The organism is Bradyrhizobium sp. USDA 3262 (genome assembly GCF_054060035.1).
In genome coordinates this window covers 3884602-3999944 of record NZ_JBSSCT010000001.1, presented here as the reverse complement: position 1 = coordinate 3999944, position 115343 = coordinate 3884602, and the positions used below count along the sequence as shown (strand labels likewise).

Below are 115343 nucleotides of genomic sequence, written 5' to 3'. Positions count from 1 at the left end.
CGGCGAGTTGGCGCGGTACTTGATGTCGGCCACGATCTTGTAGCCGCGCTCGGCGGCGAGCTTGGTTTGCGCGTTCGCCGAATCGGTGCCGAAGATGGTGTCCTCGTGGAACAGCGCCAGCGTTTCGATCTTCTGGCCCTTCTTCTTCATCGCATCGAAGAAGTCGAACATCGCGGTCGAGAACATCTCGTCATGCGGCGAGGCGCGGAAATAGTATTTCAGGCCGCGGCGATGCAGGCTCGGCGAGGAATTGTCGGCCGAGAGGAACGGAACGCCGTAGCGCTCGCAGATCTGGCTGACGGTGACGGCGACCGCGCTCTGATAGGTGCCGATCACGGCGCAGACCTTTTCCTGCGTGATCAGGCGCTCGGCTTCGGCGCGGCCCTTCTGCGGATCGGCCTGGTGGTCGGCGAACACGAGCTTGACCTTGGCGCCGCCGAGGCCGGACAGGCCCTCGCCCTTGGCAAGCGGCAGCGCGAAATCATAGTTCTTGTTGATGATGTCTGCCGCGGTCTCGAACGCGCGCTGCGCGTCGACGCCGATCTGGGCGCTGGCGCCCGAGAGCGGATAGATCACGCCGATTGCCACTTCACTGGCCTGCGCGCGCGCGGCCATCGGACCGAGCGCCGCGGCGGCAGTGGCACCCAGCAACACGTTACGGCGAGAGATCGTCATCGAAATTTCCCCTTGGTCAGCTTGTTATTATCGATGTGACGCTTGTAGCGCGCAGTAAAGCCTCAATGAATTGCACGAATTGCCTATTCAGAGCACAGCGAGCTGCTTGTTCCTGAGATCGGTCACCAGCATCAGGCCCGGCGAATGCGTGATCGCGAACGGCAGCTTCGCACTTGCGATCACCGATTGCGGCGTGACGCCACAGGCCCAGAAAACCGGGATTTCGTCATCGGCGACCGGTACCGCATCGCCGTAATCGGGCTTGGCGATATCCTTGATGCCGATCGCATGCGGATGGCCGAGATGGACCGGCGCGCCATGCACGGACGGAAAGCGCGAGGTGATCTGCACCGCGCGGATCGCATCCGCCGGCTTGAACGGGCGCATCGATACCACCATGGGTCCCGCGAACGGCCCCGACGGGCTGCAGGCGATATTGGTCCGGTACATTGGCACACGCAGATTGCGTTCAATGTGACGGATCGGCAGGCCCTCCTCCAGCAGCGCCTCTTCAAACGAGTAGGAACAGCCGAGCACGAAGGTGACGAGATCGTCGCGCCAGTATTTGGCGATGTCGGTCGGCTCGTCCGCCACCTCGCCGTCGCGCCAGACCCGGTAGCGCGGCACGTCGGTGCGGATGTCGAGGTCGAGGCCGAGCGAGGGAATGCGGGGATCGCCGACGTCGGACATGCCGATGATCGGGCACGGCTTCGGATTGAGCTGGCAGAAGCGGTGGAAGGCGCCGGCGAGTTTTTCCGGCAGGATCGCGAGATTGCCCTGGACAAAACCGTTGGCGAGACCGGCTGTGGTTGCAGAGGCCACGCCGTCACGGCAGGCGCGGCGCGCTTCGACGCTCGCCAGCACCGGCTCCCCCTGAGATCGCTGCACTGCCGCAAAAACAGTCATGGGATTCTCCTGCCCATAATCTCGACAAGGACAAACCAACACCAAGCGTGATATAATGTCTAATCGTCCTTTCTAATCAAAATCGATAAAGCAGATTTATCGATCGGGAAAATGCTTCCAATGACGGACTTCCGCTCGATCGAAACGTTCCTTTGGGTCGTCAAGCTCGGCAGCTTCCGCGGCGCCGCCCAGCGGCTCAACACCACCCAGCCGGCGATCTCCCAACGCATTGCCCAGCTCGAGCGCGAAATGGGCGTCAAGCTGCTCAACCGCGACCACCGGGTGGCTTCGCCGACCCCGAGTGGACGGCTGATGATGATCTATGCCGAGAAGCTGATCGGCCTGCGTTCGGAGATGATGGCCGAGGTCGGCGACCGCTCGGCGATGCGCGGCGCGCTGCGGCTCGGTGTCGCGGAGACCATCGTGCACACCTGGCTGCCGCGCCTCGTCAAGAGCGTCAACGAGATCTACCCGAACCTGTCGCTGGAGATCGAGGTCGACATCACGCCCAATCTGACCGCGCGGCTGCTGGCGCAGGAGATCGAGCTCGCCTTCGTGCTTGGGCCGGTCTCGGCGTCCGGCGCGCACAACCATGTGCTGTGCGATTACCCGATCGGTTTCCTGGCGAGCCCGGCGCTCGGCCTCGGCGACGGCCCGGTGGCGCGGCAGGACCTGGCGCGGTTTCCGATCATCACCTTTCCGCGCAAGACCCAGCCCTACGAGACCGTACGCGCATTGTTCAACGCCCCCGATCTGCCGCCGATCCGGCTGCACGCCTCGACCTCGCTCGCGACCGTGATCCACATGGCCAATGAAGGGCTTGGCATCGCAGTCATCCCGGCGGCGATCGTCGAGAACGAGCTTGCCGACGGGCGGCTGCAGCTGCTCGACACCGACCTCAAGCTGCCGCCCCTCACCTTCACCGCGAGCTGGCTCGCCTCGCCCGATGCGGTCGCCATCGAGCGCGTCGCCAATCTCGCCAGGCAGATCGCGCAAGCGAGCGTGGCGGTTGACGGCGCGAGAGTGGCGCGTCATTGAACGATTGCCGGAGATGAACTGTCATTCCGGGGCGATGCGCGAGCATCGAACCCGGAATCTCGAGATTCCGGGTCTGGTCCTTCGGACCATCCCGGAATGACCGAATACAAATGGAATGTCAGCATGAGCCGAGCCGCCACCAACCTGCAGATCGATTCCGCCCGCCTCTGGGGCACCATCCACGAAACCGCGCAGTTCGGTGCAACGCCCAAGGGCGGCGTGCGGCGGCTGACCCTGAGCGCCGAAGACAAGCAGGTGCGCGACTGGTTCCGCAAAGCATGCCAGGACGCGGGCCTCGAGGTGCAGGTCGACGCGCTCGGCTCGATGTTCGGCTTGCGGAAAGGACGGGATATGTCGAAGCCGCCGATCGGCGTCGGCTCGCATCTCGACACCCAGCCGACCGGCGGCAAATATGACGGCGTGCTCGGCACGCTGGCGGCGCTCGAAATGGTGCGCACGCTCAACGATGCCGGGATCGAGACCGAGCTGCCGATCTGCATCTGCAACTGGACCAATGAGGAAGGCTCGCGCTTTGCGCCGGCGATGATGGCCTCGGCCGCCTATGTCGGCGACTTCACCACCGACGACATCCTGTCGCGCAAGGACGCCGAGGGCGTCACGGTGGCGCAGGCGCTGGACACGATCGGTTATCGCGGCGACGCCCCGGTCGGCCGCCAGAAGTTCACCAGCTTCGTCGAGTTGCATATCGAGCAGGGTCCGATCCTGGAGGCCGAGAACAAGACCATCGGCGTGGTCGATTCCGGCCAAGGCGTGTTGTGGTACGACGGCAAGATCACCGGCTTCGAGAGCCATGCCGGCTCGACCCCGATGCCGCTGCGCCGCGATGCGCTGGCGACGCTGTCCGAGATCGTGCTGGCGATGGAGAGCATTGCGAAGAAGCACGGCCCGAAGGCAGTCGGCACCATCGGCGAGGCCGTGATCGCCGCGCCCTCGCGCAACGTCATCCCTGGCGAGATCGCCTTCACGGTGGATTGCCGCAGCGCCGACGCTGGGATCATGGATGCGCTGGACCGCGACCTGCGTGCCGCCGTGAGCGAGATCGCAGCAAAGCGCAAGGTCGAGGTGCAGCTTGATCTCGTCTGGCGCAAGGCGCCGACGCATTTCGATCCGAAACTGGTCGACGCGGTCGAGAACGCCGCCAAGCAGCTCGGCTATTCGCACCGTCGCATCACCTCGGGCGCCGGCCACGACGCCTGCAACCTCAACGCGGTGATGCCGGCCGCGATGGTGTTCGTGCCCTGCAAGGACGGCATCAGCCACAACGAGCTGGAAGATGCCAAGCAGACCGATTGCGCTGCCGGCGCCAATGTCCTGATGCATACGGTGCTGGCGCTCGCCGGCGTCGCGTCCTGATCTTCTTTTCTCCCCTCGATGGAGGCTTTCGTGCGCGCAGTGTTTGTCGACGCCAATGAATCGCTCGCTGTCATCACGGAGCGCCTGGAAAAGTCCGGCGATCCCAGGATGCGGATCAACCGCAACCCGGACATCAAATCCGAGGACTATCCGGCGGTGCTCGACGGCGCCGAGATCGCGGTGGTCGACCACACCGCGCTGCCGACCGATGTTGCGAAGAAGTGCGCCGGCCTGAAGCACGTCGTGTTCCTCGGCACCGGCGCGCGCAGCTACATGAACCCGGAAGAGCTCGCCGAGCTCGGCATTTCCGTGCACCTGATCAAGGGCTATGGCGACACCGCGGTCGCGGAATCGGCGATCGCGCTGATGTGGTCGTCGGCGCGCGTGATCGCGCAGATGGACCGCGAGATGCGCGCCGGCAACTGGCTGCGCGAGGACGGCATGCAGCTCACCGGCAAGACGCTCGGCCTCGTCGGCTTCGGCGGCATCGCCGCCGAGGTCGCCCGCATCGCGCTCGGCAGCGGCATGAAGGTGATCGCCTGGAACCGGTCGCCCAAGAACCATCCGGGCGTCGAGTTCGTCGATCTCGACACCGTGCTGGCGAGCAGCGACGTGGTCTCGATCCATCTGCTATTGAACGACGAGACCCACGGCCTGATCACGCGCGACAAGATCGCGAAGATGAAAAAGGGCGTGGTGCTGATCAACACCGCGCGCGGCGCGATCGTCGACGAGCAGGCGATGATCGATGCGCTCAATTCGGGCCACATCCGCCACGCCGGTCTCGACGTCTACAACATCGAGCCGCTACCGAAGGATCATCCGTTGACGAAGATCCCGAACGTGACGCTGTCGGCGCACTCCGCCTTCCGCACGCCCGAGGCGAGCGAGAATTTGATCCACGCGGCGTGGGAGCACTGCCGCAGGATCGTGAAGGGGTAATTTCACCGTCGTCCCGGCGCAAAGCGCCGCCCGATGACAGGCTCCGCGCGAGCCGGGACCCATAACCACCGCTGCCCATTGTCACGAAGGCTGGGGCCACAGCGAGCCCCAACAACCAGACCCTGTGGTTATGGGTCCCTGCTTTCGCAGGGACGACAGTGGCCGTAGGGTGGCTAACCCGCCCTACGCAGATTGCGAAGCAATCAATAACGACGTCGTCCTGGACAAGCGAGCGTAGCGAGCGCGATCCAGGACCCATTACCACCGGCCTGCGTCATCGCGCAGGGCGGTGGTCAGAACCAGCAATACAACAAGCACTCGGGGTAATGGGTCCTGGCTTTCGCCAGGACGACCCCGTGATTGACGGCGCGAACTAATCCACCATCTCCGCGACGGCCTTGCCGCACGCCGTGGTGTCGGCATTGCCGCCGAGGTCGCGCGTGCGCAGCGTGCGTTCGCCGAGCGTGCGCTCGATCGCGCCGACGATGGCGCTAGCTGCCTGCTTCTCGCCGAGATGCTCCAGCATCATCGCGCCCGACCAGATCATGCCGATCGGGTTGGCAATACCCTGCCCGGCAATGTCAGGCGCCGAGCCATGCACCGGCTCGAACACCGAGGGGAAATCGCCTTCCGGATTGATGTTGCCCGACGGCGCGATGCCGATCGTGCCGGTGCAGGCCGGTCCGAGATCGGAAAGAATGTCCCCGAACAGATTGGAGCCGACCACGACGTCGAACCAGTCCGGATGCAGCACGAAGTTCGCGGTCAGGATGTCGATGTGGTACTTGTCCCACTTCACGCCGGGATATTTCTTGGCCATCGCCTCCACGCGCTCGTCCCAGTAGGGCATCGTGATGGAGATGCCGTTCGACTTGGTCGCCGAGGTCAGATGCTTCTTCGGCCGCGACTGCGCCAGATCGAACGCGAACTTCAGGATGCGGTCGACGCCGGTGCGGGTCATCACGGTCTGCTGGGTGACGAATTCGCGGTCGGTGTCCGGGAACATGCGGCCGCCAACCGAGGAGTATTCGCCCTCGGTGTTCTCGCGCACCACCCAGAAGTCGATATCGCCGGGCTTGCGGTTCGCCAGCGGCGACGGCACGCCGGGCATCAGCCGCACCGGGCGCAGATTGACATATTGGTCGAATTCGCGGCGGAATTTTATGAGCGATCCCCACAACGAGATATGGTCAGGTATTTTCGCCGGCCAGCCGACCGCGCCAAAGTAGATCGCGTCATGCTTGCCGATCTGGTCCTTCCAGTCGGCCGGCATCATCTCGCCGTGCTTCTCGTAATAGTCGTAGGAGGCGAAGTCGAAATGGTCGAACTTCACGTCGACGCCGTGCTTCTTCGCCGCCGTCTCGATGACGCGCAGGCCCTCGGGCATCACTTCCTTGCCGATGCCGTCACCGGGAATGACCGCAATCCGATACTGCTTCTTTGCGCTGCTCATCGAGAACACCCTTGTGATTTGCCCGGCCGGCAATGCCGCCTATTCTGATGATCCTGCAATGGACCAAACTTCGCGCGAGCGCAACGCTGCAGTGCAGTGTTGACCGCGGCGCGACCCTGCCCCACCAAATTCGCCGACACCACTCCTCATACCAAGCGAGACATCCCATGGATCTGCATCTGCGCGGCAAGCGTGTCCTGATCACCGGCGCCTCCAAGGGCATTGGCGCGGCCGCCGCCGAAGCCTTTGCCGAGGAAGGCGCCAATTTGCTGCTCGCCGCCCGCAACGGCGAGCAATTGAAGGCACTGGCCGAGCGGCTCCGTTCTGCGCATCAGATCGACGCGGCGATCAGCGTGGTCGACCTGCGCAAATCCGAAGATCTGGCGCGATTGGCAAAGGAGGCCGCCGACATCGACATCCTGGTCAACAATGCCGGCGACATCCCGGGCGGCTCGATCGACAAGATCGACGAGGCGACCTGGCGGCATGCCTGGGAGCTCAAGGTGTTCGGTTACGTCAATCTGACGCGCGCGATCTACGCCCAGATGAAGGCGCGCGGCGGGGGCGTGATCGTCAACGACATCGGCGCGGCCGGCGAGAAGTTCGACGCCAATTACATCTGCGGCAGCGCCGGCAATGCGGCGCTGATGGCCTTCACCCGCGCGCTCGGTGGCAAGAGCCTCGCCGACAACATCCGCGTCGTCGGCATCAATCCCGGCCCTGTCGGCACCGATCGCCACGTCACGCTGCTCAAGACCCGCGCCAAGAACCAGTTCGGCGACGAGAACCGCTACAAGGAATTCCAGAAGGGTCTGCCGCTCGGCCGGCCCGCACATGCACGCGAGATCGGCGACCTGATGGCGTTTTTGGCGTCCGACCGCGCCGGCTATACGTCCGGCGTGATCTATACCGTGGATGGCGGGCTGACGTCGGGGTGGGGATAACTAGCTCGCGCTAGCCATTCATTCCGCCGTCATCCCCGCGCAATGGCTTCGCCATTGTCGCTGGAGGAGCCGCGCCTTGCGCGGCGTCTCGAAGGATGGGCCACGGGCTGCGTCATCCTTCGAGGCTCGCTCCGCTCGCACCTCAGGATGACGGTGATAGTACGCGTCGCTCCATCCACGTCATTGCGAGCGAAGCGAAGCAATCCATCGCGCCGCAAGCGGAGAAATGGATTGCTTCGTCGCTATCGCTCCTCGCAATGACGGCGGCGAAAGCGTCACAGCCTCTCAGGATGACGTACTCGCCGTCCGCTCGAACAGCTGCCGGATCAGCGTCGTGATGCGGCCCTGCGGCGCCAGCATCTGGTTCATGATGGAGAAATGATCGGCGCCGGCGATCTCCTCATAGGTCACCGGCAGGCCGTAACGGGCGCGATGGCCGGCGAAATCGGCGGTCTGCTTGCGCAGCAGCGGCAATTCGGCGCTGCCGACCACCAGCGACAGCGGCTTTGCCGTGCCGCCTTCCGCCATCATCGGCGAGTAGCGCCGCGACGCCGCTTCGTCGAGCTTGAGCTTTTCGTTGAGGTAGGAATGCCTGATCGGCTCGAGGTCGTAGATACCCGAGATCGCCATGCCGGCCCGGACATGGGCGTTCGACAGCGCCATCGATGTCAAATGTCCGCCGGCCGACCAGCCCGACACCACGATGCCCTCGGCAGCGGCCCCGAGCGCGGGCAACTGCCCGGCCAGAAAGTCGATGCCGGCATGGATCTCGGCGACGATGTCGTCGAGCGTCGCATCCGGCGCGAGCGTATAGCCGATCAGCGCGACATTGATGCCATGGGCCATCGGCCCCTCGGCGAAGATCGTGAACACTTCCTTGGCACGGGTCTGCCAGTAGCCGCCGTGGATGAACAGCAGCGTCGGCGCGCCGTCGCGGGCTTTCAGGAAGTCGATCCGGTTGCGCTCGCGCGGGCCGTATCTGAGGTCGAGATGGCCGGCGTGCTTTTGCCGCAGTGCCGCCGAGCGCTGCTCCCAGCCCGCAGCGATCTCGGCGCTACCCTTGACGGCAACGCCGTTGTTCAGACCGAGATCGCGCTCCTCTTGGCTCATTGCGCGCCAGTCCAGCGCGGAAAACAACGCTGCCATCCCTGCCCCTTCCGTTCACGTCGCATTGCCACGACGGCAGGAAATGTTCTACAGCACAAGCAAACGGAAGGCATAGGAGCAACGGCGCATGGCTGATCATGGCTTGGTGAAGGAAACGGCGTGTGCCGTCGTCGAAAAGCTGAAGGCCGGTGACGTCACGCCGCTCGATCTGCTCGACGTGCTGGAGACGCGCATCGCCGAGGTGGACGGCAAGGTCAACGCACTGCCGACGCTCTGCTTCGACCGCGCCCGCGGCCACGCCAAGGCCCTGATGCAGAAGCCGGTCAGCGAGCGCGGCCTGCTCGCGGGCCTTCCCGTTCCGATCAAGGACCTCACCGCCGTCTCCGGCGTGCTGACCACGCTGGGCTCGCCGATCTTCAAGGACAACGTCCCCGCGAAGTCGGACATCCTGGTCGAGCGCCTCGAACAGAACGGTGGCGTGATCTACGCCAAGTCGAACACGCCGGAATTCGGCGCCGGCGCCAACACCTTCAACGAGGTGTTCGGTCCGACCCGCAATCCCTGGGACACGTCACGCTCGGCCGCCGGCTCCTCCGGCGGCGCCGCCGCGGCCCTTGCGAGCGGCACCGCGTGGCTCGCGCACGGCTCCGACATGGGCGGCAGCTTGCGTAACCCGGCGAGCTTCTGCGGCATCGTAGGCCTCCGGCCGTCGATCGGCCGCGTTGCGCACACGCCGAAATTCGGTGTCGACCGTACCCTCGGCGTGCAGGGACCGATGGCGCGCAATGTCGAGGACCTCGCGCTGCTGCTCGACGCGATGAGCGGCGAGCATGCCGCCGATCCGCTGTCGCTGCCCGCACTGCCGACGTCGTTCCTGTCCGCAGCCCGCTCCGGTAGCAAGCCGAAGCGCATCGCCTATTCGCCCGATCTCGGCATCACGCCGGTCGATCCCGAGGTCAGGGCGGTGACCCGCAAGGCGGCGGAGCGGTTTGCGGAAGCCGGTGCGATCGTCGAGGAGGCGCATCCCGATTTGCGCGAAGCCCATGAATGCTTCCACGTGTTGCGCGCGTTCGATTTCGCAATCAGCAAGGCCGAATTGCTGCGCACCAAGCGCGATTTTCTGAAGCCCGAGGTGATCTGGAACATCGAGGAAGGGTTGAAGCTCACGGTCGAGAAGCTCGAACGCGCCGAGGCGCAGCGCGTCGCGATGACGGCGCGTGCGCTCGAATTCTTCGACAAGTACGACCTGCTGCTGGCGCCCGCGACCATCGTGGCGCCGTTCCCGGTCGAGAACCGCTACGTCGCCGAGTGCGACGGCAAGAAGTTCGACAATTACGTCGAATGGCTCGGCATCGTCTACGCGATCACGCTGGCCTGCTGCCCGGCGCTGTCGCTGCCCTGCGGCTTCACCGCCTCGGGCCTGCCGGTCGGCCTGCAGATGGTCGCAAAGCCGCGCGCCGAAGCGCAGCTGCTGGCCGGCGCGAAAGTGCTGGAGGACATTCTGGGCGTGCGCGGCACCACGCCGATCGATCCGCGGCCGCCGAAGTAAGGCTTTTTCCTCATGGTGAGGAGGCGCGCAGCGCCGTCTCGAACCATGAGGCCCGGTCTGTGGCCTCATCCTTCGAGACGCTTGCTGCGCAAGCTCCTCAGGATGAGGTGATGAATTTGTTGATGCGGCCCCAAGTCGCGAAGCCTACGCCCTATCCTCCGTCGCCTGCAGCGCCACCGTGAGTGCTGCCTTGGTCTGCTCGACGATTTCGTCCAGCAACTCTTCGCGGCTGATCTGGGCGGACTCGCCGGTGAGCAGGCCCTGCTCGGCGAGCATCACGATGCCGTGCAGTCCGGCCCAGATCTTCAGCGCCTGCCGCTCGCGCAAGAGCCCGACCGCCGGCGCCTCGAACGACTCGATCAGCAGTGCCAGCGTTTCCATCGCCGCGGTGTGCAGCTCGCTGCCCTTGGGCGCGCAGGCCATGGTGCGCGACGCGAACATCAGCCTGTAGATGCCGTGGCGCTCCAGCCCGAAGGCGAGCGCGGCCTGGGCAAAGCGCGACAGTTTCGAGCCTTTGCCCGACTGCTCGATCGCCTCGCGCATGATCACGTTGAACTGCCGGAACGCTTCGGCGGTCACCGCCTCCAGCAGCGCCTCGCGGTCGGCGAAATGCCGGTATGGCGCCGGCTGCGAGACGCCGAGCTGCTTGGCCAGCGCCTTGATGCTGATCGCCTCGGGACCACCGAGCTCGACCTCGCGTAACGCGGCCTGGATCAGGGCTTCGCGGAGGTCGCCATGGTGGTAGGTTTTGAACGGCTTACGAACGATTTGTCCCATTGCGGCAATGATCGCTGAATTTTCACTTGACGCGCAAGCGCGACGATAATGTAATATGCTATAACTTGGCGATCCGGTTAAGAGGCCGGCCGCCCAAGCAAGCCAAGAGCTTGCCTAAACAAGACTTGCATAAACTGGAATGAGGAACCGGGCGCAACCCACAATGCGCCAAAGCCGAGGGAGGGTGCTTGCATGTCCAAGCTCAGAATCCGCGTCGACCAGGACAAGTGCCGGGGTCACGCCCGCTGCAAATCACTCGCCCCCGAACTGTTCGAGCTCGACGAATACGGCAACGCCCATGAGGTCGGCGACGGGACCGTCCCGGCCGGGCTCGAGGACAAGGCCTGGCTCGCGCAGACCAATTGCCCGGAAATCGCGATCGAAGTCACCGAGGAATGACGGCGAGCCGGGGACGGCCGCGCGCCGCCCGTTGAGCCGACCAGCGTTTGATCGAACGAGAAGGAAACGAGCTGATGTCCGATTCCCCGTCCGCAAGCTATCTGCCCGAACATCCCCCGGTCTCCGACTGGGTGCATGATTTCGACCATACCGATCCGGTCTGGACCGACGACCCGTTCCCGATCTGGGAGACGCTGCGCGCGGCTTCGCCCGTCGTGCACACCGAGCGTTTCCTCGGCTGCTACATGCCGACCACCTATCAGGCGGTGAAGGAGATCGCCTACGACACCGAGCACTTCTCCTCGCGCCGCGTCATCGTGCGCGACATCCGCCCCGAGATCACCGCCCGCGCGCCGCCGATCACCTCCGATCCGCCTGAGCACAAGCCCGCCAAGCAGGTGCTGCTGCCGCCGTTCACGCCGGACGCGATGAAGCGGCTGGAGCCGCGGGTGCGCGCGATCTGCAACGAGCTGATCGACGACTTCATCGCCGATGGCCATTGCGACGCCGCCGCGCGCTACACCAAGCACATCCCGGTGCGCGCCATCGCCCACATGCTGGGGATTCCCGAGAAGGACGGCGATCTCTTCATCAAATGGATCCACCAGATCCTCGAGCTCGGCATCAAGAACGAAGACGAGCTGATGAACGGCGTACGCGAGATGACCGGCTACTTCGTGGCCCACCTCGAGCAGCGCAAGCTTGAGCCGGGCGACGATCTGATCTCGCAGCTGCTGCGGGCCAAGGGCCCCGGCGGCCAGCCGCTCACCGACGAGCATGTGCTCGGCTCGCTGCGGCTGCTGCTGATCGCCGGCATCGACACCACCTGGAGCGCGATCGGCTCCTCGCTCTGGCACCTCGCCAAGACGCCGGCCGATCGCGAGCGCCTGATCGCTGAGCCGGCACTGATCCCGACCGCGATCGAGGAATTCCTGCGCGCCTATTCGCCGGTGACGATGGCGCGCGAGGTGATGAAGGAGACCACGATCTCCGGCTGCCCGGTGAAGGCGGGCAACATGGTGCTGCTGTCCTTCCCCGCCGCCAACCGCGATCCCGCCATGTTCCCGGATGCGGACAAGGTGGTGATCGACCGCAAGGAGAACCGCCACGCCGCATTCGGCCTCGGCATTCACCGCTGCGTTGGTTCCAACTTGGCGCGGATGGAGATGCAGGTCGCGATCGAGGAATGGCTGAAGCGGATCCCGGATTTCCGTCTCGATCCGGCCGGCAAGGTCACCTGGTCGGAAGGCACGGTGCGCGGCCCGCGTCAACTGCCTGTTCTGTTCGGCAACAACGCCTGAGGAACCGGACAGCGGTTACATCACGTCACCCAATGAGGTAGCTTGCCCCGGAATCGAACCGACGAGTCCGGGAGCAATGCTATGTCCGAACAAACCGCTCAGCCCGCGAGCGATCATCTCGACATCCACGACGTCGAGCGGCGGGTGAAGGCGATCTTCATCGGCTCGGTCGGCAATCTCGTCGAGTGGTACGATTTCTACGCCTACACCGCGTTCGCACTGTATTTCGCGCCGGCATTCTTCCCGCACAGCGATCCGGTGGTGCAGCAGCTCAATGCGGCGGTGCTGTTTGCCGCGACCTTCCTGATGCGCCCGCTCGGCGGCTGGCTGTTCGGCTACATCGCCGACCGCTATGGCCGGCGGCTGTCGTTGACGCTCTCGGTGGTCTGCATGTGCTTCGGCTCGCTGATCATCGCGGTGACGCCGACCTATGCCTCGATCGGCATCGCGGCCCCGGCGATCCTGGCGCTGGCCCGCGTGATCGAGGGCCTGAGTCTCGGCGGCGAATATGGCGCCAGCGCCACCTATCTCAGCGAGGTCGCCGATCCCAAGCACCGCGGCTTCTATTCCAGCTTTCAGTACGTCACGCTGATCGGCGGCCAGCTCACCGCGATCATCGTGCTGCTGTTGCTGCAGAAGGTGTTTTTGACGCCGGACGAGCTGAAGGCCTGGGGCTGGCGGATTCCGTTCGTGATCGGCGCCATGCTCGCGATCGTCGCCGCGGTGATGCGGCGCGGCCTGCATGAGACCGAAGCCTTCGAGGAGGCCAAGAAGGTCTCCAAGCCGACCGGCTCGATCGTCGGCCTGTTGAACTATCCGCGCGAATTGCTGCTGGTGGTCGGCCTCACCGCCGGCGGCACCGCGGCGTTCTATACCTTCACCACCTACATGCAGACCTTCGTGAAGCTGTCGGTCGGCCTCACCGAGGACCAGACCACCTTCGTGATCTTCGGCTCGCTGATCTTCGCGACCATCCTGCAACCGATCTATGGCGGGCTCTCCGACAAAATCGGCCGCAAGCCGCTGCTGATCTTCTTCGGCATCGCCGGCACGCTCGGCACGGTCCCGATCCTGACCGCGCTGAAGGACACCAAGTCGCCGTTCATGGCCTTCCTTCTGATCTGCGGCGCCTGGATCTTCGTCGCCGGCTACACCTCGATCAACGCGATCGTGAAGGCCGAGCTGTTTCCGACCAATGTCCGCGCGCTCGGCGTCGGCCTGCCCTATGCCATCACGGTGTCGATCTTCGGCGGCACCGCGCCGGCGGTCGCGCTCTATTTCAAGAGCATCGGGCATGAGGACTGGTTCTACTACTATCTCAGCGGCATGATTTTCCTGTCGCTGCTGATCTATTCGACCATGCGCGATACCAAGCACGACTCCGCGATGCATCGCCACGAATGATGGCCTGACGCGATGACCGACGATCAGGAACCGCCCGAGAGCAAGCTGACGCGCAGCAAGCAGCGCTGGGCACGCGAAGGCAAATTCCTCACCGGCAAGGTCACCCGCCCGGAGGAGCAGCGCCTGCCGCCGGGCCAGCATCTGACGGCGGACTGGCCGGTGCTCGATCTCGGGCTGATGCCGAACATCTCCCGGGAGCGCTGGCGGCTCGACGTCTACGGCGCGGTCGAGCAGACCATCTACTGGACCTGGCAGCAGTTCATGGCGCAGCCGCAGACGCAATTCGTCTCGGACATCCACTGCGTCACGACCTGGTCGCGCTACGACAATCAGTGGGAGGGGCTTGCCACCCGCGACCTGCTCGCCGCCTGCCAGCCGCGCGAGGATGCGCGGTTCGTCGCGCTGCATTCGTATGACGGCTATACGGCGAACCTGCCGATCGAGGACTTCGCCGCCGAGGACGCGCTGCTTGCCCATAGCTGGTCGGGCAAGCCGCTGGAGCAGGAGCATGGCGGTCCGGTGCGGCTCGTGGTGCCGCACCTCTATTTCTGGAAGAGCGCGAAATGGCTGGAGCGCATCGAATTCCTCACCGAGGATGCGCCCGGCTTCTGGGAGGTCCGCGGCTATCACAATCGCGGTGATCCCTGGGCCGAACAGCGCTATTCTGGCGACTGACACACCAACAAGATGATGGAGTCTGCCCGTGCCGCACGAACGCTTTCAATTCACCGGTGTGGGCGGCCATCAGCTGGCCGCCGCGCTTGACACGCCTGACGGGCCGATCAAGGCCTATGCGCTGTTCGCGCACTGCTTCACCTGCGGCAAGGACGTGCTGGCCGCAAAGCGCATCGCGGTCGCGCTCGCGGCCAAGGGCATCGCTACGCTGCGCTTCGACTTCACCGGCCTCGGCTCCAGCGAGGGCGAGTTCGCCAACTCGACCTTCACGTCGAACGTCGCCGATCTGGTCCGCGCCGCCGACCATTTGCGCGAGACGCGCAAGGCACCTGCGATCCTGATCGGCCACAGCCTCGGCGGCGCCGCGATCCTCGCCGCCGCGGGTCAAATCCCCGAAGCCAAGGCGGTCGCCACCATCGCCGCGCCGTCCGATCCCGTGCATGTCACGCATTTCTTCAAGGACCGGATCGAGGACATCCGCGCGCGGGGCGAAGGCGAAGTCTCGCTCGCCGGCCGCCCGTTCCGCATCAAGCGAGAATTCCTCGACGACGTCGCCGAGCAGAACCTGATGGCGCAGGTGAAGCAGCTGCACAAGGCGCTGCTGATCATGCATTCGCCGACCGACGACACCGTCGGCATCGACAACGCCACGCATATCTTCAGCGCCGCCAGGCACCCCAAGAGCTTCGTCTCGCTTGCCGGCGCCGATCATCTCTTGAGCGGCAAGCAGGATGCCGCCTATGTCGCCGACGTGATCGGCGCCTGGGCCGAACGCTACGTCGAACTCGCGCCGCAGCCGGCGGCAGATACCGGCACTGCGCCGCGCAACGTCGTGGTGCAGGAGACCCGGGCCGGCAAGTTTCAGCAGATCGTCACGGCAGGCCCGCATCGCATGCTGGCCGACGAGCCGGTCGCCGTCGGTGGCCAGGATTCCGGCCCCGGGCCGTACGACTTCGTGCTGGCCGGGCTAGGGGCCTGCACCTCGATGACGATGCGGATGTATGCCGACCGCAAGTCGCTGCTGCTCGATCGCGTCACGGTGACGCTCACGCACAGCAAGATCTATGCGAAGGATTGCGAAGAGTGTGAGACGCGCGAGGGCATGCTCGACCAGATCGACCGCGTCATCAGGATCGAGGGCGAACTCGACGCGGACCAGCGCAAGCGGCTGATGGAGATCGCCGACAAGTGCCCGGTGCACAAGACGCTGACGTCGGAGGTGCGGATCGTCACCAAGGCCGCGGAGTAAGCCTGCGACGCAGCGGGACAGGCCGAGCCGTAGCAGCATGTCGGCTGCGTCCCCCCTCCCGCCTGCAGGCCGTCGCAGGGGCGCGCTGAAAAATATCGAAAACAACCCCATGCAAAGGTGCCGGCGGCCGCCGGCGCTCGACCAGGCAACTTGACACGTCGGGCAACTCAGGGATATTCTTCCATTATTCCGAAATCGTGCGAGCACCCCTCTCTACCCGCGCGCTTGCCGGTCAGGCAGTTCGCCATGATCCGCACCGCGGCGCCGATCTCGTTCTCGCGCCAGGCGGCGAAGCCGAGCAACAGGCCGTGGTCGCGCGGCCGCTCCACCGCGAGGCTCGACAGCGTGCGCGCCTCGACGCCGGCGGCCACCAGCCGCGCGACTGCGCTCTGGTCGGCGGCGCCGTCCCTGAAACGGGCAATCAGCTGCATGCCGCCAGGCGGGACCTCGGCCGTGAGCACCTCGCCGAGCTGCCGCGCCAGCGCCGTAGCGAGGTGGTCGCGGCGCGCGCGATAGATGCGCCGCATCCGCCTGACATGGGCCAGGAAATGCCCGTCGGCCATGAAGCCGGCCAGCGCTTCCTGGACATGCACGGAGGCGATCAGCCCGAGATGGCGCTGCGCGATCTCCATCGTCCGTGCCAGCTGTGGCGGCACCACCAGATAGCCGATGCGGATATCGGCGGTCATCGCCTTGGCGAAGGTGCCGAGATAGAGCACGCGTCCCTCACGATCGAGCCCCTGCAGCGCCGGCATCGGGCGACTGTCATAGTGAAACTCGCCGTCGTAATCGTCCTCGACGATCCAGGTCTTGCCGGGCTCGACGGAAGCCAACAATTCGGTGCGGCGCGCCACCGGCATCACCCGACCGGTCGGGTGCTGATGCGACGGCGTGGTGAAGATCAGCTTCGGTGCGCGCGTCTCGCGCATCCGCATCATGCCCCATTGATCGAGCCTGATACCGACGACGTTTGCACCGGCCGCGCGAAACGCCGCCGCGGCGCCGGGATAGCCGGGATCCTCGGTCCACACCGCATCGCCTGCCACGATGGTGGTCGCGGCGATCAGCGTCAGCGCCGCCTGCGCCGTCGGCAGGATCAGGATCTGATCGGCCTCGGCGCGCACGCCTCTGTTGACTTCAAGGTAGTCGCATAAGGCTTCGCGCAGACTTGACCGGTTGACCACGGTCTGGTCGTTGAAGCGGCGACGCAGCGCGCTGCGGCGCAGGCAGCGCGCCCAGATCTCGTGCGGAAACTCGCGCGCATCCGCAAGCCCGGGACGGAGCGGCCGGAAATCCGCCTGGTAGGACAGCGGCCAATCGCTATCGGAGAGCTGCAAGGCCCAGGGCGACAGCAACGGTTTGCGGGCGGCCTCGCGCTTTGGCGCCAGCGCAGGTTTGGCGAAGCGCGCTTCGATATCGTCGGTCACGACCGGCCGCCGCCGCGCCGTGACCCGCAGATATCCTTCGGCCGCCAGCTGCTCATAGGCATGCGTCACCGTGTTGCGCGCCACGTCGAGCTCGGCCGCAAGGCTGCGGCTCGACGGCAGCATGGCGCCGCTCCTGATCCGGCCGCTCGCCATCAGCGCGCGCAGCTGCTGGGTCAGCTGCGCGGCCAGCCCGGCATCGTCCGATCGCTTCAGCGCGAGCAATTCGGCAAGGATCAATCTGGCTCCCTTGTTCTACAAAATCTGGCTCTTTCGAGAGAGCCAGTATGATCCTATTCACAAGCGGTATCGCCTGCAAGGATTCTGCCGTGAACCAGTCACTCTCCCCCGCCAAGGCCGCCGCCCTGTTCATCGTCGTGGTGCTGGCCTGGGGCATCAACTGGTCGGTCACGAAATCGCTGGTCGAGGCGGTGCCGCCGCTGTGGACCGCATCGATCCGCAGCTGGGTCGCCCTGATCGCGCTGCTGGTGATCCTGCGCGCCAGCGGCAATTTGATCATTCCGCGGATCGCCGATGTCCCGGTCGTGCTCAGCGTGGCGCTGTTGCACATGACATTCTTCTCGACGCTGGTCGCCGCCGGCCTGCGCTATCTCCCGGCCAGCAAGGGCGTCGTGCTCGGCTACACCACGCCGCTCTGGGTCGCGCTTGCCGCGGCCGCCGCGCGCACCGAACGCCTCGGCGCGCTCAAGCTTGTCGGCGTCGCGCTGGGGCTCGCCGGGCTCTGCGTGATCCTCAATCCGGCGTCGCTGGACTGGAGCAATTTGCACGTCATCGCCGGCGCCGGCATGATCATCATCGCGGCGATCTGCTGGGCCGCCAACATCATCTATATCCGCTCGCACCGCTGGGTCGCGACGCCACTCCAATTGCTGCTGTGGCAGGTGCTGGTCGCAACGCTAGTGCTGACGATGACGGCGCTGATCACCGAGGGCGCGCCGACGGTGACATGGTCGCCGCACCTCGTGCTGCTGTTCCTCTATTCCGGCTTCATCGGCACCGCGCTGGCCTATTGGGCGATGTCCATGGTCAACAAGAGCCTGCCGGCGCTGACCACCTCGCTCGGCACGACAGCGACGCCGATCGTCGGCATCGTGACCGCGGCACTGCTGCTCGGCGAGCCGATCGATCTCTCGCTGGCGATTGCCGCGGCCCTGATCGTCGGCGGGATCGCGCTGAGCTCGCTCGCGGACGCGCCGTCGCGTGCGTAATGAGGGCCTGTACTCATAGATTCGTCACGTCCGCGTCGGCCTCAGACGCTGACGTCGAAACCGATGTCGCTGCATGTCGGCCTTGGGCCAAATGCGGACATGGCCAGCTCAATCGATCGCCTCGTCGGCGCGCGGGCAACGACATCGCGAAACGGCAATGGGCGCGATTGAGCAATTAGTATTGATCCAGATCAAGACCGCTGCCACCGGCCGGCCACTACGCTGTCGGCTAGGAAGCGCCGCCCAACACGTACCGAAGGATGTTGGACTCAGGGATGAGCATTTTTGTTCAAGTTCATGAGCGCAATCTTCGGTACCAAGGCGGAGGCGACCTCGCCGGGCGTTACCGAAACGTGGGAGCGATCATGAGTGCACCGTCTCCCCGGTAATGAAGCCGCACATCACGAGTACAGTCGGCTACTTCCCACAGGAGCCTTTCAAGAAGGACACAACTCATATCGAACTATGATCGAAATGCAGCTGCGCCGGGCTTCCCCGCAAACGGCGCCATAGCGATAGACGTCGGCCTTCGCGCTTTTATGCTGCGCGTATATAATTACATGGCCGCCGGCGTTGGCTTGACCGGCGCTGCAGCGTTTTTGACCTATCAGTTCACCCGCCCTGAATCGCTTCAAAGTCCGCTGATGTGGGTGCTAATGCTGGCGCCACTGGGACTAGTGTTCTTTATCAGTGCACGAATCAACACGCTGTCGGTGGAAGCTGCGCGAGGATTGTTTTTCCTCTATGCGGCCCTGGTCGGGATTTCATTGTCGACCATCTTCCACATTTACACACAGTCCTCGATCACCAGAGTGTTCTTCATCTCAGCGGCGGCCTTCGGCGCGCTCAGTATCTGGGGCTACAGTACCCAGCGAAGCTTGTCTGGATTTGGAACGTTCCTGCTTATGGGCTTGATCGGCATCATTATCGCTAGCCTGGTCAATCTGTTTCTGAGATCGAGCGGGCTCGATTGGATGATTTCCATTATCGGAGTCGGCGTCTTCGCGGGGCTCACGGCCTACGATACCCAGCGGATCAAGGGGATGTACGACGGCGGCGATGACACCACTTGGGCCGGCCGCAAGGCAGTGTTGGGTGCGCTGTCACTCTACCTCAACTTCATCAACCTGTTCATGATGATGCTGCGCCTGATGGGCGGCCGACGCTAGACCACGACGTCATTCTCGAGTGCGATCCGCTCGCCACTGCGCGATGAGGCGCGACGATTGAATAACAAGGGCGCTTTGGCGTGGGAATGTCTGCTGAGGGTCAACTCGGAAGTCGGAACGCGCAACCGTAACGTCCGCTTCACCTCCGACGCCTGACTTTCGATAGCCTGCGCGGCACTTCCGAAAAGGGCAGTGACCCGGGCGCCTACATTGATCCAGATCAACGGGCGGGGGCCGGCTACTATAGAGTTGCTCCGCTGAGATCGTTAGATACTCCCAACCCTGCCCGACATCGAGTGCTCGACGTATCATTGCTGCGCAAGCTGAAGGGATATTGAAATGATCACAGTTCCGGAACTGGTATCGCAAGCCTTGGGGTCGTTTCTAACGGCGGAAACGAAGGACCGGTTTGGCGCTTCACATGCCGGTTTGACTGAGCTGCTTCCGTTTGCGGCGAAGCTCACGTTGGAGTGCATCGGTAACAGCGACGCCCTGTACCACAACATTGAGCATACATTGCTCGTTACCCTTGCCGGACACGACATCTTAACCGGACGTGCGCTGTTGCGGCCGACGACAGCAAACGATTATGCGAATTTCATTCTGGCGTGTCTCACCCATGACATCGGGTACGTTCGCGGCATTGTTCAAGGAGATGAAGACGACTCCTTTATCGCAGATGTAAATGGCGGTACCATTCGTCTGCCTCGAGGATCGTCCGATGCCGCGCTTGCTCCGTATCACGTGGACCGTTCGAAATTGTTCGTCCTCGAGCGCCTGGACTCGGAAGAGCTGGATGCGAACCGCGTGGCCCGGGCAATCGAATATACCCGCTTTCCCTATACGCTATCCTCGAACGACAGTCTGATAGAAGAAGAGGGGTTGCTGCTGCGGGCCGCCGATCTTATCGGGCAGCTCGGCGATCCCCACTATCTGAGGAAGTCGAACGCGCTGTTCTACGAATTTGAAGAGGTCGGGCTCAACAAAACGCTGGGCTACGCGACGCCGGCAGACATCGTTTATAAGTATCCCCAATTTTACTGGAAGACCGCTGCTCCCCAAATTCAAACGGCGATACGCTATCTCAATGTCACTTCTCGCGGCCGTCGATGGATAGCAACTCTCTATGGTAACGTGTTTCGGGCGGAGCGTGAGATGAATCTGTCGGGACCGCAGCCGTAATTGGCGCCGTCTCGTAGCTGAACATGGTGACAGTGCCGACCACGAGCGCAGGTGGTTTGCCAGAATCCACTAATGGGTCAGGTTCGGGTCATAAGCCGCTCGATAACTACCGAACTGGGCAACTTCCGCTTTATGACGGGAAGCCGACGGTTATGAGTACCCGCCTAGCAGGCTGTTGAAAAAGGTGCTCGCCGCCGACCAGCGACCGTGATTCATTGGCTCCGACGAGATTCGGAGATGGGGCGTGCGCGGCGGCGACAATCGAATGGGCGAGCTGTTCAGCTACGTCGATCTGGAGGCGCGGGTGCGGCGTGACCATCCGCTGCGAGCGATCCGGACGATCGTGAACGAGGCGCTGTCGACGCTGGAGCGCGAGTTTGCCGCGCTCTATTCGCCGATTGGGCGGCCGTCGATCCCGCCGGAGAAGCTGCTGCGGGCGATGCTGTTGCAAGCGTTTTATTCGATCCGCTCGGAGCGGCTCTTGATGGAGCGGCTGGAATACGACCTGCTGTTCCGCTGGTTCGTCGGAATTGGCGTCGACGACGCAGCCTGGGACCATTCGGTGTTCTCGAAGAATCGCGACCGGTTGCTGGAAGGCGACATCGCGGCCAAGTTCCTGGCGGCGGTGCTGGCGCAGCCCAAGGTGAAGAAGCTGCTGTCGAGCGATCACTTCTCGGTCGATGGCACGCTGATCGAGGCCTGGGCCTCGATGAAGAGCGTGAAGCCGAAGGATGGCTCTGGCGAGCCGCCGGCGCCAGGCGGCGGGCGCAATGCCGAAGCGGACTTCCATGGCCAGAAACGCTCAAACGACACCCATGCTTCGACCACCGATCCGGATGCCAGGCTCTACCGCAAGGGCAAAGGCAAGGAGACGAAGCTGTGCTTCATCGGGCATGGGCTGATGGAGAACCGCCACGGCCTGCTGGTCGACGCCTGCCTGACGCGGGCCGACGGGCATGCCGAACGGGTGGCCGCGCTGCACATGATCGAACCGCGTGCCGACCGGCCGACAGCGATCACGCTTGGCGCCGACAAAGCCTACGACGCCGAAGACTTCGTCAACGAGCTGCGCTCGATGAACGTGACGCCGCATGTTGCGCAGAACACCAGCGGCCGCAGCTCTGCGATCGACGGGCGAACGACCCGGCACGGCGGCTATGCCGTCAGCCAGCGCATCCGCAAGCGCATCGAGGAGGCATTCGGCTGGATCAAGACGGTCGCCGGGCAAGAGAAGACCCGCTTCCGTGGCCGTGAACGCGTCGGATGGGCCTTTACCTTCGCTGCCGCCGCCTACAATCTGGTGCGGCTGCCCAAGCTGATCGCGGAGGCCGGCTGATGGCCAAGGTGCCCGGCTTCGCCAAGGCCTTTGCTGGCCGCTGGCGCATCGTCGAAATGGACAACTGGGACGGCGACTTCCTCGACCTCGTCGACGAGGCGCATCTCACCTTCAAGGGCAAGTCCGACGGTGAAATTGCCTTCGGTGCGCTAAACGGCTTCCTCGATGTCCGCTACGGCGCGCGAGACGGTTCGGCCTGCGCGGAGTTCTCATGGGAAGGGCACGATGAGAATGACCCCGCCTGCGGTCGCGGATGGGCTATGATCGGCACGGCGGGCAGGCTCGTCGGTCACTTCTACATACACAATGGCGACGATTCAGCCTTCGTTTGCGAACGCGGCTGAGTTCTTCAACAGCCTGCTAGGCCGTCGCGAGCGGCCTGACCCGCAAGCTCCCGCGCAGGCCGGCGCCGGTGCCGAGCATGATGCCGGCGATCGCGATGAGGGACGATAGCGAGAGCGTCGACAGTCCGGTCAGCCCCTGCCCGACCGAGCAGCCGAACGCCATCACGCCGCCGGCGCCCATCAGCGCGGCGCCGCTCGCCGAGCGCAGCATGTGCTGCGGCGACCGGTAGCCTTCGAGCTGGAAGCGCCCGGTGGCAATCGCCGTAAGCAGGCTGCCGGCGAACACGCCGAACACGGTGACGATGCCGAAATTCAGTGTCGAGCCGGTCGACAGCATCACATATTGCAGGGCGTCGGCGATCGGCGCGATGAAAGTCAGCGAGGTTACCGGCACCGGATTGAAATCATCCGCGCCGAGATAGCCGGTCGCGTACCAGCCCCCCGCCACCAGCAGGCCCACGATCAGGCCGGCCGCGATCTGGCCCGGCGACTTGCGAAACGGGGCATGAGCAAAGGCGAAGATGATCAGGACGGCTGATAGCACCGAGGCCGCCACCATCCGCGCCGGCACCGCGCCGAGGACGCCGATCGTCGGCATCGTGACCGCCGCCCTGCTGCTGGGCGAGCCGATCGATCTGTCGCTGGCGCTCGCCGCGGCGCTGATCGTCGGCGGCATCGCGCTGAGCGCGCTCGCGGATGCGCCGGCTCGTGCGCAATGAGGACCTGCACTCATAGATTCGTCACGTCCGCTTCGGTCTCGGAAGCTGACGTCGAAACCGACGTCGCTGCATGTCGGCCTTGGGCCAAAACCGGAAGTGGCCATTGCGAGCTGGCTTTCGGACATCAACTTCTGAGCCGGATCGGGGCTTTTTCAGTTCGTAGCCGCTTCGAGATTATCTGACGACTCGACATCAGTTGCGCCCAGGGCGTATGAGCGAGCCTACGCGGCTCAACAATGGCATTTTGGAGTGTTTCCGATAGTGGGCACCAGCGGTTTGATGTCGATTGACCTCGGGTTACGAGGCGCCGTCGTAGCACTGTGCCTGCTGATCGCATCTATGGCGCTACGCGATCGCCGCGATAGCACGGCCGCACTGCTGGGCGCCGCGCTCGCAATCGGCGCCGCGGCTTCGATGGTCTGCTCGGCGCCCACGTTCCCGCGGCCATTTGCGTGGTGGGGCCTGTTGCTACTGGCGTTGTCCAGCGCGAACTGTGTCGTGTTCTGGCTATGGGCGCGTGCTGCCTTCGATGACGAATTCGTACCACGGCCTTGGCATGGCGTCTTGTGGGCGGCCGTCGCCGTCGCACAATGGCTGGACGCCAGCGGAGTCACAAGATCGGCCGCGCTCGAGCTTGCGATCGAACGCACGCTGTCGTTTACCTTTCTCGGCCTCGCCCTGTTGGCGGTGGCGCAGACGCTTGTCACTTGGCCGGCGGACCTTGTGCAAGGCCGGCGTGGGCTCCGGCTGGTCGTCCTGATCGGCGCGTCGGCCCAAATCGTTCTCAACTCTTACTTGAGCTTCCTGCAGCAGCCCTCGCATCCCACTTTTTCTATAACTAGCGTCGCCAACGCCTTCGTTCTGTTCGTGTTAGTTGGTTTGAGCACATGGAATCTACTGGAGGCGGGGACGCGGAAAGGTTCGATCCTGCTGCCCGCAGCAAACGTCCCCTCCAGCGCGCCAACCAAGGCGTCTGACGCAACGATTGAACCGGCTCTCCTGCGCCGGTTGGAACAGCTCATGACCGTCGAGCGCATCTACCGGCGTGAGGGGTTGACCATCAAATTGCTATCCGTCGAGCTTGGCGTGCCCGAGTACCGGCTGCGGCAACTTATCAACGAGGGCCTCGGTTATCGCAATTTCAATGCGTTCCTCAATCATTACCGGATCGGGGAAGCCAAGGCAGCGCTGGTCGACCCTGAACAAGTAGAAGTCCCGGTGCTGACAATTGCCATGGACACAGGTTTCCAGTCGATCGGGCCGTTCAACCGCGCCTTCAAGGCGGCGACCAATTTGACCCCAACCGAATTCCGCCGTCTCTCAATGGCGGGAAATGCAGCCCGTGGCACGACCGATTGAAGAATCGGCCAGTCGTTTAGAAATCGGCCAGCCGAACTGCGGGAATCGGCGAGAAGGGATCGAAAACATTTGACAGACTGATGGGGATCCTTCCTCGCAATGAGCTGCGACAACGGGCCTCCTTATGCTGAATCAGCGGTTTACCATTCTATTGTCTTTCGCCGACGCCGGAAACGCACTGTCGCGCCGCTCGGCTCTGACCGGACTTGCGGCGAGTTTTGTTGCTGCGTCGGTCAAGTGGAGTTGGGCTGCCGAGAGTGGCGGTGGTCCGGTCTTTTCCGCTGGTGGTCCCGATGCAGAGCTTTACGGCGCCACCGAGGACTATCCGGTGAAGGATCGCTGGCGCGTTTACCAGCCCGGCAATCCGGCTTCGCCAAAATACCGCGTCGGGGCATTCAGTCACTACGACGAGATATTTCCAACGCGCTTGGTCAATCGTGCAGCCACGGCCTGGCCGTTCAAGCGAACGCAGGTGGATGTCAGCTACCAGTACAAGGGAAGCCGCTCTTCGCTTGCGGATTATCTGTCGCGCAATCCGGTGACGGGTCTGCTGATCGCAAAGGACGACCGGATTCTGGTCGAGCACTATCAATACGGCCGCACCGATCGAGACCGGCTGATATCGCAGTCGATGGCAAAATCGATTACGGGCATGCTGGTCGGTATCGCGATCTCGGAAGGCGCGATTAAATCTATCGACGATACCGCGGAGACCTATGTGCCTGGCTTGAAAGGCACCGAATATGGCGCGACGCCGCTCCGCGCGCTGCTGCACATGTCGTCGGGCGTGGAGTTCGGCGAGCAGGCCGACGAAGGCAAAGGCAGCGGCCGCGACCTCGATCGCTTGTGGGTCGACATGGTGCGCAAGCACTGGTTTTCCAACAAAGGCACCGTTGCCAGCATCGCGCAATTCAATCGGCGGATCGCGCCGCCGGGTACGCAATTCCGCTACGCCAGCATCGAAACGGATGTGCTTGGTCTGGTGCTGCGTTACGCAACGGGCAAATCACTCTCCGACTATCTCCAGGAAAAGGTGTGGCAGCCGATCGGCACGGAAGCCGATGCCAAATGGCTGATCGACGCGGAAGGCTATGAAGTGGCGCACGGCTTCTTCAACGCCGTGTTGCGCGACTATGCCCGGCTCGCCCGCCTGCTCGCCCACGACGGAGCATGGGAAGGCAAACAGATCATCCCGGCGCAATGGATGGTCGATGCAACCACGGTGCGCGCTTCCGACGGCTATCTGGCAAAGGCCGAGGGAGGGTTCGGCTACGGCTATCAGTTCTATCTGTTTCCCGGAAGCCGACGGCAATTCGCAATGTTGGGCCATCTCGGGCAGCGTATCCTTGTTGATCCGCCCTCGAAGCTGGTCATGGTGCAAACCGCCGTCGATGAAAAGTCCCCCGAAATCTGGCGACTATGGTCGGGCGTGGTCGCGCAGTTCGGGCAGGCTTGATCGGGTGCTTATTCCGTCTCAATCCGGGACCATGGGAGCAACGCGGCGTACTCGCACAATAAGGCACACTGACAGCTGATGAAATTGGCGGGAGCTTGCGTTGCTCGAACATCAGGTGTCCGGCGGCCCGAGATGGTGGCGGTCTCGACTTCCGCTCAGGGTCATGAGCCGCCGATAACTACCGAACTGGGCAACTTCCGCTTTATGACGGGAAGCCGACGGTTATGAGTACACGCCTAGGCCGTCGCGAGCGGCCTGACCCGCAGCGCGCCGCGCAGGCCGGCGCCGGTGCCGAGCATGATGCCGGCGATCGCGATGAGGGACGACAGGGAGAGCGTCGACAGTCCGGTCAGCCCCTGCCCGACCGAGCAGCCGAACGCCATCACGCCGCCGGCGCCCATCAGCGCGGCGCCGCTCGCCGAGCGCAGCATGTGCTGCGGCGACCGGTAGCCTTCGAGCTGGAAGCGCCCGGTGGCGATGGCCGTGATCAGGCTGCCGGCGAACACACCGAACACGGTGACGATGCCAAAATTCAGCGTCGAGCCGGTCGACAGCATCACATATTGCAGGGCGTCGGCGATCGGCGCGATGAAGGTCAGCGACGTCACCGGAACCGGATTGAAATCATCCGCGCCGAGATAGCCGGTCGCGTACCAGCCCCCTGCCACCAGCAGGCCGACGATCAGGCCGGCCGCGATCTGTCCGAATGATTTCCGGAACGGCGCATGGGCGAAGGCAAAGATGATCAGGACGGCTGATAGCACCGACGCCGCGACCATTCGCGCCGGCACAGCGCCGAGGCCGGTGCTCGCCAGGAGTGACGGCACCGAATTGGCGGCGACTGTTGCCTGTGACGCCTGCACCATCGCGATCCGCGCCGGGGCAATCAGGCCCTTCAGCGTCATTTCGGCGAAGATGCCGAGCACGATCACGACCACGAAGGAGCGCAGATTGCCGCGCCCCAGCAGCACCAGCGCTCGGGAACCGCAGCCGTTCGACAGCACCATGCCATAGCCGAACAGCAGCCCGCCGAGGAACATCACCGGCGCCGAGAAGGACGGCTGCAGATAGATCGACTTGCCGAGATCGACGAGGCCCGCCGCCGCCAAAAGCTGCGAGGCCGCGATCGCGACGCCCATCGCCAGCGCATAGGTGCGCACCAGGCGGCCGTCACCCTCCGCCCACCAGCCGCGCAGGCCGCTCATCATGCAGAAGCCGCTGAGCAGCCCGACCGAGCCATAGATCAGGCCGATGATCAGGGCGGCGATGATGACGATCGTGGCGGGGTCCATGGAAGTCCTTCAATTGCCTTCGTCATTGCGAGCGAAGCGAAGCAATCCATATCACCGCGGGCGGGAGAGAGTGGATTGCTTCGTCGCTTCGCTCCTCGCAATGACGGGTGGAATTAGGGCCGCAAAATCACGCGGTCACGCGACGAGCCTGCCACGGCAACAAACGCCGCCTTGGCCTGTTCCAGCGGATAGATCGCGCTCGGCTTGATCGGGAATGGCTTCAGATGTCCGCCGGCAAAGCCCGGCGCGAGCTCGCGCAACACCTCGCCGGTCGCAACCGACGACAGCGCAAGCGTGTCGATGCCGACATAGGTGTGCTGGCCGCGGTAGAATTCGAGGATGTTGAACTGCACGATGCGGTCGACCGCCGCGATCAGGATCTGGCGGCCGCGCAGCGCCAGCGACTTGTGCGCAGCCTGGAAATAGGGATCGCCGACCGTGTTGTAGACGATGTCGGCGCCCTTGCCGCCGGTCAGCTCGCGCACGCGAGCGGCGACGTCGGTGGCGGAGGCGTCGATCACTTCGACCGGCGAATTGCTGTGGCCCTCATAGGGCTCGCTCTTGCGCACCACGCCGATCACGCGCGCGCCGTGCCAGCTCGCGATCTGCACCGCGGCCTGCCCGACCTTGCCGTTGACGCCCATCACCAGCACGCTCTCGCCCGCCTTCGGCAGGCCGGCGCGGCGCAGGCCTTCCATCGCTGTGACGAAGGGCACGCCGATCCCGGCGGCTTCGTCCCAGGAAATGCCGGCGGGTTTCTCCACCACCGCATCGCGCTCGACCGCCAGATGCGTGGCATGGGTGCCGTCGCGGCGGATGCCGAGGTCGCCGGACGAGCCGAACACCTCACGCCCGATGAATTCAGCCGGGCCATCGACTACCACGCCGGCATAGTCGCGGCCACTGGTGCGCGGAAACACGGCATAGGGCATCAGCCCGGTCGCGGCCTTGACGTCGGACGGATTGACCGCCGCCGCCTTCACCTCGATCAAGACGTCGTTGTCGCCGCGCGAAAGTGCATGAGTCTCGACCACCGGCGCCACCGCCGCCGCGTTCTCCACCTTCGTCAGCAGGCGCACGCAGCGGGCGTCGACCGCGCGACTGTCTGGGTTGGAAGCGGATTGCATCCGTGTCTCCGGCCGAAGGGCATGGTGCCGAATTGAAGCCCTTATGGATCGGCTCCATGGTGGCTGTGCCCGCAACTAACGAACTTGTCGATTAGACTAAGAGGGCCGATCCGGCAAGCACGAGAGAGCGCTTAGTCTACCCCGGAAGGTGGAGTTTAGGAATGCGGCGATCGACGCGCAGAAAGCTCCCGTAAGGCGACGAAGTCGCCACGCACAAAGGCCTCCTTTTTCGCCCGGCTCCACTTCTTGAGCTTGCGTTCATTCTCGATCGCGTCCGTTATGCGATCGAACCATTGAGAGAAAACCAGCGTCACCGGGCGACGCGTCGCCGTGTAGCCGCCGAGTGTTCCGGCATTGTGCTGAGCAATTCTGATTTCCAATGCCGTACGCGTTATTCCAATGTAAAAGCTGCCATCCGCGCATCGGAGTATATAAAGGAACGCTCCTTCCGCCATCCTTCCCACCGCGTCTTCGCCTCTCGCCCTCATCCTGAGGAGCCGCGAAGCGGCGTCTCGAAGGATGGAGCCACCGGCGTGGCCTCATGGTTCGAGACGGCGCTTTGCGCCTCCTCACCATGAGGGGATAAAGTTAGGATTTCGGCCGCTTGTCGTAAACACGTTTCGCCTTGCCGAGCGAACGCTCCAGCGTCTCGGGCGCAACGACGCGGACGCGGGTCGAGATGCCGATCGTGTTCTTGATGAAGGCGGAGACCTTCTCGGCGTGCGCGGTCAGCCCTTCGCCGTCCCAGCTCTCGGGCCGGGCTTCGGCAAGCACCGTCATCTCGTCCATGCGGCCCTCGCGGGTCAGCTCGATGACAAAGTGACCGCCGCACCAGTCGGTCGCCAGCAGCGCTTCCTCGATCTGGGTCGGGAACACGTTGACGCCGCGCAGGATGATCATGTCGTCGGAGCGGCCGGTCACCTTCTCCATCCGCCGCATGCCGGGCCGCGCCGTGCCGGGCAACAGCCGCGTCAAATCGCGGGTGCGATAGCGGATGATCGGAAAAGCTTCCTTGGTCAGCGAGGTGAACACCAGCTCGCCTTTCTCGCCATCGGGCAGCACCTTGCCGGTCAGGGGATCGATCACCTCGGGGTAGAAGTGATCCTCCCAGATATGCAGACCGTCCTTGGTCTCCACGCATTCCTGCGCGACGCCGGGACCGATCACTTCAGACAGACCATAGATGTCAGTGGCGTCCATGTCGAACGCATGCTCGATCTCGACGCGCATCGCGTTGGTCCAGGGCTCGGCGCCGAAGATCCCGAACTTGAGCGACGATTTGCGCGGGTCGAGGCCCTGCCGCTTGAACTCGTCGAGGATCGCCAGCATGTAGCTCGGCGTCACCGTGATGATGTCGGGCCGGAAGTCGTTGATGAGCTGCACCTGCCGCTCGGTCATGCCGCCCGAGATCGGGATCACCGTGCAGCCGAGCCGCTCCGCGCCGTAATGCGCGCCGAGGCCGCCGGTGAACAGGCCGTAGCCATAGGCATTGTGCATCAGCATGCCGGTGCGGCCGCCGGCGGCGCGGATCGAGCGCGCCATCACATCCGCCCAGGTGTCGATGTCGGCCCTGGTGTAGCCGACCACGATCGGCTTGCCGGTCGTGCCCGAGGACGCATGGACCCGCACCAATTGCTCGCGCGGCACCGCGAACATGTTGAAGGGATAATTGTCGCGCAGATCCGTCTTCACCGTGAACGGAAATTTGGCGAGATCGGGAAGCTGCCTGAAATCGGACGGATGCACGCCGGCGGCATCGAACGCCTTCCTGTAGTGCGCGACATTGTCATAGGCATGCTTGAGCGACCAGGCCAGCCGCCTGGTCTGCAGCGCCATGATCTCGTCGCGCGAGGCGCGTTCCGCCGCATCGAGCTCGGCGCGATAACCACTGTCCTTGACCTTGAGCTTTGCCGTTGCCATCGACGTTTCCCCTGAAGCCTTTATCCCTTGATGTCCGTGTCGGGCAGCCAGGTGCCCGGTATCACGCGCGAATGCCCGCGGAATTCGGCGATCACGCTGTCGCCGGAGGTCACGCTCACGTCGTAGATTCCCGAGCGGCCACTGCGCGAGATCTCGCGCGCGGTCGCCACCAGACGGTCGCCGAGCTTGCCGGGCCGGATGAAAGTGACATTGCCCTGCGCCGCCACCGCGCGATCGTTGCGGCTGTTGCAGGCAAAGGCGAAGGCTGAATCGGCCAGCGTGAAGATGTAGCCGCCATGACAGATGCGCTGGCCGTTGACCATGTGCGGCTGCACCGTCATCGCCATCACCGCCTGCCCCGGCCTGATCTCGACGAGCTCCATGCCGAGACCCTTGCTGGCGTCGTCCTCCTTCCACATCGCCTCCGCGCAGGCGCGGGCGACGTCCTCGGGCGATAGCGTGGCCTTCACGTTCACATCGAACTCCCTGTGCGTGGGCCCGTTGCGGAGGGCCTCTCGGTGTCAAACCTTCGGTGCAATGCCTAAGGCACGTCAACACTACTTCTGTCATTCCGGGATGGTGCGCCAGCACCAGACCCGGAATCTCGAGATTCCGGGTTCGATGCTGCGCATCGCCCCGGAATGACGATCAACAATCAGACGTGGTCGTAATCGACCACGACCTTCTCGGAGCACGGCTTGGCCTGGCAGGTGAGGATGAACCCCGCCTTCAGCTCCCACGGCTCCAGCGAATAATTCAGATCCATCGGCGCCTCGCCTTCGACCAGCTTGGCGCGGCAGGTCGAGCACATGCCGCCCTTGCAGGCGAACGGCAGGTCCATGCCGGCGCGCAGCGCAGCGTCGAGGATCGACTCGCCGTCGGCTACCGGGACCTCGCGGCGCTTGCCGTCGATGATCAGCCCGGCAATCGCCTTCGGCGGCGCGCCGGCGGGAACGACGACCTTCGGACGCGGCTTGCCGCCGAATTCCGAGACGAAGCGCTCGACATGGATGCGCTCGTCGGCGATGCCGATCTCGCGGCAAGTCGCCTCGATGGTCTCGCTCATCGCGGCCGGGCCGCAGACGAAGACGTGATCGACGGTCTCAGCCGGCACCAGCGAGCGCAGCAGCACCCGCACCTTCTCGCCGTCGAGCCGGCCGTGCAGGATCGGAATGTCCTGCTCCTCGCCCGAGATGACGTGGAATACCGAGAGCCGCTGCATGAAGCGGTCCTTCAGCTCCTCCAGCGCCTCGCGGAACATGACGCCTTCGGTCGAGCGGTTGCCGTAGAACAGGAAGAAGCGGCTGTCCGGCTCGCGCGCCAGCACGCCCTTGATGATCGAGAGGATCGGCGTGATGCCGCTGCCGGCGGCGAAGCCGACATAGGTCCGCGCCTCGCCTGGCGCGTGGGCGACACCGAAGCGGCCGGTCGGTGTCATCACGTCGAGCTCGTCGCCGGCCTTCAGCTCGTCGGCGGCCCAGTTCGAGAATGCGCCGCCGTCGACCTTCTTCACCGCGATGCGCAATTCGCCGTCGTCAGGGCCGGAGCAGATCGAATAGGAACGGCGAACCTCCTCGCCGTCCATCGTGGTGCGCAGGGTCAGATACTGGCCGGGCGTGAAGCGGTAGTCGTCTTGCAGATCGTCGGGGATCGCAAAAGTCATCGAGATCGCGTCCGACGCCTCGCGGCGCAGATCGCTGACGGACAGGCGGTGGAATCGGGGCGTAAGGGACATCGCTTATTTCTCCCCGTCATTGCGAGGAGCGAGGCGACGAAGCAATCCATCGCTCAGCATGCGAGGAAGCATGGATTGCTTCGCTTCGCTCGCAATGACGGCCTTGGCGGCAAACAACGACATCATGGTCAATGACACTTGAAGTAGTCGAAGGGTTCACGGCAGCTCCTGCAACGCCACAGCGCCTTGCAGGAGGTCGAGCCGAATTCGGACAGCAGCTCGGTATCGCCTGACCCGCATTGCGGACACGCGACCGCCTGCTCGCCGAACAGCGCGCGGCGCGAGGAGCCCGGCAGCGGCGGCGCGATGCCGTACTCCTTCAGCTTGCGGCGGCCGTCCTCGCTCATCCAGTCGGTGGTCCAGGCCGGCGACAGCACGGTGCGGACCTTCGGCCTATGAATGCCTTCACGCTCCAGCGCGAGCTCGATCTCGAGCGCGATCATGTTCATGGCGGGACAGCCGGAATAGGTCGGCGTGATCGCGACCTCGACATGCCCGTCGTGGACCGCGACGTCGCGCAGCACGCCGAGATCGGCGATGGTCAGCACCGGAATCTCGGGATCGACCACCTGCGCGGCCGCGCTCCAGGCGCGCCGGCGCAGATCGGCATCGCTGAGCGCAACGGTCACCATGTTGCCCCCGGAAAGGTCCGCTGCATCGATTGCAGCTCGCTGAGGAGATGGCCGAGATGTTCGCTGTGGCTGCCGCTGCGGCCGCCCTGCTGCATCCAATCGCTCTTCGGCAACGACAGCGTCGCCTCGTTGATGATGCCGGTGACCGTCTTCAGCCAGCGCGGCTGCAGCGCCGCGGGATCGATCGCAATGCCGGCGTCGATCAGGCCGCGCTCACCGTCGTCGACCGCGAACATCTCGCCGGTATAGGCCCAGAGATCGTCGATCGCGCCCTGCGCGCGGCGATGGCTCTCCTCGGTGCCGTCGCCGAGCCGGACGATCCATTCCGACGAATGCCTGACATGATAGGCGCTTTCCTTCTCCGACTTCGCCGCGATCGCGGCGAGCGTCGGATCGGACGAGGCCATCATCGCGCGCCAGTAGAGATCGGCGAATGCCGCATAGAAGAATTGCCGCACCATGGTGCGGGCAAAATCGCCGTTCGGCTGCTCGACCAGCAGCAGATTGCGATACTGCCTGACGTCGCGCAGATAGGCGAACTTGTCTTCGTCGTTGCCCCGGCCTTCGACCTTAGCCGCGTAGCTGTAGAGCTCGCGGGCCTGGCCGAGCAGGTCGAGACCCATATTGGCGAGCGCCATGTCCTCTTCCATCGCGGGCGCATGGCCGCACCATTCCGACAGCCGATGGCCGAGGATCAGCGCATCGTCGGCGCGGCGCAGCGCGTAGAGCACCAGCGGCGTTTCGGAGACTTCGATGTTGGCGGTTGCCATGTTCTCATATCCTGTATCGACACATTCGAGCCTCATCCTGAGGAGCGCCGAAGGCGCGTCTCGAAGGATGGACCGCGGTCACTGCACGGGCCTCATGGTTCGCCTGGCGGTGCGAAGCATCGTCCAGAGACGCGCTGCGCGCTCCTCACCATGAGGGGGAGTGAAATTCACATATGCCCGACTTCGTCGGGGACGTCGTAAAAGGTCGGGTGGCGGTAGATCTTGGATTCCGCCGGCTCGAACATCATGCCCTTCTCGGACGGATCGGACGCGGTGATCGCGTTCGAGGGCACCACCCAGATCGACAACCCCTCGCCGCGGCGGGTGTAGATGTCGCGCGCGGCCTGCAGCGCGAGCGTCGAGTCCGCCGCATGCAGCGAGCCGACATGCTTGTGCGCGAGGCCATTGCGGCTGCGGATGAAGACTTCCCAGAGCGGAACGTTCGGCGTGGCCATCTCTAGCGCTCCCTTATTCTGCGGCTTGCGCGAGCTGACGGCGCTTGCGCTTCTCGGCATAGGCCATCGCGGCCTCGCGGACCCAGGCGCCTTCCTCATGCGCCTTGCGGCGCGCGGCGAGACGATCGCGGTTGCAGGGACCGTTACCTGCCAGCACCTGCTTGAACTCGTCCCAGTCGATCGGGCTGTGTTCCCAATTACCGTTTGCGTTCTGCTTCATGCCGGGATCGGGGATCGTCAGCCCAAGGAATTCGGCCTGCGGCACGGTGGCGTCGATGAATTTCTGGCGCAGCTCGTCGTTGGAGAAGCGCTTGATCTTCCATTTGGTCGAGGTGTCGCTGTGCTGGCTGACCTGGTCCGGCGGACCGAACATCATCAGCACCGGCCACCACCAGCGATCGAGCGCGTTCTGCGCCATCGCCTTCTGCTCCGCGGTGCCCCGGCACAGCGTCACCATGATCTCAAAGCCCTGGCGCTGGTGAAACGACTCCTCCTTGCAAACGCGGATCATCGCGCGCGCATAGGGGCCGTAGGAACAGCGGCACAGCGGGATCTGGTTCATGATCGCTGCGCCGTCGACCAGCCAGCCGATGGTGCCGATATCGGCCCAGGTCAGCGTCGGATAATTGAAGATCGAGGAATATTTCGCCTTGCCCGAGAGCATCGCGTCGACGAGCTCTTCGCGCGAGGTGCCGAGCGTCTCGGCGGCGGCGTAGAGATAGAGACCGTGGCCGCATTCGTCCTGCACCTTGGCGAGCAACGCGGCCTTGCGGCGCAGCGACGGTGCGCGGGTGATCCAGTTGCCCTCGGGGAGCATGCCGACGATTTCGGAATGGGCGTGCTGGGAAATCTGCCGCGTCAGCGTCTTGCGATAAGCGGCGGGCATCCAGTCGTTCGGCTCGATGCGCTCGTCGGCATCGATGCGGGCCTGGAACTGACTGGCACGGGCGACATCCTCGACGCCGCGATCGTCGCCGTCGGATGAGTTGAGCGCCTGCGTATACATGGCCGACCTCCCAATGTGTTGTTAGGCAGGAATATATAACACAAATTTCGAAATGCAATAGCTTTTTGTAATATGTTCAGACGCCCTCGAAACGGCGCGCCACCGCCCCGTTGGGCTTCGGCAGCGGCCCGTCCTCGTTGGTTGCGTGGTCGTCAAGCCATTGTTCCGACGGCGAAAGCAGCCCGCGATAGATCTCGCCGCAGAGTTTGCGCGCGGCCCTGCCCGGCCAATCCTTCGGCAGCAGCTGATACGGCAGCAGCGGATCGCGCAGCACGACCCGGCGGTAATGGTGGATCAGCAGGATGCGCGCGGTGAAGGCGTCGGCGTCGCTCAGCGTCTCACCGCGGATGATTGAGCCGTGCAGCGGCTCGAACGTCTTCATGAACTTCAGATAGGCATCCGCGGTGCGATCGAGCGGCCAGCTCTCGCTGAGCAACCGGCGCCCGCTGTCGTCTTCCGCGGAGACTTCGAGACGGATCGCGCGCGACGCCTCATCTGGGATCGGCACGCCCGACGGCGCGACCCACACGCCGGGCAGCGGGCTGCCGAAGCCGGCATTCTTCAACGCCTCGCGCGCGGCATCGCGGTCCTCGGCATTGCCGATCAACAGCAGTTCGAAGCGGCCGGTCCAGTCCGACGGCGGCGGATCGTAGATGTGCCGGGTCGCGGTGTCGAAGGTCTGCCGGCCCTTGGCGTTCAGCCGATAAAAACTGTTGCGGCCGACCTTGTTGCGCTCGAGCCAGCCGTCGGCGGCGAGCCGCGACATCGCGGTGCGCACCACATTGCCGTCGATGTCGAGGAACTTGAAGAATTCGAGCAGCGTGCCGAGCCACACCGAGCCGCCGCGCGGCACGATGGAATCTCCGAACACGGTGATGATGATCGAGCCGGTGCGTGACGGCTCGCGCTTCAGCTGGTCGACGATGCGGGCAAGCGGCTGCGGCATGCCTCAACGCATAGCGCGTTTTGTCGATTCACGACAATGCGCGAGCCAGCAGCCGGGCTGCATCCTTCGAGACGCGGCCAAAAGGCCGCTCCTCAGGATGAGGTCTGGCTTTGGTCCTCATGGTGAGGAGCGCGGCAACGCCGCGCGTCTCGAACCATGGACGTGGAGGCGATCTCAGCGATTGGGATCGGGATAAACGAAGCTGCGCCAGCCGCTGCGATCGAACGGCGCCCACTCGCCGTCCTTCTGCGCGAGGCGATCGGCGACCGCGTAGACCACGGCCGGGTGATGACCCATGCCGCAATGGCTGCTCTCGACCTCGATGCTGTCGGTCATCGACGAGGACTGCTCGCGGCAGCCCTGCCAGGCGCAGACGCCGTCGGTGCGGCTGAAGATCGCGGTGGTCGGCACCGGCGGCGCGCTGGCGAGCGAGCCGCCGAAACGCTGGTCCTCTTCGTCGGCGCGGCGGCCGCTGGCCATCTCGTAGACGCGCCAGGCGTTGGTCGACTTCGGGCCGGCGGCAAACGGGCTGCCGAGCGTGATCACCTGGCGCACGCGCTCCGGCATCATCTTGGCGAGCTGGCGCGCATAGAGGCCGCCGAGGCTCCAGCCAACCACCGAGACCTTGCGGCCGGTCGTTTCATTCATCTCCTGCAGCAGCTCGACCATCCCGTCCTGCACGCCGGCGCGAAGCCCGAGATTGCGGCCCTGGCGCCAGCCGCTGACGGCGTAGCCCTTGCTCCTGAGAAAGTCGCGCAGCGGCCGGGTCGACATGTCGGAAGCAATCAGCCCCGGCAGCACCAGCACCGGATGCCCATCGCCGCGCGGCGCGAGGCTGAGCAGCGGCAATGCACCAAGAAAGGCGCCGAGCTCATGAATGGCGCGGCCTTCCAGAAACATCAGCGTCCTGGACGGCGGGCGTAGCGTCTGCGCAGCAACGGACATTTCAGCTCCTCTTCCGGCAGGCCGCCGGCAATGGGACCAACGAGAATGGGTCAACGGAATTGACGCAAACCCGGCGGAATCGTTCCGCAACGCAACAATCTGTCCTGAAAAGCTAGGGAACCGGACACTTTCGTGCAAGCGGTCCAGGTCACACTTGCCACAACTAAAGTGACGTTCGTGCCCAATCGGTCACAGCAGCCGCAGCGTGTACTCCAGGGTGTAAAGCGCGAGGCCGGCAAGCCCGCCGATCAGCGCGCCGTTGAAGCGGATGTATTGCAGGTCCTTGCCGACATTGACCTCGATCAGGGAGATCAGCTGCTCCATGTCCCAGCCCTTCATCTGGTCGGCGATGAAGCTCGAGACGCCGCTCTTCTGCTCGGCGACGACGGTGCGCAGGATCGCGACCAGGCCCTGATTGATCTCGCCGCGCAGGTCGGCGTCGCCGTCGAGCGCGTCGCCGGCCTCGACCAGCATTCGCGCCAGCTGATGCTGCAGCACCTGCGACTCGCCCGAGGCGCTGCGTTCGATGAAGTCCTTGACGTTGGCCCAGATGGTGCGCCCGAGATTGGCCAGCTCCGGCCGCGCCATCAGATCGCGCTTGAGACCGTCGATGCGATCGGCGAATGCCTTGTCGCTGCCCAGCCGGTCGACAAAGGACAGCAGCATGCGGTCGAACTCGCCGCGGAACGGGTGCTGCGGATCGTTGCGCACTTCCTCGAAGAATTTCGTGGCGGAAGCGATGATCCGATTCACCACGAACTTGTCGGCGCGATAGAGCCTGAGCAGCGTCGGCATCTCGGCGCGGACCTTGTCGCGGATCACGGCCATGGTCTCCTGCTGCGTAAGCGTCTGGTGCAGCACGCGCAGGATGTCGTCGAGCAGGCCGCCATGCTTGCCCTCCTGCACGAAGCCGCGCAGCGCGCCGGCCGCGAGCGGCGCGAGGTCGATCGAGAGCACCTGCGTCGTGACGCGGCGGCTGATGAACTGCATCAACCCCGAGCTCTCGGTCGCCGCGAACGCTTCGGGCAGCATCCGCAGCACGAAGCGGGCGAGATCCTCGGAGCGTTTGCGGTCGCGCAGCCAGTCGGCGATGAACGAACCGAAATCGATCTCGCGCAGCTTGGCCTCGACCGGCCCCGACTCCAGGAAATTGTTCTCGATGAACTCGCCGAGCTTCTCGGCGATGCGCGCCTGATTGCTCTGGATGATCGCGGTATGCGGGATCGGCAGGCCGAGCGGACGCTTGAACAAGGCGACGACGGCATACCAGTCGGCGAGCCCGCCGATGGTCGCGGCCTCGGCAAATGCCGCGATGAAGCCGAACACCGGATGCACCGGCAGCAGCGCTTTCGCCGCGATGAAGATGATGAAGGTTGCCGCCAGCACGCCGGTCGCCAGCCACTTGACGCGCCGCAACTCGGCCGCGCGTTCGACGTCGACTGGCGTTGCGATGAGGGTGGCGGGAAGGGTCATGGGGTTTCGCAGGGGTGACGAACGAAGCATAGCATGGCCCCACCGCCGTCATTCCGGGGCGTGCGAAGCACGAACCCGGAATCTCGAGATTCCGGATCGCCGCTTCGCGTCGTCCGGAATGACGGTGGACACATGAGCTATGAAGGACACCGCCAAAAAAGAAGGCCCGCAAATGGCGGGCCTTCGAAAAGGGCAGTCGGTCAGTGCAAGCGCGATCAGGCGGTCTTGCCGTAGACCTTGGCGAAGTTGTCCTGCGCGGTCTTCGCACCGTCGGTGACGAGCTTGCCGAGATACTCGGTGGTGGCCTTCGCCCGCGAGACGAACAGTTCGCCACGCGCACGGGCCAGCTCCGACTGGATCTGGGCGGCTTCGCTCAGCGACTTGGCGGACGCGAGCTTGTCGATGCCGGCGAAGAACGCCTCGGCGTCCTGGTAGATCGCCTGCTGGATGTTGCGGCTGATCTTGGCGGCTTCGGTCACCGAACCGGCAACAGCGGACTCGATCACGTTGGTCACCTTCTCCGAGCCGGCATAGGCATCGGCAGCGCGGGTCTTGGCGGCCTCGGCCTGCTTCTTCACGAACTCACGGGCGGCTTCCGGAACTTCCAGGTTCTGAAGCTTGGTGAACGCCTCGGTGACGGGCGCGAAGGCTTCCTTGACGCTGTTCAGCACGGAATTGGTTTCGGTGGTCATTGGGGTCTCTCCATCCTCAGGTTTGAGCTATGGGCTCACCCCGTCCGGTTTGGCCCGGGGCAACGGTGTTATGACACACCTCATGGTGCGCCGCAACATCGATGTTGCAGCACGACATCACGAACCTGTGAGCAGCACGAAGATCCGGCAGATTGCCTAGAGAACCAGCAGGAAACGGTTTCTAATTACCACTGACCGCGTCGGACACCCCGTACGCCTCCATTTGAGCCCGGACCTGCGCCACATTGTGCCCCAGCACGACGATGTCGTGGGTCTTGCCCTCGACGTCGCGGACATGGTCGCGCAGCAGGGCCTCCGCCTTGAAGCCGAGGCTCTCGAACAGCGCGATCGCCGCCCGCTGGTCGACGGTCATCTGCACCGAGAACTTCTCCAGCCCGGCACCGAGCGCGATGGCGAAGGTCTCCTGCGACAGCGCCCGGCCGACGCCCTGCCCGCGCACGTCGAGCGACACCACCATCCGGATCTCGCCGACATGCGGCGACCAGGAATGCGGATCGCGCACCAGGGTGCCGCAACCGACCACCTTGCCGTCCTTGATCGCGAGCAGGCTCGTGATGTCGCCGCGCTCGATCTCGTTGATCCAGGCCGACAGTACCTTCGGCTGGCTGATGTTGCGCGGCAGGAACAAGAGATCATGCGTCGGCAGCTTTTGCGCGAAGGCCAGCACCGCGGCCTCGTGGTCCCGAATCATCAGGCGAAACTCGATGTCGCCCGCCTCGGTCTTGACGCGGCGCGGATAGGAACGTTGTTCGGTCATGTCGATCTCTCTCAAGTCGACCCTTCTTAGGTCGATCTCTTGCCCAGCCAGGAGTCCAGTTTCGGCCACAGCCGCTTGATTGCGTTGGCGCCGGCGACCAGCGAGACGTGACCGCCTTTCAGCATCACCTCCTCCTTGTCCTCGGAGCCGATCTTGGTGATCAGATGTTTTGCCGCATCATACGGCACGATGTGGTCGTGCTCGGCGACCGCGTGCAGGATCGGCACCTTGATGTCGGCAAGCTTCGCCTCGCGGCCGCCGACGGTCATGGTGTCGTTGTAGAGCTTGTTGTCCCACATCAGGTCCTTGGTGATGGCGCGGAAATATTCGCCCGCGAGCGGCAGCGTGTCGGTCGCCCAGCGATCGAACATCCGGTACGACTTGACGAACTCGTCGTTCCAGATGTTGTCCCAGAGCTGGATCTGGCCGACGACACGGGCGGCCGGCCGCAACATGTCGAACGATTGCAGGATCAGTTCGGGCGGCATGTTGCCGGTGCTGTCGATCAGGCGGTCGACGTCGAAATAGCGGCGGTCGGCGAAGTTCGAGAACAGCTTCATCTCGCGGAAATCGATCGGCGTGGTGAAGCAGATCAGGTTCTTCATCGGCCCGTCGTTGAAGATCGAGCCATAGAGCAGCGACAGCACGCCGCCGAAGCAATAGCCGATCACCGAGACGTCCTTTTCGCCGGAATCCTGCTGCACGCGGCGGACCGATTCCGGAATGAAGTCGAGGACGTAATCCTCCATGCGCAGCGATTTTTCCTCGGGCTTCGGCGCAGTCCAGTCCAGCATGTAGACGTCGAAGCCGCGCTTGAGCAGGAACTCGATGAAGCTCTGCCCCGGCACCAGGTCGAGGATGTAGCCGCGGTTGGTGGTCGCCATCATGATCAGCACCGGCACGCGATAGACTTCGTCGGCCAGCGGCCGGTAGTGATAGAGGTTCATGGTGCCGCGCGAATACAGCACGTCCTTCGGCGTCGAGCCGAGCGACGGGCCGGAGCTCGAGAAATACTCGACGCCCTTGATGCTGCGCTGGATCGCGCGCTGCACCTCGGACTGCACCCGCTCGGAGATCGAGGCGAAATCAAAGGGGGTGGGAGCATTCATTTGCTGCCTCCCTCCGCTGGCGGCTGCTTTGTGCGCGGTGGCCGAGGCGTTGCGCCGTGGCCGTCGTCCGGCGCCAGCGAATTGTGGTGCACCTGCTGCAGCAGCGTCTTGATCTCGTTGAGCTGGTTCTCCATCGATTGCAGGCGCTCGGCCATGCCGACGAGCTGGGCGCGGCTCGGCAGGTTCATCGCCAGCAGATATTTCTCCATCAGCTCGCCAAGCTGCTTCTGCGCGCCGGCCGCGACGCCGCCGGCCTGGTTCATCGCCTTGGAAAATTCCGGCGAGGTCATGAGCTGGTTGCCGAAGGAGTTGAACCCCTTCTCCATCTCGCCAATCATCGTCTGCCAGATCACGGCAGGGTCGTTGCCCTTGTCGGCCATGCGGCGCTCCTCCACACCAAATCCGAGCGCTTGCCGCGCTTCCATTTGTTTCTGCCATACGACACTGTTGCTGCTGATCGGTCAACTGCGCGGCGCGACCAGCGACGCCGAGGCTCTTCTGCGCTGCGTCAATCCGTGGCATAGAGGTTCCTGACCGCGACACCAGCAGGGGAAGCCCGTGACCACGCTCGCCCATCAGCCGCCGCAGATCATCCGCGCCAATGGCATCGACATCTGCTACGAGATTTTTGGCGATGCGAATGCCGAGCCGCTGCTCCTGATCATGGGCCTCGGCGCCCAGATGATCCATTGGGACGACGAGTTCTGCCGCCAGCTCGCCGCGCGCGGTTTTCGCGTCATCCGATTCGACAACCGGGATATCGGCAAATCCTCCCGCCTGAGCGGCGGCAAGCGGCTGACCGCGCTTGAACTGCTCAAGCTCCGCTTCCTGAAGATCCCGGTCGCAGCGCCCTACAAGCTGGCCGACATGGCCCGCGACACCATCGGGCTGATGGATGCGCTCGGCATCCGCACCGCGCATCTGGTCGGGGCCTCGATGGGCGGCATGATCGCGCAGGAGGTTGCCATCACCTTCCCCGAGCGCGTGCGCTCGCTGACCTCGATCATGTCGACCACGGGCAATCCAAAGATCCCGGGGCCGACCCGCGAGGCGACCGCGGTGCTGATGGCGCCGCCGCCGAAGAGCAAGGAAGAGTATTTCGTCCGCTTCGGGCAGACCTGGAAAGTCCTGCGCAACGGCTCGTTTCCCGAGGATGAGGCGCTCGATCCCGAACGCGCGCGGCGCACCTATGAGCGCGGCCTCAATCCGGAGGGCGTCGGCCGCCAGCTCCGCGCCATCCTCGCCTCCGGCAGCCGCAAGGAGCGCCTGCGCGGCGTCAAGGTGCCGACGCTGGTGATCCACGGCACCATCGATCCGCTGGTACATCCCGAAGGCGGCAAGGACACCGCGGTCTCGATCCCGGGCGCGAAGCTCGTGATGATCGAAGGCATGGGCCACGCCCTGCCGATTCCGATGTGGCCGCAGATCATCGATGCCATCGACAAGCACGCGCATGGCGCGGCGGCGAAGGCGGCGTGAGGCCGGAGCGTTTTCGAGCGAGAAGGAAACGCGTCAAAGCCAGAATCGAGAGTCCCGTCCCGATTCAATCGGAACGAGGCCCTGGTATCTTCCGGTAACCATGTGAGCCAGGAGTGCGTTCTTCCGGGCGCGGCATGGACACTGTAGAGAGCGCTATCCACCGCTCAGCCACCGGGAGTCCCCAGATGAAGACCTTTCTCCGGCCACGGACAGCCGTCGCCGCTCTCCTCCTCGCGCTGGCGTCTTCATCGGCAATGGCGGCCGCCGGCGAGGCGCAGCAGGAGGCCAACCGCAAGGCGGTGCTGGCGTTCTACGAGAAGGGATTGAACCAGAAGGACGCCGACGCGGCGCTCGCCTATGTCGGCAACCGCTATGTGCAGCACAATCCAGGCGCGGCCGACAGCCCGGAAGGCTTCCGCAAGTTCATCGGCTTCCTGCGCGAGAAGTTTCCGAACTCGCACAGCGAGATCAAGCGCTCGTTCGTCGACGGCGACTACGTGATCCTGCACGTCCACGCCGTGCGCGAGCCCGGCACCCGCGGCAATGCGATCGTCGACATCTTCAAGCTCGAGGACGGCAAGATCGTCGAGCATTGGGACGTGGTGCAGCCCGTTCCGGAAAACCCGGCCAACAGCAACACGATGTTCTGAGGCTTCGTGACGGCTTGTGCTCGGCCGCTGGCATGATCAGGCTGGCAAGCGCGCCGGGACGCCGGCTATTCCTTGACCGCGATCCAGATCACGTGGCGGACACCGCGGCCCCGGCCGGTGGCTCGGACGGCAATTTCGTTGACCGCGAACCCGGCCCGGGACAGCGATTTCGGGAACTTGGCATTCGGACCGGACGACCAGACGGCGAGCACGCCGCCGCGCCGCAATGCAGTGTGAGCGATCCTGAGCCCGGAGACATCATACAGCGCGTCATTGGCCTTGCGGGTCAGACCTTCAGGCCCGTTATCGACGTCGAGCAGGATGGCATCGAAGCTGAGCGGTTGGCGTTCGATCACGCTGGCAACATCCTCCTCCCGGATGCCGACGCGCGGATCGTTCAGGCTGTCGCCGAAGATCTCCGCCATCGGGCCTCGCGCCCAGGCGACGACCGCCGGCACCAGTTCGGCCACCACGATTCTCGCCTCGGGCCCGAGCACGGCGAGCGCGGCCCGCAGCGTAAAGCCCATGCCGAGGCCGCCGATCAGAAAATGCGGCCGTGCGAGCTTCTCGATCTTCTTTGCGGCAAGCGTCGCCAGCGCCTCTTCCGAGCCCGACAGGCGGCTGTTCATCAGCTCGTTGGCCCCGAGCATGATCGAGAATTCGCGGCCTCGCCGCATCAGACGCAATTCACCCTCGGTGCCGGGAATGCGCGCGGTATCGATCTTTTCCCATGGAATCATGCGGCGGCTTGTATCATGGCCGTCAGGGCGGGCGAAGCTCGCGTCCGGAGAATGCGAAATAGTGACTCACGAATGGCGCAACAAACTCCGTGTCGTCCCGGCGAAAGCAGGGACGACGATAGGGATGCATCACGGTCATCCTAGGCCGCAAGCCTACCCACCTGCCCAGACGTCGAGCACGTAGCGGTTCCTGGTGCCCATTTCCTCGATCCAGCGCGCGGCTGCATCGGCGTCGACACCGGTGCGCTCGCGATAGATCGACATCAAGGTCGCCTTGACGTCGGGCTCCATCTTGCCGCCGTCGCCGCAGACATAGACGATCGCGCCCTTCTGGATCAGCTCCCAGATCCGGTCCTTCTGCGCCGCGACAAGGTGCTGCACATAGGTCTTCGGGCCATCGGCACGTGAAAACGCGGTATGGAGTTCACTGACGCCGTCGGCTGCGAACGCCTTCAGCTCATCCGCATAGATGAAGTCCTGCTCGGGGTGCCGGCAGCCGAAGAACAGCAGCGCCGGCCCCAGCGTCGCGCCCTGCGCCCTGCGCGCGGCGCGCTCCTGCAGGAAGCCGCGGAACGGTGCGAGCCCGGTGCCCGGCCCGATCATGATGATCGGCACGGCATTGTCATCGGGCAGGCGGAATCCTGCCTTGGTCTCCTTGATGGTGGCGTGGACGGTGTCGCCGGCGCGGCGGCGCGCCAGATAGTTCGAGCAGATACCCTTGTAGATGCCACGCCCGGAACTTGCCGGCGCCTCCACCACGCCCACGGTGACGCTGCAGCGCTGCGCCTCGGCGGCCGGAGACGACGAGATCGAATAATAGCGCGGCGCCAGCAGCGACAGCATTTCGAGGTAGAGGTGGAACGGCAGCTCGCAGGCCGGATATTCCTCGAGCAGGTCGAAGACCGATTTGCGCTTCGCCAGGACGTCGGTGCGATAGCGCCCCGCCGCGGCATCGTCGTCGCCGACATAGGCCATCAGCTTCGGCTTGGTCACCGGGCAGCGGGTGTGCTCAGCCATGATCTGGATCTGCTTGCGGGTCGCGACCTGCTGCAGCTCGACGAACTCGGTGAGCAGCCGCCCGACCGACACGGCATTGCCGACCGGCAATTGCGCGCGGCGGCCTTCCGAGACCTGCAGACGGATCTGGTCGGCCGGCAGGAAGCCGAAGCGGCGCGCAACGGAATCGACCAATGTCGGATCGTTGCGCGGCACCACGCTGAGATGATCGCCGACACGGTATTTCAGGTTGGCCGGCAGCTCGACCTCGATGTGCCGGGTCGACCGCTCCGACGGATGGGCGCCATTCTTGGCCTGCAGCTCGCTGTTGGCGAGCACCTTCATCGGCACCGCGCCGCCCTGCGTCACGATGGTGTTGACGGCGCCTTGTGCCACCGGCTCGATCGCGTAGAGCGGCTCGTCCTCGGCGGTGCGGGTGAAATTCCAGTCGATGCCGAATTCCTTGGTCGCGACCTTGGCCGCCTCCGGGAACCATTTCTGGAACTGGCCGTCGAGATCGCTGCGCGCATCGCCCTCGCCGCGCGGATAGACGGCGCGCGCGCCATGTTTGGTGAGCTGCTCGTCGATGAAGCGCGGCACCGACTGGTAGGTCGCGGCCCAATCGCTGTTGCCGCAACCGAACACCGCGTAACGGACCTTGGCGAAGGCGTCCTTCGGCAGGTCGCTCTCGAGCCATTTGACGAACTGCGTGGCGTTGTCGGGCGCCGCGCCATTATAGGAGGCGCAGATGATCAGCACGCCGCCCTCCTCCGGCAGCTTGCCGACATAATCGTCCAGCGGACCCAACCGCGTCGCGAAGCCGTTGATCTCCGACAGATCCGCCATGCGGGTTGCCAGTTCCTCGGCGGAGCCGAGATTGGAGCCGTAGAGCACCAGCATCGGCGTGTTGTGGCCCGGGCGCGTGGTCGGCGCGCGCGGGGCCTTCGGCGCGACTGCAACCGCGCCCGTGCTGCCGGCGAACGCGCCGCGGTCCTTGTCGTCGCGCGGCCGTACCTTGATCCTGAAGCCATCCGGCTTGACGGTCAGCGTCTCCTTCAGATGCATCTGATAGCGATGCACGTCGATCAGCTTGAAGCGTTGCAGGATCATCCCGATCGCCAGCGCCGCCTCGTGCATGGCGAAGCCGCGGCCGATGCAGGCGCGCTGGCCGTTGCCGAACGGCTTCCAGGCATTGATCGGCCGCTTGGCCTCCGCCTCGCGGCTGAAATTCTCGGGATCAAACACGTCGGGGTTCGGACCCCAGACGCTGGGATCGCGGTGCAGCGCCATCACCAGGATGGTGATGAAGGTGTTCTTCTTCAGCTTGTACTTGCCGCCGATCGTCTCATCGTTGAGCGGCGCGATGCCGTAGGCCGGCGCCGGCGGCCACAGCCGCAGCGCCTCCTTCAGGCATTGGGTGATGTAGGTGAGCTGCGTCACCTGCTGATAGGTCGGCCGCGCGTTGACGTCGGGACCGAGGACGCGATCGACCTCCTCATAGGCCTTCTTCAGCACCTCCGGGTGCTTCAGCAGCGCGTAGATCGTGCACGACAACAGGCCGCTGGTGGTCTCGTGGCCGGCGATCAGGAAGGTGTTGATCTGGTAGCGGATGTTGACGTCGTCGAGCTGCTCGCCGGTGGCGCGGTCGACGCCGGTCATCATCGCCGCCAGCATGTCCTTCTTGTCGTCGGTCGCGGCGGTGTTGCCGCGCCGCTCGGCGATGATCTCGTCGACCATCTTGTTCATGAAGGCGACGTCGTCGGCCAGCGTCTTGCGCCGCTTCTGCATCCACAGACCCTCGAGCGGCAGGCCGCGGGTCATCATGATGGTTTCGAGCGAGCGCACCAGCGATTCCACGAACGGGTGGTAGTCGCGGCGGTAGAACGAATTGAAGCGGTAGTCGAAGCCGCAGAGGCCGATGGTGTCGAGGGTGAGCGCCGTCATGTCGTGGACGACCTCGATCTCCTCGTCGGCGTTGAGGCGCTCCCATTTCTTGACGAGCTGCTCGGCGATGTCGACCATGCTCGGATGGTACGATTGCATGGCGCGGTTGCCGAACGGCTGCATCAGGATGTTGTGCGCCTTGCTCCAGTTCGGCTCCTTGGTGTCGGCGGTGAACAGGCCGTCGCCGCCGACCGCGCGCACCCGGCGCAGCGAGCCGCGCACCGCCTTGTCGAAGCGCTTCTCGTCGGAGAGCTCGTCGACCAGATCGTGACCGGACACGATCACGAGCGGCGCGCCCATCATGTCGAGCCAGAAGATCGGTCCCAGCTCCTTGGAGAGCTTGACGAGATGCTGCACCGGCGCGGTCGAGTCCAGCGACAGCATGTTGCCGACCACCGGCTTCGTCGGCGGATGCGGAATCGGACTCAGTCTGTTGCCGGACGCCATCTTCGAAGTGCCCCTTCTAACCCCGAGCTCATCAGTCATTCCGGGATGGTCCGGAGGACCAGACCCGGAATCTCGAGCTTCCGGGTTCGATGCTGCGCATCGCCCCGGAATGACGACGTCGTCGTCACCCAAACCGCTTTCTGCGCCATTCGATCAGCTTCGCGCTGACTTCGTCAGGCTTTTCCTGCTGCGTCCAATGGCCGCTGTCCTTGACCAGGTACTTCTCGAGGTCCGGTACCAGCCGCTCCATGCCGTCGGCGGCCGAGGGCGGCAGCACCGCGTCGTTCTCGGCCATGATCATCAGCGACGGCACCCGGACGTGATGGTCCAGCCCGGCCGAGCGCTCCCAGTTGCGGGTGAAATTGCGATACCAGTTGATGCCGCCGGTGAAGCCGGTCTTGGTGAAGGTGTCGACGAACACCTTCTTCTCGTCCGCAGACAGGATCGGCGTGCGCGGATCATGCTTGGCGTCGTAATTCGCGATCATCTGCGGAAATGCCAGATTGAGCCGCGCCGAGGCGCCGACGCCGGCGATCGGCTGTTCGGGCGGCGCATCCGCCGGACGCGGCGCCGGCTTGCGCATGAAGGCGTCGAAGGTCTGCTCGACGCGGCTGCCGAAGATGCGGTCGGGCTCGCGCCCCGGATCCTGGAACTGGACGATGTACATGTGGTCGCCGAAGCGCTGGCGGAACAGCGCGATCGGATCCATCGGCGCACGGTCCCAATGCGGCGTGTTGACGCCGACGACGCCGGCGACCCGCGCAGGATGCCTGAGCGGCATCTGCCAGACGACAAAGCCGCCCCAGTCGTGACCGGCGAAGATCGCCTTGTCGATCTTGAGATGGTCGAGCAGGCCGACGAGGTCGCCGGTCAGGTGCTCCATGTCGTAAGCCTCGACCGGCTCCGGCCGGTCGGTCGCGCCATAGCCGCGCTGATCCGGCGCAATCACCCGGATGCCGGCCTCGCCCAGCGCCTTGATCTGGTGGCGCCAGGAGAACGCCAGTTCAGGCCAGCCGTGGCACAGCACAACCGGCGGCGTGTCGGTCTTGGGGCCTGCTTCATAAAACCCCATGCGGATGCCGTTCGTCTCGGCGAACTGCAGCGGTGGCATCTCAATCATCGACAGGGATCCTTATTCGGCTGCGCCCTTGATGTCCGCAGGCGGGGGAGCGAACGCCGCCTCGAGTACATCGAACTCGAGCGGCAGCATGTCGCACATCACCTGCACGTGGGGAATGATGTTGGCGCCCACGATGAAACCGAAATCGAGCTGATCGCGGTAGCTCTGCACGGTGATGTTGAGCGCCACGCCGTGGGTCGAGATCGAAACCGGGAAGATGTGCAGCAGCTCGGCACCCGCCGCATACAGCGTCTGCCGCGGCCCCGGCACGTTCGAGACCGTGATGTTGGTGGCCGGCGGCAGCACGTTGGAGAGGTCGGAGCGGCTGTAGAGCAGCGCCAGGATCTGCACCAGGATCGGCGCGCCCAGCAGCGAGATGTTGGTGACCTGCGGCACCAAGGCGCGCAGCGGATGCGACATCTCCTTGGACCTGGTCGACTGCGCGATGATGGTTTCCAGCCGCTTCCTGGGGTCTTCGATGTCGGTCGCGATCGAGCAGATCATGCCGAACACCTGGTTGTTGGATTCGGCGTTACCCTCCTCGCGCAGCGAGATCGGAACACCTGCCGTCAGCGACTTGTTCGGCAGCGCGCCCTGGCTGATCAGATAGCGCCGCACCACGCCGGAGGCGAGCGCCAGCACGACGTCGTTGAGCTTGCCGCCGGACGCCTTCGCCAGTGCCTTGGCACGCGACAGCGAGATCGAGGTGCCGGCAAAGCTGCGTTCGGACGAGATCGCCTTGTTGAGGATGGTCGGCGGCGAGGACATCGCCTGCAGGCTCTCGCGCGACCTCGGATCGGCGACCTTGGCGACGACGTCGGACAGGCTCTTCATGACCGTCGGCATGGAGCCGGCGAACTTCACCGCGCTCTCGATCTGGAACATGGCGTTGTCGAACAGGATCGAGCCAAGGTCGCTCTTGCCGGAACGCGGCAGCTCGAGGCTCTTCTGCGCGGCGGCGGCCGCCTCGAACGGCTGGGTCCAGAGCTGCTGATAGGCGTCGATCAGATTGGCCGCGATGTCGCGCGGCTCCTGCGCGACTTTCTTCGCGCTCGGCGGCTCGATCTCGCGCGGCACCGGCGTCAGGTCGTAGATCATGCTGGTCAGCGCCGCGCCGGCGCCGCCGTCGATGCAGGCATGGTGCATCTTGGAATAGAGCCCGATCTCGTTGTCCTTCATGCCCTCGAAGACGTAGAACTCCCAGAGCGGGCGGGCGCGGTTCAACAGCTTGGCGTGCATCCAGCCGACGATACGCTCCAGCGTCGCGCGATCGTGCGGCGCGGGCAGGCTGGCGCGGAAGATGTGACGGTCGATGTCGAACTGATCGTCCTCGACCCAGGACGGATGATCGATGTCGAGCGGCGCCTTCTGCAGCCGTGCCTTGAGGATCGGCGCGATGTGCAGCCGCGAGGCGATCATCGCCTTGAACTCCTCGAAGAAGTCGCCCTTGTAGCCGTCGGGCAGGCGGAAGATCGCCATGCTGCCGACATGCATCGGCATTTCCGGCGTTTCCAGATAGAGAAACGATGCGTCCAGCGAGGACAGCTTCTTGGCGTCGCTCATGATCTCCTCCCGAGAGCCTACTTACGCGGGCGCCTTGGGCGGCGCTTCTCGTCGTTTGGTCAGGATAGTGCCTGTTCTGCCGGCCCGTAGGCAATGGCAAAGGGGCCCGAGCGGTCAAAATGCCGGAATTCCCCTTCCGGCTGGGCCAGCCGGTCCGCAATCGCCCACAGCGCCGCGGGATTGACGCCGAGGCCGATATGGCTGGCGAAATGCACCTCGATGTTCTCGGCGGTGGCCGACGGCCGCACGCGCGAGGTCCGCCAGTTCACGATGCCATCGGTGCGGGAATAGATCGAGGTTGTCGGCACCGGCATGTCGCCGGCGATCGCGGCGCGGATCTCAGGGATGTCACCCACAGCTTCGCCGGACAACAGCTCATAGAGCCGCGTCGCATTGGTGGCGCGGATGTCGTCGGCGAACGGGCTGCCCAGCGTGATGATGGAGCGCACCAGCTCCGGCATCTGCGACGCCAGGTCGCGCGCATAGACGCCGCCGAGGCTCCAGCCGATGATCGAGACCTTGCGCCCGGACGCCTCATAGACCCGCTTCAGCAGGTCGCGCAGCGCAGCCCGCCTGCTGGAAATCCCGCCGAAATTGCGGCCCATGTTCCAGGCATAGGCATCATAGCCGAGCTCCTTCAGATAGCGCCGCATCGGCGCCATCGAAAGGTCGCTGGCGAGAAAGCCCGGCAAGGCGAGCACCGGATGACCATCGCCTCTCGGCGCCCGCATCAGCAAAGGCGACAGCAGCAGGCTCGAATTGAGCTCGAGCACGCCGCGCGCCTCCGCCAGCATCAGGAACAGGCTCGGCGGGCGCAACCGGCGTTCGGTCCCATCAACGCTCCTGTCCATGCCGGCCACTATTTCTTCTTGCTCGCGCCGCCGAAGCCTGCCATCGCCACGAACATGTCCTGGAAGCGCTCGGCGAGCTTGGGATCGAAGGTGAACCAGCTCTGCATCAGCGATTCCGGCGAAATCTTCTCGATGTTCGACAGCATCTGCTGCTGCAGCTTGTCCATGACGGCGGTTTGCATCGGCGCCACATCCGGCAGGCCGAAGAACTGCCGCGCTTCGAGGGGCGTACAATCTATCTCGACGTTGACCTTCATATCCGCCTCCTCAAATGCGCCTTGGCCCGCCATAGTATCGCCGCGACGGGGCGAGTTGCGCAAGCGAGCCGTACCTGCCCCGGGGGGCAGTCGGCCTCAATCATCCGTTATGGTCAACCAAACCGTTTGGAGCCGTTGCTCCAAACTGGCTGAAGCGGCCGGCATAGCGCGGCGCGCCCGAGATCTTTCCCGGGAGCGACAAGCGACACTCCGAAAGTCGAATGTCACGCGTTCGCGCCTGCCGCCTGCTCCTAGATCGCTTCATTGCGCTGCACCCGCGCAAACCGGTTAACCCTTTGGCAAATCGCGCTTGCGCAGCCGATAAACTCTGGCAACATGGATCGATAATACCAGCCGGACACAGCAGCCGGCGGACAAAAACGGGGACGCGGGATCACATGTCGGTACGTTGGAGTTTTGCGGCGGCTGCCGTCGCATTCGTCGCCTTTGCTTGGCCGGCATCGGCCCAGACGTTGAAGTATGCCAACCAGGGCGAGCTGAAGTCGCTGGATCCCTACACGCTGAAGGAAACCACGACGATCGCGCACCACGCCCACGTCTACGAAGGCCTCACCGCGCGCGACAAGGACCTCAAGATCATTCCAGCCCTGGCGGAAAGCTGGGAGACGCTGAGCCCGACCAAATGGCGCTTCCATCTGCGCAAGGGCGTGAAATTCCACAATGGCGATCCCTTCACCGCCGACGACGTGCTGTTCTCGGCCGAGCGCGTCCGCGCCAAGGGCTCGAATTTCCTCAGCAACGTCCCGGCCGACGCCAAGTTCAGCAAGGTCGACGATTACACCGTCGACGTGACGCTGGACTCGCCCAATCCCATCCTGATCTCGCAATGGGATAGCTGGTACATCATGGACAAGAAGTGGTCCGAGGAGAACAACTCGGTTGCACCGACGCCGGCCTCCGCAACCACGCCGAGCTACGCGGCGCTGCACGAGAACGGCACCGGCCCCTTCACGATCGAGAGCCACCAGCCCGGCGTGAAAACCGTGTTCAAGGCGTTTCCCGGCTATTGGCGCAAGCCCGAGCATAATCTCAAGGAGATCATCTTCACCCCGATCGGCTCCGACGCCACCCGCGTGGCCGCGCTGCTCTCGGGCGAAGTCGACGTCATCGAACCGGTTCCGCTCCAGGACATCCAGCGCGTCAATTCCAGCGGCGTCGCCACCGTCATGACCGCGCCGGAGATTCGTACCATCTTCATCGGCATGGATACGGCGCGCGACGAGCTGCTGTATTCCAACATCAAGGGCAAGAATCCGTTCAAGGACATCCGCGTCCGCGAAGCTTTCTACAAGACCATCGACGTCGATCTGATCAAGACCCGCGTCATGCGCGGCATGTCGACCCCCTCGACGTTGATGATCGCACCCGAGCTCTATCCGCTGTCGAAGGAATTCACCCGGCCGAAGCTCGATCCTGATGGTGCCAAGAAGCTGCTGGCCGACGCCGGCTATCCGAACGGCTTCGAAGTCACGATGGACTGCCCGAACGACCGCTATGTCAACGACGCCGCGATCTGCCAGGCGGTGGTCGGCATGCTGGCCCGCATCGGCGTCAAGGTGAACCTGCTGGCGCAGCCGAAGGCGCAGTATTTCGCCAAGGTGCTGAAGCCCGGCGGCTACCAGACCTCGTTCTTCATGCTGGGCTGGACGCCCGCGACGTCCGACTCGCACAACGTGCTGCACGACATCCTCGGCTGCCGCGACGATCCGAAGGATGCCACCCGGGGCGAGGCCAATCTCGGCGGCTATTGCAACAAGGAAGTCGACGCGCTCACCGACAAGGTCCTGATCGAGGGCGACACTGCCAAGCGCGACCAGCTGATCAAGCAGGCCTACGACATCGTCATCAAGGATTACGGCTACATTCCGCTGCATCAGCAACCGCTGGTGTGGGGCGTGTCGAAAAAGGTCAAATTGACCCAGCGCGCGGACAACCAGGTGCTGCTCTACTGGGCGACCAAACAGGGTGAATAGTGGCTTTGGCGAATTGGGTCCCGGAAGCGCAGGCTTCCGGGACCGCTCGTCTTCCGGCCGCGCAAAGCCGCGCGCCGAATGTCAAAAGCAGTGAAAGGTAGAGATGCTGGCTTTCACTCTTCGCCGCTTCCTGCAGGCGATCGGCGTGATGCTCGCCGTGGGCGTGATTGCGTTCGCGATGTTCCGCTTCGCCGGCGACCCGGTGAACCAGATCGTCTCGATCGACACCTCGGCCGCGCAGCGCGCTGAAATCCGGCAGTCGCTCGGCCTCGACGATCCCGTGCTGGTGCAGTTCGGCCGCTACTTCATCAATGCGCTGCAGTTCAAGTTCGGCGTGTCCTACCAGTTCCGCCTGCCGGTCTCCTCGCTGCTGGCGGAGCGGCTGCCGGCGACGCTGGAGCTTTCGATCTGCGCGACGCTGTTCGCGATGGTGGCCGGCATCCTGATGGGGGTCTATTCGGCGCTGCGCCGCGACACCGTGCTTGCCAAATTATTCCAGGCGGTATCGCTGATCGGCATTTCGCTGCCGACCTTCCTGATCGGCATCCTCCTGATCTATCTGTTCGCGGTGACCTTGGGCTGGCTGCCCTCCTTCGGCCGCGGCGAGGTGGTGAAGCTCGGCTGGTGGACCACCGGACTGCTGACCGTCTCGGGCCTGAAGGCGCTGATCATGCCGGCGATCACGCTCGGGCTGTTCCAGATGACCCTGATCATGCGGCTGGTGCGCGCCGAAATGCTGGAAGTGTTGCGAACCGACTATATCCGCTTCGCCCGCGCCCGCGGCCTGACCACGCGCGCGATCCATTTCGGCCATGCGCTGAAGAACACCCTGGTTCCCGTGATCACGGTGGCCGGCCTACAGTTTGGCTCGGTTATTGCTTTCTCGATCATCACCGAAACCGTGTTCCAATGGCCGGGCATGGGACTTCTGTTCGTGCAGGCCGTGCAAAATGTCGATATCCCGATCATGGCCGCATATCTGTTGATGGTCTCGCTGATCTTCGTCACCATCAATCTCGTGGTCGACATCCTCTACACCGTGGTCGATCCGCGCTTGCGGTCGACCGTCGGCCGCGCGGCGTGAGGGCTGACCGATGTCCGATGCCGTCGTCCCCCATCGCTCCCAAGACCACCAGGCCCCTGCCGGCTGGTTCAGGCGCGCGCTCGACAGCGACATCTTCTATTCGTTCCGCCGCTCCAGGCTGACGATGGTCGCCGCCGTGATCACGCTGCTGTTCTTTCTGCTCGCAATCTTCGCGTCGTGGCTCGCGGTGCAGAACCCGTTCGACCCGGCGCAGCTGCAGCTGATCAACTCGCGGATCGCGCCGCTGTGGACCGCCGACGGCCAGAGCCCGTTCCTGCTCGGCACCGACGAGCAGGGCCGAGATGTGCTCTCGGCGATCCTCTACGGCCTGCGCATCTCGCTTGCGGTCGGCCTGGCCGGCGTGGTCTTTGCCGGCGCGCTCGGCATCGCCCTCGGGCTGATCGCAGGCTATTTCGGCGGCGTGGTCGACACCGTGATCATGCGGATCGCCGACGTGCAGCTCACCTTCCCCGCGATCCTGATCGCGCTGCTGGTCAACGGCGTCGCCAAATCGCTGCTCGGCAACCGGCTCGACGAGATGAGCACGCTCGGCGTCCTCATCATCGCGATCGGCCTCAGTTTCTGGGTGCAATATGCCCGCACCGTGCGCGGTTCGGTGATGGTCGAGAAGAACAAGGATTACGTGGCCGCGGCGCAGCTGATCGGCCTGCCGGCGCCGAAGATCATGCTGCGGCACGTGCTGCCGAACACGATGGGCCCGATCCTCGTCATCGCCACCATCAACCTCGCGCTCGCGATCATCACCGAGGCGACGCTGTCATTCCTTGGCGCCGGCATGCCCGACACCATGCCCTCGCTCGGCACCCTGATCCGGATCGGCAACAACTATCTGTTCGCCGGCGAATGGTGGATCGTCGCCTTCCCCGGCATTGCGCTGGCCGGCCTGATCCTCTCCATCAACCTGCTCGGCGACTGGCTGCGCGACGCCCTCAATCCAAAGCTCCGATGACCAAGCCTGTTCTTTCCGTGCGCAATCTCGAGGTGGAATTCGTCACCCGCCGTGCGACCTTGCGCGCCATCAACGGCGTGTCGTTCGACATCGCCAAGGGCGAGGTGCTCGGCGTGGTCGGCGAGTCCGGCGCCGGCAAATCGGTCACCGGCCTTGCCGTGATCGGGCTGATCGATCCGCCCGGCCGCATTTCCGGCGGCGAGATCGAACTATCGGGCACGCGGATCGACCATCTTCCGCCGGAGGAGATCCGCCGCATCAGGGGCAAGCGGATCGGCATGATCTTCCAGGATCCGCTGACCAGCCTCAATCCGCTCTACCGGATCGGCGACCAGATCATCGAGACCATTCGCACCCACAGCAATCTGAGCGAGAGCGCCGCGCGCAGGCGCGCCATCGATCTGTTGGCCGAGGTCGGCATTCCTGCGCCGGAGAAGCGCATCGACGGCTATCCGCACGAATTCTCCGGCGGCATGCGCCAGCGCGTCGTGATCGCGCTTGCGATCTGCGCCGAGCCCGAACTGATCATCGCCGACGAGCCGACCACCGCGCTCGACGTCTCCGTGCAGGCGCAGATCATCGCGCTGATCAAGCGCCTCGGCCGCGACCACGGCACCGCCGTGATGCTGGTAACCCACGACATGGGCGTGATCGCCGAGACCTGTGACCGCGTTGCGGTGATGTATTCCGGCCGCATCGCCGAGATCGGCCCGGTGCAGGAGGTGGTGCGTAACCCGCTGCATCCCTATGCCAAGGGCCTGATGGGCGCGATCCCGACCCTCGCCGGCGAGGACAAGCGCCTGGTGCAGATCCCCGGCTCGATGCCGCGGCTGTCGGCGATCCCGCCGGGCTGCCCGTTCAATCCGCGCTGCGCGTTTGCCTTCGATCGCTGCCACGTCGAACGCCCCGAGCCGATCCGGCAGGGCACGCAATCCGTCGCCTGCCATCTGTTCGAGCCGGCGAAGGAGACGGCGGCATGAGCGGGACATTGATCGAGGTCAGGAACCTGCGCCGCGTCTTCGACGTCTCCAAGCCGTGGCTCAACCGCGTGATCGAGGGCGGCCATCTCGAATTCCTGAAAGCCGTCGACGGCGTCTCTTTCGACATCAAGCGCGGCGAGACCTTCGCGCTGGTCGGCGAATCCGGTTCCGGCAAGACCACCGTCGCGCGCATGGTGGTCGGCCTGCTGCCGCCGAGTTCGGGCGAGGTCGTCATCGACGGAGTCTCGATGACCGACCCGCGGCAGGGCCAGGCGCGCCGCCGCTTGCGCCGGCGCATCCAGATGGTTTTTCAGGATCCCTATGCGAGCCTCAATCCGCGCTACCGGGTCGCCGCCATCGTCGCCGAGCCGATCCGCGCCTTCGACCTGATCCAGGGCGAGCGCGACATCAAGGCCCGGGTCGGCGAATTGCTCTCGCTGGTCGGCCTGCACCCCGACGACGGCCAAAAATTCCCGCACGAATTTTCTGGCGGCCAGCGCCAGCGCATCGCGATCGCCCGCGCGCTGGCGTCCGAGGCCGAGTTCATCGTCTGCGACGAGCCGACCTCGGCGCTCGACGTCTCCGTGCAGGCGCAGATCCTCAATCTGATGCGCGACCTGCAGGACAAGTTCGGCCTCACCTATCTCTTCATCAGCCACAATCTCGCGGTGGTCCGCCACATGGCGAGCCGGATCGGCGTGATGTATCTCGGCCGCATCGTCGAGATCGCCGAGGGTCGGGAATTGTTCGAGAACCCGCGGATGCCCTACACGAAGATGCTGCTCGGCGCGGTTCCGGACCTTGCGATGTCCGGCCGCCAGCGGATCCCGGTGAAGGGCGAGATTCCGAATCCGATCGATCCGCCGCCGGGCTGCTCGTTCAACCCGCGCTGTCCCCTCGCCTTCGATCTCTGCCGCGAGAAGACACCGGAACTGATCGACGGCGTCGCCTGCCATGCCGTCAACAGTCCCGCCGCCGTTCCGGCATGATCACGCGGATGGGAGCGGCCATGTCCACCAAGCGGTTGGCATACCAGCCGGCCTGTGATCAAGTGCGCCCGCCGAAGAGGCCCAACAACAAACCGACGAACCGTCAATCGCCATGAGCAACATCAACCCCGATCCGTTCACAACCCGGCCCGAGATCGAAGGCACCTTCGGCGTCGTCACCTCGACGCACTGGATCGCCACCGCGGTCGGCATGGCAACGCTGGAGAAAGGCGGCAACGCCTTTGACGCCGGAGTAGCCACCGCCTTTACGCTACAGGTGGTCGAGCCGCATCTGAACGGCCCCGGCGGCGACGTGCCGATCATCGTGCACGACGTCAAGCGCGGCAAGAGCGAGGTGATCTGCGGCCAAGGCCCAGCGCCGGCGAAGGCAACCATCGCGCATTATCGCAGCGAGGGCCTCGAGATGGTACCCGGCACCGGCCTGCTTGCGGCCTGCGTGCCCGGCACATTCGAATCCTGGATGCTGCTGCTGCGCGACTACGGCACCATGAAGCTGCGCGACGTGCTGGAGCCCGCGATCGCCTACGCCCGCGACGGCTATCCGCTGGTCGAGCGTGCATCGGCCACCATCAAGACCGTCGAACAACTGTTCCGGAAATACTGGACCACATCGGCCGACGTCTATTTGCCTGGTGGCGAGGTGCCGAAGCCTGGCACCATCTTCACCAACAAGAAACTCGCCGAGACCTACGCCCGCATCCTGAGCGAGGCGGAGAGCGCCGGCGGCGATCGCGTGGCGCAGATCGAGCGCGCGCGGCAGGCCTGGTCGAAGGGCTTCGTCGCCGAGGCGATCGACAAGTTCTGCCGTACCCAGGAGGTGATGGACGTCTCCGGCTCGCCGCATCGCGGCGTGTTGTCGGCCGACGACATGGCGCGCTGGCAGCCAACCATCGAGGCGCCCCTCACCTACGACTACGGCCGCTATACCGTGCAGAAGGCCGGGGTCTGGAGCCAGGGTCCGGTGATGCTGCAGCAGCTCGCGCTGCTGAAAGGTTTCGAGCTCGACGGGCTCGATCCCGCAGGTCCCGACTTCATCCATCTGCAGATCGAAGCCGCCAAGCTCGCCTATGCCGATCGCGAGACGTTCTACGGCGACCCGAAGTTCACCGAGATCCCGATCGAGACGCTGCTGTCCGATGCCTATAACAACGAACGGCGCAAGCTGATCTCAAAAGACAAGGCCTCGCTCGACTTCCGCCCCGGCTCGGTCGAAGGCTTCGGCGGCGTCGTGAAGTTGCGACACGCCGAAGGGCATCGCGAAGCGGTCGGCGCCATGGGCGCGGGCGAGCCGACCGTCGGCCGGTTCGGCGAAGTGCGTGGCGACACCGTGCATTTCGACATCATCGACAAGGCCGGCAACATGATCTCGGCGACGCCGTCCGGCGGCTGGCTGCAGTCCTCGCCGGTGATTCCCGAGATCGGTTTCTGCCTCGGCAGCCGTGCCCAGATGCTCTGGCTCGAGGAGAACCACCCTGCCTCGCTTGCGCCGGGCAAGCGGCCGCGCACCACGCTGTCGCCGACCATGGCGCTGCGCGACGGCGAGCCGTATCTCTCCTGGGGCTCGCCCGGCGGCGACCAGCAGGACCAGTGGATCACGCAGTTCTTCCTGCGTCATGTCCACGCCAGGCTCAATCTGCAGGAGGCGATCGACGCGCCGGCCTGGCACTCCGAGCATTTCCCGATCTCGTTCTGGCCGCGCACCTCGCGGCCCGGCGTGCTGGTGCTGGAAAACCGCGTGCCGAAATCGACCATCGACGAATTGAAACGCCGCGGCCATGTGGTTGAGATCGGTCCCGATTGGTCGGAAGGCCGCCTCACCGCGGCCTCGAAGGTCGGTGCCCGCCGCCGCGCCGCCGCCAATCCGCGCGGCATGCAGGGTTACGCCGCAGGCCGCTAGACGAGATGACCATCGTATCATGATGATGTCGGATCAAATTGCGGGCCAAGCCTCAAACTCCACCTCGCCCCGCTTGCGGGGAGAGGCACAGGCCGCCCACGGCGGCCGTCCTCAAGAACGCCGAAGCGGAGCTTCGGCTATGTCGCATCGAAGATGCGATACGGGTGAGGGGGAGGCTCCGCAAACCCCACATCTGCCGCTTTCGCGGAACGAGCCCCTCACCCCACCCCTCTCAGAGCGAGCTTCGCTCGTCTCGACCCCGCGAAGAGCGGGGAGAGGGAGAAGAGACACGAGATGACCTGGTCGATCATCGCCCGCGACAGCGCCACCGGCCAGCTCGGCATCGCCGTCGCGACGCGGTTCTTCGCGGTCGGCGCGCTGGTGCCGCACATCGCATCCGGGATCGGCGCGGTGGCGACGCAGGCGCTGGTCAATCCCTACTACGGCATCGACGGCCTCGCGCTGTTACGCGGCGGCAACAGCCCGCATGAGGTGATCGCGGCGCTGATTACGCCCGACAGCGGCCGCGAGAGCCGGCAGCTACATGTCATGGACGCCAGCGGCCGCATCGCGGCGCATTCCGGCAAGGACTGCATCGACTGGTTCGGCCATATCGCCGGCGACGGGTTCTCGATCGCCGGCAACATGCTGGCAGGACCCGCGGTGCTCGACGGGACCGCGCGCGTTTATGCCGAGAACGAGACGCTGCCGTTCGCGGAACGGCTGATCAAGGCGATGTTCGCCGGCGAAGCGGCCGGCGGCGACAAGCGCGGCAAGCAATCGGCGGCGCTTCTGATCCACGGCGCGGAGGAATGGCCGGCGCTCGACCTGCGCGTCGACGACCACGCCGATCCCCTGCGCGAGCTTGAGCGGCTGGAAGCCGTCAGCCGCGAGCACTGGGTGCCGTTCCGGAGCTTCATGCCGACCCGCGGCAACCCGGCCGGAACCAGCGATCGCGCCACAATCGACGCCGGCATCGCCACGGCAACCACGAGCCGCGAATGACGGCAGGCCCGCTGATCGAGATCGAAGGCCTGCGCGTCACCTTCCAGGGCGATGACGGCCGCAAGACGCATGCCGTCGACAGCGTCGATCTTTCCGTCGCCAAGGGCGCGACGCTCGGCCTCGTCGGCGAGTCCGGCTGCGGCAAGAGCGTGACCTCGCTCGCGATCATGGGGCTGTTGCCGAAGCAATCCGCCGCGGTCTCCGGCGCGATCCGCTTCGACGGCTTCGACCTGCTCGACGTGCCTGATACGACGCTGCGCGACCTGCGCGGCAATCGCCTTGCGATGATCTTCCAGGAGCCGATGACCTCGCTCAACCCGAGCTTCACCATCGGCGACCAGATCACCGAGACCATCTTGCGCCACCGCGGCGGCTCCCGGCGCGCGGCGCGCGAACGCACCATCGAGCTGCTGCGCCGCGTGCACATCCCCTCGCCCGAGAAGCGCATCGACGAGTTTCCGCACAAGCTGTCCGGCGGCATGCGCCAGCGCGTGATGATCGCGATGGCGCTGGCCTGCGATCCGCAGCTCCTGATCGCCGACGAGCCGACCACCGCGCTCGACGTCACCTTGCAGGCGCAGATCCTCGATCTGATGCGGGAGCTGAAGGCCGCGAGCGGCGCCGCGATCATCCTGATCACCCACGATCTCGGCGTCGTCGCCGAAGTTTGCGACGAGGTCGCGGTGATGTATGCGGGCGAAATCGTCGAGCGCGCGCCGGTCGACGAGCTGTTTGCCAATCCGCAGCATCCCTACACGGTCGGCCTGCTCGGCTCGATCCCGCGGCTCGACCGCCGCACCAGCCATCTCGCCACCATCGAGGGCATGGTGCCGAATATGGCCAACCCGCCCGCCGGCTGCCGCTTTGCCGCGCGCTGCCCGTTCGTGGAACTTGCCTGCACCCAATCGCCGCCGCCGCTCGCGATGCTGAGCCCAACCCACGCCTCGCGCTGCATCCGCGCGCCGCTGGAGCGGCTGGTGTCATGACCGCGCTGCTCGAGGTCGAAGGGCTGGTGAAGCATTTCGTCGCCGAACGCTCGCTGTTCGGCCGGCCGACCGCCCATGTGAAGGCGGTCGACGGCGTCAGCTTCACGGTCGAGGCCGGCAAGACGCTGGCGCTGGTCGGCGAATCCGGTTGCGGCAAATCCACCGTCAGCCGGCTGGTGCTGCGGCTGATCGAGCCGGACGCCGGACGGATCCGCTTCGAGGGCCGCGACCTCGGCACGCTCAATGCCGGGCAGCTGCGCGCCTTCCGCCGCGACGCGCAGCTGATCTTCCAGGACCCCTACGCCTCGCTCAACCCGCGCATGACGGTGAGCCAGATCCTGACCGAGCCGCTGGCGCTGCATAATCTCGTCCCGGCCGCGGACCGCCGCGCGCGGGTCGAGCAGCTGTTGCGCCTGGTCGGGCTCGAGCCGCGCTTTGCGCGCCGCTATCCGCACGAATTCTCCGGCGGCCAGCGCCAGCGCATCGCGATTGCCCGCGCGCTCGCAGTCGAGCCGAAGCTGATCATCTGCGACGAGCCCGTGTCGGCACTCGACGTCTCGATCCGTTCCCAGATCCTGAATTTGCTGCGCGACCTGCAGGATCGCCTGAAGCTTGCCTACATCTTCGTCTCGCACGATCTCGCCGTGGTGAAGCACATCGCCGATCGCGTCGCGGTGATGAATCTCGGCACCATCGTCGAGACCGCCGATGCCCAAGCGCTGTTCGCCGCGCCGCGCCATCCCTATAGCCGCGCGCTGTTGTCGGCGATCCCGGTGCCGAAGCCGCGCGCCAGGCGCAGCCGCATCGTGCTGGAGGGCGAGCTGCCGAGCGCGCTGAATCCGCCCTCCGGCTGCCGCTTCCATACCCGCTGTCCCTATGTGATTGCGCGCTGCCGCAGCGAAGTGCCGCAGTTGCGCGAAGATGGCACCGGATATGCAACGGCCTGTCACCGGACGCGCGAGCTGCCCGGCGCGGAGGCGATCGTGCCTTCCGATGGCGGGTTCTCGCCGACACTGGAAAAGCTGGTGGCGGCGTTCAATGCGGCGGAAGCCTCGGGGCGGCCCGGGGTTATTTCACAGGGAACAAAGGCGTAGGGAATAAGGGGGTTGGCGATGAGATTTTGGCGCTTGGCGGTCCTGATGGCGGCCCTCGTGACCTGGTGCGGAACGAGCGCGCATGCCGAGACGACACTTCGCATCGGGCTCGCCGAGGACCCCGACATCCTCGATCCTTCAATCGGACGCACCTATGTCGGCCGCATCGTCTTTTCAGCCTTCTGCGACAAGCTGTTCGACATTGACGAGAAGCTGAACATCGTTCCGCAGCTCGCGCTGTCCTACGAGAACTCGGCCGACGGCAAAGAGATGACGATCAAGCTCCGGCCGGGCGTCAAGTTCCACGACGGTGAGCCGTTCGACGCCGAAGCCGCCAAATTCTCGCTGGAGCGCCATCTGACGCTGCCGACCTCGTTTCGCAAACCGGAATTGGCTGCGCTCGACCACGTCGACGTCGTTGATCCCCTGACCATCAAGCTGGTGCTCAAGACGCCCTACTCGCCGCTGATCGCCCAGCTGACCGACCGCGCCGGCATGATGGTTTCGCCGAAAGCGGTGAAGGAAGCGGGCGACAAATTCGGGCTGCATCCAGTCTGCGCCGGACCCTACAAGTTCGTCGAACGCGTGCAGCAGGACCGCATGGTGTTCGAGAAATTCGGGGATTACTGGAACAAGGACAACGTCTTCATCGATCGCATCGTGTTCCTTCCTATCGTCGATGCCACGGTGCGGCTCGCCAATCTGAAATCCGGCGGGCTCGACCTGATCGAGCGCGTGCTCGCCACCGATATCAAGGACGTCCGAGCTGACAAGCGGCTCGTGCTGTCGACCGCGCCTGAACTCGGCTATCTCGGCCTTACCATCAACCTCGGCAACGACAAGAGCAAGGGGCCGCTCAGCCAGTCGGAAAAGGTGCGCCAGGCGCTCGATCTGTCGATTGACCGCGAGGCGCTCAACCAGGTCGTCTTCAACGGCGAGTTCACGCCGGGCAATCAGTGGGTCAGCCCGACGCATCCTTACTATCAGAAGGCGTTTCCGGTTCGGGGACGCGACATTGCCAAGGCCAAGGCGCTGCTGAAGGAGGCCGGTGTCACGCTGCCCGTCGCCATCGACTACATGGTCCCCAAAGGCGCCGAGAACGAAGCCGTGGCCCAGGTCGTGCAGTCGATGGCGGCCGAAGCAGGCTTTGACATCAAGATCCGCGTGGTCGAATTTGCGACGACTTTCAAGCAGGCCCAGGCCGGCGAATTTCAGGTGTTTCAGATCAACTGGAGCGGCCGGATCGATCCTGACGGCAATTCCTATGTCTTCCTGCACACCAAGGCGCCGCAGAACGACGGCGGCTATTCCAACGCGGAAGCCGACAAGCTGATGGAAGATGCGCGGCTGATCAACGATCCCGCCCAGCGCAAGGCGATCTACGAGAAGATGACCAGGATCGTGCTCAATGACGAGCCGATCATCTACATCTATCACCGCACACTCCTGATCGCGCACTCCACCAAGGTCGAGGGTTACCGGCAGATGCCGGACGGATTGGTGCGCGTGGTCGGGCTGAAATTGAAATGATCGCCACAGCGCAGGGCACGCGGGGCCGACAATGCTGAACTTCCTCGCCAAGCGGCTGGTTCAGCTGGCCCCGACGCTGTTCTTCGTCTCGCTCCTGATCTTCTCGCTGCAACATTTGCTGCCCGGCGATCCGGCACTGGTGATGGCCGGCGAGGAGCGCGATCCGGCCGTCATCGAACAGATCCGCCAGCAATACCACCTGGATCAACCGATTCCGGTGCAATATGCCTATTGGGTCAAAGGCGTGCTCATGGGCGACCTCGGCGAGTCCCTGCGCAACAAGATGCCGGTGTCGAGCCTGATCGCGCAGAAGCTGCCGGTCACGATGCAAATCGCCGGCATGGCGATCGTGGTCGCCTTCCTGATCGGCATTCCCGCCGGCATCATCTCGGCGGTGAAGATCGGCACGGCGTGGGACTATGGCGCCAATTTGTTCGCGCTGTGGGGTATCTCGACGCCGAACTTCTGGCTCGGCATCATGCTGATCTTCCTGTTCTCCGTCGAACTCGGCTGGCTGCCGGCCTCCGGCTACGTGCCGCTCAGCGAAAACTGGCGCGCGAGCCTCGCCGCATCCGTCATGCCCGCCTTCGTGCTCGGCAACGCGATCGCGGCGGTCCTGATGCGGCATACGCGAAGCGCGATGCTGCAGGTGCTGGAGAGCGACTATGTCCGCACCGCGCGGGCGAAGGGCCTGTCCGAGCGCACGGTGATCCTCAAGCATGCGATGCGCAACGCGCTGACGCCGATCATCACGCTCGGCGCGCTCGAGCTCGGCACGCTGCTGTCGGGTGCGGTGCTCACCGAGCAAATCTTCTCGATCCCGGGCTTCGGCAAGCTGATCGTCGATGCCGTGTTCAACCGCGACTATGCCGTCGTGCAGGGCGTGGTGCTGACAACGGCGACGATCTACATCACGCTCAATCTGATCGCTGACATCGCCTACATCCTCGTCAACCCGCGGCTGAGGGGCTGATCGGATGACCGACGCTGCACTCAGCCCCCTCGCTCCGCTTGCCGTCGCCGAAACGCTCGAGAGCCCGGCGCGGCGCGCCTGGCGGCGGCTGATCCGGCGCAAGGGTGCCGTGCTCGGGCTCACCGTGATCGCGGTCTTTATCCTGCTCGCCGTGTTCGCGCCGCTGATCGTGCCCTATGATCCGGTCGCGACGAGCTGGTCGCTGGTGCGCAAGGCGCCGTCGGCGCAACACTGGTTCGGCACCGATGAACTCGGCCGCGACGTGTTCGCCCGCGTCGTGTTCGGCGCCCGCGCCTCGCTGCTTGCCGGCGTCATCTCGGTCGGCATCGCGCTTGCGATCGGCGTGCCGCTCGGCCTCCTCGCCGGCTATCGCGGCGGCTTCATCGACGCGCTGATCAGCCGCATCACCGATGCCATGCTGGCCTGCCCGTTCCTGATCCTGGCGATCGCGCTCGCAGCATTCCTCGGCCCAAGTCTTAGCAATGCCATGATCGCGATCGGCGTCTCGGCGACCCCGATCTTCATCCGCCTGACCCGCGGCCAAGTGATGAGCGTCAAGGTCGAGGATTATGTCGAGGCCGCGCGCGCCATGGGCAATCCGCGCTGGCGCATCGCGCTGGTCCACATCCTGCCCAACATCCTGCCGGCGCTGCTGGTGCAGGCGACGCTGTCGATTGCGGCCGCGATCATCGCCGAGGCCGCGCTGTCGTTCCTCGGCCTCGGCCAGCAGCCGCCGGCGCCGTCCTGGGGCAGCATGCTCAACGCCGCGCAGCGCTTCCTGACCAGTGCGCCCTGGATGGCGGTCTGGCCGGGGCTTGCGATCTTCCTGGTCGTGCTGTCGTTCAATTTGGTCGGCGACGGCCTGCGCGACGCGCTCGATCCGAAGGCGCGGTGACCGGTCGGCCGTATCGAGCGCGCGCCATTCTTCCCCGTCACCCTGAGGAGCGCGGAACGCGCGTCTCGAAGGGTCGACGGCCCGGCTGGTGGCCGTGCATCCTTCGAGGCTCGCTTCGCTCGCACCTCAGGATGACGGGGAGAGTTGCGTGACACCAAGTTCTCGTCATTGCGAGCGAAGCGAAGCAATCCATCATCACCGAGCATGCGGAGCTATGGATTGCTTCGTCGCTTCGCTCCTCGCAATGACGACGGAAGCTAAATCACGACCTCGCGCAACACCCTCCTGCAATCCATCTCGTATTCGAGATCGACCACCGGCGGGCGGCAGAAGTGCCAGGTCAGGCCGGAGCGGGTGGCGCCGCGGCGGACCAGTTCGTCGACGAGCACCGGATGGATGTCGTGCACGGTGTAGGCCTGCACCGCCGTCGTCTCCTGCCAGCCGAAGCTGAACTCCGCAAGACGCCGCTCCATCTCACTCGCGGTGAAGCGGACCTTCTCCCGCCACGCGCCGGGACTGAGATCGCGATAGCAAACGATGCGGTCGGGATAGCTGGCGGTGCCGCCGCGTGCCTCGGCGCCGCCGGCGATCACGAAGGACGGCGACGTCGTCGTGCTCGGCCGCGTGAACGAGAACGCATGGAACGACGGCTCGGCCGGCGGATCGATCTCGGGACAGACATTGCTGCGCGCCACGGGATTGATGGTGCCGTCGAACAGGCCCCATTCGGCGAGCGTCTTGACGTAGTGCTGGTTGAAGGCCCGGAAGCCGTCCTCGGTGAAGGCGGCCGGCGAACGCAATTCGCAGGCGCAGAACGCGGTCAGCGGCCGGCCGGCGTCGCGGATGTAGGCCGCGATCCGCGCAAAACCTTCCGCGAGCGGCAGCAGGCGATCGAAGCGCACCCGCTCGATCTCATAACCGGCGTTCGCCTGCGCGCCGCTTGAATATTGGAACACGGCCGGAATGAACCGGTAGTTGCCCGCCGCAAACTCGCTCGCCATGCCTGTTTCCTCCGGATTCCTTAAGACGAGTACTTTCTGCCCGCCGTCGGCAAAGCCTATCATGAGACAAAGAAAAGGCGGCAGTGGCTTTCGCCAGTGCCGCCTTCTCTGCGAGCATGAGCTTGGAGGGCTCAGGTCGGTTTCAGCGCGCCGCCACGCTGGTCGAGTTCGTAATCGGCGATCTGCTTGGCGCGATCGGAATGGGCCGCGGCCTGGTGGTCGGTCGCGATCACCGTGTAGACCATCGGCAGCACGAACAGCGTGAACAGCGTGCCGATCGTCATGCCGGCCACGACCACAAGCCCGATCGAGAAGCGGCTGGCAGCGCCCGCACCCGAGGCCGTGAGCAGCGGCAGCAGGCCGGTGACCATGGCCGCCGTCGTCATCAGGATCGGACGCAGGCGGATCCGGGCGGCCATCTCGATCGCCGCGCGGCGGTCCAGTCCCTCGTTGAGCTGCAACTCGTTGGCGAACTCCACCATCAGGATGCCGTGCTTGGTGATCAGTCCGACCAGCGTCAGCAGGCCCACCTGGGTGTAGATGTTCATGGTGGCGACGCCGAAGAACAGCGGGATCAAGGCGCCGACGATCGCCATCGGCACGGAGATCATGATCACGAACGGATCGCGCAGGCTCTCGAACTGCGCCGCCAGCACCAGGAAGATGATGATGATGGCGAACGCGAAGGTGACCAGCAGCTGATTGCCTTCGTGGACGTATTGCCGGGAGTCGGCCAGGAAGTCGTAGCTGAAGCCGGACGGCAGCTTCTTGGCTTCACCCTGCAGGAAGTCCACCGCCTGGCCCATCGAGACGCCGGGCATCGGCACGGCCTGGAAGGTCGACGAGTTGAGCTGGTTGTAGTGGGTCAGCGCGTTGGGATCGACGCCGGTCTCGACCGAAACCACGGTCGACAGCCGCACCAGCTGCCCGGTCGCGGTGGGAACGTAGTAATCGTTGAATGCCTCGGGCGCGAGCCGGCTGGCGCGCGGCACCTGCGGGATCACCTGGTAGGAGCGCCCTTCCAGATTGAAGCGGTTGACGTAGTTGCCGCCGAGCAGCGTCGCCAGGGCGCCACCGATCGACTGCATGGTGATGCCGAGGTCGCTCGCCTTGGAGCGATCGACCTTTACCCGGACCACCGGCTGGTTGAAGTCGAGATCGCTGTCGGTGACGATGAACAGGCCGCTCTTGCGCGCCGCATCCTTCAGCTTGCTCATCTGGTCGAACACCTGCTGGAATCCGGCCGTCGAAGAGATCACCATCTGCACCGGCAGACCGCCGGGGCCGCCGGGCAGCGGCGGCAGGCTGAACGCGAACGCGCTGATGCCCTCGATCTTGGACAGTTCGGCCTGAACCAGCGGCTGTAGCGCCTGCGCGCTGCGCTTGCGCTCATCCCACGGCTTGAGCAGCATGCCCGCGAAGCCGCCCTGCGGACCGGTGATGCCGTTCAGGATGAACCGCAGGTCGGTCTCGGGAAACTTCTGGAACTCCTTGTCCATCTTGTCGCCGTAGAAATCGATGTAGTCGATGTTGGCGTATTTCGGCGCCTTGGTCACCGCGAACACGATGCCCTGGTCCTCCTGCGGCGCCAGCTCCTTCTGGATGTGCATATAGAGGAAGCCGACCAGACCGAGGATGGTCACGGCGAACAGCGCCGTGATCGGGCGGTAGTCGAGCGAACGGTCGAGCTGACGGCCATAGGCGCGCGTCAACGCGCCGAACACGCGATTGACCAGCCTGGCGAAACGCCCCTCCTCCGCGCTCTTGAGGAACACCGAGCACATCATCGGCGACAGCGTCAGCGCGATCACGCCCGACACGATCACCGAGCCGGCCAGCGTGAAGGCGAATTCGCGGAACAGCGTGCCGGTCACGCCGCCGAGGAAGCCGATCGGCGCGTACACCGCCGCCAGCGTGATCGTCATCGAGACGACGGGACCGACGATCTCGCGGGCACCCTTTAGCGATGCCTGCACCGGTGGCAGGCCCTCCTCGAGATGTCGATGGATGTTCTCCACGACAACGATGGCGTCGTCGACCACGAGGCCGATCGCCAGCACCATCGCCAGCAGCGTCAGCAGGTTGAAGCTGAAACCGGCGGCCAGCATCAGGATGCAGACGCCGATCAGCGACAGCGGGATGGTGACGACGGGAATGATCACCGACCGCAGCGAGGCCAGGAACAGGAAGATGACGACGACGACGATCAGGACCGCTTCGGTGAGCGTCTTCTCGACCTCATCGATCGACGATTGAATGAACTTGGTGGAATCGTAGGCCACCTTCATCTTCATCGACGGCGGCAGGTTGCGCTCGAGGTCGGGGAACAGCGCGCGCACGCCCTTCACCAGGGTCAGCGGGTTGCCCTGCGGCGTCGCCTTGATGCCGATGAAGATCGCATGCTCGCCGTTGAAGGCGACGCTGGCGTCCGTGCTCTGCGCGGCGAGTTCCACCGTCGCGATGTCCTCGATGCGCACGAAGCCGCCGTCCTTCGCCTTCACGATCATCCGCTTGAACTGATCGATGTTCTGAAGGTCGGTATTGGCCGAGACGTTGGAGACGATGAAGAAGCCCTTGGTCTGGCCGGCCGCGGCCTGGAAGTTGTTGGCGGCGATCGCGGCGGCGACGTCGTTTGGCGACACACCGCGTCCGGCCATGCGGGTCGGATCGAGCCAGACGCGCATCGCAAAGGTCTGGCCGCCGAGGATGTCGGCCGACGCGACGCCATCTACCGTCGAGAGCACCGGCTGCACGACGCGGGTCAGGTAGTCGGAGATCGACGATCCGGTCAGCTCTTCGCTGGAGAAGCCGAGATACATCACGGCAATAGTGTCACCGGTCGCCTTGGTCACGACGGGATCGAAGGCTTCCTTCGGGATCAGGTATTTGACCGAGTTGACCTTGGCGAGCACCTCGGTCAGCGCCTGGTTCGGATCGTGATTGAGCTTGACGTAGACCTGAATCGTCGAGGTGCCGAGCACCGAGTTCGACGTCATGTAGTCGACGCCTTCGGCCGACGCGACGGCCTGCTCGATCGGCGTGGTGATGAAGCCGTTGATCAGCTCGGGCGACGCACCGGGGTATGACGTGGTGATCGTCACGACGGTGTTCGAAAGATTCGGATATTGCCGGATTGGCAAAACCATCGCCGCGCGCAGGCCGATCAGCAGGATCAGCAGGCTGACGACGACCGACAGCACCGGGCGCTTGATGAAAATATCAGTGAAGGCCATCGCCAACTCGATTCGTGTTCTGCCGGCTTGCGGCAAGATGTGGCGGAGGGCCGATGGCCCTCCGAGTTCGATGAATGAAGATCAGTAGCGCGGCGGTTCGGCCGGAACCGGCGGCGGCGGATCGGTCGAGATCGCAACCGCCATGCCCGACTGCAGCTTGATCTGGCCGACGGCGACGACCTTGTCCCCCGCCTTCAGACCCTTGAGGATCTCGACACGGCCCTCGACGCGGTTGCCCGTCTTCACGAAGGTGCGGTCCGCGGTCAGGGTGGTCTTGCCGTCGTCGCCCTTCTTCTCGGTGATCAGGAACACCGAGTCGCCGTACAGGGTGTAGTCGACCGCGGTTTCGGGAATGGTCACGACCGGCGGCTTCCCGGGCAGCACGATCGTGGTGGTCGCGAACATGCCGGGCTTGAGGATGCTGTCCGGATTCCGGATCGTGGCCTGAACCCGGATGTTGCGGGTGTCGGTCGCGATCTGCGGCTCGATGGTCGTGATCTTGCCCTCGAAGGTGCGGCCCGGATAGGCGTCGACCGAGACGCGTACGGCCTGGCCGACCTTGATCTGCGAGCTCTGCTTCTCTGTCACGGTCAGGTTGGCGTACAGCACCGACAGATCGGTCAGCGACACGATCTGGGTGCCGGCCGTCAGGTACTGGCCGACTTCGACCTGGCGCACGCCGAGATCGCCTTCGAACGGTGCGCGCACCAGCTTCTGCGAGATCAGCGCTTCGGTCTTGGCAATGCCCGCCTTGGCCTGGTCGTAAGCCGCCTGCGCGGTGTCGACGGTCGATTGCGGACCGAACTGGCGCGACGCGAGCTGCTTGGCGCGGTCGAGTTGCAGCTCGCCGACGGTCGCTTGCGCCTTGTAGTTGGCGAGGTCGCCCTGCTCCGGTGCGTCGAACAACTGCACCAGCGGCGTGCCGGCCTTTACGTGGCTGCCGGCGGTGAACAGGATCTCGGTGATGCGGCCCGGCACGTCGGTCGTGACGTTGACCTGGTGCACGGCGACGAGATCGCCGACGGCGGTCAGCAGGTTCGGAATCACTTCCGTCTTCGCCTCGACGGCCGACACGTTCGCCGGCGGCGGCTTATTGTTGGCAAAGAACTGCGCGATCATGTGGCTGCGGAAGGCATTGAAGCCGACCAGCGCGCCGACGAGCAGGGCCAGCAACAGGCCTACGATGATGAACCAGCGCACCATGCGGACGGGACGCTTGGCTTGCTTCTCCTTGATCGGTTGCCCCGAGATGTGGCTTTCGGTCTGAATATTCATGTCATGCACTTTCTGCAGTTACCGACGGTCCTGCGATCGGCGACGGCTGGCGGCCCAAATGAGTTGAAATTGCGGCTTCGGTAAGTCCGATGCCGCGAAGGATGAATTGGCAAAGCTGGCGCTCGGCCGCGGCGGCATCGCCGTAGGGGAGGCATGGTGTCGCAGGCAGCTGGGTCAGCGCACCCATCAGCACGGTATGGTGCGCAAACCAGAACAGGTTGAGCGGCTCGTCGCCGATCTTCGTGGCCTCGCCGGCGGCGATCGCCCGCTCGAGCGAGGCGGCGAAGGTCGGACCGATCAGCTTGCCGACCTTGTCGTAGAGCAGGCGCGCAAACTCGCCGTCGTCGAGATGGCTCGTCACCATCAGCCGCATCCGCTGCGCCTCTTCCTGGTCCGGCGCATCACGCAGCTGCATGAAGTGACCGACCATGCCTTGCACCAGCTCGACCAGCGTCGCAGTCGAGGGCTCCTGCCCGAGCAGGTGCGCGAGATCGGGATCCGCCTCGCACTCTTCGGCAAGGATCTCGGCATAGAGCGCCGCCTTGGACGGGAAATGCTTGAAAAGCAGCCCTTCCGAAATGGCAGCCGCGGCCGCCACGCTCTTTGTCGTGGTGCCGGCGAAGCCGTTGCGGGCGAAACACCGCTTTGCGGCGCTCAGGATCAACTGACGCCGCAAGTCACTCGTCATGCGTAAGGTAGACATTTGGGTCGTGAGTAATCACTCACTTTACCAAAAGTCAAGGTTCTATTGCACCGCGAAAGCCACTTTAAATAGGAGTGTGGCCGATCGACCCTCTGATGCGGTTCACGAGGTAGGTACCGTCGCGGCTGGACAGCACGCGCTCCAGATTGGCCCCGTCGATCTTGGCGCTGGCGAACCGCGGCCCCGCCGTAACATCTTGCAAAGACGAGGCAAAAGCCTCGACCTCAGCCATCGTGCTGATCGCCCGGCTATCTCCGATTCCGCAGGCTTTGGCAACACCGACCAGGTCGGCAGGCCCGCCGGTGTGGCTGGCCTGGCCGCCGGTCTCGCCATAAGCCTCGTTGTCCAGCACGATGATCGAGAGATTTTTGGGCTGCTGCAGGCCGACGGTGGCAAGGCTCCCCATCCCCATCAGCATCTCGCCGTCGCCGGTGATCACGACGACCGGCAGCGTCGGCTGGGCCAGCGCGAGGCCGAGCCCGATCATCACGGCGCCGCCCATGCCGCCCCAGAGATAGAAGTTGCGGTCGTGGTCGCCGGCGGCGGCGATGTCATAGGTCGAGGCGCCGAGGCCGCCGACGGCGAAGGCGCCCTTGCGATCCCTGAGCAGTTCGGAAACGACGGCACGGCGGTCGAGGAGATTGGCTTTGCTCATTTGGTGAAGACCTTTGCCCCGATCAGGCGCTGCGACAGCAGGACGGCGGTGGGCGTGCAGGCGTTATAGGCCTGCGCTGCGCCGGCCTCGACGACTTCGCGGACCTCTTCAGGGTGCGAGGCGCGCAGCACCTTGATCCCGGACAGTTCGAGGATCCCTTGCGTGTTCGAGCCCATCGGCACCTGCCAGGGATTGAACTCGCCCCATTCGCCGCGCATCGTCACCAGCGTGAGGAACGGCAAGCGGAAGATCTGCACCAGCGACAGCATGTTGATGCAATTGCCGACCCCGCTCGACTGCATCAGCAGCACGCCGCGCTGGCCGCCGGCCCAGGCGCCCGCGAGCAGCGCCACGCCCTCCTCCTCGGTGGTCAGCGCAATGCCGCGCATCGAGGACGACCCCAGCACCCGCTCGATCAGCTCTGAATGCCCGGCGTCCGGCACGTAGGGCACCTGACGCACCTCGAAGCGCTGCAATATCGAGAAGATCTCCTCGGGCCAGGAGGCCGCAGTGTCGGCACGGGCATGCATTGGCGTTTCCGGTCTTGTTGTTTGGTCGCGACTGTAGAGGGGCGCGCGCGCTTCATCAAAGCGCAAAACCGCATATGGCTCTGCGATTTGCTCGCACCACGCGACGTCCGGCGCGCTGTTCCCGGCGCCTGGCAAATTGTGTTGCGCGGTCGCCGCCCGCGGCTTACGATAGTTGCAAATGAAACTAATTGGGCTGGATGCGCCATGAACGGACACGCGCGCGAGCTGGCTGACGGCTTCGACCTCGAGAAGCTGACGCCGGAGTTCTACGCCGACCCCTACCCGACCTATCGCGCGTTGCGCGAGAACGCGCCGGTCAAGCGGCTGCCGAACGGCTGCTATTTTCTCACCCGCTACGACGACCTCATCGCCGCCTACAAGAACACCAAGGTATTCTCCTCCGACAAGAAGAAGGAGTTCTTGCCGAAATACGGCAACTCGCTGCTCTACGAGCATCACACGACCAGCCTCGTCTTCAACGATCCGCCGGCGCATACGCGCGTGCGGCGGCTGATCATGGGCGCATTGTCGCCGCGGGCGATCGCCGGCATAGAGCCTGACCTGATCGCGCTGGTCGACAGCCTGCTCGACCGGATCGAGACCCGCGACCGCTTCGAGCTGATCGGCGACTTCGCCTCGGCAATTCCGGTCGAGGTGATCGGCAATCTGCTCGACGTGCCGCACGACGAACGCGAGCCGCTGCGCGACTGGTCGCTGGCGATCCTGGGCGCGCTGGAGCCGGTGATCGGCAAGGACGCGTTCGACCGCGGCAACAATGCGGTGAAGGATTTTCTCGCCTATCTCGAAACGCTGGTTGAACGCCGCCGCAAGAAGCCTGGCAATCCCGAACGCGACGTGCTGACAAGGCTGATCCAGGGTGAGGATAATGGCGAGCGGCTGACCGCGAAGGAATTGCTGCACAATTGCATCTTCCTGCTCAACGCCGGCCATGAGACCACGACCAACCTGATCGGCAATGGGTTGGTGACGCTCAGCCAAAATCCGGATCAGAAGCAACGGCTGATCGCGCAACCCGAGCTGATCAAGACCGCGGTCGAGGAGATGCTGCGCTACGAAAGCTCGAACCAGCTCGGCAACCGCATGGTCGTGGAAGAAACCGAGCTCGGCGGCATCACGATGCCGGCCGGCACGCTGGTCACGCTGTGCATCGGCGCCGCCAACCGCGACCCCGCGCAATTCCCCAATCCCGAAGGCTTCGACGTCGCGCGCACGCCGAACCGCCACCTCGCCTTCGGCACCGGTGCGCATCAATGCGCCGGCATGGCACTGGCGCGGCTCGAAGGCGCCATCGCGATCTCGCGGTTCCTTGAACGCTTCCCGAACTACGCGCTCGACGGCGAGCCGGTGCGCGGCGGGCGGGTGCGATTCCGCGGCTTCCTCAGCGTGCCCTGCAGCATCAGCGCATAAGCTGTCCCCTGCGAATTTGGCCGGCGACACACTTCCCTGTGGAGGAACTGATGCCCAAATCAACTGCAGGCACGATTTGATGTAATCTCTCGTGCGCTGCAGCGGGAGTGACGCATGATGAATGCATCGGTCACTGATTTCCTCGCAACCGAAGCGCAGTTCGGCACCTACAATTATGAGCCGATCGGGGTCGTGCTGTCCCGCGGCGAAGGCGTCTGGGTCTGGGATACCGATGGCAACCGCTATCTCGACTGTCTCTCCGCCTATTCGGCGGTGAGCCAGGGCCACTGCCATCCGAAGATCCTCGCAGCAATGATCGAGCAGGCGCATCGGCTGACGCTGACCTCGCGTGCCTTCCACAACGACCAGCTCGCTCCCTTCTACCGCGAGCTCGCGGAACTGACCGGCTCGCACAAGGTGTTGCCGATGAACAGCGGCGCCGAGGCGGTGGAGAGCGCGATCAAGTCGGTGCGCAAATGGGCCTATGAGGTCAAGGGCGTGCCGGACGGGCAGGCCGAGATCATCGTCTGCGCCAATAATTTCCACGGACGCACGCTCGGCATCGTCGGCTTCTCGACCGACCCCGGTTCGCGCGACCATTTCGGCCCGTTTGCGCCGGGCTTCAAGATCATCCCGTTCGGCGATGCCGCCGCGCTCGAGCAGGCGATCACGCCGAACACCGCGGCCTTCCTGGTCGAGCCGATCCAGGGCGAAGCCGGCGTCGTGATTCCTCCGCCAGGCTATTTCGTCCGCGTGCGCGAGCTGTGCACCGCGCACAATGTAATGCTTGTGCTCGACGAGATTCAGACTGGGCTCGGCCGCACCGGCAAGCTGCTCGCCGAGCAGCACGAAGGGATCGAAGCCGACGTGACGCTGCTCGGCAAGGCGCTGTCGGGCGGCTTCTATCCGGTGTCGGCGGTGCTTTCCAACAACGCCGTGCTCGGCACGTTGCGGCCGGGCCAGCACGGCTCGACCTTCGGCGGCAACCCGCTGGCCTGCGCGGTGGCGCGGGCGGCGCTACGCGTGCTGATCGACGAGGGAATGATCGAGAACGCGTCGCAACAGGGCGCGCGCTTCCTCGCCGGATTGCAGGACATCCGCGCCAACGTCATCCGCGAGGTGCGCGGGCGCGGGCTGATGCTGGCGATCGAGCTGCATCCGGAAGCCGGCGGTGCCCGCCGCTACTGTCTGGCGCTGCAGGCGCGCGGCATCCTCGCCAAGGACACCCACGAGCACACCATCCGGATCGCTCCGCCGTTGGTAATCACGGGCGATCAGGTCGACTGGGCGACGGAGCGGATCGCGGCGGCCCTCACGCAGGATGTCTCCTGACGGTTCCCTGGTCGGAAGACGGTAACGCCGGCCGTAACCACAACGAACGAATCCGACGTCAGTGCGTTAAAGCACTGCGGGCGACCGTTGAAACGAGAGCTACGCTCATGCTTTCCCGTCGCGCTTTGTTTGTTGTCTTTTCGATTGGCAGCTCGATGCTCGTGGCGAACGGCGGCGCGTCCGCCCAGCCACACGGAAAGGGTCCACCGGCGGCAAGGCCGGCTGCACCGGCCGCAATGGCGCGTCCCGCCCCGATGGTACACGCCGCCCCTCCCGCGATGGCCAGGCCGCCCGCAATGGCGAGACCGCCTGCAATGGCGCGGCCACCCGCGATGGCACGACCGGCGGCACCCGCGTTCCACGCCCCGCAGCGACCGGCGATGGCGCCGCGCCCGGCACCGCATTTCGCCGCCCCGTCGGTACGCCAGGCCCCCCATATCGCCGCGCCGCGTGTCGCAACGCCACGCCCCGAATTCCGTCGAGGAGCGCCGCAGCGTCAGGCTCCGCATATCGCGGCGCCATCACGCCCGAGCCCACCGTCGCGCTTGAGCGAGCGGCCGTCGCCGACGGAGCGCGTTCAACAGCGCGCGCAACAGCATCAGCAGATGATCCAGCAACGCCAGCAGACGGCGCAGCAGCGGCAGCGTGACGCGCTCTCGCGCCAGACCACCGAGCGGCAGACCCGGATCGATCGCCTGCAGCAACGTGTGCAGCAATTGCAGTCGCAAAGGGTCCAAGGCGCACGCGCGCAACGCGTCCATGACCGTACCCTGCAGGCGCAGAACCGCCTGTTGCAGCGCGAGCAGCGTGCGCAGCAGGCCGACGTTGCCCGCCAGCAGCGATTGGCGCCGGCAGCGGCAGCGACGGTTGGAGCCGCGGTCGCGACCACGGCCGCGACGCAGGCGGCTCAGCGCGAGCGATTTGCCGCGCACTTCCGCGAGCAGGCAGGTGCGCAAGGCCAGGCCGCGCTTGCCGCGCGCGAGAGCGGCTGGGCGCCCCGGCATGCCTGGCGACGCGGCCATCGCGCGGCGTTCGTGGCGTGGCTTGGCCCGGTGTTCTGGCCCTACGCCTATTCGGATATTTTTGACTACACGTTCTGGTCCTATGCCTACGAGCCCGGCTATTGGGCCTACGCCTATGACGACTTCGTCGACACCGTGTTCTGGGACACCAACACTCCCTACTCCGCCTATGCCAGCATCAACCCGGATGACTATCGGGGCGCCGCAGGCCGTAATCGGTCTCGTCCGCGCACCGACATGAGTCCGCAGGCGATCCAGCAGCTGTGCGGAGAACCGGACAAGGGCGTCACGGCCTGGCCGCTTGCCGACATCACGCGTGCGGTACGGCCCAGCGCCGAGCAGCGCACGCTGCTCGACGAGCTGAGGACGGCGGCGACCAGGGCTGCCAATGTCTTCAAGGACTCCTGCACGGACAGCTATGCCATGACGCCGGCCGGCCGCCTGCGGTCGATGCTGAACCGCATCGGCGCGACACTCGAGGCGATCAAGATCGTGCGGCCTGTGCTGGAGAATTTCTACAACTCGCTCAGCGACGAGCAACAGGCTCGTTTCAATTCACTCGGTCCGCATGTTGGCGAGCGCACGCCGCGGCAGCAGGAAGCGGCCGCGCAATCCGGCAATTGCGGCGATTCGAAATCCGACCTGGCCCAACTGCCGATCAACCGGATCGAGGCCTCGGTCCAGCCAGCGGGTAAGCAGAAGGAAGCGCTCGGCCGCCTCAGCGATGCGACCGCAAAGGCCATTGCTGACCTGCAGGCTGCCTGCCCGAACGAGGTGCCGCTGACGCCGGTCGGGCCGGCTGGAAGCGATGCAGCACCGGCTCGAGGCCATGCAGAATGCCGCCAGACTGATCGAGCCTGCGCTGGACAAGTTCTACGCCACGCTGAGCAGCGAGCAGAAAGCACGATTCAACTCGCTGCAGCGGGTCGCGAGCCCCTGAGGCAGCTGGCCTGCGACCACCCGGCGCGCCCGCGCGATGTCAGTCCCCGTCTTGCCTTTGCGGCCGCCGCACAGCAATGTTCGGCACCGGCATCCTGATGCGATGCCGAATGGCGGGGCAGGAATGAAGCAGGGTTGGGCGAGCATCGGCGAGCTGCGCGAGCGCTGGGGCGACTCTATATTGACGGTGCTCACTGTCCTGCTCGTGGTCATGATTTTCGTGGTGGCGCCGTTGCAGGCGTTGGGCCTGTTCGAATTCCAGATTTTTGAACTCCTGCTCGCGCTGGTCCTGGTCGGCGGCGTCTTCCTGATGTCAGGCAGCGCAGTGGCGGTCGTCACGATGCTGGTCGCGCTCGTCATGATCGTCACGGGCGGAATCCTGAGGTTGCGCTCACCTTCGATTGTCGATCTCAACCTGTTTGCCGGGTCCTGGCTGCTCGTCGGCCTCACCATGGCCGTGACGGTGGCGCGCGCGACGTTTGCGCCCGGCCGCGTCACCTATCACCGTGTGATCGGCGCGGTTCTGCTCTATCTCACGGTCGCCGTGATCTTCGCAGCGCTCTTCACCTTCGTCGGCACGCTGAGGCCCGACGCATTTCCCGGCATGAAGGTGGAAGACAGCCCGACGCTGGCGAGCCGCGTACTCTATTTCAGCTTCGCCACACTCACGACGACGGGTTATGGCGACGTCGCTCCGCTGCATCCGATCGCGCGGAGCCTGTGCAATCTCGAGGCGATCTTCGGCCAGCTCTATCCGGCAACGCTGCTGGCGCGCCTCGTCACGCTGGAGATCGAGCACCGCAACGAGGAGTCCTGATGAGGCGCGAAGCGGGGATGCGGCGCTTTGCCCACCTGGCGGCGTCCTAGACCACCGTCCGGTGCCGCTCGATGCAAGTTCGCAGCACCTCGTCCAGCGGACGGCCCCACCAGTCATTCGAGAAGATCTCGATCTCCGAATAGCCGGCAAAGCCCTGCGCCTCGACGGCAGCGCGCACCGATCTGATGTCGATGACGCCGTCGCCCATCATGCCGCGGTCGTTGAGGATGTCCTTGGTCGGCACCAGCCAGTCGCAGACGTGGAACGCAAGCAGGCGATCCTGGCCGGCGCGCGCGATCTGGCTCATCAGCTCCGGATCCCACCAGATGTGATAGACGTCGAGTGCGACGCCGATTGCGCCGGTTCTGTCGGGATCGAGTGCGTCGCAGATATCGAGCGCATGCTTTGTAGTGTTCACGCAGGCGCGGTCGGCGGCATAGGCCGGATGCAGCGGCTCGATCGCGAGCGGCAGCTTGGCTTGCTTCGCGTAATCCAGCATCTCGGCGATGCCGTCGTGCACCTGATGGCGCGCGGCCGCGATGTCCTTCGAAGCCGCGCTGCCCGGCCGGGAATATTGCGGCAGGCCGCCGACCACCAGCACGATGCAGGAGGCGCCGAGTGCCGCCGCCTCGTCGACCGCGCGGCGGTTATCGTCGCGCGCCTCGCTGCGATGCGCGCCATCTGCCGTGAACATGCCGCCGCGGCAATAGCCCGACAGATCGAGCCCGGCATCCTTGACCGCACGGACGGCGCGATCGAGGCCGACGGCTGCAACCTGGTCGCGCCAGGGATCGATGGCGCGGATGCCATGGCGCGCGCAGGCCTCGACGATGGCGAGGAGATCGCCCTGCTTGCGAACGGTCGCCGTGTTCAGCGACAGGCAGCGGTGATCGTTGGAAAAGTCGCGCATCAGGCTTCAATGCCGCGCGTGGCCAGGATCATCGCCATCCGGCGCGTCGCGAGCTCCGGATTGGCGAGCAGACCGGCCTTGTCGGCGAGCCGGAACAATTCGGCAAGATGCAAGGTCGAGCGCGCGCTCTCCTGCCCGCCAACCATGGTGAAATGGTCCTGATGCCCGTTCAGATAGGCCATGAACACGATGCCGGTCTTGTAGAAGCGCGTCGGCGCCTTGAAGATGTGGCGCGACAGCGGCACCGTCGGTCCAAGCACATCGTGGAAGCCGGTCTCATCGCCCGCGGCCAGCCGCGACAGCGCATAGGACGCCGCCGGCGCGATGGCATCGAAGATGCCGAGCAGCGCGTGGGAAAACCCCTTGTCGTCGCCGGCGATCAGCTCGGCATAGTTGAAGTCGTCGCCCGTATACATTTTGACCCGCGGATCGAGCCGGCGCCGCATGTCGATCTCACGCTGCTTGTCGAGCAGCGAGACCTTGACGCCATCGACCTTGGCCGCATTGGCGTTGATGATCGCAACCGCCGTATCCATCGCCCTTTCGAGATCGGCCGTACCCCAGTAGCCTGATAGCGCCGGATCGAACATGTCGCCGAGCCAATGGATGATCACGGGCTCACGGACCTGCGACAGCACACGGTCGTAGACCCTGGCGTAATTCTCCGCGCTCTTGCCGAGCTTTGCCAAAGCGCGCGAGGCCATCAGGATGATGCGCCCCCCTGCCTTCTCCACTGCCGCGATCTGCTCTTCATAGGCACGGATCACATCGTCGATCGACCTTGCGTCCTCGACCGCGAGATGGTCGGTGCCGGCGCCGGAAAATACCAGCGCGTTACCCTTGGCCTTCGCCGCCTTCACCGAGCGCTGGATCAGTTCGAGCGAGGTCACCCAGTCCAGCCCCATGCCGCGCTGCGCGGTGTCCATGGCTTCGGCGACGCCGAGGCCGAGGTCCCAGACGTGCTCGCGAAATGCGATTGTCTTGTCCCAGTCGATCGCGGCCGTCAGCCAGGGATCGACGTCGGCGCTGGGATCGGCGACCACATGGGCGGCCGAGAACGCGACGCGGTTCAGCGTGCCCTCGAGCTTCGCCGGAAAGGTCCGCGACGCCGCGAGGCGATAGGTCTCGAGGCCGCCGCCTGTGGTCGGCAGCTTCAGCGACAGCGATGACTTTGTCATGGCAGGCTTGGGCAGGACTGGCTTGTTCATGGCAAGGTCCCTTCTCAGACTGATATCGGGGCGACGTCGATCCAGCGCCGCTCCTTCCAGCTCTTCAGCGCGCATTCGGCGAGCTGCACGCCCTTGGCGCCTTCGAGCAGGGTGTATTTGTAGGGCGCGTCCTCGCAGACATGGCGAATGAACATCTCCCACTGTTCCTTGAAGCCGTTATCGTAAACGACGTTCTCCGGCAGCTTCTGCCAGTCGGCATAGAAATCGTGCATCCGCTTCTCGTCCGGATTCCATACCGGCCGCGGTGTCGCCTGACGTGCCTGGATCACGCAGTCGGTGAGCCCCGCCACAGCCGAGCCGTGGGTGCCGTCGACCTGGAAGGTGACGAGATCGTCGCGGTAGACGCGCGTCACCCAGCTCATGTTGATGTGCGCAATGACGCCGCCCTTCAGGCGGAAGGTGGCGTAGGCGGAATCATCGGCGGTCGCCTGGTATTTCTTGCCCTTCTCGTCATAGCGCTCGGGGATGTCAGTCGTGCCGAGGCAGGTCACGCTCTCGACCTCGCCGAACAGATTGTCGAGCACGTAGCGCCAGTGGCAGACCATGTCGAGGATGATGCCGCCGCCATCCTCGGCGCGGTAATTCCACGACGGCCGCTGCGCCTCCTGCCAGCCGCCTTCGAACACCCAATAGCCGAACTCGCCGCGCACCGAGAGCATGCGGCCGAAGAAACCGGAGTCGCGCAGGAAAGCGAGCTTCTTCAGGCCCGGCAGGAACAGCTTGTCTTGCACGGTGCCGTGCTTGAGGCCCTTGGCATTGGCGAGCTTCACGACCGCAACGGCCTCCTCGAGATTTGTCGCGATCGGCTTCTCGCAATAGAGATGCTTGCCGGCATTGATCGCCTTGGTCAGCAGCGAGGGCCGCGCCTGCGTGGTCGCGGCATCGAAGAACACGGTGTCGCCCTTGTCGGCGAGCGCACGATCGAGATCGGTGGTGTGGCGCTCGATGTTGTAGCGTTTTGCCAACGCGCCGACCTTCTCGGCGTCGCGGCCGACCAGGATCGGATCGGGCATGACGCGGTCGCCGCTCGCGAGCTGCACACCGCCCTGCTCGCGGATCGCGACGATCGAGCGGATCAGATGCTGGTTGAGCCCCATCCGGCCGGTGACGCCGTTCATGATCAGGCCGAGGCGCTTGGTCGTCATACTGTCTGCTCCTGCGAAACGCGTGGTGTTGGCCGCTGCAGCGGCTGCATGGTGGACCAGTCCGGATGGATCGAACTGGCAAAGCCCGGCGCGGCGGCGATCGATCCGGTCAGGAGATCGCCGTCATGGATCGCGAGGCGGACCTTGCCGCCCTCGCGCGCGTAGAGATCGGGATGCGCGGTGAGGAAGGCGTCGGCCTCGTCAGCCGGCGTGTCGGCAAAGCCGTCGACATAATGGTGCCCGTTGCGCTCGGCATGGGTGACGCCGATCAGCGCCCCGAGCGCGAGGTCCTGCTGCACGCCGAGCCCGGCCTGGCAGGTCAGATCCTCACCGCTGATGAAATACCCGCCGCTCTCAGCGTTCCACGCCGCCGCGCGGGTAGCGTTGATGATCGACTTGTAGATGCCCTTGCACGATTTCGAGGAGATGCCGCGGTAGCCGAGCGTGCGCGCCTGCGGGAATGCATCATAGGAATCGTCAGATTCGTCGATGATGAAGCCGTGCGCCGCCAGCTTCCCGAGCGGCGAGGCTCTTGTGATATCGCGCGGCATCGGCTGCTCGATATAGAGCAGGTTTGCCCTGATCGGCTGCAACGCCGCGTCACGGTCGAGCCGGTCGACCAGCGCGCTCAGCGCGGCAAGGTCGGCATATTGCTCGTTGGCGTCGAGCGTGATCCTGGTTGCGTAAGGCAGCCTTGCGAGCTCACTGCCGATCCGCGCCAGCCGCGCCGCGTCATGCGCGGGATCGCCGTTCAGCTTGAGCTTGAAATAGCGCGCACCGGCGTTCTCGTTGCGGTCGGCGACGCCGCCCTCGCCTTCAACCTTGTCGTCCATTCCGACCGTGTGCCTGACGGCGACACGCTCGAGCCGTTTGCGCGTCGACAGGAACCGCGCGATTGCCGCGTCGTCGAGATCAGGCGTCAGCCGCGCGTCGATGCCGGCGACATTGCCGGCCATGCCGTCGAAGAAGTTCGCGCCGGCCGCGCGCAGCAGCGCATCCAGGATTGCCTTGTCGATCTCGGCCGGGCCAAAGCCGGCGGCGAGTGGCGGAATGTCTTCCGCGGCGCAGGCCGCGACCTGCGGACCGATACACGCGGCGTGCAAGCCGAACGCGGTGTCAAAGCCCCTGTTCGTCAGATAGAGCTCGCGCGCAACCGCAAGCGAGCGGCGGAGTCCGTCGAGCGACTGTGCTTCCGTCAGATGCGGCCGCTTGTCGAACCATTTCGGCGCCAGCATCTCGGCGCTGGCGCCGGTCGCGCGGCCCTTGCCCTCAACATCGATCTCGACGCGCACGAACATCTGCGTCGATGCGGTGATCGTCACCGCGCCGAAGCGGAACGGCCGGGCGAATACCAGCGGCCGTTCGAAGAACGCGATATCGTTGACTTTGAGGCGAAGCGGCATTGAAGGCTCGGGTGTTAGTCCAGCGACCCCTGGGTGAAGAAATGCTTCCGGATCCGCTGCACCAGTTCGTTGAAGACAGGATCGGACATCGTCTCGAGCGAGCGCGGCCGCGGCATCGGCACGTCGTAGATCGCGGCGATCGCGCCGGGCCGCTCGGTCATCACGAGCACGCGGTCGGCAAGGAACACGGCCTCGGGAATCGAGTGCGTGATCAGCAGCACCGTCTTGCCGGTCTCGCGCTGGATCCGCATCAATTCGACATTCATCCGCTCGCGCGTCATGGCGTCGAGCGCGCCGAACGGCTCGTCCATCAGCATGATCTTGGGGTCGTGCACCAGCGCGCGGCAGATCGAGGCGCGCTGCTGCATGCCGCCGGACAGCTGCCAGGGCAGCTTCTTCTCAAAGCCTTCGAGGCCGACCAGCTTCAGCAGGTCCTTGGCGCGGGCAAGATATTTGTCCCGCGGCAGCTGCTTCATGTCGATCGGCAGCATCACGTTGGAGAGGATGTTGCGCCACGGCAGCAGCAGCGCGTTCTGGAACACGATGCCGACATTGCCATGCGGTTTCGTCACCGGCCCGCCGTCGACCAGCACTTCGCCCGTCGTCGGCGGCAGCAGGCCCGAGATCATCTTGAGCAGCGTGGACTTGCCGCAGCCGGAGGGCCCGACCACGACGAAGAACTCGCCGTCATTGATGGTGAAGTCGAGCGGCCGCAACGACGGCACATCGCCGTCGCGCGACCGGTAGGTCTTCGACACGCCGGAGAGTTTGATGCCCGGCATGGCGCCCGCCGCGCGGTCCGACACCAGGCGCAGATGCGCGGCAGGCTGGACATCGGTTGATTTGGTTGCAGGATTCATTCTGCCGAATCCACTGGGATGTAGAATGCTGTCATTCCGGGATGGTCCGAAGGACCAGACCCGGAATCTCGAGATTCCGGGTTCGATGCTTTGCATCGCCCCGGAATGACGGTGTTTGTTGCGCTCACGAATCACCCTTCGGCAGATAATCATTGGTGTAGAACGCCTTCGGATTGGCCTTGGCCTTGGCGTCGAGGCCGCCATACTCGACCATCAGATTGACCGACTCGGTCATGTTCTGGTCGGTCACCTGGAACGGCCGCTTGGTCCTGGTCTCCGCCGTGCGATAGAGCGGGATCGTCAGCTCGAAGCCTTGCGTCAACGTGTCGATCTTGCCGCCCTTCGGGTTGGCGTCGAGGATCGACTGCGCAGCGGCCTTCGGGTCCTTCTCCGCGGCTTCCACGGCCTTGGTCGTCGCCGACATGAAGCGGCGGACCAGGTCGGCATTGGCCTTCACATAGTCGGAGTTCGCGATGATGCCCGACGACACCATGTTGATGCCGTAGTCGGCGAACTTGATCGGATAGACGTCCTTGCCGGTGGCGTCCTTGATCTTCATCGACTGGTCCATGACATAGCCGAGCAGCAGGTCGGCCTGGCCGTTGATCACGGCGTTGAGCTTGGTCTGGCCGTCGCCGGCGACGGTGTTGAAATCGCTTTCCTTGAGACCGGTCTTCTTCAGGAACAGCGGCCAGATCTGTGTCATCGAATCCGCCGGCGTGATCGCGACCGTCTTGCCTTTGATGTCCTCCGGCTTCCTGATGTTCTTGTCGGCAAGGCTCATCGCCGACATCGGGCTGGTCTGCAGCAGCACGCCGGTGGCGATCACGGGCGCGCCCTTCACCGCGGCGCGCATCATCGTGGGCACGTCGACATAGCCGAAATCGGCGGTCTTGGCGGCCACCGCCTGCGTGGTCGCGGCCGAGCCGCGGCCTTCCTGGATCTCGAGGTCGATGCCCTCAGCGGCATAGATGCCCTTGGCCTTGCCGTAATAGAACGGCGCGTGCTCGCCATAGACGTACCAGTTCAGCATCAGCACGACCTTGTCGGCCGCGGACACTGGTGCCACCGCAAGCGCGGTCCAAGCCAGCGCGGCGCCTGCGACCGCAATCAAACGCTTCATGGTTGTTCTCCCTTTATAGTCCGCGGTCCTTGTGTGGACCGCTTGTCCGGTTGCTGCGCTAGGAAGCGAAGATGATGTCGTCGCGCTGGCTGACGTGCCAGGGGATCACCAGCCGCTCGATGCGGTCGACGATCCAGAACAGGATGACGCCGAGCAGCGCGAGGATCACCAGCGCGGCGAACATCGTCGGCAGGTCGAAGGTGCCGATCGAGCGCTGCATCACATAGCCGATGCCGGAATTGGAGCCGACGAACTCTCCGACGACGGCGCCGACCACGGCGAGCGTCACCGAGACTTTCAGGCCGGAAAAGATCGCGGGCATCGCGTGCGGCAGGTTGACCGCACGGAACACCTGGAAGCGGCTGCCCTGCATCGCGCGCGCCAGATCGACCATATCAGGGTCGACCGACTTGAAGCCCTGCACCGCCGAGACCACCACGGGGAAGAAGCCGAGCAGGAACGCGGAGATCACCTTGGGGATGATGCCGAAGCCGAACCACACCACGAACAGCGGCGCGATCGCGATCTTCGGTACGGACTGGGAGAACACCAAAAGCGGATAGACGTAGCTCTCGACCGTCTTCGAACCCGCGATCAGCATCGCGACGGGAATGCCGAACAGCGCCGAGAGCAGGAAGCCGCAAATCGTTGCATAGGTTGTCGGCCAGGACTGCCGCAACAGCTCCGGCCAGTCGCTCCAGAGCACCGCCACGACGTCGCCGGGCGAGGGAATTTGGTAGGCCGGAATATGGAACAGGCGGATCGCGAGGTCCCAGGCCGCCACGATGACGACCAGGAACAGGAACGGACGTACCCACGCCGCATTCAGCACCTTCGATAGGCCCGAAGGGCTCTTTGCCTCCGCCACGTCACGCTCCCCTTGCAGTCTCTCTGTTCGTCCAGAAATTAACCCGTTGGATAAATACTGTCCAGTCCCAAGCGCGCGGCAAAATCGCACCGAAATCCGCTACTTTCGTCAGGCGAAAATTTTTGTCGGGTGAAACTTTGTAGCCCGGATGGAGCGCAGCGAAATCCGGGAACGTCGATCCGCGGATAGACCCGGATTTCGCTTCGCTCCATCCGGGCTACACGCCAGAATGATGGGCAATGAGCGCGGACAAGCCGCGCCGCCTCACACCACGCGGTGTTCCATCGACTTCAGCATCGGCAATGTCCCACCGAACGCTGCCGTCGACTTGCCGGTCAGCGCCGCCAGCACCAGCGCGGTCATGTGCTCGAGGCGCTCGTCGCGGGCGTCCTTCTTCAAGAGGTCGCGGCCGAAGATCACGCTCAGCGTGGCGCTGTTGGAGAGATAGAAGAACGCGAGCCCGGCGATCGAGATGTAGAGCTGCACCGGATCGACGGCGACGCGGAAATCGCCGCTCTCGACCCCGCGCGTCACCACGGTGCGGATCATCTCGACAAAGGGCGAGTGCATCGACTTGACCTTGGTCGAACGCTTCAGGTGTTTTGCCTTGGCGAGGTTTTCGGTGTTCAGCAGCGCCAGGAACTCGGGATTACGCAGAAAATAGTTCCACGTGAAATCGATCAGGCGCCCGATCGCCTCGGGCGGATCGAGATGCTCGAGATCGAGGGTGCGCTCCTCGGCGCGGATCTTCTCATAGGCGCCTTCCAGCACCTCGAGATAAAGATCCTCCTTGTTGCCGACGTGATAGTACAGCATGCGCTTGTTGGCGTCGGCGTTGGCCGCGATGCGGTCGACCCGCGCGCCGGCGAGGCCATGGGCGGCGAATTCCTGCTTGGCGGCCTCGAGAATACGCAACCGCATCCCCTGGGGGTCGCGCTGCCATCTCTGTATTCGCTTTGCCTTGGCCAAATCGATCGCCCGGTGATGCTGGGTTCGTGAATGTAGCATGACGCGCGACGTTTGAGAACGAATGTTGTCGTGATGCTCGTGCGGGAATATTTCTCGTAGATGCCCTCTTCGTCACTCCCCGGCGCGCAATTGCTCACCTGAGGGCGCGCCACCGGATCGCGCGACGCACACTGCCGGGACGCCGCGCGGACAAAACGCGGCCTAGCCCGGCTTTCCTTGTGACGGCTGCACCAGAAGCGTCGGCACACCGCATGTACCGTTGCGCGCCGTCATCACGCGCGTGCCGGGCTTGCGGCCGGTGCGGACTTCGGAGACGTCGACGCCAGCGGCAATCAGCCGCGCACGTGTGGCGTCGATATCGGCGACGCGCCAGCAGATGCCGCGCAGCCGGTCCGGCGCGTCCGTCTCCGATTTGCCCGGCCGGTGCGTGACCTCGACCACGAGGTCGCCGCAGCGGAAGAACATCAGCCGGCCCCACTCCGGATGCGACCGGTCGAGCGCCATGTCGAGCCCGAGCCGAGCACCATAGAGCGCGGCGGCGCGTTCCGGATCGGCGGTCGAAACCACCACGTGATCCATCGCGGTAATCGATGCGGTCGTGGTGCGGACCGACAGCGGCCGCTCCTGCTCGCGCTCCAGGAAGAACATGCGCACGCCGCGCGTCGCGTCGGTCGCGGCCCGCGTACGCTTCCACGACAGCGTGGCTCCACTGCTGTCGTCGCGGCTCTCGACCTCCGCGACGGGTTCGGGCTTCAGCGTCAAGCGGTCGAGCCTGCGGTGTGTCTTCGCGATATCGCTGGTGCGGAAGCAGAGACTCGCAAGCCCCTCGCCCTGGGTGGCAAGCGCGCTGCGGATGCGCTGGGCTGCATCGTCGTCGCCGTGCGGCGCCACCAATTCCAGCGTGGTGTTATCGAGCGTGAACAGCGTGCGGTCCGCGCCGCCGCCGCTGTAGCGCCAGGAAGGCGTCCGCGCGAACAGCGTCTCGTAGGCCGCGCTGGCAGCAGCGATGTCGCTGGTCAGGACGACGACGTGATCGAGACCGGTAATCATGGCCGCAACCTCCCCGAATCTGCCGTCATTGTGTTTCTCCCTTAACCCAACCCGGAACCACGGACTGCCGCCGGCCGTTATGCCGCATGCCAGAACGACCCGGCGCAGTCGTCATCTCTACCTGTAAACCAGGCAGGGTTGCGAATATTTTCAGCGATATCGGCCGATCAGCAATGCTAGTCTGGAACCGCCAGCCGGGACCACACCAGCCACGACGGAAAGCGAATGCAGGCTCTCTTCATCGGACAGACCTATATCGACGTCACCTTCATCACGGATCACATGCCCGTCGGCGACGAAAAGCACGTCGCCGACGCCTATGCGGTGTCGTTCGGCGGCAACGCCGTGACCGCAGCATTCTGCTGCGCCAAGCTCGGCGTCCCGCCGGACCTGATCGCCACCATGGCCAATGACTGGCTGGGACGGATGTTCTGGGACATGGCCGACAGGTACGGCATCTCGTTCCACCCCCGCAAGGTCAACTCCTCCTCGCTGTCCTTCATCATGCCGAACGACGGCAAGCGCGCCATCGTCCGCTGCCGCGACGACCAGCACATCCACCCCTTTCCGCTGCTGAACATCAAGGGCTGCCGCGCGCTGCACATCGACGGCCACCAGCCGGACGCCGCGATCCATTATGCGAAGCTGTGCCGCGAGGACGGCATCCTGACCTCGCTCGACGGCGGCGGCCTGCGCACCAACACCCACGAGCTGCTCGCATTCATCGACATTGCGATCGTCGCCGAACGGCTGTGCGAGCAGATGGACAAGACGCCGGAGCAGATGCTCGACTATCTCAAGGGTCGCGGTTGCAAGGTTGGCGGCGTCACCATGGGCGAGCGCGGCTTGCTCTGGTATGACGAGGCCGGCACGGTGCGCACGCTGCCGGCCTTCCCGATCCCGCGCGCGCGCGTGATCGATACCAACGGCGCCGGCGACGTCTTCCACGGCGCCTATATCTACTCCTACCTTTCAAACCCGAGCAAAGGCTGGCATGAGCACTTCAAGTTCGCGCGTGCAGCCTCGACCTTCAAGATCCAGAAGCTCGGCAACGAGGCCGGCTTGCCGACACTCGCCGATATCGCAGCCGTCAAGCAGGAATTTCGCGCCGAGGCCTGATGTCGGTCAATGGGGCTAGGCCATGAGACACGTCTTCGTTGCCGGCAGCATCAACATGGACGTGGTGGCGACCACGGAGCGCCATCCGCGGATCGGCGAGACCGTGGCCGGCGAGGCCGTGCTCTATTTTCCCGGCGGCAAGGGCGCCAACCAGGCGGTGGCTTCGGCCAAGCTCGGCGTAGCGACCACGCTGATCGGCCGGCTCGGCATGGATGCGTTCGGCAAGGAGCTGAGAGCGTTCCTTGCCGCGCAAGGCGTCGATCTCACCTCGGTCAAGACCACGGCCGGCACGCATTCCGGCACGGCGATCATCACGATCGCCAATGCAGACAACACGATCGTCGTCGTGCCGGGCGCCAACGGGCTCGTTGACGCTCGTGATGTCAAGGCTCCCTCACTTATGAAGGGTGACGTCGCGGTCAGCCAGTTCGAGATCCCGCTGCCGGCGATCGCTGCCTTCTTCCGGCGAGCCCGCGCCGTCGGCGCCACCACGATCCTCAATCCGGCGCCGGCGAAACAGGCCGACAAGGCTCTGCTCGAGCTCGTCGACATTCTCGTTCTGAACGAGACCGAACTCGGCTATCTGACCGGCACGGAGCTGCGCGACAGCGACGACCCGTCCCGCTTCGCACAGGCGGCCCGGACCTTGGGGCAAGGCAAGATCGTCTGCGTCACGCTCGGCAAGCGCGGCGTGCTGGCGCTGGTCGAGGACCAACCGCTGCTCGTGCCGGGACGCGAGGTCAAGGCCGTCGACACCACAGGCGCTGGCGATTGCTTCGTCGGCGCCCTCGCCTCGCACCTCGCCATCGGCAAGCCGCTCGGCGACGCCCTGGCCTACGCCAACGCCGCCGCCTCGATTTGCGTGCAACGAATGGGGGCCGCGCCGTCGATGCCGACGGCGGACGAGGTGGCCGCCGTTCTTTCCACGCGTCGTCCCGGCCAAGGCCGGGACCCATAACCACAAATGTCAATTGTTTGCGGCGCTGGAACGACTAGAGTGAGAACTCATTAATTGTTCTGCTCCGACAATACGATACTGATTCTCTTTTGGGGAAGGATTGGGATCGTGAGTAGGAGTTTGTTTTGGCTGAGCGACGAGCAGTGGCAGCGGATCGAACCTCACTTGCCAACCGATGTGCGCGGTGTCGAGCGGCAGGACGATCGCCGCATTATCAGCGGCATTATACATGTGCTGAAAAGCGGCTGCCGCTGGTCCGATTGCCCCGAAGCCTACGGGCCTCCGACAACGATCTACAATCGCTTCGCCCGGTGGGCGCGGCGCGGCATATGGGAAAGCCTGTTCCGCACGCTTGCCGGCAACGGTCGATCGATAGACACGCAGATGATCGACTCCACGCACGTCAAAGCGCATCGCTCAGCAGCGGGCGGAAAAGGGGGGAGCAGAAGCAGGCTGTTGGCCGCTCGCGCGGAGGGCGCAACACGAAGATACACGCACTTGCAGATGCTAAGGGACGCCTGATCGCGATTTTGTTGACCGGAGGTGAAGCGCACGACTGTCCGGTCGCAGAACGCCTGATCCGCAGGGTCAAGCCTCCGAAACGGATGCTCGGCGACAAGGCCTATGACAGCGCCGAATTGCGCGAGGAGCTGGATGCGCGCGGAACCAAGCCGGTCATTCCAAACCGCAGCAATCGCAAACAACCCTACAGCTTCTCAAAGCGCCTCTACAAACTGCGCTGGCGCATCGAGAGTGCATTCAACCGGCTGAAGGACTTCAGGCGTATCGCGACCCGTTATGACAGGCTGGCGCGAAACTATCTCGCCTCCGTCTGCCTCACCGCAGCTCTTGTATGGTGGATCTAATGAGTCTGGACCCTAGTCCCGTTCACTGGATCCGCCGCGGAGTATGGGTCCCGGCTCCGTGCGCAATCGCGCACTCGGCCGGGACGACGAGGTTGTTAGGACAGCGCACTCTTCAAATCAAAGCTCGCATCTCCCGCCTGCTCCGGGGTGATCGAGCCACCGGCGCCGAGTAGCCGGCGGCCGAACATGTGATCGCCGGCGCGGTTGACCGACTCGATGCCGAGCAGTTTGTCGCCGCGATAGCAGAACGCCGAGAACGCGCCCTGCGCGCGGTCGCCGCGCACCACGACACGGTCGTAGCCGGTGGTGAGACCCGCCATCTGCAGCTTGTCGGGGCCCTGGTCGCTCCAGAACCACGGCAGGCCGTCATAGACCTCGGTCTTGCCGGTCAGCCGCGACGCCACGCAGCGCGCATGGTCGGTCGCGTTCTGCACCGACTCGAGCCGCAGCGATCCGCCGAAGCGTTTGCTGGTGTAGAGCGCGCAATCGCCGATTGCGGAGACATTCGGATCGACTGTCAACAGATGCTCGTCGACGATGATGCCGGATGCGACCGGCAGGCCGGCCTCCGCGGCAAGCTCGACATTCGGCAGCACGCCGACGCCGACCACGACGAGATCGGCCGGGATATGCGTGCCGTTGCTCAGGCTGACGCCGGTAACCTTGCCGCCATCGGCCTCGATCGCCGTGACCTGCACCCCCAGGTGAATCCGGATGCCGGCCGCGCTGTGGCGGGATTGCGAGAACTCGGAAATCTCCGCGGTCACCGCCCGCGCCATCACGCGGGAGGCGAGTTCGACCACGTCGACCTCGAGGCCCTTGGCCCGGGCGGTGGCGGCGAATTCGAGCCCGATGAAGCCGGCACCGATCACGACGACGCGCATGCCGGGCGCGATCAAATCGCGCAGCGCCTGGCTCTCGTCCAGGATGCGCAGGTAGCGGACAGCATCGAGCCTGGCGTTGGGGATATCCAGCAGCCGGTTCCGCGCGCCGGTGGCGAACACCAGGTGACCGTAGTCGAGCGACGCGCCGGAGGCGAGCGCCACCTTCCGCGCATTGCGATCGATCGCATGGGCGCGATCGGTGATCAGCTCGATCTTGTTGTCCTGGTAGAACTTGTCGGGCCGGAACATCAGGGTCTCGGGCCCGCCGGTCCCTTTCAGATAGGCCTTCGACAGCGGCGGCCGCTGATACGGCAAATGGCCTTCATCATTGATCAGGGCGATGCGTTCGGCGAAGCCGGCCTGGCGCAGCGACGCCGCGAGCTGGAAGCCGGCGTGTCCGGCGCCGACGATGATGACCGAGCCCGTCATCGGAACAACCCAAATACGCGCGAGCAGGAGTGACCCATGCCGTTTCCTCTTGTCGATGTTAGCTTGCTTGCCCCGTCCCCACAGCGCTCGTGTCTGCGTACCGAAGGCGCGTGCTATTTGGCCTCATGGCTCGCACCGATGCAAGGGGGTCTCAGGCGATTCTGGGCGCACCCGCGGTCCCCGGCCGCCGGGCCGGATTGCCACGGCTCCCGCCAAGGCCTTAAATGTCCGGAACCAACAAGCCCAAGGTCTTCAATATGCCAGCACCCGCCCCCTCCGCCAACGACCCCGCTTTGCTCCGCATCGACGGCGCCATCGCGACCATCACGCTGAACCGGCCGGCCGCGTTCAACGCGATCGACATGACGATCGCCAAGAAGCTCGAGCAACTCAGCGCCGCGGTCGAAGCCAACAAGGACGTTCGCGTACTGGTCATCGAGGGCGAAGGCCGCGCCTTCTGCGCCGGCGGCGATCTGCAGACCATCGGCGCCGCGACCGAAGCCAACAATGTCGCCCCCGTGGTCGGCGAGATGCTTCACCACTACCACGCCTTCATCGAGACGGTCCGGCGGATGCCGAAGATCGTGCTATCCAGCGTGCATGGTTCGGCGGCCGGCGCCGGCATGGGCCTCGCGTTCGTGACCGACCTGTGTATCGCCGCGGACGATGCCCGCTTCACGCCCGCCTATGCCAAGATCGGCGTGTCGCCGGATGGCGGCAGCACGGTCGGCATCGTCGGCACGGTCGGGACCCGCCGCGCGCTGCAGATTTTCCTCGCCGAGGATGGTTTCACCGCGCAGCAGGCCTATGAATGGGGTCTCGTCGTCAAGACCGTCCCCGCGGCCGAGCTGAAGGCGGCGACGCGGCAGCTCGCCGAGCGCCTGGCGCAAAATCCGCCCGCCGCGATCGCTGGGACCAAATCACTGGTCTATCAGGCCGCCACCACACCGACCAAGCAGCAGCTCGACGCCGAGGAACACAAGATCATCACGGCGATGCATACCGACGATTTCCGCGTCGCCGTGAAGAAGTTCACCAGCAAGTCGAAGTAGGAACAATAATTACGACAGCGTTACAATGGTCTCTCCCCTCATCCTGAGGAGCGCGGATCGCGCGCGTCTCGAAGGACGAGGCCACAGACGGGCCTCATGGTTCGAGACGCGCGTTCCGCGCTCCTCACCATGAGGGGTTCTGTGCCGGTAAGATTAGTTAGGGCAGATGTACCCCGTGCCGCCGGGCGCCTTGAAACAGCCGACCGATTCCGGGATCACCTGCTTGGGCAGCCACAGCACGACCTTCGGAAAATAGATCGTGAAGCAGATCGTGACCAGGAACACGACATAGATCGGCAACGCCGCCCGCAACGCTTTTGCAAAGCTGACGCCGACGAATTTCGAGGCCATCAGCAGCACGAGCCCGTAGGGCGGCGTGATCAGGCCGAACGCCAGCGTTGCGATCAGCACCACGCCCATATGCACGCCGTTGATGTCGCCGGCCTGGGTCAGCGCGTTGACCAGCGGCATGAAGATGATGATGGTCGGCACCGGCTCGATGAAGTCGCCGACCACGGTGAACAGCAACACCATCAGGAGCATGATGAGGTGCGGATCGTTGCCGGCGATCGAGGTGATCCAGTCGGCGATGTAGATCGCGCCGCGCAGATAGGCCAGCATCCAGCCGAACGCGTTCGCCGCGCCGATCGTGATCAGCGGCAGCGAGAAGATCAGGCCCGCCAGACAGAAATCATACGGGATCTTCTTCAGGTGCCCGCGGTTCAGCGCCGGGATCATCATCGGTAGCGCCGCATCACCGGCGGCGAACGCGACCTGGCGCAGCGGCGCGCGCGGCTTGCGCAGTCCCGAGGGCCCGAAGAAGTAGCAGTAGATCATCAGCCCGAAGCCGATCATCAGCCCGGGGACCACGCCGGCCATGAACAACCCGGCGATCGAGACATTGCCGACCGCGCCATAGACCACCGCCGTGATGCTCGGCGGCACCAGCGCTGCGATCGTCGACGCCGAGGCGATGATCGCGGCGATGAAGGCCGGCTCATACCCTTCCCGCCGCATCGGCCCGCCGAGGGCCCGGCTCATGACCGCGACGTCGGCGGTGGTCGAGCCCGACATCTCCGAGAAGAACATGCTGAAGACGACGACGACCTGCGACAGCCCGCCCCTGATGTGGCCGACCAGCGAGACCGACAGGTTGGCGATGCGGACCACGACATTGGCCGAGCTCATGAGCTCGCCGACCAGCAGGAAGAACGGGATCGCTAGCAGCGCCTCGGAATCGACGCCGTCGAAGATCTTCTGGATGATCGCCGCCAGCGAGACGTCTGATAGCACTGCGCCGACGAACACGCCGGCCATCAGCGAGAACGGCACGGGCACGCCGAGATAGCCGAAGAACAGGAAGCAGAACGACATCAGCGCAAGCACGACCGGTGCGCTCACGGCTGCACTCCCGTCGTCGCGCGGGTATCGATCGCAGGAATCGGAAGGTCGTCATCCGGCGGCTCTGGATGGTCGAAGCCATTGCGGATGCCGTTGACGAGCTGCTCGATCGTGAACAGGCCGATCAGGATGCCGGACAGTGGGATCACCGCATAGAGCGAGGCGATCGGCGTACCCGACGGCAGGCGGAAGCTGCCGAAGCCGCGCAGGTAATTTTGATAGCCGTACCAGACCAGGCAGAAGGCGACGCCCAGCACCACCAGACGGATGACGATCTCGACGAACAGCCGCGACCTGCCATGCAGCGCTTCGGAGATCGCGGTGAGATAGAGATGGTCGTTGCGCCGTGTCGCGACCGCGGCCCCGATGAAGATCGCGTAGATGAACAGCGTCGAGGTCACCTCCTGCAGCCACAGCCAGGGATGACCGATGGTGCGGGTGACGATATCGGCGGTCACCGACAGCGAGAAACCGAAGCACAGCAAGCCGCACAGCATCATCAGGATCAGCTCGAGCCGGTCGAGCGCCCGCCATTTCAGATACCGCTGCCGTTGCAGCACCAGTATGTCGGCGATGGCCATGCTCGAAATTCCTCGTCGTCCCGGCCTAGTGCGCAATTGCGCACGGGGGGCCGGGACCCACAACCCCCGGCTCGAGTTGCTTGCAGAAAGTCGGCGACCTAATCGCTCAACTGAAGGGCCGCGGCGTATGGGTCCCGGCCTTCGCCGGGACGACGCAGGAAGGGGGTTAGTTGACCGCGCGGATCAAATTCTTGATCTTCTCCGCATGGGGCCCGAGATCCTTGGCGAGCTTGTCGAGATAGGGATCGGCGACCGCCGTAAAGCTCTTCTTGTCCACGTCCTCGACCACCTTGACGCCGAACGACTTCAATTTTGCAGCCGCGGCCTTCTCCAGTTCGAACGCCTTCGCCGGCTCCTTGGCGCTCACCTCGGCGGCCGCCGTCGTCACCCAGGCCTTCTGCTCGGCTGAAAGGCTCTGCCACAGCTTGTCGCTGACGAACAGCAACGCATTGTTGGCCTCGTGCTCGGTCATCGAGAGCACCGGCGCGACTTCGTAGTGCTTATTGACGAGGTAGACGTTCACGCTGTTTTCGGCCGCTTCGACCACGCCGGTCTGCAGCGACGTGTACACGCTGCCGAACGGCATATGAACGGTTTGCGCCGCGTAAGCCGGGAAGATCGTGTCCTCCGTAGCCGTCGCCTGAACGCGAATCTTTACACCCTTGAGGTCGCCGACGTTGTGGATTTCCTTCCTCGCATAGATGCTTCTCACACCTTGGCTGCCCGTCGCGATGACATGAAGACCTTGCGACGTGTCGTCGATCATAGCCTTGATCGCATCGATCACCTTCTGATCGGCAAGCGCCTTGACCACGTGGTTGGCGTCGCGGAACAGGAAGTGCAGCGACATCACACCGGCCTGCGGCGAGATGGTTGCAGTGTTCGCCGACGAGATGATGGCGAATTCAATGTCTCCGGATTTCACAAGCTGCAGCAGCTGCGGCTCCTGGCCGAGCTGCGCACCGGGATATTGATCGACGATCATGGTCCCCTTGCTCAATTCCTTGAGCTTGGCGGAGAACATGTCGTAGGCGACGCTATAACCGGTATTGAGCTGCTGATCGTGCGCGAAGCGGTAATGCTTGACCTCCTGCGCGCCGGCGCCCGCGGACAGCAGCAGCGCTGCCGCGGCCATGGCAATCCCGACGATCCTGGCTGAATAGCCCATCGCGACGTTCCCCCTGCTTTTAGTTGAGGGGATCATCCCACCAGTCGCGCGGGATTGTCAATAAAACAGGCGAAACGAGCCGCCCGCGGGTATTATCGAGAGCCGCGGCGCAGAAATTATCGACAATTCGACCACAAGGCCGAACGAAGCCGGCTACTTGCGATTTGCTACTTGCCCTTGGCGCGCATGAAGTCGAAATCGCAGCCCTCGTCGGCCTGCAGGATGGTCTCGTTGAAGAGATGCGCGTAGCCACGCTTGGCCCAATCGGGCGTCCCGGCCGGCGCAAGCGCGGCGCGTCGCTTCTGCAATTCGGCCTCGTCGACCAACAGATCGATGCTGCGCTTGGCGACATCGAGCCGGATCATGTCGCCGTTCCGCACCAGGCCGAGCGGACCGCCGACGGCGGATTCCGGCGTGATGTGCAGCACGATGGTGCCGAACGCAGTGCCGCTCATCCGCGCATCGGAGATGCGGACCATATCCTTCACGCCGGCGCGCGCGAGTTTCTTCGGGATCGGCAGGTAACCCGCCTCAGGCATGCCCGGCGCGCCCTTTGGGCCGGCATTGCGCAGCACCAGCACGTCGTCGGCGGTCACATCGAGCGCGGGATCGTCGACCCGCAGCGTCATGTCCTCGACCGATTCGAACACCACGGCGCGGCCGATATGCTGCAATAGTTTCGGGCTCGCCGCCGACTGCTTGATCACGGCGCCGCGCGGCGCGAGATTGCCGTGCAGGATCGCCATCGCGCCTTCGGATTTGATCGGGTTCGCCTTGGAGCGGATCGCGTCCTGCCCCGGCACATCCTCGGCATTGGCGACGACCTCACGCAAGGTCTGGCCGGTGATGGTCTTGGCATCGAGATCGATGAGGTCGCCGAGCTGCGCCATCAGCTTCGGCACGCCGCCGGCATGATGGAAATGCTCCATGTAGTGTTCGCCCGACGGCTTGAGGTCGACCAGCACGGGGACCTCGCGGCCGAGCTTGTCGAACGCCTCGAGGTCGATCTTGTGCGGCGAGCGGTTGGCGATCGCGGTGAGATGGATCAGCCCGTTGGTCGAGCCGCCGATCGCCTGCATGACGACCTGGGCGTTGCGGAACGAGGATGGCGTCAGGATCTCGCTCGGCTTCGGTCCCTTGGTCTTCGCCATCTCGGCGGCGACGCGGCCGCTGGCCTCCGCGGAGCGGAAGCGTTCGGCATGCGGCGCCGGGATCGTCGCGCTCATCGGCAGCGACAGGCCGAGCGCCTCGGTGATGCAGGCCATGGTGGAGGCGGTGCCCATCACCATGCAGGTGCCGACCGACGGCGCGAGGCGGCCGTTCACCGCCTCGATCTCGGTGTCGTCGATCTCGCCGGCGCGATACTTGCCCCACAGCCGGCGGCAGTCGGTGCAGGCGCCGAGCACCTCGCCCTTGTGATGGCCAACGACCATGGGCCCGACCGGAATCACCACCGTCGGCAGATCGGCGCTGATCGCGGCCATGATCTGCGCCGGCAAGGTCTTGTCGCAGCCGCCGATCACCACCACCGCATCCATCGGCTGGGCGCGGATCATCTCCTCGGTATCCATCGCCATCAGGTTGCGCAGATACATCGAGGTCGGATGCGCAAAGCTCTCCGCGATCGAGATCGTCGGGAACACGAACGGCATCGCGCCCGACAGCATCACGCCGCGCTTCACCGCCTCGATGATCTGCGGCACGTTGCCGTGGCAGGGATTGTAGTCGCTGTAGGTGTTGGTGATGCCGACGATCGGGCGATTGAGCGCATCGTCCGAATAGCCCATCGCCTTGATGAACGCCTTGCGCAGGAACAGCGAGAAGCCGGCGTCACCATAGCTTGTCAGTCCCTTGCGAAGTCCGTCGGCCATTTTCTTCTATCCCGTGGTTGTTCGGCCGCACTTAAGGAGAGGCAGGAATTATTGTCAATATGACATAATCCGGTTGCCGCGGGTGGCTGGTCTGCGGCAAAATCGCGCCCATTATTGACAATAACCGTTGCGCCATGCTGACCTCAGGCACCGATCCGAAGCCGAGAGCGCATGACAGCCGAGCCCACATTGCCCGAACTCCAGGCCCCCTCGCGCGAGGAGGAACAGGCGGAGGTGATCCGCCGGCTGGAGGAGGACATCATCTTCGGCCGCTTCGCGCCCGGTTTGCGGCTGGTCGAGGATACCCTGATGCAGCGCTATGGCGCGAGCCGGCATTTCGTCCGCCAGGCGCTGTTCCAGCTCGAGCGCCAGGGCATCGTGCTGCGCGAGAAGAATGTCGGCGCCACGGTGCGGTTCTATTCGGCCGAGGAAGTGCGGCAGATCTATGAGGTGCGCGAGATGCTGACGCGCCAGGCCGCGCTGATGATTGCCCTGCCCGCGCCGCAAAGCCTGATCGACCAATTGAGCGAGCTGCAACGGCATTACTGCCTCAAGGCCGACGCGCAGGACATGCGCGGCATCCACGAGACCAACGATGCGTTCCACCTCGCGCTGTTCTCCGCCTGCGGCAATCCCTATCTGGTCCGCTCGCTGCAGGACTACATGAACCTGACGCTGCCGATGCGCGCCAAAAATCTCGCCGACAGCGAGGGCCTCGCATTGTCGCGCCGCCAGCACGAATTGATGATCGAGCTCTTGAAAGGCCGCGACAGCTGGGCGCTGGCGCAGCTCTGCGTCGATCACATGCAGTACAGCAAGGCGGATTATCTCGTCCGCATCTCCAACGACAAAAAGCCGCAATAGCGCGATACGCGGCCTCCTCGTGAAGGAGACGGCGATGCGCTATGTAGCTATATTCCTTGGATCGTTCGCCGTGCAGCTTGCGCTCGGCGGCGTCGGCGAAGCGGCCGATCCGCGCGCGACGCAGCTCACCTACGAGCCCTGGACCAAGACCTGCCTGACAGAGGCGAGCTGCTTCGTCGCTGCGGCTGCGCGCGGCCAATGCGTGCCGTCGGGCGGCACGCTCAGCGTCTCGCCGCAGAACAGCAAGCGCGCGATCGTGAGCGCCAACGTCGGAACGCGGACCATGCTGGAAGGCACGATCAGCCTCCGCATCGATCAGGACGAGCCGATCCGGATCGCCAAGCCGCATTGCTACACGCTCGGCTGCGGCGGTACGCTCGAGGCCGATGGCGAAATGATCGAGCGGCTGAAGCACGCGCAGACCATCGCCGTCGAAGCCAAGAACCTCACCGGGCAGACCATCAGCCTCGCCTTTCCCCTCACGCACTTCGCCGAGACCTTTGACGGGCCCGGCAGCCCGCCCAAGACATCCGGGCAAGGTTCGAAGGACGCGCAGCAGCACACCGAATCCGTGAAGCAGCTGCCGCAATGCGAGGATTGATCACTTCTTCCAGTCGATCACCCGCTCCCTGTCGCCGTCGAACTCCATGCTGCAGAACGCGCCGCCCTGGTAATAGTCGCCGACCGGATCCGGCGGCAGCTTGGCCTGCTCGGCCATCGCGTGCTCGCGGAAATCCTCAGCCCTTCCGGTCGGGCGATAGCCGAGATCGTAGGCGCGGTGATTGTCCCACCACGAGCGCTCATTGTAGGACGCGCCGTACAGCACCTCGAAATGGATGTCGGGATGCTCGAGCCCGATGCGGCAGAGCTGGACGAGGTCTTCCGGCTTGAGCCAGATCGAGAGCCTGCGGTGGTCGAGCGGCGCCTCGCCGAAATTGCCGATCCGCAGGCAGGTGACCTTGATGCCGTGCTTGTCGGCATAGAGCGCGCCGACGCCTTCACCGAACACCTTACTGACACCGTAACGACTGTCCGGCCGCGCGGTGACGTCGGTACCGATGCGGTGATGACGCGGATAGAACCCGACCGCGTGATTGGATGAGGCGAAGATCACGCGCTTGACGCCCTGTTTGCGCGCCGCCTCGAACAGATTGTAGCAGCCGATGATGTTGGACTGCAGGATCGCGTCCCAGGGACCTTCGACCGAATAGCCGCCGAAATGCAGAATGCCATCGACGCCCTCGCAGATCGCCTCGACCTCTGCGAGGTTGGCGAGATCGGCCGCCTTGAACTTTTCGTTGTTGCCGAGATCGGAGGGCTGCTTGATATCGCTCAGCAGGAGATCCGGATAGATCGGCGGCAGCAGCTTGCGCAGGCTCGTTCCGATTCCCCCCGATGCGCCGGTCATCAATATGCGTGGCATGCCGTCCCTCTTCTTTCCTGATTGCTGCGATCGAATTGCGGTCGCAGGCCGACAATGATAGCAAACCAGGCGCTCAAGGAAACACCATCGAAACACAACAACGAGAACAGCAAATGTCCGATGTTCATTCCGCCGGCTGGCGTCCCGCGACCTGCTATCCCGATCCCGCGATCCACGCGCTCGATCCGCGCTTCGAGAAATACTGGCTAAAACTCTCCGCCATCGAGCGCATCGCGACTGGCCTGCGCTGGGCCGAAGGTCCGGTGTGGTTCGGCGACGGCCGCTATCTGTTGTGCAGCGACATCCCGAACCAGCGTATCCTCAAATGGGAGGAAGAGACCGGCGCGGTCAGCATCTTCCGCAAGCCGTCGAACTTCGCCAACGGCAACACCCGCGACCGCCAGGGGCGGCTGATCACCTGCGAGCATGGCGGTCGCCGCGTGGTGCGCACCGAGTATGACGGATCGATTACGGTGCTGATCGATTCGTTCGGCGGCAAGCGGCTGAACTCGCCGAACGACGTCGTGGTGAAATCCGACGGCTCGATCTGGTTCACCGATCCGATCTTCGGCCTGCTCGGCAATTACGAGGGCTACAAGGCCGATCCCGAGATCGAGCCCAACGTCTACCGGCTCGATCCCGAAACCAGCAAGGCCACGATCGTCGCCGAGGGCGTGCTGGGGCCGAACGGGCTGTGCTTCTCGCCGGACGAGAGGATCCTCTATGTCGTGGAATCCCGCGGCGAGCCGAACCGCAAGATCCTCGCCTATGACGTCGCGGCCGACGGCAGGACGATTTCCAACAAGCGCGTCTTCATCGACGCCGGCCCGGGCACGCCCGACGGCATGCGCTGCGACATCGACGGCAATCTGTGGTGCGGCTGGGGCATGGGTGATCCCGAGCTCGACGGCGTCGTCGTGTTCGCGCCCGACGGCGTGATGATCGGCCGCATCGCGCTGCCTGAGCGCTGCGCCAACCTCTGCTTCGGCGGCGTCAAGCGCAACCGCCTGTTCATGGCGGCGAGCCAGTCGATCTATGCGCTCTACGTCAACACCCAAGGCGCGCCCGGCGGTTAGCTCTCTTCGTCGTCCCGGCCTTAGTGCGCAATTGGCGCACGGGAGCTGGGACCCATAACCATCGATGCATCTGGTTGAGTAAGCTTGGGGCCTCAATCTTCCCAAAACGAAGGCCTGTGGTAATGGGTCCCGGCCTTCGCCGGGACGACGATGAAAACTTCTGCCTTCCAAAACGTCTGACGCCGGAGCGGTGAACCGCCCCGGCGCCAAAAGTCGTGTCTCTCGTGGCTCGGCTTACGCGGCGTTGTAGCCGGCGACCGCCTTGGCCTCGAGATATTCTTCCAGACCATAACGGCCCCACTCGCGGCCGTTGCCGGACTGCTTGTAGCCGCCGAACGGCGCGGAGCGCTCGTTGGGCACGCCCTGCAGGTTGACGTTGCCGGCGCGGATCTGGCGGCCGACGCGGCGCGCGGTTTCCACGGTGTCGGCCGAGACGTAACCGGCGAGACCATACGGCGTGTCGTTGGCGATCTTCACCGCGTCGGCTTCGTCCTTGGCGCCCAGGATGGTCAGCACCGGTCCGAAGATCTCCTCGCGAGCGATCGTCATGTCGTTGGTGACGTCGGCGAAGATGGTCGGACGGACATAGAAGCCCTTGTTGACACCCTCGGGCAGACCCGGGCCGCCGGCGACGAGCGTTGCGCCCTCGTCGATGCCCTTCTGGATCAGCGCCTGGATCTTGTCCCACTGGCCGCGGTTGACCACCGGGCCGATCGTGGTGCCATCGGCACGCGGATCACCGGCCTTGGTCTTGTCGGCGACGCCCTTCGCGATCGCGGCCACTTCCTTCATCTTGGAGAGCGGCACGATCATGCGCGACGGCGCGTTGCAGGACTGGCCCGAGTTGTTGAACATGTGCATCACGCCGCCGGTCACCGCCTTGGCGAGGTCGGCACCGTCGAGGATCACGTTCGGCGACTTGCCGCCGAGTTCCTGGCTGACGCGCTTCACGGTCGGCGCCGCACGCTTGGCGACGTCGACGCCGGCGCGGGTCGAGCCGGTGAACGAGATCATGTCGATGTCCGGGTGCTCGCTCATCGCCGCACCCACCTCCGGGCCGAGGCCGTTGAGGAGGTTGAACACGCCCTTCGGCACGCCGGCTTCATGGAGGATTTCCGCGAAGATCAGCGCCGAGGTCGGGGTGAACTCCGACGGCTTCAGGATCATGGTGCAACCGGCGGCGAGCGCGGGCGCGACCTTGCAGGCGATCTGGTTGAGCGGCCAGTTCCAGGGGGTGATCATGCCGACGACGCCGACCGGCTCGCGCACGATCACGGCGGTGCCCATGGTCTCCTCGAACTCGTACTTCTTCAGCACTTCGAGGGTGTTCATGAGGTGGCCGAGGCCGGCACCGGCCTGCAGCTTCTCGGCCATCGGCAGCGGCGCGCCCATCTCGTCGGAGACGGCGGCACCGATCTCCTTCATGCGGCCCTTGTAGACCTCGACGACCTTGGTGAGCAGCGCGATGCGCTCCTCGCGGCTGGTCTTGGAATAGGTCTCGAAGGCGCGCTTGGCGGCAGCGACTGCCTTGTCGACATCGGCCTTGGAGCCGAGCGCAATCTCATACATCGCTTCTTCGGTCGCCGGATTGACGACCGGGGTGGACTTGCCTTTGACGACGGGATCGACCCAGGCGCCGTCGATGTAGAATTGCATGCGATTGACCATCGGAAACCTCTTGTACGGGGCGTATGGAATGGGGAACGAAAGCGTTCGGCAGGCATCCTTGCACGAAAGCCCGGCGAATTGAACCCGCCATATGCGGGACGCGGCTCGTGCGCGTCCGCGAGATATAAGGTCCGAGCCGCACGTGTGGCAAGGCTATATCCGTCGTCCCGGCCTAGTACCCACTTTTCTTGGAACGTGAGTCGTGATTCAAGGTCGGGATGATACCCGAAGCAAGAGAAGTCCGCCTTTCGAGGCAAGATCGCAAGGTGCTAGAGGCGTGTTGTCGCTCACCGATGACATTGCAGCGCGATTTGAAGCGGGCGCGGATAGTCTTGTTGGCGGCGGACGGGCGCAGCACCCGGTCGATCGCCAAGGAAGTTGGGGTCCAGCCGCGGATTGTCAGCCTTTGGCGGCATCGCTATGCCGACCATGGCCTTGAAGGGCTGCAAGACAAGCCGCGACCGGGCAAGCAGCCGATCTATACGAAGACGACCGACAAGCGGATTCTGAAGCTGTTGGATAAGCCGCCGCCGCACGGGTTTGCGCGCTGGACCGGTCCTCTGCTGGCCGGAGCGCTGGGCGATGTTGACGTCCAATATGTCTGGCGGTTCCTGCGCAGCCACAAGATTGACCTCGCGGCTCGCAAGTCCTGGTGCGAGAGCAACGACCCGAACTTTACGGCCAAGGCCGCCGATGTTGTCGGCCTCTACGTCGCCCCGCCGGCGAAGGCCATTGTGCTATGCGTGGACGAGAAGCCTTCGATCCAGGCTTTGGAGCGAGCGCAGGGTTATCTGAAGTTGCCCAATGGCCGCGCCTTGACCGGCCAGAGCCACGATTACAAGCGGCATGGCACCACAACATTGTTTGCGGCGCTCGAAGTCGCCACCGGAAAGATCATCGCAACGCATTCAAAACGCCGTCGCCGCGTCGAGTTTCTCGATTTCATGAACAGCCTCACCGCGGCCTTTCCGAGCCGCCAGCTTCACGTCATCCTCGACAACCTTAACACCCACAAGAAGAACGAGGACTGGCTCAAGGCCCACCCCAACGTGCAATTTCATTTCACGCCGACAAGTGCGTCCTGGCTCAATCAGGTCGAGGTATGGTTTTCGATCTTGCAGGGGCAGTCGCTCAGCGGCACCTCCTTCACAAGCCTCAAGCAGCTTCAGGACCACATCGATGCCTACGTCAACGCGTACAACGACAAAGCCGAGCCCTTCGTCTGGACCAAGAAAAAGGTCCGTCAACGCCGTTTCAAAGGCCGCCGTATCACTCAGCTCTGATTCCGGGTACTAGTGCGCAATTGCGCACGGGGGCCGGGACCCATTGCCAAAAATGAGAGAGGTGTACGCGACTCGTTGCCCCATCCCTCTTCCACACCAAGATCGGTGGTTATGGGTCCCGGCCTTCGCCGGGATGACGATGAGATGAGAAAACGACTACACCGCCATCTTGCGATGCCGCACCGGGGCGCCGACCGAGACGCTTTCCGCCGCGTCGATGATGGCGTTGGCGTCGATGCCGTAGTGGCGGTAGAGGTCGCCGATCGTGCCGGTCTGGCCGAAATGCTCGACGCCGAGCGCCTCGACGCGGTGGCCACGCACGCTGCCGAGCCAGCCGAGCGTTGCCGGATGGCCGTCAATCACGGTCACAATGCCGCAGTCGCGGCCGAGCGGCGCCAGCATGCGCTCGATATGACTCAAATGCTGCGCGCCGCGGCGGTCGCGGCGTAAATTCCGCGCGGCGGACCAACCCGCATAGAGCCGGTCGGCGGAAGTTACCGCTAGCAGACCGACGTCGCGGTGGCTCTCGCCGATCAGGCCGACCGCCTCGATCGCCTCCGGCGCGACGGTGCCGGTATACGCAATGACGATGTCGCAGTTCGGGCCCGGCTTGCGCATCCAGTAGGCGCCGTCGGTGATATCGCGCTGCAGGTCCGGGGTCATGATCCGTTGCGGCTGCTCCAGCGTCCGCGTCGAGAGTCGCAAGTAAACCGAACCACCCTCGGCGCCCTCGCGCTGCATGTGGCCGAAGCCCCAGCCCATGATCACGGCAAGTTCATCGACGAAGGCTGGATCGAACGAGGCCAGCCCGTCCTGCCCGATCCCGATCAAGGGCGTCTTGATCGACTGATGCGCGCCGCCTTCCGGCGCCAGCGAGATGCCCGACGGCGTCGCCGCCACCATGAAGCGGGCATCCTGGTAGCAGGCGTAGTTCAGCGCATCGAGGCCGCGTTCGATGAAGGGATCGTACAGCGTGCCGACCGGCAAGAGCCGCGCGCCGTTGATCTGGTGCGACAGGCCGAGCGCTGAGAGCATGATGAACAGATTCATCTCTGCGATGCCGAGCTCGAGGTGCTGTCCCTTCGGCGAATATTCCCAGGTGTAGGCGGAAGGGATCTTCTCCTGCCGGAACAGGTCGTGGTTTTCCGCCTTCGCGAACAGGCCGCGGCGGTTGACCCAGGCGCCGAGATTGGTCGACACGGTGACGTCGGGCGATGCGGTGACGATGCGCGAGGCGAGTTCGCTATCGCCGCGGGCCAGCTCGTGCAGCACGAGACCAAAACCCTGCTGCGTCGACATCTGCGCCGAGGCCTTGAAGGCCAGCCGTTCCGGCACATCGATTTCAGGCGCCGACAGGCGGCGGCGCCCCTCGCGGTTGAACGGCGCCTTGGCCAGGAAGGCCTCGAGCTTCGCAGGCTCCTGCGACAGGCCCTCGAACTTGTCCCACTCGTGGCCGGGGCGGATATTCTGCGCGGCGCGCCACTTCTCCATCTGCGCCACCGTCATCAGGCCGGCGTGGTTGTCCTTGTGGCCCTGCATCGGCAGACCGACGCCCTTGATGGTGTAGGCGATGAAGCAGACCGGCCGATCATGGTCGATCGCCTCGAAGGCCTCGATCATGCTCGCCATGTCGTGGCCGCCGAGGTTCGACATCAGCGCCAGCAACTCGTCGTCGCTGCGGCGCTCGATCAGCGCCGACACCTCGCCCTGGTCGCCGATGTCGTCGCGCAGATGCTTGCGGAACGCCGCGCCGCCCTGGAAGCAGAGCGCGGCGTACATCTGGTTCGGGCAGTTGTCGATCCAGCGCCGCAGCGCCTCGCCGCCGGGCTCGGCAAACGCCTCGAGCATCAGCTTGCCGTACTTCACGATCACGACGTCCCAGCCGAAGTTGCGGAACATGGTCTCGAACTTGGCCCACAGCCCCTCGCGCACCACCGCGTCGAGCGACTGCCTGTTGTAGTCGACCACCCACCAGGTGTTGCGCAGGCCGTGCTTCCAGCCTTCGAGCAGCGCCTCGAAGATGTTGCCCTCGTCCATCTCGGCGTCGCCGACCAGCGCGATCATGCGGCCCTCCGGTCGGTCGTTCATCCAGCCATGCGCCTTGACGTAGTCCTGCACCAGCGAGGCGAACAGCGTCTGCGCCACGCCGAGGCCGACCGAGCCGGTGGAGAAGTCGACGTCGTCGCTGTCCTTGGTGCGCGAGGGGTAGGACTGCGCGCCCTTGTAGCCGCGAAAATTCTCCAGCTTATCGCGGGTCTGGTGGCCGAACAGATACTGGATGGCGTGAAACACCGGGCTCGCATGCGGCTTCACCGCGACACGGTCCTGCGGGCGCAACACCGAGAAATAAAGCGCCGACATGATGTTGGCGAGCGAGGCCGACGACGCCTGGTGGCCGCCGACCTTCAACCCGTCGGTCGAGGGCCGCACATGATTGGCGTGATGGATGGTCCACGACGACAGCCACAGCACCTTGCGGGCCAGGGCGGACAGCATGTCGAGGCGTTCAGGCGCGATTCCCATGGCGATGCTCCGGGCGATATGCCGGAATGTTACTGCCGCAAGCGGCGGCGAAAATCTCAATTCCACGCGACAGCACAGGAAAAATTGGGATAAATTCCCACGATCCGGCTTCAACTGACGAGTTCATCCCAATGCCTGCCCTCGATGCCATCGACCGCAAGATCCTGAGTCTGCTCCAGACCGACAGCCGCATGACCATGCAGGAACTCGCCGACAAGGTCGGGCTGTCGGTGTCGCCCTGCCACCGCCGGGTCAAGCTGCTCGAGGAGCGCGGCGTGATCTCTCGCTACATCGCAACCGTCGACCAGAAGTCGATCGGGCTGCACGTCTCCGTCTTCATCTCGATCAAGCTGGCGCGGCAGAAGGAGGAAGACCTCAACCGCTTCGCGCGCGCGATCTCGAAATGGGACGAGGTGCTCGAATGCTACCTGATGACCGGCAATCGCGACTATTTGCTGCGCGTCGTCGCCGCCGACCTCTCCTCCTATGAAGCATTCCTGAAGAACAAGCTGACCCGGCTCGACGGCATCGCCTCGATCGAGTCGAGCTTTGCGCTGAGCCAGGTGAAGTATTCGACGGCGTTGCCGGTGTGAGGGCGATGGTTGGTCACTCGAATGGCGCCAACACCACAGTGTCGTCCCGGCGAAGGCCGGGACCCATACGCCGCAGCAGGTGCTGAGAACGGGACTCGTTGTCCCAGCATCGTTCAACAATCAGCATTTGTGGTTATGGGTCCCTGCTTTCGCAGGGACGACACTGAGTGTGTTGCGCTGTCAGTGGGCATACCTTCGCATTCTCGCGACATGGATCGTCCGAGCTTTGCATCTCGTTCCGTTTTGCAAAAGGGGTTTGCGCCGTCGGGCAACTCAGTGATTGGCGCTGGCGCCCTGCCCGGCTGGACGGCCTCGCCGCGACGACCAGGCTACGGCGCGATCCATATTCCAATCACGATGATGGCCAGTGAGACGGCAATGACCAGCATATCGGTGGTGAGCCAATTGGGCATTCCGTTTGATGGCTGCTCGCTCATGTCCGCGACTCCTTCTGTTCGCGTCGAGCCGATATGCTGGAGCGGACCGGCGCGAACGAGGATGAACTGGTTCACATAAAGCCAGGAAAAAGCGGCAAATTCCACGTGTTTTAGCGCGCTCAAGTTGCGTCACACGGTCGATCTGCCGCGCAGGTTTCTGAACATGTTCGACAATGCCGACCGCTTCAGCGAACAGTAGCACATCATAAAGGGCGCACCTTTAAAAACAGCGACCGACCCGCGCGGGCACGTGCGCTACGGAGCCCGGTGTGATCGAACATCTCGCCCTGGGGCCCCCCCTCTCCCCACCCTCCCCCGCAAGGGGGGAGGGAGCCCGACGAGCGTGCTAACCTCACGATGGATTAGTATCTTCTCCTCACAGCACCTTGCGCTGTGCGAGGTTCTTCATCAGCGCGCCGACACCGAAGGTCCAGGGCTCGCACTCGTCGCTGCCCCGCATCCGGTTGACCAGCTTGCCGAGCTGCGGCGCGGCGATGGTGACGATGTCGTCGCGCTTGTGGGTGAAACCCTCGCCCTTGGCGTCGCGGTCCTTGACCGGCGCGAACATCGTGCCGAGGAACAGCGCAAATCCATCGGGATATTGATGCACGGAGCCGATGGTCTGGGCGACCAAATCGGTCGGATCGCGGCTGATCTTGCTGATCGAGGAATGGCCCTCGAGCACGAAGCCGTCTGCGCCCGTCACGGTCAGGCCGACATCCATCTTCCTGACATCGTCGAGCGAGAAGGTCTGGTCGAACAGCCGGAGCAGCGGGCCGATTGCGCAGGACGCGTTGTTGTCCTTGGCCTTCGACAGTAAGAGCGCCGAGCGCCCCTCGAAGTCGCGCAGATTGACGTCGTTGCCGAGCGCGGCGCCGACGATCTTGCCGGCGGCGGAGACAACAAGCACGACCTCCGGCTCCGGATTATTCCAGGTCGACTTCGGATGCAGCCCGGCGTCCATGCCTGACCCGACCGAGGACAGCGTCGGCGCCTTGGTGAACACTTCGGCGTCGGGACCGATGCCGACCTCGAGATACTGGCTCCAGGCATTCTGATCGATCAGCACCTGCTTCAGTTTCATCGCCTGCTCGGAACCGGGCTTCAGCTTGGAGAGATCGTCGCCGACCAGGCGCACCACCTCCTTGCGGATCGCCTCCGCCGAGGACGGATTGCCGCGCGCCCGCTCCTCGATCACGCGCTCCAGCATCGAGATCGCGAAAGTGACGCCGGCGGCCTTCAGCACCTGGAGATCGACCGGCGCCAGCAGATGCGGCCTGGCCTTGTCGCGGCCGTCGGGCGGGGTGTTGGCGAGGATCGCCTCGAAATCGCCGATCCGCTCGCCGCGCGTGGCGCGCAGCGCGGCCGCGGGATCGCTTTCCTCGCAGAGCGCGCTCACCGTCGGGAACCGCGCCGTGACGTCGAACACGCCATCTGCCCGAACCGCGGCGACAGCCGGCCCGCCGGCCTGCGGCAGCCAGACTCGTCCGACCAGCGTGCCGGCGGTGCCGTCCTCCGGCAGGACGTCTTTTGGCGTGAGCGAAATCATCGGCACATCTCCCTTTTTGGTTTTGTCGGCTTGTTAGCACAGTCCGCCCGGCGGCGTGAAACAGCGGTCATGGCATTGTCATAGAGGGGTAACATCGCCCGTCAATGCTGCCGTCCGATCCATCTAACACACTGAAAGACGGACCTTCATGACGACCTCCGCCCTCACCGACGAAGCCTCCCGGGATGAAGTCTTGCGGGATGAAGCCTTGCGCGACGAAGCCTTGCGCGCCCGCATCCATCAGGAGATGGCCGACAGCCTCGACGAGGAACTCGAGCTCGAGCTGGACGACATGAGGCTCGACGAGCTCGACCATGACGGCGCCGCCGGCAGGCCGTCGATCGACCGCAAGTTCTACTTCCGCGAATTGCTGCGGCTGCAGGGCGAGCTGGTCAAGCTGCAGGACTGGGTGCAGCACGAGAAGAAGAAGGTCGTGGTGCTGTTCGAGGGCCGCGATTCCGCCGGCAAGGGCGGCGTGATCAAGCGCATCACCCAGCGGCTCAATCCGCGGGTCTGCCGGATCGCGGCGCTGCCGGCGCCGAACGAGCGCGAGCGCACGCAATGGTACTTCCAGCGCTATGTTTCGCATCTGCCGGCCGGCGGCGAGATCGTGCTGTTCGACCGCAGCTGGTACAACCGCGCCGGCGTCGAGAAGGTGATGGGGTTCTGCAGCGACGAGCAGTATGAGGAATTCTTCAACTCGGTGCCGGATTTCGAGCGCATGCTGATCCGTTCCGGCACCGTCCTCCTGAAATACTGGTTCTCGATCACCGACGAGGAACAGGCGTTCCGCTTCTCGATGCGGATCCAGGATCCGCTGAAGCAGTGGAAGCTGAGCCCGATGGACGTCGAGGCGCGGACCCGCTGGGAGCTCTACACCAAGGCCAAGGAGACGATGCTGGAACGCACGCATCTGCAGGACTCGCCGTGGTGGATCGTCGATGCCGTCGACAAGAAGCGCGCCCGGCTCAACTGCATCTCGCATCTCTTGAGCCAGATCCCCTATCAGGCGGTCACCCACCAGCCGGTGATGCTGCCGCCGCGGGTGCGCAACCCCGACTACCACCGCGGCCCGATCCCGCCGGAGATGTACGTGCCGGGACGGTATTGATCGGAGCACGCTCTCACCCCCTCTCCCCGTTCTTACGGGGAGAGGGTCGGGGTGAGGGGCCGCTTCCGCATACGCGGTGAGCGTTGCACTCGCGGAGACTCCCCTCGCCCGGATTGCATCTGCGATGCAATCCGACCTCTCCCCGCGAGCGGGGCGAGGTGAAGAAATGAGCACCGCGATCGCCTACCAATGGTGCAGGCGCACGCACTTGCTGGCACCGGGTACCGACGCTAGGCTTCCCCCGATCTGGTGCAGGGAGGCCCGCTTGACTCAATCCGACGACATCAAAATCTCCGAAAATCGCCGCGACGCGCTGCGCTATGCGCTCGGGATCGGCAGCGGCGCGGCGCTCGCGGCCGCGATGGCAACCCCGGCCGCGGCGCAGGCGCCAGCCGACAACACGCTGGATCGCATCCGGGCCAGCAAGGTGCTGCGGATCGCGGTGCTGCCGGGCGAGCTGCCCTATTTCAACAAGGACCTCGCCTCGGGCACCTGGTCCGGCTTCTCGATCGAGATGGCCAACGATCTGGCCAAACTGCTCGACGTCAAGCTGGAATATGTCGAGTCGACCTACGGCAATTCAATTCTTGATCTGCAGGCCAACAAGATCGACCTCGGCTTCGCGCTCAACCCGACCCCGCAGCGCGCGCTGGTGGTCGATTTCACCAATCTGGTGTTCCCGCATCCGTTCGGCGCGATGCTGAAGAAGGGGCTGGAAGCCAAGACCTGGGCCGACATCAACAAGCCCGAGGTGAAGATCGCGGTCGACGTCGGCTCGGCCAACGAGGCGGTGGCGCGCCGCTTTGCGCCGAACGCCACCATCAAGTCGCTGAAGTCGCGCGACGAGGTGATGCTGGAAATGTCGTCGGGCCGCGTCGATTGCGTGGTCAACGCGCTGGTGCTCGGGCTGACCGCGATCGCCAAGAACCCGAACCTCGGCACCTACAAGATCCTGGCCTCGCCGTCAGTGACGATCGCGAGCGGCACCGCGGTACGGCGCGAAGCCGACAAGCGCTGGCGCGATTTCCTCTCGGTGTGGATCGACTACAACCGCGGCATCGGCCAGATGCGCGAATGGTTCGTCAAGGGCCTCGGCCTCGCCGGCGTCAAGCCCGAGGATGTGCCGGTGGAGTTGAGTATTTGAGGGGTCTCTATCGATCACACTGCGGCCTCTTCACCTCTCCCCGCTCTTTCGCGGGGAGAGGTCGGATCGCATCGCAGATGCGATCCGGGTGAGGGGCAAGTCACACTGCTCAACAAGCCGCGAACTGCTGGCCGGATAGAAGCCTCTCACCCCTGCCCTCTAAGAGCAAGCTTCGCTTGTCTCGACCCCGTAAGAACGGGGAGAGGGAGAAGAGAGATCACACCTTGTCGTAGGTCAGCCCGCGCTCCAGCCGCCTCGCCACCAGCGTCGAGGGGAACAGGATCGCGAAATAGATCAGCGCCACGATGGTGTAGACCTCGAGCGGCCGGTAGGTGTCGGCGTTGATCAAGGTCGCGTTGTAGACGAGATCGGGCACCGCGATGATCGAGACCAGCGAGGTGTTCTTGAGCTGCGTGACCGACTGGTTGACATAGGGCGCCATCATCGGCTTCAGCGCCTGCGGCAGGATCACGAGCCGCATCAGGCGCCAGCCGCGGAAGCCGAGCGCCTTTGCCGCGTCCCACTGCCCGACCGGCACGCTCTCGATCGAGCCGCGCACGATCTCGGCGTAGAATGCGCCGCCATAGAGCGAGAGCACGCTGACGGCGGCGACATGCGCCGGGATGTTGACGCCGATCACCACCGGAAACGCGTAGTAGAACCAGATGATCTGCACCAGCAGCGGCGTGCAGCGAAACAATTCGATATAGGCGATCAGGAGCCAGTCGATCACCGGAATGCGCCGCAGCCGCAGCATGCCGACGATCAGGCCGATCAATGTCCCGAGGATGATGGTGCCGATGGTGTAGGCGATGGTCCAGCCGAGCCCGAGCCAGAACAGATGGCTGTACTTGGCGAGGATGCCGAAATCCCAGACGTAGTTCATCCTGCCCCTCGGTTGCCGCGCGCTTGATCGCCAAACATCGCAGGCGGCCTCGCGCGTGTCACGTGATATACCGGTCTGGCGAAAATCCCTGCGCCTCGAACGGCGGCGCATCGCCCGCGATCATCGCCGCGATTGCGGCGCCCGTTCCGGGGCCGGTGGTGAAGCCGATATGCTGGTTGCCGAAGGCGAGCCAGAGTCCGCGATGCCGCGGCGCCTTACCGATCATCGGCAGGCTGTCGGGCAGCGTCGGCCGCGCGCCGCGCCAGCGCTCGCCGACCGCATCGCCAAATTCGATCACGCTGCGCGCCATCGGCACCACCGCCTCGAGCTGCGAAAAATTCGACGGCGCGTCGCGCGCGGTGAGCTCGACGCCGCTGGTGACGCGAACGCCCTGCTCCATCGGCGTCATCAGAAAGCCGCCGTCCGCGTCATGGATCGGCCGCAGCAATTTGCGTGCCGGGTTCGGCACGAAGTGCTGGTGATAGCCGCGCTCGAACGCCAGCGGCACGCGATAGCCGAGCGGTCGCAGCAGCTCGGCCGACCACGGCCCGAGCGCGACCACGACATGGCGCGCGGCGATCTCGCCGTCGGCGAGCTGCACGCGCCAGCCGTCGCCGTGCGGTTCGATCCGCTGGATCCCTGATTGCCTGATCGTGCCGCCGCCAGCGGCAAGCATCTGTGCGTAGGCCTTGACCACCGCGCCGGGTGAATCGACCGATGCCGTCTGCGTGTGCAGGAGACCCGTGCTGTAGGCAGGGACGATGTTCGGCTCGAGCGCGGAGATCGCCTGGCGATCGAGCACTTCGCTCCTGATGCCGAACTCGGCGAGCGCCGCCTGCTCGGCCTGCGCGGCGGCGAGCCCGTCGCTGCGCCAGGCCTTGAGCCAGCCGGTTTCGCGGATGCGATGGCCGGCGCCGGCCTGCACGATCCAGTCGCGATGCAGTTTCAGCGACGCGCCGATCAGACCGTGCAACGCGGCGGCGCGCGGTTTGGTCTGCGACGGTACAGCGGCTGCGAGGAAGCGCATCACCCAGCCGGCGTTGGCGAGCGCCCACGCAATGTTCCAGCGCAGCGCCGGATGCGCGTTGGTCAGATATTTCGGCAGGTTCTTCAGCAGCGACGGCGTATTGAGCGGCAGGATCGAGCCCGACGAGATGATGCCGGCATTGCCGTAGGAGGTTTCGCTGCCGGGCTCGCGGCGATCGACGACGACGACGGAGAGCCCGCGCTGCCGTGCGGCGAGGCCCGCCGAGACGCCGACCATGCCTGCGCCAAGCACGGCGACATCGACCTGCTGTGCTGCCATGCCCTCGCTCATGCCGTCACATCAAGGTCAGGCCGCCATCGACCGGCAGCGTCGCGCCGGTGACGTGGCCCGCTTCCGGCGACAGCAGGAAGGCGACGACGGCGGCGACCTCGTCGGGCTCGGCCAGCCGCTGCATCGGATTGGCCTTTGCGACGCGCTCCCAGGTCGCGGTATCCAGCGCGCCGAACAGGCCCGGATCCTTGCGGGTGTAGCCGGGCATCACGGCATTGGCGGTGGCGCCTGACGCGGCGAGCTCGATCGCGAGCGACTTCACCAGCACCTCGAGCGCGGCCTTCGCGGCGGCCGATCCCGGATAGGTGGCGCCGGGCACGAAGCGATGCGGCCCGAAGCTCGACACCGCGACGACGCGGCCTTGCGCGCTGCGCGTGAGGTCGGACAGCGCGGCCGCCGCGATTTCATGGAAGGCCGCCGCCATCACCGCGAAGGCGCGCTCCAGCGCCTCGCGCGGCAGGCTGGCGAACTCGCGCCGATCGGCAAAGCCCGCGGCGTGCACGACGCTGTCGATCGGCCCGAACGCGGCCCGCGTTGCCGCGACCAGCGCGGTGCCGGCGCCGGCCTTGGCGAGATCGCCGGTGCTCACGTCGACCTTCGCGCCCTTGCTGCGGCATTCCTCCGCAACCGAATTCAGCCGCGCGAGGCCGGCGGCCTCGATGCCCTGTCCGTGCAGCATCAGGGATTGATCGGGGCCGGCGAGCCGGCGCGCGACCGCGGCGCCGATGCCGGAGCCGCCTCCGGTGATGATTGAAACGCGCATGAGGTGCGTGCAGTCAGTGCGATAAGAGACAGCGAACTATAGGTTCGGCGCCACGAAATGCAAACCGCACCGATCGCCGTCAGTGTAGCGCCAGGTTCAACGCCAGATCAGCGCCACGGCTCGACCAGGATCTTGGTGTGCGCCTCGGGATTGGCGAGATCGGCAAACGCCTGCGCGACGCCGTCGATGCCGACGCGGCCGGTGACCAGCGATGCGGCATCCACCTGGCCTTCCGCGATCAGGCGCAGCGAATAGGCAAACTCCTCGGGCGTGTAGCCGAGCACATATTGGACGTTGAGCTCCTTGATGATGCCGAGCATCGGCTCGGACTTGTCGGTCTCCATGCAGACGCCGACCACGACGACACGGGCGCTGCGCGGGGCGCCCTCGAACACCTGCTGCAGCACGCCGGGCACGCCGACGCATTCGAAAATCAGCGCCGGCTTCAGCGGCGGCAGCAGCGCCTGCATCGGCGGCCGCGCCGCCTTCTCCGCCTCGGTCATCTGGGCGTGCTCGGCCCAGCTCGCA

104 protein-coding genes and 1 pseudogene (2 of these 105 only partly in view) are annotated in these 115343 nt (G+C 64.7%); 46 read left to right on the top strand and 59 right to left on the bottom strand.

What is annotated here, in order from left to right; genetic code table 11:
- Together ACVWYP_RS18330 and ACVWYP_RS18325 are read right to left on the bottom strand one after the other, a co-directional pair.
- On the bottom strand, positions 1-675 hold the 5' portion of the coding sequence (locus ACVWYP_RS18330) for an ABC transporter substrate-binding protein (RefSeq protein WP_304499303.1). It extends 573 nt beyond the left edge of the window; the window shows 675 of its 1248 coding nt (coding positions 1-675); its start codon is at positions 673-675; its stop codon lies beyond the left edge, outside the window.
- 87 nt (positions 676-762) lie between these two features.
- Positions 763-1581: a putative hydro-lyase gene (locus tag ACVWYP_RS18325; RefSeq protein WP_304499302.1), complete on the bottom strand. Its 819-nt coding sequence runs from the start codon at positions 1579-1581 to the stop codon at positions 763-765.
- 120 nt (positions 1582-1701) lie between these two features.
- On the opposite strand from ACVWYP_RS18325, the gene ACVWYP_RS18320 reads away from it, so the two are divergent.
- From ACVWYP_RS18320 to ACVWYP_RS18310, 3 genes are all read left to right on the top strand, one after another.
- A complete protein-coding gene (locus ACVWYP_RS18320; RefSeq protein ID WP_304499301.1) occupies positions 1702-2619 on the top strand; it encodes a LysR family transcriptional regulator in 918 nt (305 codons plus the stop codon).
- A 123-nt stretch (positions 2620-2742) separates the two neighbouring features.
- Positions 2743-3993, top strand: a complete 1251-nt coding sequence (locus tag ACVWYP_RS18315; protein WP_304499300.1) for a Zn-dependent hydrolase — start codon at positions 2743-2745, stop codon at positions 3991-3993.
- A gap of 30 nt (positions 3994-4023) precedes the next feature.
- On the top strand, positions 4024-4935 hold the full coding sequence (locus ACVWYP_RS18310) for an NAD(P)-dependent oxidoreductase (protein WP_304499299.1): 912 nt from the start codon (positions 4024-4026) through the stop codon (positions 4933-4935).
- 373 nt (positions 4936-5308) lie between these two features.
- On the opposite strand, the gene ACVWYP_RS18305 is transcribed toward ACVWYP_RS18310, so the two are convergent.
- The gene (locus tag ACVWYP_RS18305) at positions 5309-6388 is read right to left on the bottom strand and encodes a tartrate dehydrogenase (protein WP_304499298.1); all 1080 of its coding nucleotides are present in this window, start codon (positions 6386-6388) and stop codon (positions 5309-5311) included.
- Between the two features lie 167 nt (positions 6389-6555).
- On the opposite strand from ACVWYP_RS18305, the gene ACVWYP_RS18300 reads away from it, so the two are divergent.
- The gene (locus ACVWYP_RS18300; RefSeq protein ID WP_304499297.1) at positions 6556-7332 is read left to right on the top strand and encodes an SDR family oxidoreductase; all 777 of its coding nucleotides are present in this window, start codon (positions 6556-6558) and stop codon (positions 7330-7332) included.
- Positions 7333-7617: 285 nt separating this feature from the next.
- On the opposite strand, the gene ACVWYP_RS18295 is transcribed toward ACVWYP_RS18300, so the two are convergent.
- On the bottom strand, positions 7618-8478 hold the full coding sequence (locus ACVWYP_RS18295; RefSeq protein ID WP_304499296.1) for an alpha/beta hydrolase: 861 nt from the start codon (positions 8476-8478) through the stop codon (positions 7618-7620).
- Between the two features lie 88 nt (positions 8479-8566).
- On the opposite strand from ACVWYP_RS18295, the gene ACVWYP_RS18290 reads away from it, so the two are divergent.
- Positions 8567-9988: an amidase gene (locus ACVWYP_RS18290; RefSeq protein ID WP_304499295.1), complete on the top strand. Its 1422-nt coding sequence runs from the start codon at positions 8567-8569 to the stop codon at positions 9986-9988.
- A gap of 144 nt (positions 9989-10132) precedes the next feature.
- Here the strand turns inward: ACVWYP_RS18290 and ACVWYP_RS18285 are convergent, their stop codons facing one another.
- Positions 10133-10765, bottom strand: a complete 633-nt coding sequence (locus ACVWYP_RS18285) for a TetR/AcrR family transcriptional regulator (RefSeq protein WP_018270517.1) — start codon at positions 10763-10765, stop codon at positions 10133-10135.
- Positions 10766-10957: 192 nt separating this feature from the next.
- Between ACVWYP_RS18285 and ACVWYP_RS18280 the strand changes: the two genes are divergently transcribed.
- The 5 genes from ACVWYP_RS18280 to ACVWYP_RS18260 all read left to right on the top strand — a co-directional run bounded on the left by ACVWYP_RS18280 (position 10958) and on the right by ACVWYP_RS18260 (position 15793).
- Positions 10958-11164: a ferredoxin gene (locus tag ACVWYP_RS18280; RefSeq protein ID WP_304499294.1), complete on the top strand. Its 207-nt coding sequence runs from the start codon at positions 10958-10960 to the stop codon at positions 11162-11164.
- Between the two features lie 74 nt (positions 11165-11238).
- On the top strand, positions 11239-12465 hold the full coding sequence (locus ACVWYP_RS18275; RefSeq protein ID WP_028338773.1) for a cytochrome P450: 1227 nt from the start codon (positions 11239-11241) through the stop codon (positions 12463-12465).
- A gap of 81 nt (positions 12466-12546) precedes the next feature.
- On the top strand, positions 12547-13869 hold the full coding sequence (locus tag ACVWYP_RS18270) for an MFS transporter (protein ID WP_304499293.1): 1323 nt from the start codon (positions 12547-12549) through the stop codon (positions 13867-13869).
- A gap of 12 nt (positions 13870-13881) precedes the next feature.
- Complete coding sequence (locus ACVWYP_RS18265; protein WP_304499292.1) at positions 13882-14544, top strand: sulfite oxidase-like oxidoreductase; 663 nt, start codon at positions 13882-13884, stop codon at positions 14542-14544.
- Positions 14545-14572: 28 nt separating this feature from the next.
- The gene (locus ACVWYP_RS18260; protein ID WP_304499291.1) at positions 14573-15793 is read left to right on the top strand and encodes a bifunctional alpha/beta hydrolase/OsmC family protein; all 1221 of its coding nucleotides are present in this window, start codon (positions 14573-14575) and stop codon (positions 15791-15793) included.
- A gap of 167 nt (positions 15794-15960) precedes the next feature.
- On the opposite strand, the gene pdxR is transcribed toward ACVWYP_RS18260, so the two are convergent.
- Complete coding sequence (gene pdxR / locus ACVWYP_RS18255) at positions 15961-17457, bottom strand: MocR-like pyridoxine biosynthesis transcription factor PdxR (protein WP_304499290.1); 1497 nt, start codon at positions 17455-17457, stop codon at positions 15961-15963.
- Between the two features lie 47 nt (positions 17458-17504).
- Between pdxR and ACVWYP_RS18250 the strand changes: the two genes are divergently transcribed.
- The 5 genes from ACVWYP_RS18250 (at position 17505) to ACVWYP_RS18230 (ending at position 22477) form a co-directional block, all read left to right on the top strand.
- Positions 17505-18446: a DMT family transporter gene (locus ACVWYP_RS18250; protein WP_304499289.1), complete on the top strand. Its 942-nt coding sequence runs from the start codon at positions 17505-17507 to the stop codon at positions 18444-18446.
- Positions 18447-18901: 455 nt separating this feature from the next.
- Entirely contained in the window at positions 18902-19615 is a 714-nt protein-coding gene (locus ACVWYP_RS18245) for a Bax inhibitor-1/YccA family protein (RefSeq protein ID WP_439711195.1), read from the top strand.
- A 339-nt stretch (positions 19616-19954) separates the two neighbouring features.
- Positions 19955-20797 carry a metal-dependent phosphohydrolase gene (locus ACVWYP_RS18240; protein WP_304499287.1) on the top strand — a complete coding sequence of 281 codons (843 nt, stop codon included), beginning with the start codon at positions 19955-19957 and terminating at the stop codon, positions 20795-20797.
- A 244-nt stretch (positions 20798-21041) separates the two neighbouring features.
- Positions 21042-22133 carry an IS5 family transposase gene (locus ACVWYP_RS18235; RefSeq protein WP_038387925.1) on the top strand — a complete coding sequence of 364 codons (1092 nt, stop codon included), beginning with the start codon at positions 21042-21044 and terminating at the stop codon, positions 22131-22133.
- Entirely contained in the window at positions 22133-22477 is a 345-nt protein-coding gene (locus tag ACVWYP_RS18230) for a hypothetical protein (protein WP_018268887.1), read from the top strand. The genes ACVWYP_RS18235 and ACVWYP_RS18230 overlap by 1 nt, the downstream gene beginning before the upstream one ends.
- Positions 22478-22493: 16 nt before the next feature.
- Here ACVWYP_RS18230 and ACVWYP_RS18225 read toward each other — a convergent pair.
- A pseudogene (locus ACVWYP_RS18225) lies at positions 22494-23147 on the bottom strand (YeeE/YedE thiosulfate transporter family protein); the annotation flags it as partial.
- Positions 23148-23457: 310 nt separating this feature from the next.
- Between ACVWYP_RS18225 and ACVWYP_RS18220 the strand changes: the two are divergent.
- Positions 23458-24555 carry a helix-turn-helix domain-containing protein gene (locus tag ACVWYP_RS18220; protein WP_456684124.1) on the top strand — a complete coding sequence of 366 codons (1098 nt, stop codon included), beginning with the start codon at positions 23458-23460 and terminating at the stop codon, positions 24553-24555.
- A 124-nt stretch (positions 24556-24679) separates the two neighbouring features.
- Positions 24680-26011: a serine hydrolase domain-containing protein gene (locus tag ACVWYP_RS18215; protein ID WP_304499285.1), complete on the top strand. Its 1332-nt coding sequence runs from the start codon at positions 24680-24682 to the stop codon at positions 26009-26011.
- Positions 26012-26247: 236 nt separating this feature from the next.
- Here ACVWYP_RS18215 and ACVWYP_RS18210 read toward each other — a convergent pair whose 3' ends face one another.
- The 17 genes from ACVWYP_RS18210 to ACVWYP_RS18130 form a co-directional block, all read right to left on the bottom strand.
- A complete protein-coding gene (locus tag ACVWYP_RS18210) occupies positions 26248-27303 on the bottom strand; it encodes a YeeE/YedE family protein (protein ID WP_304499284.1) in 1056 nt (351 codons plus the stop codon).
- 113 nt (positions 27304-27416) lie between these two features.
- Positions 27417-28430, bottom strand: a complete 1014-nt coding sequence (locus ACVWYP_RS18205) for a quinone oxidoreductase family protein (protein WP_304499283.1) — start codon at positions 28428-28430, stop codon at positions 27417-27419.
- A 155-nt stretch (positions 28431-28585) separates the two neighbouring features.
- Positions 28586-28885, bottom strand: coding sequence for a GIY-YIG nuclease family protein (locus ACVWYP_RS18200; protein WP_028338783.1), 300 nt, complete (start codon positions 28883-28885; stop codon positions 28586-28588).
- 133 nt (positions 28886-29018) lie between these two features.
- A complete protein-coding gene (paaK, locus tag ACVWYP_RS18195) occupies positions 29019-30350 on the bottom strand; it encodes a phenylacetate--CoA ligase PaaK (RefSeq protein ID WP_304499282.1) in 1332 nt (443 codons plus the stop codon).
- Positions 30351-30370: 20 nt separating this feature from the next.
- Entirely contained in the window at positions 30371-30826 is a 456-nt protein-coding gene (gene paaI, locus ACVWYP_RS18190; protein WP_304499281.1) for a hydroxyphenylacetyl-CoA thioesterase PaaI, read from the bottom strand.
- A gap of 179 nt (positions 30827-31005) precedes the next feature.
- Positions 31006-32085, bottom strand: coding sequence for a 1,2-phenylacetyl-CoA epoxidase subunit PaaE (gene paaE / locus ACVWYP_RS18185; protein WP_304499280.1), 1080 nt, complete (start codon positions 32083-32085; stop codon positions 31006-31008).
- 128 nt (positions 32086-32213) lie between these two features.
- On the bottom strand, positions 32214-32717 hold the full coding sequence (paaD, locus tag ACVWYP_RS18180) for a 1,2-phenylacetyl-CoA epoxidase subunit PaaD (protein WP_304499279.1): 504 nt from the start codon (positions 32715-32717) through the stop codon (positions 32214-32216).
- Positions 32711-33487 (bottom strand): 1,2-phenylacetyl-CoA epoxidase subunit PaaC, encoded by a 777-nt coding sequence (gene paaC, locus ACVWYP_RS18175; RefSeq protein WP_304499278.1) that lies wholly within the window; start codon positions 33485-33487, stop codon positions 32711-32713. The genes paaD and paaC overlap by 7 nt, the downstream gene beginning before the upstream one ends.
- A 167-nt stretch (positions 33488-33654) precedes the next feature.
- Entirely contained in the window at positions 33655-33942 is a 288-nt protein-coding gene (paaB, locus tag ACVWYP_RS18170) for a 1,2-phenylacetyl-CoA epoxidase subunit PaaB (RefSeq protein WP_024579339.1), read from the bottom strand.
- 13 nt (positions 33943-33955) lie between these two features.
- Positions 33956-34948 (bottom strand): 1,2-phenylacetyl-CoA epoxidase subunit PaaA, encoded by a 993-nt coding sequence (paaA, locus tag ACVWYP_RS18165; protein WP_092083264.1) that lies wholly within the window; start codon positions 34946-34948, stop codon positions 33956-33958.
- A 76-nt stretch (positions 34949-35024) separates the two neighbouring features.
- Positions 35025-35894 carry a phenylacetic acid degradation operon negative regulatory protein PaaX gene (gene paaX / locus ACVWYP_RS18160; RefSeq protein WP_304499277.1) on the bottom strand — a complete coding sequence of 290 codons (870 nt, stop codon included), beginning with the start codon at positions 35892-35894 and terminating at the stop codon, positions 35025-35027.
- Positions 35895-36068: 174 nt separating this feature from the next.
- Entirely contained in the window at positions 36069-36839 is a 771-nt protein-coding gene (locus ACVWYP_RS18155; RefSeq protein ID WP_304499276.1) for an esterase/lipase family protein, read from the bottom strand.
- Positions 36840-37028: 189 nt separating this feature from the next.
- Positions 37029-38312: a DUF445 domain-containing protein gene (locus tag ACVWYP_RS18150; RefSeq protein WP_304499275.1), complete on the bottom strand. Its 1284-nt coding sequence runs from the start codon at positions 38310-38312 to the stop codon at positions 37029-37031.
- Positions 38313-38527: 215 nt separating this feature from the next.
- Positions 38528-39004, bottom strand: a complete 477-nt coding sequence (locus ACVWYP_RS18145) for a phasin (RefSeq protein WP_028331816.1) — start codon at positions 39002-39004, stop codon at positions 38528-38530.
- A gap of 181 nt (positions 39005-39185) precedes the next feature.
- Complete coding sequence (locus ACVWYP_RS18140; RefSeq protein WP_038383826.1) at positions 39186-39782, bottom strand: GNAT family N-acetyltransferase; 597 nt, start codon at positions 39780-39782, stop codon at positions 39186-39188.
- A 26-nt stretch (positions 39783-39808) separates the two neighbouring features.
- A complete protein-coding gene (locus tag ACVWYP_RS18135; protein WP_304499274.1) occupies positions 39809-40891 on the bottom strand; it encodes a PHA/PHB synthase family protein in 1083 nt (360 codons plus the stop codon).
- Positions 40888-41271: a hypothetical protein gene (locus tag ACVWYP_RS18130; RefSeq protein WP_028338794.1), complete on the bottom strand. Its 384-nt coding sequence runs from the start codon at positions 41269-41271 to the stop codon at positions 40888-40890. Before ACVWYP_RS18130 ends, ACVWYP_RS18135 begins: the two co-directional genes overlap by 4 nt.
- A gap of 178 nt (positions 41272-41449) precedes the next feature.
- Between ACVWYP_RS18130 and ACVWYP_RS18125 the strand changes: the two genes are divergently transcribed.
- Positions 41450-42370, top strand: coding sequence for an alpha/beta fold hydrolase (locus ACVWYP_RS18125; protein ID WP_304499273.1), 921 nt, complete (start codon positions 41450-41452; stop codon positions 42368-42370).
- Positions 42371-42624: 254 nt separating this feature from the next.
- On the top strand, positions 42625-43020 hold the full coding sequence (locus tag ACVWYP_RS18120; protein ID WP_439711194.1) for a nuclear transport factor 2 family protein: 396 nt from the start codon (positions 42625-42627) through the stop codon (positions 43018-43020).
- 65 nt (positions 43021-43085) lie between these two features.
- On the opposite strand, the gene ACVWYP_RS18115 is transcribed toward ACVWYP_RS18120, so the two are convergent.
- The 6 genes from ACVWYP_RS18115 to ACVWYP_RS18090 all read right to left on the bottom strand — a co-directional run bounded on the left by ACVWYP_RS18115 (position 43086) and on the right by ACVWYP_RS18090 (position 50938).
- On the bottom strand, positions 43086-43760 hold the full coding sequence (locus ACVWYP_RS18115) for a spermidine synthase (RefSeq protein ID WP_304499271.1): 675 nt from the start codon (positions 43758-43760) through the stop codon (positions 43086-43088).
- A gap of 153 nt (positions 43761-43913) precedes the next feature.
- On the bottom strand, positions 43914-47147 hold the full coding sequence (locus tag ACVWYP_RS18110) for a bifunctional cytochrome P450/NADPH--P450 reductase (RefSeq protein WP_304499270.1): 3234 nt from the start codon (positions 47145-47147) through the stop codon (positions 43914-43916).
- 124 nt (positions 47148-47271) lie between these two features.
- Entirely contained in the window at positions 47272-48267 is a 996-nt protein-coding gene (locus ACVWYP_RS18105; RefSeq protein ID WP_304499269.1) for an alpha/beta fold hydrolase, read from the bottom strand.
- Positions 48268-48279: 12 nt separating this feature from the next.
- Positions 48280-49830, bottom strand: coding sequence for a WS/DGAT/MGAT family O-acyltransferase (locus tag ACVWYP_RS18100; protein ID WP_028338799.1), 1551 nt, complete (start codon positions 49828-49830; stop codon positions 48280-48282).
- A gap of 59 nt (positions 49831-49889) precedes the next feature.
- Positions 49890-50681, bottom strand: a complete 792-nt coding sequence (locus tag ACVWYP_RS18095; protein WP_304499268.1) for an alpha/beta hydrolase — start codon at positions 50679-50681, stop codon at positions 49890-49892.
- An 8-nt stretch (positions 50682-50689) separates the two neighbouring features.
- On the bottom strand, positions 50690-50938 hold the full coding sequence (locus ACVWYP_RS18090) for a DUF6489 family protein (RefSeq protein WP_018270495.1): 249 nt from the start codon (positions 50936-50938) through the stop codon (positions 50690-50692).
- 398 nt (positions 50939-51336) lie between these two features.
- On the opposite strand from ACVWYP_RS18090, the gene ACVWYP_RS18085 reads away from it, so the two are divergent.
- The 12 genes from ACVWYP_RS18085 to ACVWYP_RS18030 all read left to right on the top strand — a co-directional run bounded on the left by ACVWYP_RS18085 (position 51337) and on the right by ACVWYP_RS18030 (position 65356).
- The gene (locus tag ACVWYP_RS18085) at positions 51337-52932 is read left to right on the top strand and encodes an ABC transporter substrate-binding protein (protein ID WP_304499267.1); all 1596 of its coding nucleotides are present in this window, start codon (positions 51337-51339) and stop codon (positions 52930-52932) included.
- Between the two features lie 103 nt (positions 52933-53035).
- A complete protein-coding gene (locus tag ACVWYP_RS18080) occupies positions 53036-54016 on the top strand; it encodes an ABC transporter permease (protein WP_038383837.1) in 981 nt (326 codons plus the stop codon).
- A 10-nt stretch (positions 54017-54026) separates the two neighbouring features.
- Entirely contained in the window at positions 54027-54986 is a 960-nt protein-coding gene (locus tag ACVWYP_RS18075) for an ABC transporter permease (protein ID WP_225160751.1), read from the top strand.
- On the top strand, positions 54983-55966 hold the full coding sequence (locus tag ACVWYP_RS18070; protein WP_225160752.1) for an ABC transporter ATP-binding protein: 984 nt from the start codon (positions 54983-54985) through the stop codon (positions 55964-55966). Before ACVWYP_RS18075 ends, ACVWYP_RS18070 begins: the two co-directional genes overlap by 4 nt.
- On the top strand, positions 55963-56955 hold the full coding sequence (locus ACVWYP_RS18065; protein ID WP_304499266.1) for an ABC transporter ATP-binding protein: 993 nt from the start codon (positions 55963-55965) through the stop codon (positions 56953-56955). Before ACVWYP_RS18070 ends, ACVWYP_RS18065 begins: the two co-directional genes overlap by 4 nt.
- Positions 56956-57067: 112 nt before the next feature.
- Positions 57068-58873 carry a gamma-glutamyltransferase family protein gene (locus ACVWYP_RS18060; RefSeq protein WP_304499265.1) on the top strand — a complete coding sequence of 602 codons (1806 nt, stop codon included), beginning with the start codon at positions 57068-57070 and terminating at the stop codon, positions 58871-58873.
- Positions 58874-59167: 294 nt separating this feature from the next.
- Positions 59168-59878 (top strand): DUF1028 domain-containing protein, encoded by a 711-nt coding sequence (locus tag ACVWYP_RS18055; RefSeq protein ID WP_304499264.1) that lies wholly within the window; start codon positions 59168-59170, stop codon positions 59876-59878.
- Positions 59875-60864 (top strand): ABC transporter ATP-binding protein, encoded by a 990-nt coding sequence (locus ACVWYP_RS18050; protein WP_304499263.1) that lies wholly within the window; start codon positions 59875-59877, stop codon positions 60862-60864. Before ACVWYP_RS18055 ends, ACVWYP_RS18050 begins: the two co-directional genes overlap by 4 nt.
- The gene (locus tag ACVWYP_RS18045; RefSeq protein ID WP_304499262.1) at positions 60861-61958 is read left to right on the top strand and encodes an ABC transporter ATP-binding protein; all 1098 of its coding nucleotides are present in this window, start codon (positions 60861-60863) and stop codon (positions 61956-61958) included. The genes ACVWYP_RS18050 and ACVWYP_RS18045 overlap by 4 nt, the downstream gene beginning before the upstream one ends.
- A gap of 18 nt (positions 61959-61976) precedes the next feature.
- Positions 61977-63488, top strand: a complete 1512-nt coding sequence (locus ACVWYP_RS18040; protein WP_304499261.1) for an ABC transporter substrate-binding protein — start codon at positions 61977-61979, stop codon at positions 63486-63488.
- Between the two features lie 31 nt (positions 63489-63519).
- Entirely contained in the window at positions 63520-64461 is a 942-nt protein-coding gene (locus ACVWYP_RS18035) for an ABC transporter permease (protein ID WP_304499260.1), read from the top strand.
- 4 nt (positions 64462-64465) lie between these two features.
- Positions 64466-65356, top strand: coding sequence for an ABC transporter permease (locus ACVWYP_RS18030; RefSeq protein WP_304499259.1), 891 nt, complete (start codon positions 64466-64468; stop codon positions 65354-65356).
- Positions 65357-65613: 257 nt separating this feature from the next.
- On the opposite strand, the gene cnbZ is transcribed toward ACVWYP_RS18030, so the two are convergent.
- From cnbZ to ACVWYP_RS18000, 6 genes are all read right to left on the bottom strand, one after another.
- Positions 65614-66357: a 2-amino-5-chloromuconate deaminase CnbZ gene (cnbZ, locus tag ACVWYP_RS18025; RefSeq protein ID WP_304499258.1), complete on the bottom strand. Its 744-nt coding sequence runs from the start codon at positions 66355-66357 to the stop codon at positions 65614-65616.
- Positions 66358-66488: 131 nt separating this feature from the next.
- A complete protein-coding gene (locus ACVWYP_RS18020) occupies positions 66489-69590 on the bottom strand; it encodes a multidrug efflux RND transporter permease subunit (RefSeq protein ID WP_304499257.1) in 3102 nt (1033 codons plus the stop codon).
- A gap of 81 nt (positions 69591-69671) precedes the next feature.
- The gene (locus ACVWYP_RS18015) at positions 69672-70865 is read right to left on the bottom strand and encodes an efflux RND transporter periplasmic adaptor subunit (RefSeq protein WP_304499256.1); all 1194 of its coding nucleotides are present in this window, start codon (positions 70863-70865) and stop codon (positions 69672-69674) included.
- A gap of 1 nt (position 70866) precedes the next feature.
- Positions 70867-71568 (bottom strand): TetR/AcrR family transcriptional regulator, encoded by a 702-nt coding sequence (locus ACVWYP_RS18010; protein WP_026192475.1) that lies wholly within the window; start codon positions 71566-71568, stop codon positions 70867-70869.
- Positions 71569-71632: 64 nt separating this feature from the next.
- Positions 71633-72223, bottom strand: coding sequence for a thiamine pyrophosphate-dependent enzyme (locus tag ACVWYP_RS18005; protein ID WP_304499255.1), 591 nt, complete (start codon positions 72221-72223; stop codon positions 71633-71635).
- Positions 72220-72753, bottom strand: coding sequence for a thiamine pyrophosphate-binding protein (locus tag ACVWYP_RS18000; RefSeq protein ID WP_018270486.1), 534 nt, complete (start codon positions 72751-72753; stop codon positions 72220-72222). Before ACVWYP_RS18000 ends, ACVWYP_RS18005 begins: the two co-directional genes overlap by 4 nt.
- A gap of 204 nt (positions 72754-72957) precedes the next feature.
- Between ACVWYP_RS18000 and ACVWYP_RS17995 the strand changes: the two genes are divergently transcribed.
- The 4 genes from ACVWYP_RS17995 (at position 72958) to ACVWYP_RS17980 (ending at position 78291) form a co-directional block, all read left to right on the top strand.
- Positions 72958-74181, top strand: a complete 1224-nt coding sequence (locus tag ACVWYP_RS17995) for a cytochrome P450 (RefSeq protein WP_028338817.1) — start codon at positions 72958-72960, stop codon at positions 74179-74181.
- Positions 74182-74298: 117 nt separating this feature from the next.
- Positions 74299-75513, top strand: coding sequence for an ornithine--oxo-acid transaminase (gene rocD / locus ACVWYP_RS17990; protein WP_304500246.1), 1215 nt, complete (start codon positions 74299-74301; stop codon positions 75511-75513).
- 380 nt (positions 75514-75893) lie between these two features.
- Positions 75894-77573 (top strand): Spy/CpxP family protein refolding chaperone, encoded by a 1680-nt coding sequence (locus ACVWYP_RS17985; protein WP_456684123.1) that lies wholly within the window; start codon positions 75894-75896, stop codon positions 77571-77573.
- A 25-nt stretch (positions 77574-77598) separates the two neighbouring features.
- Positions 77599-78291, top strand: coding sequence for a potassium channel family protein (locus tag ACVWYP_RS17980; RefSeq protein WP_304499253.1), 693 nt, complete (start codon positions 77599-77601; stop codon positions 78289-78291).
- Between the two features lie 46 nt (positions 78292-78337).
- Here the strand turns inward: ACVWYP_RS17980 and ACVWYP_RS17975 are convergent, their stop codons facing one another.
- The 9 genes from ACVWYP_RS17975 to ACVWYP_RS17935 form a co-directional block, all read right to left on the bottom strand.
- On the bottom strand, positions 78338-79201 hold the full coding sequence (locus ACVWYP_RS17975; protein ID WP_304499252.1) for a sugar phosphate isomerase/epimerase family protein: 864 nt from the start codon (positions 79199-79201) through the stop codon (positions 78338-78340).
- Positions 79201-80409, bottom strand: a complete 1209-nt coding sequence (locus ACVWYP_RS17970; protein WP_304499251.1) for a dihydrodipicolinate synthase family protein — start codon at positions 80407-80409, stop codon at positions 79201-79203. The genes ACVWYP_RS17975 and ACVWYP_RS17970 overlap by 1 nt, the downstream gene beginning before the upstream one ends.
- Positions 80410-80423: 14 nt before the next feature.
- Positions 80424-81575: a Gfo/Idh/MocA family protein gene (locus ACVWYP_RS17965; RefSeq protein WP_304499250.1), complete on the bottom strand. Its 1152-nt coding sequence runs from the start codon at positions 81573-81575 to the stop codon at positions 80424-80426.
- Entirely contained in the window at positions 81572-82978 is a 1407-nt protein-coding gene (locus tag ACVWYP_RS17960; protein WP_304499249.1) for a hypothetical protein, read from the bottom strand. The genes ACVWYP_RS17965 and ACVWYP_RS17960 overlap by 4 nt, the downstream gene beginning before the upstream one ends.
- A 14-nt stretch (positions 82979-82992) precedes the next feature.
- The gene (locus ACVWYP_RS17955; RefSeq protein ID WP_304499248.1) at positions 82993-83838 is read right to left on the bottom strand and encodes an ABC transporter ATP-binding protein; all 846 of its coding nucleotides are present in this window, start codon (positions 83836-83838) and stop codon (positions 82993-82995) included.
- 124 nt (positions 83839-83962) lie between these two features.
- Positions 83963-84961 (bottom strand): ABC transporter substrate-binding protein, encoded by a 999-nt coding sequence (locus ACVWYP_RS17950; RefSeq protein ID WP_439711165.1) that lies wholly within the window; start codon positions 84959-84961, stop codon positions 83963-83965.
- A 58-nt stretch (positions 84962-85019) separates the two neighbouring features.
- Positions 85020-85829, bottom strand: a complete 810-nt coding sequence (locus ACVWYP_RS17945) for an ABC transporter permease (protein WP_016842153.1) — start codon at positions 85827-85829, stop codon at positions 85020-85022.
- Between the two features lie 264 nt (positions 85830-86093).
- Entirely contained in the window at positions 86094-86750 is a 657-nt protein-coding gene (locus ACVWYP_RS17940; protein WP_304499247.1) for a TetR/AcrR family transcriptional regulator, read from the bottom strand.
- A 249-nt stretch (positions 86751-86999) separates the two neighbouring features.
- Positions 87000-87848: a VOC family protein gene (locus tag ACVWYP_RS17935; RefSeq protein WP_304499246.1), complete on the bottom strand. Its 849-nt coding sequence runs from the start codon at positions 87846-87848 to the stop codon at positions 87000-87002.
- 225 nt (positions 87849-88073) lie between these two features.
- On the opposite strand from ACVWYP_RS17935, the gene ACVWYP_RS17930 reads away from it, so the two are divergent.
- The 3 genes from ACVWYP_RS17930 to ACVWYP_RS17920 all read left to right on the top strand — a co-directional run bounded on the left by ACVWYP_RS17930 (position 88074) and on the right by ACVWYP_RS17920 (position 90791).
- Positions 88074-88967, top strand: a complete 894-nt coding sequence (locus ACVWYP_RS17930) for a sugar kinase (protein ID WP_028331857.1) — start codon at positions 88074-88076, stop codon at positions 88965-88967.
- Between the two features lie 22 nt (positions 88968-88989).
- Entirely contained in the window at positions 88990-89925 is a 936-nt protein-coding gene (gene rbsK, locus ACVWYP_RS17925) for a ribokinase (RefSeq protein WP_304499245.1), read from the top strand.
- A 120-nt stretch (positions 89926-90045) separates the two neighbouring features.
- Positions 90046-90791, top strand: a protein-coding gene (locus tag ACVWYP_RS17920) for an IS5 family transposase (RefSeq protein ID WP_370142457.1) whose coding sequence is annotated in 2 segments (ribosomal slippage) — positions 90046-90390 and positions 90393-90791 — 744 coding nt in all. Because the reading frame shifts where the segments join, the coding sequence is not laid out codon by codon here.
- 95 nt (positions 90792-90886) lie between these two features.
- Here ACVWYP_RS17920 and ACVWYP_RS17915 read toward each other — a convergent pair.
- Entirely contained in the window at positions 90887-92104 is a 1218-nt protein-coding gene (locus ACVWYP_RS17915) for an NAD(P)/FAD-dependent oxidoreductase (RefSeq protein ID WP_304499244.1), read from the bottom strand.
- A 257-nt stretch (positions 92105-92361) separates the two neighbouring features.
- Between ACVWYP_RS17915 and ACVWYP_RS17910 the strand changes: the two genes are divergently transcribed.
- Positions 92362-93156 carry an enoyl-CoA hydratase/isomerase family protein gene (locus tag ACVWYP_RS17910; RefSeq protein WP_304499243.1) on the top strand — a complete coding sequence of 265 codons (795 nt, stop codon included), beginning with the start codon at positions 92362-92364 and terminating at the stop codon, positions 93154-93156.
- Positions 93157-93309: 153 nt separating this feature from the next.
- Here ACVWYP_RS17910 and ACVWYP_RS17905 read toward each other — a convergent pair whose 3' ends face one another.
- From ACVWYP_RS17905 to ACVWYP_RS17890, 4 genes are all read right to left on the bottom strand, one after another.
- A complete protein-coding gene (locus ACVWYP_RS17905; RefSeq protein ID WP_304499242.1) occupies positions 93310-94557 on the bottom strand; it encodes a TRAP transporter large permease in 1248 nt (415 codons plus the stop codon).
- Positions 94554-95138, bottom strand: a complete 585-nt coding sequence (locus ACVWYP_RS17900; RefSeq protein WP_304499241.1) for a TRAP transporter small permease — start codon at positions 95136-95138, stop codon at positions 94554-94556. The genes ACVWYP_RS17905 and ACVWYP_RS17900 overlap by 4 nt, the downstream gene beginning before the upstream one ends.
- 166 nt (positions 95139-95304) lie before the next feature.
- Positions 95305-96306 (bottom strand): TRAP transporter substrate-binding protein, encoded by a 1002-nt coding sequence (locus tag ACVWYP_RS17895; RefSeq protein WP_304499240.1) that lies wholly within the window; start codon positions 96304-96306, stop codon positions 95305-95307.
- A 167-nt stretch (positions 96307-96473) separates the two neighbouring features.
- Positions 96474-98177, bottom strand: a complete 1704-nt coding sequence (locus ACVWYP_RS17890) for an IlvD/Edd family dehydratase (protein ID WP_304499239.1) — start codon at positions 98175-98177, stop codon at positions 96474-96476.
- A 171-nt stretch (positions 98178-98348) separates the two neighbouring features.
- Between ACVWYP_RS17890 and ACVWYP_RS17885 the strand changes: the two genes are divergently transcribed.
- Both ACVWYP_RS17885 and ACVWYP_RS17880 read left to right on the top strand, forming a co-directional pair.
- Positions 98349-99041: a GntR family transcriptional regulator gene (locus ACVWYP_RS17885; protein ID WP_304499238.1), complete on the top strand. Its 693-nt coding sequence runs from the start codon at positions 98349-98351 to the stop codon at positions 99039-99041.
- A 34-nt stretch (positions 99042-99075) separates the two neighbouring features.
- The gene (locus ACVWYP_RS17880; RefSeq protein ID WP_304499237.1) at positions 99076-99642 is read left to right on the top strand and encodes an invasion associated locus B family protein; all 567 of its coding nucleotides are present in this window, start codon (positions 99076-99078) and stop codon (positions 99640-99642) included.
- Here ACVWYP_RS17880 and ACVWYP_RS17875 read toward each other — a convergent pair whose 3' ends face one another.
- Positions 99643-100464: an NAD-dependent epimerase/dehydratase family protein gene (locus ACVWYP_RS17875; protein ID WP_028338839.1), complete on the bottom strand. Its 822-nt coding sequence runs from the start codon at positions 100462-100464 to the stop codon at positions 99643-99645.
- A gap of 113 nt (positions 100465-100577) precedes the next feature.
- Here ACVWYP_RS17875 and ACVWYP_RS17870 point away from each other — a divergent pair, with 113 nt between their 5' ends.
- Complete coding sequence (locus ACVWYP_RS17870) at positions 100578-101540, top strand: SMP-30/gluconolactonase/LRE family protein (protein ID WP_304499236.1); 963 nt, start codon at positions 100578-100580, stop codon at positions 101538-101540.
- Between the two features lie 234 nt (positions 101541-101774).
- On the opposite strand, the gene ACVWYP_RS17865 is transcribed toward ACVWYP_RS17870, so the two are convergent.
- Positions 101775-103208: an aldehyde dehydrogenase family protein gene (locus ACVWYP_RS17865; RefSeq protein WP_028338841.1), complete on the bottom strand. Its 1434-nt coding sequence runs from the start codon at positions 103206-103208 to the stop codon at positions 101775-101777.
- A 218-nt stretch (positions 103209-103426) separates the two neighbouring features.
- On the opposite strand from ACVWYP_RS17865, the gene ACVWYP_RS17860 reads away from it, so the two are divergent.
- Positions 103427-104491 (top strand): IS630 family transposase, encoded by a 1065-nt coding sequence (locus tag ACVWYP_RS17860; protein ID WP_038380919.1) that lies wholly within the window; start codon positions 103427-103429, stop codon positions 104489-104491.
- Between the two features lie 156 nt (positions 104492-104647).
- Here the strand turns inward: ACVWYP_RS17860 and ACVWYP_RS17855 are convergent, their stop codons facing one another.
- Positions 104648-107014, bottom strand: coding sequence for a transketolase (locus tag ACVWYP_RS17855; RefSeq protein ID WP_304499235.1), 2367 nt, complete (start codon positions 107012-107014; stop codon positions 104648-104650).
- A 131-nt stretch (positions 107015-107145) separates the two neighbouring features.
- Between ACVWYP_RS17855 and ACVWYP_RS17850 the strand changes: the two genes are divergently transcribed.
- Positions 107146-107607 carry an Lrp/AsnC family transcriptional regulator gene (locus ACVWYP_RS17850; protein WP_016841346.1) on the top strand — a complete coding sequence of 154 codons (462 nt, stop codon included), beginning with the start codon at positions 107146-107148 and terminating at the stop codon, positions 107605-107607.
- Positions 107608-107936: 329 nt separating this feature from the next.
- Here ACVWYP_RS17850 and ACVWYP_RS17845 read toward each other — a convergent pair whose 3' ends face one another.
- Positions 107937-108167 carry a hypothetical protein gene (locus tag ACVWYP_RS17845; protein WP_304499234.1) on the bottom strand — a complete coding sequence of 77 codons (231 nt, stop codon included), beginning with the start codon at positions 108165-108167 and terminating at the stop codon, positions 107937-107939.
- A gap of 253 nt (positions 108168-108420) precedes the next feature.
- Positions 108421-109593: a fumarylacetoacetate hydrolase family protein gene (locus ACVWYP_RS17840; protein ID WP_304499233.1), complete on the bottom strand. Its 1173-nt coding sequence runs from the start codon at positions 109591-109593 to the stop codon at positions 108421-108423.
- 247 nt (positions 109594-109840) lie between these two features.
- On the opposite strand from ACVWYP_RS17840, the gene ppk2 reads away from it, so the two are divergent.
- Together ppk2 and ACVWYP_RS17830 are read left to right on the top strand one after the other, a co-directional pair.
- On the top strand, positions 109841-110704 hold the full coding sequence (ppk2, locus tag ACVWYP_RS17835; protein WP_304500244.1) for a polyphosphate kinase 2: 864 nt from the start codon (positions 109841-109843) through the stop codon (positions 110702-110704).
- 265 nt (positions 110705-110969) lie between these two features.
- The gene (locus ACVWYP_RS17830; RefSeq protein ID WP_304499232.1) at positions 110970-111848 is read left to right on the top strand and encodes a transporter substrate-binding domain-containing protein; all 879 of its coding nucleotides are present in this window, start codon (positions 110970-110972) and stop codon (positions 111846-111848) included.
- A 217-nt stretch (positions 111849-112065) separates the two neighbouring features.
- On the opposite strand, the gene ACVWYP_RS17825 is transcribed toward ACVWYP_RS17830, so the two are convergent.
- From ACVWYP_RS17825 to ACVWYP_RS17810, 4 genes are all read right to left on the bottom strand, one after another.
- Entirely contained in the window at positions 112066-112734 is a 669-nt protein-coding gene (locus tag ACVWYP_RS17825; RefSeq protein WP_016839817.1) for an amino acid ABC transporter permease, read from the bottom strand.
- Positions 112735-112792: 58 nt separating this feature from the next.
- Positions 112793-114040, bottom strand: a complete 1248-nt coding sequence (locus ACVWYP_RS17820) for an NAD(P)/FAD-dependent oxidoreductase (protein ID WP_155258341.1) — start codon at positions 114038-114040, stop codon at positions 112793-112795.
- Positions 114041-114056: 16 nt separating this feature from the next.
- Complete coding sequence (locus tag ACVWYP_RS17815) at positions 114057-114815, bottom strand: SDR family NAD(P)-dependent oxidoreductase (RefSeq protein WP_028338849.1); 759 nt, start codon at positions 114813-114815, stop codon at positions 114057-114059.
- Between the two features lie 107 nt (positions 114816-114922).
- Positions 114923-115343, bottom strand: partial view of a zinc-binding dehydrogenase gene (locus ACVWYP_RS17810; RefSeq protein ID WP_028338850.1) — the end only. Its footprint extends 662 nt past the window's final position; the window shows 421 of its 1083 coding nt (coding positions 663-1083); its start codon lies off the right edge, out of view; it ends in the stop codon at positions 114923-114925.

Coding starts and splice junctions, on each gene's coding strand:
- ACVWYP_RS18325 (WP_304499302.1), bottom strand. CDS start 1,581: ATGACTGTTTTTGCGGCAGTGCAGCGATCTCAGGGGGAGCCGGTGCTG.
- ACVWYP_RS18320 (WP_304499301.1), top strand. CDS start 1,702: ATGACGGACTTCCGCTCGATCGAAACGTTCCTTTGGGTCGTCAAGCTC.
- ACVWYP_RS18315 (WP_304499300.1), top strand. CDS start 2,743: ATGAGCCGAGCCGCCACCAACCTGCAGATCGATTCCGCCCGCCTCTGG.
- ACVWYP_RS18305 (WP_304499298.1), bottom strand. CDS start 6,388: ATGAGCAGCGCAAAGAAGCAGTATCGGATTGCGGTCATTCCCGGTGAC.
- ACVWYP_RS18300 (WP_304499297.1), top strand. CDS start 6,556: ATGGATCTGCATCTGCGCGGCAAGCGTGTCCTGATCACCGGCGCCTCC.
- ACVWYP_RS18295 (WP_304499296.1), bottom strand. CDS start 8,478: ATGGCAGCGTTGTTTTCCGCGCTGGACTGGCGCGCAATGAGCCAAGAG.
- ACVWYP_RS18290 (WP_304499295.1), top strand. CDS start 8,567: ATGGCTGATCATGGCTTGGTGAAGGAAACGGCGTGTGCCGTCGTCGAA.
- ACVWYP_RS18285 (WP_018270517.1), bottom strand. CDS start 10,765: ATGGGACAAATCGTTCGTAAGCCGTTCAAAACCTACCACCATGGCGAC.
- ACVWYP_RS18280 (WP_304499294.1), top strand. CDS start 10,958: ATGTCCAAGCTCAGAATCCGCGTCGACCAGGACAAGTGCCGGGGTCAC.
- ACVWYP_RS18275 (WP_028338773.1), top strand. CDS start 11,239: ATGTCCGATTCCCCGTCCGCAAGCTATCTGCCCGAACATCCCCCGGTC.
- ACVWYP_RS18270 (WP_304499293.1), top strand. CDS start 12,547: ATGTCCGAACAAACCGCTCAGCCCGCGAGCGATCATCTCGACATCCAC.
- ACVWYP_RS18265 (WP_304499292.1), top strand. CDS start 13,882: ATGACCGACGATCAGGAACCGCCCGAGAGCAAGCTGACGCGCAGCAAG.
- ACVWYP_RS18250 (WP_304499289.1), top strand. CDS start 17,505: ATGATCCTATTCACAAGCGGTATCGCCTGCAAGGATTCTGCCGTGAAC.
- ACVWYP_RS18240 (WP_304499287.1), top strand. CDS start 19,955: ATGATCACAGTTCCGGAACTGGTATCGCAAGCCTTGGGGTCGTTTCTA.
- ACVWYP_RS18230 (WP_018268887.1), top strand. CDS start 22,133: ATGGCCAAGGTGCCCGGCTTCGCCAAGGCCTTTGCTGGCCGCTGGCGC.
- ACVWYP_RS18215 (WP_304499285.1), top strand. CDS start 24,680: ATGCTGAATCAGCGGTTTACCATTCTATTGTCTTTCGCCGACGCCGGA.
- ACVWYP_RS18210 (WP_304499284.1), bottom strand. CDS start 27,303: ATGGACCCCGCCACGATCGTCATCATCGCCGCCCTGATCATCGGCCTG.
- ACVWYP_RS18205 (WP_304499283.1), bottom strand. CDS start 28,430: ATGCAATCCGCTTCCAACCCAGACAGTCGCGCGGTCGACGCCCGCTGC.
- ACVWYP_RS18200 (WP_028338783.1), bottom strand. CDS start 28,885: ATGGCGGAAGGAGCGTTCCTTTATATACTCCGATGCGCGGATGGCAGC.
- paaK (WP_304499282.1), bottom strand. CDS start 30,350: ATGGCAACGGCAAAGCTCAAGGTCAAGGACAGTGGTTATCGCGCCGAG.
- paaE (WP_304499280.1), bottom strand. CDS start 32,085: ATGTCCCTTACGCCCCGATTCCACCGCCTGTCCGTCAGCGATCTGCGC.
- paaD (WP_304499279.1), bottom strand. CDS start 32,717: ATGGTGACCGTTGCGCTCAGCGATGCCGATCTGCGCCGGCGCGCCTGG.
- paaC (WP_304499278.1), bottom strand. CDS start 33,487: ATGGCAACCGCCAACATCGAAGTCTCCGAAACGCCGCTGGTGCTCTAC.
- paaB (WP_024579339.1), bottom strand. CDS start 33,942: ATGGCCACGCCGAACGTTCCGCTCTGGGAAGTCTTCATCCGCAGCCGC.
- paaA (WP_092083264.1), bottom strand. CDS start 34,948: ATGTATACGCAGGCGCTCAACTCATCCGACGGCGACGATCGCGGCGTC.
- paaX (WP_304499277.1), bottom strand. CDS start 35,894: ATGCCGCAGCCGCTTGCCCGCATCGTCGACCAGCTGAAGCGCGAGCCG.
- ACVWYP_RS18155 (WP_304499276.1), bottom strand. CDS start 36,839: ATGTCCGTTGCTGCGCAGACGCTACGCCCGCCGTCCAGGACGCTGATG.
- ACVWYP_RS18150 (WP_304499275.1), bottom strand. CDS start 38,312: ATGACCCTTCCCGCCACCCTCATCGCAACGCCAGTCGACGTCGAACGC.
- ACVWYP_RS18145 (WP_028331816.1), bottom strand. CDS start 39,004: ATGACCACCGAAACCAATTCCGTGCTGAACAGCGTCAAGGAAGCCTTC.
- ACVWYP_RS18140 (WP_038383826.1), bottom strand. CDS start 39,782: ATGACCGAACAACGTTCCTATCCGCGCCGCGTCAAGACCGAGGCGGGC.
- ACVWYP_RS18135 (WP_304499274.1), bottom strand. CDS start 40,891: ATGAATGCTCCCACCCCCTTTGATTTCGCCTCGATCTCCGAGCGGGTG.
- ACVWYP_RS18130 (WP_028338794.1), bottom strand. CDS start 41,271: ATGGCCGACAAGGGCAACGACCCTGCCGTGATCTGGCAGACGATGATT.
- ACVWYP_RS18120 (WP_439711194.1), top strand. CDS start 42,625: ATGGCGGCCGCCGGCGAGGCGCAGCAGGAGGCCAACCGCAAGGCGGTG.
- ACVWYP_RS18115 (WP_304499271.1), bottom strand. CDS start 43,760: ATGATTCCATGGGAAAAGATCGATACCGCGCGCATTCCCGGCACCGAG.
- ACVWYP_RS18110 (WP_304499270.1), bottom strand. CDS start 47,147: ATGGCGTCCGGCAACAGACTGAGTCCGATTCCGCATCCGCCGACGAAG.
- ACVWYP_RS18105 (WP_304499269.1), bottom strand. CDS start 48,267: ATGATTGAGATGCCACCGCTGCAGTTCGCCGAGACGAACGGCATCCGC.
- ACVWYP_RS18100 (WP_028338799.1), bottom strand. CDS start 49,830: ATGAGCGACGCCAAGAAGCTGTCCTCGCTGGACGCATCGTTTCTCTAT.
- ACVWYP_RS18095 (WP_304499268.1), bottom strand. CDS start 50,681: ATGGACAGGAGCGTTGATGGGACCGAACGCCGGTTGCGCCCGCCGAGC.
- ACVWYP_RS18090 (WP_018270495.1), bottom strand. CDS start 50,938: ATGAAGGTCAACGTCGAGATAGATTGTACGCCCCTCGAAGCGCGGCAG.
- ACVWYP_RS18085 (WP_304499267.1), top strand. CDS start 51,337: ATGTCGGTACGTTGGAGTTTTGCGGCGGCTGCCGTCGCATTCGTCGCC.
- ACVWYP_RS18080 (WP_038383837.1), top strand. CDS start 53,036: ATGCTGGCTTTCACTCTTCGCCGCTTCCTGCAGGCGATCGGCGTGATG.
- ACVWYP_RS18075 (WP_225160751.1), top strand. CDS start 54,027: ATGTCCGATGCCGTCGTCCCCCATCGCTCCCAAGACCACCAGGCCCCT.
- ACVWYP_RS18070 (WP_225160752.1), top strand. CDS start 54,983: ATGACCAAGCCTGTTCTTTCCGTGCGCAATCTCGAGGTGGAATTCGTC.
- ACVWYP_RS18065 (WP_304499266.1), top strand. CDS start 55,963: ATGAGCGGGACATTGATCGAGGTCAGGAACCTGCGCCGCGTCTTCGAC.
- ACVWYP_RS18060 (WP_304499265.1), top strand. CDS start 57,068: ATGAGCAACATCAACCCCGATCCGTTCACAACCCGGCCCGAGATCGAA.
- ACVWYP_RS18055 (WP_304499264.1), top strand. CDS start 59,168: ATGACCTGGTCGATCATCGCCCGCGACAGCGCCACCGGCCAGCTCGGC.
- ACVWYP_RS18050 (WP_304499263.1), top strand. CDS start 59,875: ATGACGGCAGGCCCGCTGATCGAGATCGAAGGCCTGCGCGTCACCTTC.
- ACVWYP_RS18045 (WP_304499262.1), top strand. CDS start 60,861: ATGACCGCGCTGCTCGAGGTCGAAGGGCTGGTGAAGCATTTCGTCGCC.
- ACVWYP_RS18040 (WP_304499261.1), top strand. CDS start 61,977: ATGAGATTTTGGCGCTTGGCGGTCCTGATGGCGGCCCTCGTGACCTGG.
- ACVWYP_RS18035 (WP_304499260.1), top strand. CDS start 63,520: ATGCTGAACTTCCTCGCCAAGCGGCTGGTTCAGCTGGCCCCGACGCTG.
- ACVWYP_RS18030 (WP_304499259.1), top strand. CDS start 64,466: ATGACCGACGCTGCACTCAGCCCCCTCGCTCCGCTTGCCGTCGCCGAA.
- cnbZ (WP_304499258.1), bottom strand. CDS start 66,357: ATGGCGAGCGAGTTTGCGGCGGGCAACTACCGGTTCATTCCGGCCGTG.
- ACVWYP_RS18020 (WP_304499257.1), bottom strand. CDS start 69,590: ATGGCCTTCACTGATATTTTCATCAAGCGCCCGGTGCTGTCGGTCGTC.
- ACVWYP_RS18015 (WP_304499256.1), bottom strand. CDS start 70,865: ATGAATATTCAGACCGAAAGCCACATCTCGGGGCAACCGATCAAGGAG.
- ACVWYP_RS18010 (WP_026192475.1), bottom strand. CDS start 71,568: ATGTCTACCTTACGCATGACGAGTGACTTGCGGCGTCAGTTGATCCTG.
- ACVWYP_RS18005 (WP_304499255.1), bottom strand. CDS start 72,223: ATGAGCAAAGCCAATCTCCTCGACCGCCGTGCCGTCGTTTCCGAACTG.
- ACVWYP_RS18000 (WP_018270486.1), bottom strand. CDS start 72,753: ATGCATGCCCGTGCCGACACTGCGGCCTCCTGGCCCGAGGAGATCTTC.
- ACVWYP_RS17995 (WP_028338817.1), top strand. CDS start 72,958: ATGAACGGACACGCGCGCGAGCTGGCTGACGGCTTCGACCTCGAGAAG.
- rocD (WP_304500246.1), top strand. CDS start 74,299: ATGAATGCATCGGTCACTGATTTCCTCGCAACCGAAGCGCAGTTCGGC.
- ACVWYP_RS17985 (WP_456684123.1), top strand. CDS start 75,894: ATGGCGCCGCGCCCGGCACCGCATTTCGCCGCCCCGTCGGTACGCCAG.
- ACVWYP_RS17980 (WP_304499253.1), top strand. CDS start 77,599: ATGAAGCAGGGTTGGGCGAGCATCGGCGAGCTGCGCGAGCGCTGGGGC.
- ACVWYP_RS17975 (WP_304499252.1), bottom strand. CDS start 79,201: ATGCGCGACTTTTCCAACGATCACCGCTGCCTGTCGCTGAACACGGCG.
- ACVWYP_RS17970 (WP_304499251.1), bottom strand. CDS start 80,409: ATGAACAAGCCAGTCCTGCCCAAGCCTGCCATGACAAAGTCATCGCTG.
- ACVWYP_RS17965 (WP_304499250.1), bottom strand. CDS start 81,575: ATGACGACCAAGCGCCTCGGCCTGATCATGAACGGCGTCACCGGCCGG.
- ACVWYP_RS17960 (WP_304499249.1), bottom strand. CDS start 82,978: ATGCCGCTTCGCCTCAAAGTCAACGATATCGCGTTCTTCGAACGGCCG.
- ACVWYP_RS17955 (WP_304499248.1), bottom strand. CDS start 83,838: ATGAATCCTGCAACCAAATCAACCGATGTCCAGCCTGCCGCGCATCTG.
- ACVWYP_RS17950 (WP_439711165.1), bottom strand. CDS start 84,961: ATGAAGCGTTTGATTGCGGTCGCAGGCGCCGCGCTGGCTTGGACCGCG.
- ACVWYP_RS17940 (WP_304499247.1), bottom strand. CDS start 86,750: ATGCGGTTGCGTATTCTCGAGGCCGCCAAGCAGGAATTCGCCGCCCAT.
- ACVWYP_RS17935 (WP_304499246.1), bottom strand. CDS start 87,848: ATGATTACCGGTCTCGATCACGTCGTCGTCCTGACCAGCGACATCGCT.
- ACVWYP_RS17930 (WP_028331857.1), top strand. CDS start 88,074: ATGCAGGCTCTCTTCATCGGACAGACCTATATCGACGTCACCTTCATC.
- rbsK (WP_304499245.1), top strand. CDS start 88,990: ATGAGACACGTCTTCGTTGCCGGCAGCATCAACATGGACGTGGTGGCG.
- ACVWYP_RS17915 (WP_304499244.1), bottom strand. CDS start 92,104: ATGACGGGCTCGGTCATCATCGTCGGCGCCGGACACGCCGGCTTCCAG.
- ACVWYP_RS17910 (WP_304499243.1), top strand. CDS start 92,362: ATGCCAGCACCCGCCCCCTCCGCCAACGACCCCGCTTTGCTCCGCATC.
- ACVWYP_RS17900 (WP_304499241.1), bottom strand. CDS start 95,138: ATGGCCATCGCCGACATACTGGTGCTGCAACGGCAGCGGTATCTGAAA.
- ACVWYP_RS17895 (WP_304499240.1), bottom strand. CDS start 96,306: ATGGGCTATTCAGCCAGGATCGTCGGGATTGCCATGGCCGCGGCAGCG.
- ACVWYP_RS17890 (WP_304499239.1), bottom strand. CDS start 98,177: ATGGCCGACGGACTTCGCAAGGGACTGACAAGCTATGGTGACGCCGGC.
- ACVWYP_RS17885 (WP_304499238.1), top strand. CDS start 98,349: ATGACAGCCGAGCCCACATTGCCCGAACTCCAGGCCCCCTCGCGCGAG.
- ACVWYP_RS17880 (WP_304499237.1), top strand. CDS start 99,076: ATGCGCTATGTAGCTATATTCCTTGGATCGTTCGCCGTGCAGCTTGCG.
- ACVWYP_RS17875 (WP_028338839.1), bottom strand. CDS start 100,464: ATGCCACGCATATTGATGACCGGCGCATCGGGGGGAATCGGAACGAGC.
- ACVWYP_RS17870 (WP_304499236.1), top strand. CDS start 100,578: ATGTCCGATGTTCATTCCGCCGGCTGGCGTCCCGCGACCTGCTATCCC.
- ACVWYP_RS17865 (WP_028338841.1), bottom strand. CDS start 103,208: ATGGTCAATCGCATGCAATTCTACATCGACGGCGCCTGGGTCGATCCC.
- ACVWYP_RS17860 (WP_038380919.1), top strand. CDS start 103,427: ATGATACCCGAAGCAAGAGAAGTCCGCCTTTCGAGGCAAGATCGCAAG.
- ACVWYP_RS17855 (WP_304499235.1), bottom strand. CDS start 107,014: ATGGGAATCGCGCCTGAACGCCTCGACATGCTGTCCGCCCTGGCCCGC.
- ACVWYP_RS17850 (WP_016841346.1), top strand. CDS start 107,146: ATGCCTGCCCTCGATGCCATCGACCGCAAGATCCTGAGTCTGCTCCAG.
- ACVWYP_RS17840 (WP_304499233.1), bottom strand. CDS start 109,593: ATGATTTCGCTCACGCCAAAAGACGTCCTGCCGGAGGACGGCACCGCC.
- ppk2 (WP_304500244.1), top strand. CDS start 109,841: ATGGCCGACAGCCTCGACGAGGAACTCGAGCTCGAGCTGGACGACATG.
- ACVWYP_RS17825 (WP_016839817.1), bottom strand. CDS start 112,734: ATGAACTACGTCTGGGATTTCGGCATCCTCGCCAAGTACAGCCATCTG.
- ACVWYP_RS17820 (WP_155258341.1), bottom strand. CDS start 114,040: ATGGCAGCACAGCAGGTCGATGTCGCCGTGCTTGGCGCAGGCATGGTC.
- ACVWYP_RS17815 (WP_028338849.1), bottom strand. CDS start 114,815: ATGCGCGTTTCAATCATCACCGGAGGCGGCTCCGGCATCGGCGCCGCG.